This is a genomic window from Streptomyces sp. NPDC045022, assembly GCF_056432605.1.
Window position 1 is genome coordinate 425375 of sequence record NZ_JBWKIR010000003.1, and the last position, 114241, is coordinate 539615.

99 protein-coding genes and 2 pseudogenes (1 of these 101 only partly in view) are annotated in these 114241 nt (G+C 71.5%); 43 read left to right on the forward strand and 58 right to left on the reverse strand.

All coding sequences use genetic code 11. The annotated features are described in order from the left end of the window. Positions 1-175: 175 nt before the first annotated feature. The 4 genes from AC07C1_RS08105 to AC07C1_RS08120 form a co-directional block, all read right to left on the reverse strand. The gene (locus AC07C1_RS08105) at positions 176-1390 is read right to left on the reverse strand and encodes a cytochrome P450 (RefSeq protein WP_478937693.1); all 1215 of its coding nucleotides are present in this window, start codon (positions 1388-1390) and stop codon (positions 176-178) included. A 471-nt stretch (positions 1391-1861) separates the two neighbouring features. After that, positions 1862-3805, reverse strand: coding sequence for a S53 family peptidase (locus AC07C1_RS08110; RefSeq protein WP_478937695.1), 1944 nt, complete (start codon positions 3803-3805; stop codon positions 1862-1864). 210 nt (positions 3806-4015) lie between these two features. After that, positions 4016-4648: a DUF305 domain-containing protein gene (locus AC07C1_RS08115; protein WP_478937696.1), complete on the reverse strand. Its 633-nt coding sequence runs from the start codon at positions 4646-4648 to the stop codon at positions 4016-4018. After that, positions 4645-5322, reverse strand: a complete 678-nt coding sequence (locus AC07C1_RS08120) for a DUF3105 domain-containing protein (RefSeq protein ID WP_478937697.1) — start codon at positions 5320-5322, stop codon at positions 4645-4647. Before AC07C1_RS08120 ends, AC07C1_RS08115 begins: the two co-directional genes overlap by 4 nt. A 115-nt stretch (positions 5323-5437) precedes the next feature. Here AC07C1_RS08120 and AC07C1_RS08125 point away from each other — a divergent pair. Continuing rightward, positions 5438-5554: pseudogene (locus AC07C1_RS08125) on the forward strand (transcriptional regulator); the annotation flags it as partial. A gap of 85 nt (positions 5555-5639) precedes the next feature. Further along, the gene (locus AC07C1_RS08130; protein WP_478937698.1) at positions 5640-6683 is read left to right on the forward strand and encodes an FAD-dependent monooxygenase; all 1044 of its coding nucleotides are present in this window, start codon (positions 5640-5642) and stop codon (positions 6681-6683) included. Between the two features lie 90 nt (positions 6684-6773). Here AC07C1_RS08130 and AC07C1_RS08135 read toward each other — a convergent pair. Continuing rightward, positions 6774-7666 (reverse strand): annotated as a pseudogene (locus AC07C1_RS08135) (FAD-binding oxidoreductase). A 299-nt stretch (positions 7667-7965) separates the two neighbouring features. On the opposite strand from AC07C1_RS08135, the gene glnA (AC07C1_RS08140) reads away from it, so the two are divergent. Beyond that, positions 7966-9327 (forward strand): type I glutamate--ammonia ligase, encoded by a 1362-nt coding sequence (gene glnA, locus AC07C1_RS08140; protein ID WP_400134388.1) that lies wholly within the window; start codon positions 7966-7968, stop codon positions 9325-9327. A 132-nt stretch (positions 9328-9459) separates the two neighbouring features. Beyond that, the gene (locus tag AC07C1_RS08145) at positions 9460-10857 is read left to right on the forward strand and encodes an MFS transporter (RefSeq protein WP_478937699.1); all 1398 of its coding nucleotides are present in this window, start codon (positions 9460-9462) and stop codon (positions 10855-10857) included. A 6-nt stretch (positions 10858-10863) separates the two neighbouring features. Here AC07C1_RS08145 and AC07C1_RS08150 read toward each other — a convergent pair whose 3' ends face one another. The 4 genes from AC07C1_RS08150 to AC07C1_RS08165 all read right to left on the reverse strand — a co-directional run bounded on the left by AC07C1_RS08150 (position 10864) and on the right by AC07C1_RS08165 (position 16589). After that, positions 10864-13269, reverse strand: a complete 2406-nt coding sequence (locus tag AC07C1_RS08150; RefSeq protein WP_478937700.1) for an Orn/Lys/Arg family decarboxylase — start codon at positions 13267-13269, stop codon at positions 10864-10866. A gap of 161 nt (positions 13270-13430) precedes the next feature. Beyond that, entirely contained in the window at positions 13431-14450 is a 1020-nt protein-coding gene (locus tag AC07C1_RS08155; RefSeq protein ID WP_478937701.1) for a TolB family protein, read from the reverse strand. Then, a complete protein-coding gene (locus AC07C1_RS08160; protein ID WP_478937702.1) occupies positions 14447-15700 on the reverse strand; it encodes an MFS transporter in 1254 nt (417 codons plus the stop codon). Before AC07C1_RS08160 ends, AC07C1_RS08155 begins: the two co-directional genes overlap by 4 nt. Before the next feature lies 1 nt (position 15701). After that, positions 15702-16589, reverse strand: a complete 888-nt coding sequence (locus tag AC07C1_RS08165; RefSeq protein ID WP_478937835.1) for an alkaline phosphatase family protein — start codon at positions 16587-16589, stop codon at positions 15702-15704. A 131-nt stretch (positions 16590-16720) separates the two neighbouring features. On the opposite strand from AC07C1_RS08165, the gene AC07C1_RS08170 reads away from it, so the two are divergent. Then, positions 16721-17626: a DUF72 domain-containing protein gene (locus AC07C1_RS08170; protein ID WP_478937704.1), complete on the forward strand. Its 906-nt coding sequence runs from the start codon at positions 16721-16723 to the stop codon at positions 17624-17626. A gap of 684 nt (positions 17627-18310) precedes the next feature. Beyond that, the gene (locus AC07C1_RS08175; RefSeq protein WP_478937705.1) at positions 18311-21313 is read left to right on the forward strand and encodes a bifunctional [glutamine synthetase] adenylyltransferase/[glutamine synthetase]-adenylyl-L-tyrosine phosphorylase; all 3003 of its coding nucleotides are present in this window, start codon (positions 18311-18313) and stop codon (positions 21311-21313) included. Here AC07C1_RS08175 and AC07C1_RS08180 read toward each other — a convergent pair. Both AC07C1_RS08180 and AC07C1_RS08185 read right to left on the reverse strand, forming a co-directional pair. Next, a complete protein-coding gene (locus tag AC07C1_RS08180) occupies positions 21295-22155 on the reverse strand; it encodes a phosphatase PAP2 family protein (protein ID WP_478937706.1) in 861 nt (286 codons plus the stop codon). The genes AC07C1_RS08175 and AC07C1_RS08180 overlap by 19 nt on opposite strands. Positions 22156-22223: 68 nt before the next feature. Then, on the reverse strand, positions 22224-23258 hold the full coding sequence (locus AC07C1_RS08185; RefSeq protein WP_478937707.1) for a LacI family DNA-binding transcriptional regulator: 1035 nt from the start codon (positions 23256-23258) through the stop codon (positions 22224-22226). 375 nt (positions 23259-23633) lie between these two features. Between AC07C1_RS08185 and AC07C1_RS08190 the strand changes: the two genes are divergently transcribed. The 6 genes from AC07C1_RS08190 (at position 23634) to AC07C1_RS08215 (ending at position 31911) form a co-directional block, all read left to right on the forward strand. Continuing rightward, positions 23634-24908: an extracellular solute-binding protein gene (locus AC07C1_RS08190; protein WP_478937709.1), complete on the forward strand. Its 1275-nt coding sequence runs from the start codon at positions 23634-23636 to the stop codon at positions 24906-24908. Positions 24909-25015: 107 nt separating this feature from the next. Continuing rightward, positions 25016-26020 carry a carbohydrate ABC transporter permease gene (locus AC07C1_RS08195; protein ID WP_478937710.1) on the forward strand — a complete coding sequence of 335 codons (1005 nt, stop codon included), beginning with the start codon at positions 25016-25018 and terminating at the stop codon, positions 26018-26020. Positions 26021-26039: 19 nt separating this feature from the next. Next, positions 26040-26942, forward strand: coding sequence for a sugar ABC transporter permease (locus AC07C1_RS08200; protein ID WP_478937711.1), 903 nt, complete (start codon positions 26040-26042; stop codon positions 26940-26942). Positions 26943-27136: 194 nt separating this feature from the next. Further along, on the forward strand, positions 27137-28822 hold the full coding sequence (locus AC07C1_RS08205) for a glycoside hydrolase family 13 protein (RefSeq protein ID WP_478937712.1): 1686 nt from the start codon (positions 27137-27139) through the stop codon (positions 28820-28822). A gap of 134 nt (positions 28823-28956) precedes the next feature. Further along, entirely contained in the window at positions 28957-30333 is a 1377-nt protein-coding gene (locus AC07C1_RS08210) for an alpha-amylase (RefSeq protein WP_478937713.1), read from the forward strand. A gap of 126 nt (positions 30334-30459) precedes the next feature. After that, positions 30460-31911 carry a Yip1 family protein gene (locus tag AC07C1_RS08215; RefSeq protein ID WP_478937714.1) on the forward strand — a complete coding sequence of 484 codons (1452 nt, stop codon included), beginning with the start codon at positions 30460-30462 and terminating at the stop codon, positions 31909-31911. Here AC07C1_RS08215 and AC07C1_RS08220 read toward each other — a convergent pair. Beyond that, entirely contained in the window at positions 31886-32983 is a 1098-nt protein-coding gene (locus AC07C1_RS08220; protein WP_478937715.1) for a hypothetical protein, read from the reverse strand. The two genes, AC07C1_RS08215 and AC07C1_RS08220, sit on opposite strands and share 26 nt — an antisense overlap. Positions 32984-33826: 843 nt before the next feature. Here AC07C1_RS08220 and pulA point away from each other — a divergent pair. Continuing rightward, positions 33827-39232 carry a pullulanase-type alpha-1,6-glucosidase gene (gene pulA, locus AC07C1_RS08225; protein ID WP_478937716.1) on the forward strand — a complete coding sequence of 1802 codons (5406 nt, stop codon included), beginning with the start codon at positions 33827-33829 and terminating at the stop codon, positions 39230-39232. Positions 39233-39264: 32 nt separating this feature from the next. Then, complete coding sequence (locus tag AC07C1_RS08230; RefSeq protein WP_478937718.1) at positions 39265-39630, forward strand: 5-carboxymethyl-2-hydroxymuconate Delta-isomerase; 366 nt, start codon at positions 39265-39267, stop codon at positions 39628-39630. Between the two features lie 22 nt (positions 39631-39652). On the opposite strand, the gene AC07C1_RS08235 is transcribed toward AC07C1_RS08230, so the two are convergent. The 5 genes from AC07C1_RS08235 to AC07C1_RS08255 form a co-directional block, all read right to left on the reverse strand. Next, a complete protein-coding gene (locus AC07C1_RS08235) occupies positions 39653-40369 on the reverse strand; it encodes a TetR/AcrR family transcriptional regulator (protein ID WP_478937719.1) in 717 nt (238 codons plus the stop codon). Between the two features lie 36 nt (positions 40370-40405). Next, positions 40406-41494 (reverse strand): PDR/VanB family oxidoreductase, encoded by a 1089-nt coding sequence (locus AC07C1_RS08240; protein WP_478937720.1) that lies wholly within the window; start codon positions 41492-41494, stop codon positions 40406-40408. Then, positions 41494-42420 carry a metal-dependent hydrolase gene (locus tag AC07C1_RS08245; protein WP_478937722.1) on the reverse strand — a complete coding sequence of 309 codons (927 nt, stop codon included), beginning with the start codon at positions 42418-42420 and terminating at the stop codon, positions 41494-41496. The genes AC07C1_RS08240 and AC07C1_RS08245 overlap by 1 nt, the downstream gene beginning before the upstream one ends. A gap of 100 nt (positions 42421-42520) precedes the next feature. Further along, positions 42521-44431: a hypothetical protein gene (locus tag AC07C1_RS08250; protein ID WP_478937723.1), complete on the reverse strand. Its 1911-nt coding sequence runs from the start codon at positions 44429-44431 to the stop codon at positions 42521-42523. 49 nt (positions 44432-44480) lie between these two features. Next, the gene (locus AC07C1_RS08255) at positions 44481-45032 is read right to left on the reverse strand and encodes a tetratricopeptide repeat protein (RefSeq protein ID WP_478937725.1); all 552 of its coding nucleotides are present in this window, start codon (positions 45030-45032) and stop codon (positions 44481-44483) included. 86 nt (positions 45033-45118) lie between these two features. Between AC07C1_RS08255 and AC07C1_RS08260 the strand changes: the two genes are divergently transcribed. After that, positions 45119-45511, forward strand: a complete 393-nt coding sequence (locus AC07C1_RS08260; RefSeq protein WP_478937726.1) for a hypothetical protein — start codon at positions 45119-45121, stop codon at positions 45509-45511. 79 nt (positions 45512-45590) lie between these two features. Here the strand turns inward: AC07C1_RS08260 and AC07C1_RS08265 are convergent, their stop codons facing one another. The 7 genes from AC07C1_RS08265 to AC07C1_RS08295 all read right to left on the reverse strand — a co-directional run bounded on the left by AC07C1_RS08265 (position 45591) and on the right by AC07C1_RS08295 (position 53212). Further along, positions 45591-47183 carry a DUF1996 domain-containing protein gene (locus AC07C1_RS08265; protein ID WP_478937727.1) on the reverse strand — a complete coding sequence of 531 codons (1593 nt, stop codon included), beginning with the start codon at positions 47181-47183 and terminating at the stop codon, positions 45591-45593. Between the two features lie 173 nt (positions 47184-47356). After that, positions 47357-48010: a LuxR C-terminal-related transcriptional regulator gene (locus AC07C1_RS08270; protein WP_478937728.1), complete on the reverse strand. Its 654-nt coding sequence runs from the start codon at positions 48008-48010 to the stop codon at positions 47357-47359. Beyond that, positions 47995-49281: a sensor histidine kinase gene (locus tag AC07C1_RS08275; protein WP_478937729.1), complete on the reverse strand. Its 1287-nt coding sequence runs from the start codon at positions 49279-49281 to the stop codon at positions 47995-47997. Before AC07C1_RS08275 ends, AC07C1_RS08270 begins: the two co-directional genes overlap by 16 nt. Positions 49282-49312: 31 nt before the next feature. Then, positions 49313-50359, reverse strand: coding sequence for an NAD-dependent epimerase/dehydratase family protein (locus tag AC07C1_RS08280; RefSeq protein WP_478937730.1), 1047 nt, complete (start codon positions 50357-50359; stop codon positions 49313-49315). A gap of 62 nt (positions 50360-50421) precedes the next feature. Next, positions 50422-50988 (reverse strand): winged helix-turn-helix domain-containing protein, encoded by a 567-nt coding sequence (locus AC07C1_RS08285; protein ID WP_478937731.1) that lies wholly within the window; start codon positions 50986-50988, stop codon positions 50422-50424. 515 nt (positions 50989-51503) lie between these two features. Beyond that, the gene (gene glnII, locus AC07C1_RS08290) at positions 51504-52535 is read right to left on the reverse strand and encodes a glutamine synthetase (protein WP_478937732.1); all 1032 of its coding nucleotides are present in this window, start codon (positions 52533-52535) and stop codon (positions 51504-51506) included. Between the two features lie 212 nt (positions 52536-52747). After that, on the reverse strand, positions 52748-53212 hold the full coding sequence (locus tag AC07C1_RS08295; protein ID WP_478937733.1) for a MarR family winged helix-turn-helix transcriptional regulator: 465 nt from the start codon (positions 53210-53212) through the stop codon (positions 52748-52750). Positions 53213-53280: 68 nt separating this feature from the next. On the opposite strand from AC07C1_RS08295, the gene AC07C1_RS08300 reads away from it, so the two are divergent. Then, positions 53281-54174: an alpha/beta fold hydrolase gene (locus tag AC07C1_RS08300; protein ID WP_478937734.1), complete on the forward strand. Its 894-nt coding sequence runs from the start codon at positions 53281-53283 to the stop codon at positions 54172-54174. Between the two features lie 3 nt (positions 54175-54177). Here the strand turns inward: AC07C1_RS08300 and AC07C1_RS08305 are convergent, their stop codons facing one another. Next, entirely contained in the window at positions 54178-54912 is a 735-nt protein-coding gene (locus AC07C1_RS08305) for a hypothetical protein (RefSeq protein ID WP_478937735.1), read from the reverse strand. A gap of 119 nt (positions 54913-55031) precedes the next feature. Continuing rightward, entirely contained in the window at positions 55032-55400 is a 369-nt protein-coding gene (locus AC07C1_RS08310) for an arsenate reductase family protein (protein ID WP_478937737.1), read from the reverse strand. A gap of 220 nt (positions 55401-55620) precedes the next feature. Here AC07C1_RS08310 and AC07C1_RS08315 point away from each other — a divergent pair, with 220 nt between their 5' ends. Continuing rightward, a complete protein-coding gene (locus AC07C1_RS08315; RefSeq protein ID WP_478937738.1) occupies positions 55621-55935 on the forward strand; it encodes a hypothetical protein in 315 nt (104 codons plus the stop codon). Between the two features lie 36 nt (positions 55936-55971). Here AC07C1_RS08315 and AC07C1_RS08320 read toward each other — a convergent pair whose 3' ends face one another. Continuing rightward, entirely contained in the window at positions 55972-56733 is a 762-nt protein-coding gene (locus AC07C1_RS08320) for an alpha/beta fold hydrolase (protein ID WP_478937739.1), read from the reverse strand. A gap of 158 nt (positions 56734-56891) precedes the next feature. Here AC07C1_RS08320 and AC07C1_RS08325 point away from each other — a divergent pair, with 158 nt between their 5' ends. Beyond that, positions 56892-57167 carry a hypothetical protein gene (locus AC07C1_RS08325; RefSeq protein WP_478937740.1) on the forward strand — a complete coding sequence of 92 codons (276 nt, stop codon included), beginning with the start codon at positions 56892-56894 and terminating at the stop codon, positions 57165-57167. Positions 57168-57183: 16 nt separating this feature from the next. Here the strand turns inward: AC07C1_RS08325 and pspAB are convergent, their stop codons facing one another. From pspAB to AC07C1_RS08345, 4 genes are all read right to left on the reverse strand, one after another. Next, positions 57184-57768: a PspA-associated protein PspAB gene (pspAB, locus tag AC07C1_RS08330; protein ID WP_478937741.1), complete on the reverse strand. Its 585-nt coding sequence runs from the start codon at positions 57766-57768 to the stop codon at positions 57184-57186. 35 nt (positions 57769-57803) lie between these two features. After that, complete coding sequence (gene htpX / locus AC07C1_RS08335) at positions 57804-58733, reverse strand: zinc metalloprotease HtpX (protein WP_478937742.1); 930 nt, start codon at positions 58731-58733, stop codon at positions 57804-57806. Positions 58734-58857: 124 nt separating this feature from the next. Next, entirely contained in the window at positions 58858-59112 is a 255-nt protein-coding gene (locus AC07C1_RS08340; RefSeq protein ID WP_478937743.1) for an SCO2583/SCO2584 N-terminal domain-containing protein, read from the reverse strand. A 130-nt stretch (positions 59113-59242) separates the two neighbouring features. Continuing rightward, on the reverse strand, positions 59243-59833 hold the full coding sequence (locus tag AC07C1_RS08345; protein WP_478937744.1) for a cysteine hydrolase family protein: 591 nt from the start codon (positions 59831-59833) through the stop codon (positions 59243-59245). A gap of 164 nt (positions 59834-59997) precedes the next feature. Here AC07C1_RS08345 and AC07C1_RS08350 point away from each other — a divergent pair, with 164 nt between their 5' ends. Continuing rightward, on the forward strand, positions 59998-60987 hold the full coding sequence (locus AC07C1_RS08350; RefSeq protein WP_478937745.1) for a GlxA family transcriptional regulator: 990 nt from the start codon (positions 59998-60000) through the stop codon (positions 60985-60987). A 99-nt stretch (positions 60988-61086) separates the two neighbouring features. Here the strand turns inward: AC07C1_RS08350 and glnA (AC07C1_RS08355) are convergent, their stop codons facing one another. After that, positions 61087-62496, reverse strand: coding sequence for a type I glutamate--ammonia ligase (gene glnA, locus AC07C1_RS08355; protein WP_478937746.1), 1410 nt, complete (start codon positions 62494-62496; stop codon positions 61087-61089). 209 nt (positions 62497-62705) lie between these two features. Here glnA (AC07C1_RS08355) and AC07C1_RS08360 point away from each other — a divergent pair, with 209 nt between their 5' ends. After that, positions 62706-63176, forward strand: a complete 471-nt coding sequence (locus AC07C1_RS08360) for an RDD family protein (RefSeq protein ID WP_478937747.1) — start codon at positions 62706-62708, stop codon at positions 63174-63176. A gap of 85 nt (positions 63177-63261) precedes the next feature. On the opposite strand, the gene AC07C1_RS08365 is transcribed toward AC07C1_RS08360, so the two are convergent. Continuing rightward, positions 63262-64908: an FAD-dependent oxidoreductase gene (locus AC07C1_RS08365; RefSeq protein WP_478937748.1), complete on the reverse strand. Its 1647-nt coding sequence runs from the start codon at positions 64906-64908 to the stop codon at positions 63262-63264. Between the two features lie 200 nt (positions 64909-65108). Between AC07C1_RS08365 and AC07C1_RS08370 the strand changes: the two genes are divergently transcribed. From AC07C1_RS08370 to AC07C1_RS08400, 7 genes are read left to right on the forward strand one after another with little or no spacing between them, the layout of a single operon-like run. Then, positions 65109-66197, forward strand: a complete 1089-nt coding sequence (locus AC07C1_RS08370) for a SchA/CurD-like domain-containing protein (RefSeq protein ID WP_478937749.1) — start codon at positions 65109-65111, stop codon at positions 66195-66197. 59 nt (positions 66198-66256) lie between these two features. Next, a complete protein-coding gene (locus AC07C1_RS08375; protein ID WP_478937836.1) occupies positions 66257-66670 on the forward strand; it encodes a cupin domain-containing protein in 414 nt (137 codons plus the stop codon). Further along, complete coding sequence (locus tag AC07C1_RS08380; RefSeq protein ID WP_478937751.1) at positions 66667-67926, forward strand: beta-ketoacyl-[acyl-carrier-protein] synthase family protein; 1260 nt, start codon at positions 66667-66669, stop codon at positions 67924-67926. The genes AC07C1_RS08375 and AC07C1_RS08380 overlap by 4 nt, the downstream gene beginning before the upstream one ends. Positions 67927-67933: 7 nt before the next feature. Next, positions 67934-69178 (forward strand): beta-ketoacyl synthase N-terminal-like domain-containing protein, encoded by a 1245-nt coding sequence (locus AC07C1_RS08385; protein ID WP_478937752.1) that lies wholly within the window; start codon positions 67934-67936, stop codon positions 69176-69178. A gap of 22 nt (positions 69179-69200) precedes the next feature. Next, positions 69201-69455, forward strand: a complete 255-nt coding sequence (locus AC07C1_RS08390) for an acyl carrier protein (protein ID WP_478937754.1) — start codon at positions 69201-69203, stop codon at positions 69453-69455. A 1-nt stretch (position 69456) separates the two neighbouring features. Next, a complete protein-coding gene (locus tag AC07C1_RS08395) occupies positions 69457-69936 on the forward strand; it encodes an SRPBCC family protein (protein WP_478937756.1) in 480 nt (159 codons plus the stop codon). Between the two features lie 21 nt (positions 69937-69957). After that, positions 69958-70290: a TcmI family type II polyketide cyclase gene (locus AC07C1_RS08400; protein WP_478937757.1), complete on the forward strand. Its 333-nt coding sequence runs from the start codon at positions 69958-69960 to the stop codon at positions 70288-70290. Between the two features lie 71 nt (positions 70291-70361). Here the strand turns inward: AC07C1_RS08400 and AC07C1_RS08405 are convergent, their stop codons facing one another. The 6 genes from AC07C1_RS08405 to lipB all read right to left on the reverse strand — a co-directional run bounded on the left by AC07C1_RS08405 (position 70362) and on the right by lipB (position 75766). Further along, positions 70362-71357, reverse strand: coding sequence for a methyltransferase (locus AC07C1_RS08405; RefSeq protein WP_478937837.1), 996 nt, complete (start codon positions 71355-71357; stop codon positions 70362-70364). A gap of 112 nt (positions 71358-71469) precedes the next feature. Then, on the reverse strand, positions 71470-72564 hold the full coding sequence (locus tag AC07C1_RS08410; protein ID WP_478937758.1) for a right-handed parallel beta-helix repeat-containing protein: 1095 nt from the start codon (positions 72562-72564) through the stop codon (positions 71470-71472). Between the two features lie 155 nt (positions 72565-72719). After that, the gene (locus AC07C1_RS08415) at positions 72720-73409 is read right to left on the reverse strand and encodes a DUF4191 domain-containing protein (protein ID WP_478937759.1); all 690 of its coding nucleotides are present in this window, start codon (positions 73407-73409) and stop codon (positions 72720-72722) included. A gap of 60 nt (positions 73410-73469) precedes the next feature. Beyond that, positions 73470-73667 carry an SCO2195 family GlnR-regulated protein gene (locus tag AC07C1_RS08420; RefSeq protein WP_356938064.1) on the reverse strand — a complete coding sequence of 66 codons (198 nt, stop codon included), beginning with the start codon at positions 73665-73667 and terminating at the stop codon, positions 73470-73472. A gap of 227 nt (positions 73668-73894) precedes the next feature. Further along, positions 73895-74860: a lipoyl synthase gene (gene lipA / locus AC07C1_RS08425; protein WP_478937760.1), complete on the reverse strand. Its 966-nt coding sequence runs from the start codon at positions 74858-74860 to the stop codon at positions 73895-73897. Positions 74861-74968: 108 nt separating this feature from the next. Then, on the reverse strand, positions 74969-75766 hold the full coding sequence (lipB, locus tag AC07C1_RS08430) for a lipoyl(octanoyl) transferase LipB (protein ID WP_478937761.1): 798 nt from the start codon (positions 75764-75766) through the stop codon (positions 74969-74971). Between the two features lie 239 nt (positions 75767-76005). Between lipB and AC07C1_RS08435 the strand changes: the two genes are divergently transcribed. Beyond that, positions 76006-77463, forward strand: coding sequence for a regulator (locus AC07C1_RS08435; RefSeq protein WP_478937762.1), 1458 nt, complete (start codon positions 76006-76008; stop codon positions 77461-77463). A gap of 51 nt (positions 77464-77514) precedes the next feature. Here AC07C1_RS08435 and AC07C1_RS08440 read toward each other — a convergent pair whose 3' ends face one another. Together AC07C1_RS08440 and AC07C1_RS08445 are read right to left on the reverse strand one after the other, a co-directional pair. Continuing rightward, on the reverse strand, positions 77515-78879 hold the full coding sequence (locus AC07C1_RS08440) for an NAD(P)/FAD-dependent oxidoreductase (RefSeq protein WP_478937764.1): 1365 nt from the start codon (positions 78877-78879) through the stop codon (positions 77515-77517). Positions 78880-79071: 192 nt separating this feature from the next. Next, positions 79072-79965 carry a TIGR01777 family oxidoreductase gene (locus AC07C1_RS08445; RefSeq protein ID WP_478937765.1) on the reverse strand — a complete coding sequence of 298 codons (894 nt, stop codon included), beginning with the start codon at positions 79963-79965 and terminating at the stop codon, positions 79072-79074. Positions 79966-80039: 74 nt separating this feature from the next. Here AC07C1_RS08445 and AC07C1_RS08450 point away from each other — a divergent pair, with 74 nt between their 5' ends. After that, positions 80040-80528 (forward strand): N-acetyltransferase family protein, encoded by a 489-nt coding sequence (locus AC07C1_RS08450; RefSeq protein WP_478937766.1) that lies wholly within the window; start codon positions 80040-80042, stop codon positions 80526-80528. A gap of 39 nt (positions 80529-80567) precedes the next feature. Here the strand turns inward: AC07C1_RS08450 and AC07C1_RS08455 are convergent, their stop codons facing one another. The 5 genes from AC07C1_RS08455 to AC07C1_RS08475 form a co-directional block, all read right to left on the reverse strand. Further along, entirely contained in the window at positions 80568-81752 is a 1185-nt protein-coding gene (locus AC07C1_RS08455) for a MarP family serine protease (protein ID WP_478937767.1), read from the reverse strand. Between the two features lie 270 nt (positions 81753-82022). Next, positions 82023-82541, reverse strand: a complete 519-nt coding sequence (locus AC07C1_RS08460) for a DUF4240 domain-containing protein (RefSeq protein WP_478937839.1) — start codon at positions 82539-82541, stop codon at positions 82023-82025. Positions 82542-82597: 56 nt separating this feature from the next. Further along, entirely contained in the window at positions 82598-83581 is a 984-nt protein-coding gene (locus tag AC07C1_RS08465) for a helix-turn-helix transcriptional regulator (RefSeq protein WP_478937768.1), read from the reverse strand. A 75-nt stretch (positions 83582-83656) separates the two neighbouring features. Continuing rightward, complete coding sequence (aceE, locus tag AC07C1_RS08470) at positions 83657-86359, reverse strand: pyruvate dehydrogenase (acetyl-transferring), homodimeric type (protein ID WP_478937769.1); 2703 nt, start codon at positions 86357-86359, stop codon at positions 83657-83659. A 259-nt stretch (positions 86360-86618) separates the two neighbouring features. After that, positions 86619-87242 (reverse strand): GntR family transcriptional regulator, encoded by a 624-nt coding sequence (locus AC07C1_RS08475; RefSeq protein WP_478937770.1) that lies wholly within the window; start codon positions 87240-87242, stop codon positions 86619-86621. Positions 87243-87500: 258 nt separating this feature from the next. Here AC07C1_RS08475 and AC07C1_RS08480 point away from each other — a divergent pair, with 258 nt between their 5' ends. The 5 genes from AC07C1_RS08480 to AC07C1_RS08500 are packed head-to-tail and all read left to right on the forward strand — an operon-like array spanning position 87501 to position 89324. Beyond that, complete coding sequence (locus tag AC07C1_RS08480) at positions 87501-87668, forward strand: hypothetical protein (RefSeq protein WP_478937772.1); 168 nt, start codon at positions 87501-87503, stop codon at positions 87666-87668. Then, on the forward strand, positions 87668-88237 hold the full coding sequence (locus tag AC07C1_RS08485; protein WP_478937773.1) for a hypothetical protein: 570 nt from the start codon (positions 87668-87670) through the stop codon (positions 88235-88237). Before AC07C1_RS08480 ends, AC07C1_RS08485 begins: the two co-directional genes overlap by 1 nt. Positions 88238-88281: 44 nt before the next feature. Beyond that, positions 88282-88551, forward strand: a complete 270-nt coding sequence (locus tag AC07C1_RS08490; protein ID WP_478937774.1) for an RNase A-like domain-containing protein — start codon at positions 88282-88284, stop codon at positions 88549-88551. A 10-nt stretch (positions 88552-88561) separates the two neighbouring features. Then, positions 88562-89125 carry a hypothetical protein gene (locus AC07C1_RS08495; RefSeq protein ID WP_478937775.1) on the forward strand — a complete coding sequence of 188 codons (564 nt, stop codon included), beginning with the start codon at positions 88562-88564 and terminating at the stop codon, positions 89123-89125. A 4-nt stretch (positions 89126-89129) separates the two neighbouring features. Then, entirely contained in the window at positions 89130-89324 is a 195-nt protein-coding gene (locus AC07C1_RS08500) for a contact-dependent growth inhibition system immunity protein (RefSeq protein ID WP_478937776.1), read from the forward strand. Between the two features lie 122 nt (positions 89325-89446). Here AC07C1_RS08500 and sucB read toward each other — a convergent pair whose 3' ends face one another. The 3 genes from sucB to AC07C1_RS08515 all read right to left on the reverse strand — a co-directional run bounded on the left by sucB (position 89447) and on the right by AC07C1_RS08515 (position 94595). After that, a complete protein-coding gene (gene sucB / locus AC07C1_RS08505; protein ID WP_478937777.1) occupies positions 89447-91306 on the reverse strand; it encodes a 2-oxoglutarate dehydrogenase, E2 component, dihydrolipoamide succinyltransferase in 1860 nt (619 codons plus the stop codon). Between the two features lie 61 nt (positions 91307-91367). Next, positions 91368-92756 carry a dihydrolipoyl dehydrogenase gene (gene lpdA, locus AC07C1_RS08510; RefSeq protein ID WP_478937779.1) on the reverse strand — a complete coding sequence of 463 codons (1389 nt, stop codon included), beginning with the start codon at positions 92754-92756 and terminating at the stop codon, positions 91368-91370. Positions 92757-93047: 291 nt separating this feature from the next. Then, entirely contained in the window at positions 93048-94595 is a 1548-nt protein-coding gene (locus AC07C1_RS08515) for a leucyl aminopeptidase (protein ID WP_478937781.1), read from the reverse strand. 354 nt (positions 94596-94949) lie between these two features. Here AC07C1_RS08515 and AC07C1_RS08520 point away from each other — a divergent pair, with 354 nt between their 5' ends. Continuing rightward, the gene (locus AC07C1_RS08520) at positions 94950-96986 is read left to right on the forward strand and encodes a hypothetical protein (RefSeq protein WP_478937782.1); all 2037 of its coding nucleotides are present in this window, start codon (positions 94950-94952) and stop codon (positions 96984-96986) included. 369 nt (positions 96987-97355) lie between these two features. Here the strand turns inward: AC07C1_RS08520 and AC07C1_RS08525 are convergent, their stop codons facing one another. Both AC07C1_RS08525 and AC07C1_RS08530 read right to left on the reverse strand, forming a co-directional pair. Further along, entirely contained in the window at positions 97356-97964 is a 609-nt protein-coding gene (locus AC07C1_RS08525; RefSeq protein ID WP_478937783.1) for an RDD family protein, read from the reverse strand. A gap of 46 nt (positions 97965-98010) precedes the next feature. Then, the gene (locus tag AC07C1_RS08530) at positions 98011-98796 is read right to left on the reverse strand and encodes an adenosylcobinamide-GDP ribazoletransferase (RefSeq protein WP_478937784.1); all 786 of its coding nucleotides are present in this window, start codon (positions 98794-98796) and stop codon (positions 98011-98013) included. A gap of 60 nt (positions 98797-98856) precedes the next feature. Here AC07C1_RS08530 and AC07C1_RS08535 point away from each other — a divergent pair, with 60 nt between their 5' ends. Further along, the gene (locus tag AC07C1_RS08535; RefSeq protein WP_478937785.1) at positions 98857-99621 is read left to right on the forward strand and encodes a hypothetical protein; all 765 of its coding nucleotides are present in this window, start codon (positions 98857-98859) and stop codon (positions 99619-99621) included. 414 nt (positions 99622-100035) lie between these two features. Here the strand turns inward: AC07C1_RS08535 and AC07C1_RS08540 are convergent, their stop codons facing one another. The 3 genes from AC07C1_RS08540 to cobT form a co-directional block, all read right to left on the reverse strand. Further along, a complete protein-coding gene (locus AC07C1_RS08540) occupies positions 100036-100779 on the reverse strand; it encodes a hypothetical protein (protein ID WP_478937786.1) in 744 nt (247 codons plus the stop codon). 22 nt (positions 100780-100801) lie between these two features. Then, on the reverse strand, positions 100802-102598 hold the full coding sequence (locus AC07C1_RS08545; protein ID WP_478937787.1) for a phosphatidylglycerol lysyltransferase domain-containing protein: 1797 nt from the start codon (positions 102596-102598) through the stop codon (positions 100802-100804). Positions 102599-102725: 127 nt separating this feature from the next. Then, a complete protein-coding gene (gene cobT / locus AC07C1_RS08550; RefSeq protein WP_478937788.1) occupies positions 102726-103817 on the reverse strand; it encodes a nicotinate-nucleotide--dimethylbenzimidazole phosphoribosyltransferase in 1092 nt (363 codons plus the stop codon). A gap of 133 nt (positions 103818-103950) precedes the next feature. Between cobT and AC07C1_RS08555 the strand changes: the two genes are divergently transcribed. Continuing rightward, complete coding sequence (locus AC07C1_RS08555) at positions 103951-104934, forward strand: class I SAM-dependent methyltransferase (protein WP_478937790.1); 984 nt, start codon at positions 103951-103953, stop codon at positions 104932-104934. Between the two features lie 77 nt (positions 104935-105011). Here the strand turns inward: AC07C1_RS08555 and AC07C1_RS08560 are convergent, their stop codons facing one another. Next, on the reverse strand, positions 105012-106214 hold the full coding sequence (locus AC07C1_RS08560) for a bifunctional adenosylcobinamide kinase/adenosylcobinamide-phosphate guanylyltransferase (protein ID WP_478937792.1): 1203 nt from the start codon (positions 106212-106214) through the stop codon (positions 105012-105014). A 137-nt stretch (positions 106215-106351) separates the two neighbouring features. Between AC07C1_RS08560 and AC07C1_RS08565 the strand changes: the two genes are divergently transcribed. Beyond that, positions 106352-106564, forward strand: coding sequence for a hypothetical protein (locus AC07C1_RS08565; RefSeq protein ID WP_478937794.1), 213 nt, complete (start codon positions 106352-106354; stop codon positions 106562-106564). Positions 106565-106611: 47 nt separating this feature from the next. Here the strand turns inward: AC07C1_RS08565 and AC07C1_RS08570 are convergent, their stop codons facing one another. The 3 genes from AC07C1_RS08570 to AC07C1_RS08580 all read right to left on the reverse strand — a co-directional run bounded on the left by AC07C1_RS08570 (position 106612) and on the right by AC07C1_RS08580 (position 109219). Further along, complete coding sequence (locus AC07C1_RS08570; protein ID WP_478937795.1) at positions 106612-107712, reverse strand: S1C family serine protease; 1101 nt, start codon at positions 107710-107712, stop codon at positions 106612-106614. A 56-nt stretch (positions 107713-107768) separates the two neighbouring features. Further along, complete coding sequence (locus AC07C1_RS08575; protein ID WP_478937840.1) at positions 107769-108506, reverse strand: class I SAM-dependent methyltransferase; 738 nt, start codon at positions 108504-108506, stop codon at positions 107769-107771. A gap of 83 nt (positions 108507-108589) precedes the next feature. Continuing rightward, positions 108590-109219 carry a DUF3043 domain-containing protein gene (locus AC07C1_RS08580; protein WP_478937797.1) on the reverse strand — a complete coding sequence of 210 codons (630 nt, stop codon included), beginning with the start codon at positions 109217-109219 and terminating at the stop codon, positions 108590-108592. A 280-nt stretch (positions 109220-109499) separates the two neighbouring features. Between AC07C1_RS08580 and AC07C1_RS08585 the strand changes: the two genes are divergently transcribed. From AC07C1_RS08585 to AC07C1_RS08605, 5 genes are all read left to right on the forward strand, one after another. Then, the gene (locus AC07C1_RS08585; RefSeq protein WP_478937798.1) at positions 109500-110291 is read left to right on the forward strand and encodes a PspA/IM30 family protein; all 792 of its coding nucleotides are present in this window, start codon (positions 109500-109502) and stop codon (positions 110289-110291) included. Positions 110292-110324: 33 nt separating this feature from the next. Then, positions 110325-110603 carry a PspA-associated protein PspAA gene (pspAA, locus tag AC07C1_RS08590; RefSeq protein ID WP_478937799.1) on the forward strand — a complete coding sequence of 93 codons (279 nt, stop codon included), beginning with the start codon at positions 110325-110327 and terminating at the stop codon, positions 110601-110603. Between the two features lie 130 nt (positions 110604-110733). Next, complete coding sequence (locus AC07C1_RS08595) at positions 110734-111966, forward strand: sensor histidine kinase (protein ID WP_478937801.1); 1233 nt, start codon at positions 110734-110736, stop codon at positions 111964-111966. Further along, positions 111963-112640, forward strand: a complete 678-nt coding sequence (locus AC07C1_RS08600; protein ID WP_478937802.1) for a response regulator — start codon at positions 111963-111965, stop codon at positions 112638-112640. The genes AC07C1_RS08595 and AC07C1_RS08600 overlap by 4 nt, the downstream gene beginning before the upstream one ends. 181 nt (positions 112641-112821) lie before the next feature. Continuing rightward, on the forward strand, positions 112822-114241 hold the beginning of the coding sequence (locus tag AC07C1_RS08605) for an efflux RND transporter permease subunit (RefSeq protein WP_478937803.1). Its footprint extends 1706 nt past the window's final position; 1420 of the gene's 3126 nt are visible here — the first part of the coding sequence; the start codon lies at positions 112822-112824; the stop codon falls past the right edge of the window.

Sequence of the window (114241 nt, forward strand, 5' to 3'; positions counted from 1 at the left end):
GTGTGTCTTCAGTCGCGTTGGTGGGCCGGCCTGCGCGTGAGGCAGAGCGGCCGTGGCCATGCGGCCCGCGTGCTCGGTGTCTCCGGTGGCGAGGGGCGCGCCCCGCTTTGTGTGTCTTCAGCTGCCGTGGCGGGCCGGCCGGCGGCCATGCCGGGCCGGCCGGCCCGCTCCGGCTTCACCAGGTGACCGGCAGGCGCAGCGGGAAGCGGCGGATGGTCCCGGTGTCCCACTGGATGTCCTCGGGCGCGACGGCGAGGCGCAGGTGGGGAAAGCGGGTCAGCAAGCCGGTGACCGCACTCTCCAGCTCCGCCCGCGCGAGCGGTGCGGCGGGGCAGTGGTGCCCGCCCCACCCGAACGTCATGTGCGGGCGCACCGGCCGTTCGAGGTCCAGTGTGTGCGGATCGGGGAAGACGGCCGGATCGCGGTTGGCCGCCAGGTAGGACACGTGCACATAGTCGCCGGCACCTATGGCGGTTCCCTCGACCTCCGCGTCCTCCAGCGCGATCCGCGGGATGCCCACGCCCTTGCGGAAGGGGATGAACCGCAGCAGCTCCTCCAGGGCGCCGGGGAACCGGCCGGAGTCGAGCGCCAGCGCGGCACGCTCCTCGGGCCGGGTCAGCAGCAGGTACACGATGTTGCTGATCTGGCAGGTCGCGGTGTCGTTGCCGCTGAGGATGAGCGTCACGGCCATGACCGCCAGCTCGTCGTCGTTCAGCGGCTCCTCGCCCGGCGGCACCGGGGCGGTGGCCATCGCGCTGAGCAGGTCCTCGCCCGGCGTGCTCCGCCGGGCCGGGACCAGTCCGGCGAAGTACGCCCGCAGGCCGGCCTTGGCGTCGGCCGCGTCCTTCCGGGCGGCCGGAGAGGTGGCCAGCAGCCGCATAGTGTACGTACGCAGCTGCTCGCGGTCGGCCTCCGGTACGGCCAGCAGCTCGCAGATCGTCAGGTGGGGCAGGGGAACCGACAGAGACGTCACGAGATCCGCGGGCGGTCCCACCTCGGCCACCGCCGAGAGCAGCTTGGCCACGACCCCGTCCACAGCCGGCCGCATGGCCGCCACCCGCTCCCGGGTGAACGCCTGGGCCGCCGCCTGCCGCAACCGGGTGACGTGCGGCGGGTCCGTCACATTGATCGATTCCGGTGACACGATGGGCTCCGGCGTCATCCTCGGATAGTCACGCCCGATGATCGCCGCCCGGCTGAATCTCGGATCGCACGTCACCTGGCGCACTCCGGCGAAGCTGGTGACCAGCCACGCCTCGGCCTCGCCGTAGGGCAACCGGATCCGGCTGACCGGTCCGCGCTGCGCCAATGCGGCCAGTGAGGGATCGAATTCCAGCTCGTCGGCGAAGTCGAAGGGGCATTCGAGCACTGCCGGGTCATGGAACGACATACAGCCTCCTTGGTGCGCCGCTGGGCGCGTCACTTCCGAGCGCGGGCCAGGGGTGACGGCCATCCGGACAACGTTGTCCGGGCGTCCCTCGCGTCGAAGACGCTGCGGACCGGTCCACGGTCGTCGCTTGCGCGGGAGCCGCGTCGGGGACCCCGGGGGCGATCCGAGAAGGCGCCGATACGCCCGGCTGGACTGCCCGGCAAAGGGCGCCCGGCCGCCCACGGGGTGATCGCGAGCGGACGCCTGTCGGGGCAGCGGCGAAACAACGATGCCGCCCCGTCCCCAGGGAAAGGTCACCACGTGCCAATATGCGACAGTTCGGCGCGGCTCGCAGAACAGGAGCTTCAGGCAATCGACCGGCCGCGGATCCCCGGTCCGCCCTGGTCCGCGCTCGCGAAGCGGGGCTCGGACGCGAATGCGACGGGGGCGTGAGGTCCACCGGACCCCACGCCCCCTAGCCGATCCGCAGGATCAGTGGCGGCGGTACGACTGGACGTAGCCGTTCGCGGGGGAGCCCACGCCGGTCACGTCGTCGTAGCCCTTCACCGCGGACAGCGAGCTGTCCTTGCCGAGGCTGCGGACCGAGGTCAGCAGGCCGTCGGCGGCGTCGAGGCCGTTGGCGAAGTCCACGCGGACAACCGCGAGGCCGGAGCCCGTCGGGTTGTCCGTGACGTCGTGGAAGACGCCCTTCTTGCCGTACTTCGCGTAGATCGACGGGTTGGCGAAGCCGAGCGCCTTGCCGCCGCGCGCCTCCTGGGCGAGGGCCTGGACCGCCGCGATCACCGGGGCGGCCAGCGAGGTGCCGCCGATGCGGTACTCGCTGTACTGCTCGGAGCCGTCCGGGAAGGTCTGGGTCTGGCCGACCAGGAAGCCGGTGTTCGGGTCGGCGATGGCCGCGATGTCCGGGACGACGCGGTTGCCGGCGGCGTTGTTGGCCGTGGCCAGCGCCTTCGGCACGACGCCCTTCTGGTAGTACGGCTGCGGCACGGTCTTGCTGGTGCCGCCGCCCGCGCCCGAGGTGAACGCGCCGGGGAAGTCCGTCCAGCTCTTGCCGTCGGCCGACAGTGCGGCCTTCTCGGTGCCCCAGCCGGTCTCCCACTGGTACTTGTCGCCCTTGCCGACGGCCAGCGAGGTACCGCCGACCGCGGTCACCCACGCCGAGTTGGCCGGGGTGTCGACCTGCTTGGTCTTGGTGTTGGCGACCTCGTCGCCGTTGTCACCGGAGGAGAAGTAGAAGCCGATGCCCTGCACCGCGCCCAGCTGGAAGACCTGGTCGTAGGCGGCCGCGAGGTCCGGCGTCTGGTTGGCCTCGATGTCGCCCCAGGAGTTGGAGACGATGTCGGCCAGGTGCTTGTCGACGATCTTGCTGAGCGAGTCCAGCAGGTCGTCGTCGTAGCAGGACGCGGCGCCCACGTAGGTGACGTCGGCGTTGGGCGCGACCGCGTGCACGGCCTCGACGTCGAGGGTCTCCTCGCCGTACCAGCCGGCCGCGCCGCACTCCTCGGTCTTCGTGTAGTTCTTCGGCAGCGCCTGGTGCAACTGGCCGGTCTTCCAGGCCGCGTCACCGTTCTTCTTCGCGTAGGTGCCCGCGTCGAAGGCGATGGTCGGCGAGGCGTACGCGTCCGTGATGGCGATGCGGACGTGCTTGCCGGTGTAGGTGCCGGCGCCGTAGGCGGCACGCAGCTGCTTGCCGGTGTAACCCTTGATCGCGTACGGGATCTTCTGGCCGTACGCGTCCGGCAGCGTGGCCGCGATGTTCGAGCCGTAGTACGAGGAGAACGGCCCGGAGTTCCTGAACACGGCGTCCGGGGGCGGCAGCTGGTCGGCGTGGGTCGCCTTGTGCGGCGCGTTGTCCAGGCCGGTGACGGTCAGGACGGCGCCGCGCAGGCCGGCCGGCACGGACGCGGTCTGCGCGGGGGCGCGGTAAGTCTTCGACCCCTTGGTGAAGTTGTGCAGCTGGGTGCCGAAGGCCTTCTCGGCGGCGGCCACGTCACCGGAGACGGCGACGTAGTGCGGGGTGACCCCGGTGACCGTCAGGCCGGCCGACTTCAGCCAGGACTTGACGGCGGCGACCTGGGCCTTGGTGGCTCCGAAGCGGGCCTCGGCCTTCTTGGCACTCAGGTACTTGCCGTACTGCGGCGAGCTGGGGTCGGACACCGCCTTGGCGTAGGCGGCGAGTCCGGCCTGGTCCCGGCCGGCCAGGTAGACCCGGGCCTTGACCTGGACGCTGTTCGAGGTGGCGCCCTTGTCCGCCTTGGCCGTGGCCCAGAGCGGCTTGGTGCCCTTCAGTGCGTCACGAGCGGGGCTGTCCGCAGCGTGTGCCGCGGGTATGCCCAGCGCCAGCGCACCGGCGATCATGGGCAGTGTCGCTGCCATGCTCACGCCGACACGCATTTTGGCGCGGTTGGATCTCATGTAACCCCCTGCGATGCGGTTCGCATGCATGTAGTGGTCGGTACGTCGAGGCTCCGCGCGCCGGCCCGCGGCGGTGTCGGCCGGCGAATGGATCACACGATGGGGGCCACTCTGTCGATGAACCGTTCATGCCAGGGAAAGGTGAAAGTCAAGAGAAACTCAAGTACCCGTCAACTGTGGCGATTTGCCACTTTCGTCCTTACGGCGGTGTTACGAACGGGGTTGTGCGCCGCGCTCCTTGAGCATGCCGGCCATCAGCTCGATCTCCGACTGCTGCGCATCGACCATGCCCTGCGCGAGCCTCTTCTCCACGCCGACGGCGCACTTGGCGACACACCCCTCGGCCATGTGGACACCGCCCCTGTGATGGTCCGTCATCAGCTGGAGATAGAGGACCTCCGCCTGCTTCCCGCTCAGCGACCGCAGCTTGCCCAGCTCGGTGTTGGTCGCCATGCCCGGCATCAGCGCGCCGTCCTTGCCGGAGGCCATGTCACCCATGCCCATCCAGGTCATCGGCGGCTCGGCCGACACCTTCGGCAGCCCCCACAGGTCCAGCCAGCCCAGCAGCATGCCGCGCTGGTTGGCCTGGGTCTGCGCGATGTCGTAGGCGAGCCGGCGCACTTCCTCGTTCTTCGTGCGGTCCCGCACGATGTACGACATCTCCACGGCCTGCTGGTGATGGACGGCCATGTCCCGCGCGAACCCGGCGTCGGCGGAGTCCGCACCCGGCGTCGTCGTATCCGATCCGCCGGTGTCCTCGGCGACCGCGTAGGTGATCGCGCCGGCCGCGACGAGTACCGCCGCCGCGGCCCCCGTGGCCCAGCCGATGTACCGCCGGCTCACTTCATGACCCCACCGGTGCACGAGGCGCCCGGCTCGGGCGTCTGCCGGCCCTGCACGTAGGTGACGAAGAACTTGTCCACCTCCGGGTCATCCGCGCCCTTCACCGTCACCTGGTGGCCCCACGCCGACAGGACCAGCGGCGCGGCCTGGTTCTCGTACGGGCTCATCAGCGAGTACGGCGTCTTCTTCACCTTCGCCGCGAGCGCGTCGACGTCGGCCTTCTTCGCCTTGCCGGTGTACGTCACCCAGACCGCGCCGTGCTCCAGCGCGTGCACGGCGTTCTCGTCCCGCACCGGCTCGGTGTAGACGTCGCCGTTGCAGTTCAGCCAGACCGGGTTGTGGTTGCCGCCCACCGGCGGGTGCATCGGGTACGACACCTTGCTCGTCACGTGGGTGCGCGCCAGCTTGCCGGACCAGGTCCGCACCCCGTCCTTGCCGGTGGTGAAGTGCCCCGAGTCCCCGGAGCCCTTGGCGTCACCGCTCGCGGACGAGTCCTTCTTGTCCGACTGCGAGTTCACCAGGACCACACCGCCGACGACGAGACCGGCGACGACCACCGCGCTGGCGGCGATGGTGAGCGCCCGGTTGCGGCGCTCGCGGACACGATCGGCGTGCCGCATCTCCTCGATGCGCGCCTTGCGCGCCGCGGTGCTGCTGTTCTTGGCGGAACCCATGAGGTGTGTCCTTCTGGGGAAAAGGGATCGGACGGATGGGGTCGGGCTCGCTGATCGTAGTGGGGAAGGGGGCTCCTTCCGTAGAGAGGGCACGGAAATGGGTCGACGCCCTGCGCGGGCCCAGGAGGCCTTCTTCGCGGCACTGGACCCGGTCACGGCCTCCGACATCGTCGCCGACCCCACCGGCCCGCTGCTGCTGGGCATCTCCCGGGGCACGGCCGGGGACGGCTGAACGCGCTGGCCGAAACCAGCCGTTGATCACCGAGTGTGCCCGATGGAGGCTGGCCCCCGACTCGAAACGACAACGGGGGTTCGTCATGAAGATCCTGATCTCCGGCGCGAGCGTCGCCGGTCCCGCCCTTGCCTGGTTCCTGCACCGCGACGGTCACGAGGTCACCGTCGTCGAGCGGGCACCGGCACTGCGTGACAGCGGCTACGCCGTCGACTTCCGGGGCGCGGCCTTCGAGGTGCTGCGGGAGCTGGGCATCCTGGAGGAGGTGCGGGGGCACGCCACCGGGATGCGCGGCACCGACCTGCTGGACGCCGACGGCAACCGCGTCGGCGAGCTGCCGGCCGAGGTCTTCGCCGGCGAGCTGGAGGTGCCCAAGCGCGAGGTGACCCGCATCCTCCACGAGCACACGCGCGACTCCGCGCGCTATGTGTTCGACGACTCGGTCAACGCGCTCGAGCAGGACAGCGACGGCGTCCGCGTCGGCTTCGAACGCGCCGCAGCGGACACCTTCGACCTGGTCGTCGGCGCCGACGGCATCTACTCCGCGGTGCGCCGCCTGGTCTTCGGCCCGCACGCCGAGGTGATCCGGTACCTCGGTCTGTCCGGGGTGGGCTTCAGCGCGCCGAACCATCTCGGTCTCGATCACCGGGGCGCGCTGCGGCAGTCGCCCGGCCGGGCGGTGTACGCGTTCAGCGCGGGCGACCCCGACCGGATGTCCGTCAGCCTCTCCTTCGCCGGCGACTCCCCGCGGCTGGACCTGCTGGACCGCGCGGAGCAGGAGCGGATCACGTGCGAACGGATGGCCGGCGCCGGCTGGATCGTGCCCCGCCTGCTCCAGGACATGGCCGCCGCCGCCGACTTCTACTTCTCCTCGGCCTGCCAGGTCCACCTCGACCGCTGGTCCGAGGGCCGGGTGGTGCTCGTGGGCGACGCCGGCTACTGCGCCGCCCCCACCTCGGGCATGGGCACCTCGCAGGCGCTGATCGGTGCCCGGACCCTCGCCCGGCACCTCGCCGAGTCCGGCGGCGACCACACCAAGGCGTTCGCCGCCTACGAGGAGGAGCTGCGCCCGTACGTGGCCGAGAACCAGGAGACCGGCCGCGAGGGCGCCCTCCGCTTCGGCGCCTGAGACCCCTCCTTCCCGGCCCGCGCCGACCGCGGGTCCGGTTCCGGCCGCGTGCCGCTCACGTCCGGTCCTGCGTCGGCCGCGGCCCCGGTTCTAGCCCTGCGCCGGCCACAGGTCCGGCCCGGACACCTCGTAGTGCACGTCCGCCGGAGCCACACCCTTCTCGATCAGCCGGGCGCGGACCGCGCGCAGGAAGGGCAGCGGCCCGCACAGGTACGCGCGCGTACGGCGATGCCGGTCAGGTCGACCAGGCCGGTGCGGTGGCCCGGCTCGGCGTCCCGCTCGTAGAAGAAGTACACGGAGGCGTCCGGACAGTTTGCCGGCGTACGTCTCGTGGTCGGCGCGCAGGGCGTCGCCCGCGGGGGAGTGGTCGCCGTGCACGACGGTGACCGGGCCGCGGTGGCCCGTGGCGGCGAGGCCGGCCAGCATCGCGATCACGGGGGTCACGCCGATGCCCGCCGAGGCGAGCAGCACAGGGGGGTCCGGGCCGGCGTCCAGGACGAGGTCGCCGTACGGCTCCGACAGCTCCAGGACGTCACCGGGCCGCACGCGCGCGTGGAGGACGTTCGAGACCTGGCCGTCGCGCGTCGTCCCGCCATGCACGCGCTTGACGCTGATCTGGCGCACCGTCTCGCCCGGTGCCCCGGACAGGCTGTACTGCCGTGCCGGGCCCCGTCGGGCAGGGTCACGCCGACCGAGACGTACTGCCCGGCACGGAAGCCGGTCACCGGCCCCCGTCCACCGGCCGCAGCCGGAAGGTGACGACGTCCACGGTCTCCTCGACCCGCTCGACGACCTCCCACTCCCGCGGGCCACGGCGCCGCTCTCCTCGTACAGCCGCTTCTCGACGGCGCGAGGGCGTTCGCCATCAGCCAGTAGACCTCGTTCCAGGCGGCCGCCACCTCGGGCGTGACGGCCTCGCCGAGGACCTCCGCGACGGCGGCGAAGAGGTGCTCGTGGACCACCGCGTACTGCTCGGTCAGCATCGGGACTCCTCGGAGAACTCGGCTGATCGGCACCTATGAAAACTGGATGCAACTTTGGAAGGGAGTGGCGTCCCTCACCCCGCGAAGCGGACCGGCCATTACGGATGTCGCTGCGAGCAGGCAAGATGGGGCGAGAGCGCAGTACCTGCCGTACGAGAGGCGTTCAGGCCGAGGACGCTCAGGCGATCAAGGTCCGCAACGCGCATGAAATGGTGTTGTGGTGGGATGCTCAGGTGCCCGACCGCCTTCAGTGGTGCGGGGGACAGGCGGCCTGACCAGCAAGGATGGGGAAGCGGAAGATGGACAAGCAGCAGGAGTTCGTGCTCCGGACGTTGGAGGAGCGCGACATCCGGTTCGTACGCCTGTGGTTCACGGACGTGCTGGGCTTCCTCAAGTCCGTGGCCGTGGCCCCCGCCGAGCTGGAGCAGGCCTTCGACGAGGGCATCGGCTTCGACGGCTCCGCCATCGAGGGCTTCGCCCGGGTCTACGAGTCCGACATGATCGCCAAGCCGGACCCGTCCACGTTCCAGGTCCTGCCGTGGCGCGCGGAGACCCCCGGCACCGCCCGCATGTTCTGCGACATCCTCATGCCGGACGGCTCCCCGTCCTTCGCCGACCCGCGCTATGTGCTGAAGCGTGCCCTGGCCCGCACCTCCGACCTGGGCTTCACCTTCTACACGCACCCGGAGATCGAGTTCTTCCTCCTGAAGGACCGCCCGCTCGACGGCTCCCGCCCCACGCCCGCCGACAACTCCGGGTACTTCGACCACACCCCCACCAACGTCGGCATGGACTTCCGCCGCCAGGCGATCACCATGCTGGAGTCGATGGGCATCTCGGTGGAGTTCTCCCACCACGAGGGCGCCCCCGGGCAGCAGGAGATCGACCTGCGCTACGCGGACGCGCTCTCCACGGCCGACAACATCATGACGTTCCGCCTGGTCATGAAGCAGGTGGCACTGGAGCAGGGCGTGCAGGCCACCTTCATGCCGAAGCCTTTCTCCGAGCACCCGGGCTCGGGCATGCACACGCACCTCTCGCTCTTCGAGGGCGACCGCAACGCCTTCTACGAGTCCGGCGCGGAGTACCAGCTCTCCAAGGTCGGCCGCTCCTTCATCGCCGGTCTGCTCAAGCACGCGGCGGAGATCTCGGCGGTTACCAACCAGTGGGTGAACTCCTACAAGCGCATCTGGGGCGGCTCCGAGCGCACGGCCGGCGCCGGCGGCGAGGCCCCCTCCTACATCTGCTGGGGCCACAACAACCGCTCGGCTCTGGTCCGCGTCCCCATGTACAAGCCCGGCAAGACGGGCTCCGCGCGCGTGGAGGTCCGCTCCCTGGACTCGGGCGCGAACCCGTACCTGGCCTACGCCCTGCTGCTGGCCGCCGGCCTGAAGGGCATCGAGGAGGGCTACGAGCTCCCGCCGGGCGCCGAGGACGACGTCTGGGCGCTGTCCAACGCCGAGCGCCGCGCGATGGGCATCGAGCCCCTCCCGCAGAACCTCGGCGAGGCCCTGACCCTCATGGAGAGCAGCGACCTGGTCGCCGAGACCCTGGGCGAACACGTCTTCGACTTCTTCCTGCGCAACAAGAAGTCGGAGTGGGAGGAGTACCGCAGCGAGGTCACGGCCTTCGAGCTGCGGAAGAACCTGCCGGTGCTGTAGGCACAGGTCAGGAGGGCTTCAGTCACGAGGGGTCGACGGTCATGGGCCGCCGGCCCCTTCCTCGCGTCGCGCCTCTCCGGCCGCTCCGTGTGCCTTCTCCTCCTGGTGCGGCGGTGAGCCGGTTTTCCTAGCATGCTCATCATTCGGGGGTTCCGCGGACAGGACGGAGTCGCCGACGTGCCCCTGGCCCCGCTGCTGGCCGTGTGTGCCGGATACTTCATGGTCATCCTGGACGTCACGATCATCAACGTCGCCGTGCCTGTGGTGGGCCGGGATCTGTCGGCCTCGCTCACCGGCATCCAGTGGATCACCGACGGATACACCCTGGTCTTCGCCGGGTTCCTGATGACCGGCGGCGCGCTGGGCGATCGGCTGGGCAACCGGCGGGTCTTCTGCTCGGGCGTCGTGGTGTTCACGGTGGCCTCGGCCGCGTGCGCCTTGGCACCGGGGTCCGCCTTCCTCGTCGCGGCCCGGCTGCTCGAAGGGTTCGGCGCGGCCCTGATCGTCCCCGGCTCGCTCGCCCTGCTCCAGGAGGCCTACCCGGTGCCGGCGGCACGCTCACGCGCCTTCGGGCTGTGGGGGGCGATGGCGGGCATCGCGGCCTCCGCCGGGCCGCTGCTGGGCGGGCTGCTGGTGTCCACGGTGGGCTGGCGGTGGATCTTCCTGATCAATCTGCCGGTCGGTGTGGCCTGCCTGGTGCTGACGCGGCGGTACGTCGCGCCCTCACCGCTGCACGCCGGCCGGGCCCTGGACTGGCCGGCGCAGTGCGCCGTGGTGGCGGCGGTCGCCCTGCTGACCGCCGCGCTGAACGAGGCCGGACGGCGCGGCTGGTCCGATCCCGCCGTGCTCGCCGGGCTGGGCATGGCCGTGACGGCCGTGGCGGCGTTCGGCTTGCGCGAGCGGCTCGCCCGGGTGCCCGTCCTTCCACTGCGCCTGCTGCGCTCCCGGGCGATGAGCGGAGCGGCCGCCGTAGGCCTGCTGTTCAACTTCGCCTTCTACGGCATGGTGTTCACCGCCAGCCTGTACTTCCAGCACCAGCGCGGCTTCAGTGCCCTCAGGACCGGGCTGGCACTGTTCCCGGCCGTGGTGATGACCATGTTCGCCTCCGTCCTGTCCGGCCGGCTCACCCGCCGCACCGGCGACCGTCCACTGGTGATCTCCGGCATGCTCCTCGGCGCCCTCGGCCTGGGCGGCTGGGCGGCGGCGGGAGCCGATCCGGCCTACCCGCTGCTGGTGGCCCCGATGATGGCCACCGGGTTCGGTACGTCCTTCGCCCTCACCGGCTCCACCGCCACCGTGATGGGCGCCGCACCCCCGGAGTACGCGGGGGCCGCCTCCGCCCTGTTCAACACCACCCGCCAGATCGGCAGCGCCACCGGTGTGGCAATCGGCGGCAGCCTGCTGGCCACCCGCGCCGACTACGGCGCCGGGCTGCGCGTCAGCATGCTCATCGGTGCCCTCGCCTATCTGACCGCCGCGGTCCTCGCGTGGCTGTGCGTGCCGGGCAGGCGGGACGCGAGCGGCCGGTGACGAGGATCAGTCCCCGCGCAGGCACTCGATCTGGTAGTCGCCGGTGTCCTCGTCGACCGTCACGCCGTGGGTTTCGCTGCGGAAGCCCGGGAAGTGGCGGTCGAAGCTCTCCAGGGCGGTGAGGTAGCGCAGAAGGGGACCGTCGGGGCCGCCGGTGGACTCGCCGGGCATCAGGACCGGGATGCCGGGCGGGGTGACGGTGACCATCGCGGCCGCCACCCGGTTGGCCGCGTCGGCGACGCGGACCCGCTCCGTGCCGCCCCGCACCAGCCGCTGGTAGCAGTGCTGCGGCGGGAAGACCGGCTCGGGAAGCTGCTGGAACGCGGTGTCCAGAAGCTCCACCAGGCGCGCCGAGCGCAGCTGGCCGTGCATCTGCCGGCACAGCTCGCGCAGGGTCAGGCCGGCGTAGCGGCGCGGGTGCGCGGCGACGGATGCCGGCAGGACGCGGTCCAGCGGGGCGTCGGCGTCGTAGAGGGCCTTGAAGTCCATCAGGGCGTCCAGCAGCGTGCCCCACTTGCCCTTCGTGATGCCCATGGAGAACAGGACCAGCGTGGTGTAGCCGTCGGTCTTCTCCACGACGATGTTCCGGGTGGCCAGGTACGCCGTCAGCACGCGCGCCGGGATGCCCTCCTCGGTCATCTCGCCGGTGGCCGTGATGCCGGGACAGGTCAGGGTGACCTTGATCGGGTCCAGCATGCAGTGGCCCTCGGTCAGCCCGGGGAAGCCGTGCCAGGCGGCGCCGGGCTCCAGCAGCCAGCAGGACTGCGCCGTGCGCAGCAGCTCGGGCGGGGTCTCGTCGAAGGGCAGGCGCTCGCCGGTCGTCGGATCGGTGACCGTCTCCGGCTGCCAGACACCGAAGAACCACGGCGGACGGTCTCCGGCGCTCGCCATCCGCCGGCCCAGGCGGACCATCTCCTGCCGGAAACGGATCGCCTCCGTCACCGCCTCGTCCACCAGCCACTCGCCCTGCGGGCCGTCCATCATCGCCGTGGCCACATCCAGTGAGGCGATCATCGGATACAGGGGTGAGGTGGTGCCGTGCATCATCAGCGCCTCGTTGAAGCGGTCGTGCTCGACCGGTGCCCGGGGCGCGGGCCGCACGTGCACCATCGCGGACTGGGACAGCGCGGCCAGCAGCTTGTGCGTCGACTGGGTCGCGAACACCGTCGGCCGGTCCGGGCCGGGGAAGGCCTCCGCGTCCACCGACATGCCGTACCGGCCGGCGTACAGCGGGTGGAAACGGGCGTACGCGAACCACGCCTCGTCGAAGTGCACCCGGGGTGTGCTCGCCGCGAGCGCCCTCGCCGTCGGTACGGCGGCGTAACTCAGGCCGTCGTAGGTGGAGTTGGTGAACACCGCGTACTGCGCCTGCGAGGACACGGCCTCCTCGGCGAGCGGGTGCGCGGCGATCCGGGCCGCGACCGCGTCCGCCGCCAGCTCGGCCGGGGGCAGTGGTCCGGCGAGGCCGTACCCGTTGCGCGTGGGCACCAGATAGACGGGCCGGGCCCCGGACACCACCAGACCGTGCAGCACCGACTTGTGGCAGTTGCGGTCCACCAGCGCCAGTTCGTCCCGGGTGACGCTGAAGTGGCCGACCAGGCGGTTGCAGGTGGAGTCGCCGTGCAGCACGAAGTAGGTGAGATCGGCGCCGAAGACCCGCGCCGCGTTGCGCTCGGCCTCGCCGATCGGCCCGGTGTGCTCGAACAGCGAGCCCAGTTCCTCCACCGAGATCGACAGGTCGCTGCGCAGCAGCCGCTCGCCGAAGTAGTCGTGGAAGGCGCGCCCCGCCGGTGACTTGAGGAAGGCGACTCCCCCGGAGTGGGCCGGGGTGTGCCAGGAGTACTCGTGGGCGTCGTCGAAGCGGCGCAACGCCCGGAAGAACGGCGGCAGCACGTCCTCCCGGTACGCGCGGGCGGCACTGGTGATCCGGCCCGCGATGAAGCCCGGAGTGTCCTCCAGCGGCCACACGTACCCGACGACCGTCTCCGACACCCACAGCGGGAGATCCCGTACGCCCTCCTCGGCCATGACCAGGAAGACCGGCAGATCCCGGAAACGCCGCCCGATCCGGCGCAGCACGGCGGCACCGCCGGGCAGCCCGTCGACCCGTCCGGCCCCGTCGGCTCGGGCGCCGGGCCGGGCCGGCGTGCCTCCCGCCGCGGCGAGCGCGGCCCCCGGCCCGTCACCACCGGTGCGCAGACCGTCGCCCCCGGGCAGCTCCCAGGCGACCAGCGCCGCGGCCAGGCCCGCCTCGGTACGCAGCACCGCTTCCGCGTCCTCGACCGTGACCGCCCAGCGCACCTCGAAGCCGCCCGCCTCCACGGCGTCCCGGATCTTCCGCAACTGCTCGGCCCCGGCGCCCTCGGCGCGCGGATGCTCCGGTACCGCGATCAGGACCCTGCTGTCAGCCATCGCGCGCCCTCGCCCTCCCGGGCGGCCACCCGGCCACCGTCCGGCAAGTGTCCGGGCGGCCCACCCGGGCGGACGGCGGCCTCCGGGCGAAACCACCGGGATGACGGACGGGACCGTCCGGGTGTTGACCCGCGGCCCCGGCAAGATCCGGAAGTCAGGCCCTACCCGAGGTACGCCGGAGACACCGCCGCCGTACTGATCCGCCGCGCCGCCCCCGACCCGTCCGCCGGAACCTCGTGGAGATCGGCGCCGTAGTCGCCCGGCAGCGCGTACACGAGCGTACGGGCGTCCCGCCACACCGCCTGGTCGTCCACGCTCCTCGGCTCGGCGAGCGGGGTCTCGCGCATCGTCCGCAGGTCGAGCACGTACAGGTGCCACGGGGCGTCCTTCGGCAGCCCCTCGACCCGCTTCTTGTAGGCGATCCGGGTGCCGTCGGGTGACAGGGACGGGCACTCCACGTTCGTGTGCAGTGTGGTGACGGTACGGGTACCCAGATCGCCCCGCACCAGATACGTCGCCCCCTTGGTGGCCAGAGTCGCGTAGAACGTACGGTCGTCCGCCGCGAACGTCACCCCCCAGAAGTTCACGTCCGCCGCCCGGTACCGGTGTCCGTCCTTGACGATCCGGAACGTCTCCAGGGACGGGATCAGCTCACCGCTGCGCGTGTCCACGATCGTCGCGCGCGTGGAGAAGTCCGTGCCGGCGTACGAGTCACCGCCCACGAACGCCGTCCAGGCCGCGAGGTGACCAGTGGGGGAGACCCGGGCGCGGGACGGGATGCCCGGAACGTCGTAGTGGTCCACGGTCCGCAGACGCGCGTCGAGGATCAGCGCGCGGTAGGTGTCCGAGACCGGCCCGTGCACCGCCTGCAGACACACCCCGGTGCCCGAAGCGGCGTAGAAACGCAGGCACTTGACGCCCGCGGCGGTGCGCGCTCCCGACGGGTCGTCCGCCGGGACGCTCGTCAGCTCGTCGCGGTGCGGACCCCACGCCATGTTGCGGAACACCATGCGTCCGTGCCCGTTCAGCGTCACCGTCCCCGGTGTGACCCGGGGGCCGCCCGCCTGGGTGTGGTCACGGCGGTCGGCCCGGGCCGAGGCGTGCAGCACGGCGGCCAGGCCGACCGCCGCCAGCACGGCGACGGCCGAGACCAGGATCAGGATGCGGCTGCGTACGGTCATGCGGTCACCGTCTCCTTCGGGCGCAGGGTGAGGGAGAACGCGGCGCACCCGGCCAGTGCCACCGCCGCCCCGGCCAGTGCCGCCCGGTCGCCCCACACCGTCCAGGCCGCGCCGAACAGCAGCGAGCAGGCGAACCGCGCCAGTGCCTGCCCGGTCTGCACCACGGCGAGACCCGAGGAACGCAGGGCCTCCGGGACCCCGTCGGAGGCGGCCGCCATGAGCACCCCGTCGGTGGCCGCGTAGAAGCCGCCGTGCAGGGCGAGGACGAGGTACGGCAGGGCCGGGCCGTGCCAGGAGGTGAGCAGGAGGGCATAGGCGAGGAGCAGCGCCCCGTGACCGGCCAGGAACACCGCCCATCTGCCGACCCGGTCCGCGAGCCGGCCCAGCGGTACCGCCAGCAGCAGGAACGCGCCCGCCGTACCGAGCGGCAGCAGCGGGAACCAGCGGTCGGGAACGCCGAGTCGGCGCTGGAGCAGCAGATAGACGAAGGAGTCGCTGACCGTGGCGAGGCCCAGCAGCAGCGCGCAGACGGTGACCCGGCGCAGATGACGCCGGCGCAGCAATCCCACGGCGGCCCGCAGGGTGGGCCGCTCGGCCGGTGCCGCCCCGCCCCTGCCGCCCGGCACGAACAACACCAGCACCAGGACCCCCAGTACGGCCACGCAGCAGCTGACGGTGAACACCGCGTCGTAGCCGTCCACCGTGGCCCGCAGGATCAGGAACGCCACCAGCGGGCCGAACAGGGCGCCCGCGGTGTCCATCGCGCGGTGCACGCCGAAGGCCCGCCCCCGGGACTCGGCCGTGCTCGCCAGCGAGATCAGCGCGTCCCGTGGGGCCGTCCGCAGCCCCTTCCCCGTACGGTCGGCGGCGAGGATCAGCCCGATCGGGGTCAGCGAATGAGCCACCAGCAACAGCGGTTTGCACACCGCCGAGACCGCGTAGCCGCATCCGGCGACCCACTTGTGCCGCCCGCCGCCCCGGTCGGCGAGATGGCCGCCCACGAGCCGGACGAGTGCCGAGAACCCGTTGTAGACGCCGTCCAGCAGCCCGAAGCCCAGCGGGGACAGGCCGAGCCCGGTCACCAGGTACAACGGCAGTACCGCCGTGACCATCTCGGACGACACGTCGGTGATCAGGCTGACCGTCCCGAGGGCGAGGACGGTGGGCGCGACCGCGGCACGGCGCCGCCCGGCGAGAGGCCGGACGGCACCGCCGGCGGACGTACGCGCACGGCTGTCCGCTACGTACACGTCAGGACGCCCAGACGCCGGTGATGTCCTTGGCGGAGGCCGCGTTGCCCGCGTGGGTGGTCAGCCCCTGGGTGTCCTCCAGGGTGCGCAGCAGGTCGTAGTGGTTGTAGGTCGTGGAGGACGACGAGCCCGCCAAAACCGGCTGCCCGTACAGGACCGTCGGGATCCGGTTGCCGCTGAGCCGGTTGTCCTCGTCGAAGGTGACGACGAGCAGGCTGTTGTGGGTCTTGGCCCAGGTCGCGTACGCGCCCAGGTTGTTCTTCAGCCAGGTGTCACCGGTGGACACCGAGCAGTCGTGCATGTCGCTGCACAGGTTCGGGACCACGAACGACAACTGGGGCAGCGTCGAGTAGTCCGTGGGGAACTGGGCGAACGTCTTCGCGCTGGACGTCGGGACGTTGCCGAAACCGAACCAGGGGTTGTGCTTGCGCGCGTACTTGCCGCTGCTGCACGTCGTCGAGCCCTGGCTGGGCAGCGTCTCGTTGTAGCTGGCCCAGCTGCGCCCGGCGGCGATCTGCTCGGAGGCCAGGTTCGGCGCGGACGAGAAGCCCGGGGTGTAGCAGCTGTCGTCCGTGATGCCCTGCGTCGAACCGGAGAACAGGGCGAAGTAGTTGGGCTGGCTCGGGTGGGTCTCGGCGTACGACTGGGCCAGGTTGGCGCCGCCGGACTTCAGCGAGTTGATGTACGGCGCGCTGGAGGAGTCGATGACCTGGTCGTACGCGTGGTTCTCGAAGACCACGACGACGACGTGATCGGGGCTGGGCACGGAGCCCGCGGCGTGCGCGGACTCGCCACCGAGCCCGGCCCACAGCCCAACTGCGGCCGCGGCGAGGGCCGTTGCGGACGCCACGACGGTACGGGCACGGCGGTACACGGAACTGCCGGACACATCAACCTCCGGGGTGGGGGAGATACGGGGCTGGCGGTGCGGACAGAGCATGCTCACGCCAACATTCCCGTGGCCCACGTAAGCCAACCTCGGGGGTGAAGACCGGATGAACGAAGGGTACTCACGCCCGCATGACGCGGATCTTCGTGGGCACATGCGGCTGGACCGACCCGGCACTGCTCAGGAGCGGCTGGTACCCACCCGGCCACCGCACCCCCGAGGGACGACTGCGCTACTACGCGACCCGCTTCCCCGTGGTCGAGGTGGACTCCCCCTACTACGCCCTCCCGGCCGCCCGCACCACCCAGCTGTGGGCGGACCGCACGCCCGCCGGCTTCCGCTTCGACGTCAAGACGTTCTCCCTGCTCACCGGCCACCCCACGCGCCCGTCGGCGCTCCCCGCCGACCTCCGCGGCCACCCACGGGACGAGGGTCTGCTCGGGGAGGTCTGGACCCGTTACGCCGAAGCGATCGCGCCCCTGCGCCGCGCCGGTCGCCTGGGAACCCTCCTCTTCCAGTACCCGCCCTCCCTCACCCCCGGCCCCGAGGCGGAGGCCTTCATCCGTGCCGCCCGCGAACGGGCCCGCGACTGGCCGTTCGCCGTGGAGTTCCGCAACCCCGCCTGGTGGCGGACCGAACGCACGACCGCCTTCCTCACGGACCTGAACGCCACCGCCGTGGCCGTGGACACACCCCAGGGCCTGCCCACCTCCCTCCCCCCGGTCACTCCCGTGACCACCCCTCACCTGTCCCTGGTCCGCTTCCACGGACGCAGCCCCCACTGGGGCACGGGCACCAAGGAGGAACGCTTCCGGCACACCTACAGCACCGGGGAGCTGACAGACTGGCTGCCCCGCGTCCGGGCCCTGGCAGAAGCCACCGAAGAGGTCCACGTCCTCTTCAACAACTGCTGCGCCGACGCGGCACCGAGGGCGGCGGAGACCATGCACCACCTCCTGACGGCCACGCTGCCCCACCAGCGGAACGACGAGCTGCCGTACGCCGGTTCACGGCGGGCCGCCACCGAGACGACGTAGGCGCTCCCGGGGCCGTGCTGGAAGCAGCCGTCCCGCACCTCGTCGTGCCGGAAGGGGCCGTACTCCGCCGCCCGGGCGGCCGCCGGCTCCCGCGGCCGCCCGGCCGCCGTCACCCGCACGGCCTCGCCCTCCCCGGCCATGTGGAAACCCTCGGCACCGGTTGCCGCCGGCCGTCAGCACGGCCTGCGGATCCCCGGCGAGATCGCGGGCCGTGCGCTCGTCCGGGCCGGTACGGAAACGCGGGGGCCGTGCGCTCGTCCGGGCCGGTACGGAAACGCGGGGGCCGTGCGCTCGTCCGGGCCGGTACGGAAACGCGGGGGCCGTGCGCTCATCCGGGCCGGTACCGAAACGCGGGGCACCGTCGCGCCAGACGGCCGGCGCCGGGGTGACGCCTCCGTGGTGGCCGGATACGGCGGGAAGGAGAGGTGCCGGGTGATGCCCGGCCCGCGGAAACCGGCCCGCCGCGCCCCCACCCACCAGCAGGCGCACCGCCGACCCGCACGCACCCGCACGACCTGCCACGGGCGTCGGACCACACACCCGGACCCCCCTGGTGCTCGGGCACCCCCGTGGTGCGCTCGAGAATCCGCGGCGGAGCCGGGAGCCGTCCGGAGCCTCCCGCCCCCACTCCGGTTAGGCTCTGGCCGGGAGGACCTTGATGCGACGTACAAGGGGAGGCCAGGCATGACGCCGGGGCGTAGAAGCAGCACCTTCACCCGTCTGCTCCGGCACGGCTTCACCGACCCCTCCGCCGCCGAGCGCCTGCTGGACGGCCCCGAGCTGGTCCCCGTCCGTGACGACCCGGTCCTGCTGGAGGCCCTGGGCGCCACGGCCGACCCGGACCTCGCCCTGCACGGCCTGGTCCGCCTGCTGGAGGCTCAGGACGGCCCGACCGCCCACCGGGAACTGCTGGACACCCTGATAGCGGCCAAGCCCCTCCGTGACCGCCTCCTGGGCGTCCTCGGCGCCTCCGCCGCCCTCGCCGACCACCTCGCCCGCCACCCCAGTGACTGGCAGGCCCTGGTCACCTACGAGCCCCGCGACCTCCACCCCGGCGTGGCGGAGTTCGAACGCGGTCTCGCCGAGGCCACCGACCCGGTCTCCCTGCGTGTCGCCTACCGCCGCTGCCTGCTCTCCATAGCGGCCAGGGACGTCTGCGGCACCACGGACGTCGCCGAGACGGCGGCCGAACTCGCCGACCTCGCCACCGCCACCCTCCGCGCGGCTCTGGCCATGGCGCAGGCCTCCGCCCCCGAGGACACGGCGGCCTGCCGCCTGGCGGTGATCGCGATGGGCAAGTGCGGCGGCCACGAGCTGAACTACGTCTCCGACGTCGACGTGATCTTCGTGGCCGATGCGGCCGAAGGCACCACCGAGGCCGAGGCCCTCAGAGCCGCGACGAAACTCGCCTCGCACCTCATGCGGATCTGCTCCGAGACGACCGTCGAGGGCTCCATCTGGCCGGTGGACGCCAACCTCCGCCCCGAGGGCCGCAACGGCCCCCTCGTCCGCACCCTCAGCAGCCACCTGGCCTACTACCAACGCTGGGCGAAGACCTGGGAGTTCCAGGCCCTCCTCAAGGCCCGCCCGGTGGCCGGCGACACGGACCTCGGCCAGGCCTACGTCGACGCGCTCCAACCCCTCGTCTGGAAGGCCGCCGAACGCGAGAACTTCGTGACGGACGTACAGAAGATGCGCCGCCGCGTGATCGAGAACATCCCCGCGGCCGAGATCGACCGGGAACTCAAACTGGGCCCCGGCGGCCTCCGCGACGTCGAGTTCGCGGTCCAGCTCCTCCAGCTGGTGCACGGCCGCACCGACCCGGGCCTGCGCAGCGGCACCACCCTCGACGCCCTGCAGGCCCTGGCCGCCGGCGGCTACGTCGGCCGTGAGGACGCCGCCCGCCTCGACGAGGCGTACCGCTTCCTGCGCTCCATGGAGCACCGCATCCAGCTCTACCGCCTGCGCCGCACCCACCTCGTCCCGGAAGCGGAACCGGACCTGCGCCGCCTCGGCCGCTCCCTCGGCCTGCGCACCGACCCGGTGACCGGACTGAACCGCGAATGGAGGCGGCACACCGGCGTCGTACGACGGCTGCACGAGAAGCTCTTCTACCGCCCGCTGCTCGACGCGGTGGCCCAACTCGCCCCCGTCGAGGCCCGCCTGAGCCCCGCGGCGGCCCGCGAACGCCTGGTCGCCCTCGGCTACGCCGACCCGGCGGCCGCCCTGCGCCACCTCGAAGCACTGGCCTCGGGCGTGACCCGCAAGGCGGCGATCCAGCGCACCCTGCTGCCGGTCCTGCTGGGCTGGTTCGCCGACTCGGCGGACCCCGACGCGGGCCTGCTGAACTTCCGCAAGGTCTCCGACGCGCTGGGCAAGACACCCTGGTACCTCAGGCTCCTCAGGGACGAGGGCGCGGCGGCCGAGAACCTGGCCCGCGTGCTGTCGGCGGGCCGCCTCGCCCCCGACCTGCTGATGCGCGCCCCCGAGGCGGTGGCCCTGCTCGGCGACGGCGACGGCGCCGGTGGCCTGGAGCCCCGCGACCGCGCCCCGCTCGAGCAGGAGATCCTCGCCGCCGTCAGCCGCGCGGAGAACGCCGGGCAGGGCGTCACCGCGGCCCGTGGCGTGCGCCGCCGCGAGCTGTTCCGCACCGCCGCCGCCGACATCGTCGGCTCCTACGGCACCGAGACCAGCCCCGCCGAGGCCGACCAGGGCGCCCTCGTGGACCGGGTCGGCGCGGCCGTCTCCGACCTCACCGCGGCCACCCTCGCCGGCACCCTGCGCGCGGTCGTGCGCGGCGGCTGGGGCGAAACCCTGCCCACCCGGTTCGCGATCATCGGGATGGGCCGCTTCGGCGGCCACGAGCTGGGCTACGGCTCCGACGCGGACGTGCTGTTCGTGCACGAGCCGCGGGACGGCGTGGACGAGCACGAGGCGGCCGCCGCCGCCAACAAGGTCGTCGCCGAGATGCGCCGCCTGCTGCAGCTGCCCAGCAGTGACCCGCCGCTGCTCATCGACGCCGACCTGCGCCCGGAGGGCAAGTCGGGTCCGCTGGTACGCACCCTGAAGTCGTACGAGGCCTACTACCGCCGCTGGTCCCTGGTCTGGGAGTCGCAGGCGCTGCTGCGGGCCGAGCCGGTCGCCGGCGACGAGGATCTCGGCCGGCGCTTCACCGGGCTGATCGACCCGCTGCGCTATCCGGCGCAGGGGCTCGGCGAGGACGCCGTCCGCGAGATCCGCCGGCTGAAGGCCCGTATGGAGTCCGAGCGCCTGCCGCGCGGCGCCGACCCCAAGCTGCACACCAAGCTCGGCCCCGGTGGTCTGTCGGACGTCGAGTGGACCGTCCAGCTGCTCCAGCTGCGGCACGGCTGGCACGAGCCCGGCCTGCGCACCACCCGCACCCGCGAGGCGCTGTCCGCCGCCCGGGAGGCCGGGCTGCTGTCCGCGCAGGACGCGGAGATCCTGGACGAGGCGTGGGTGCTGGCCACCCGGGTGCGCAACGCGGTCATGCTGGTCCGCGGCCGGGCCGGGGACACCTTCCCCACCGAGTCCCGCGAGCTGGCAGCGGTGGGCCGCTACCTGGGCTACGGCGCCGGGCACGCCGGGGACATGCTGGACGCCTACCGCCGTACCACCCGCAGGGCGCGCACGGTGGTGGAGGAGCTGTTCTACGGCGACGGGGCCTGAGCCGGCGCGGGCGGCCGGACCGGCACCCGCCTCGGCAGCGCGTGCGGCAGGGCGCCGTACCAGAGCCGGGCCACCGTGCAGCCGAACGTCAGGCAGAGGACGCCGCCCACCGCGTCGAGCCAGAAGTGGTTGGCCGTGGCGACGATCACCAGCAGGGTGACCGCCGGGTACAGCAGGCCCAGCACCCGCACCCACGGCACCGAGGCCAGCGCGAAGACGGTCAGCCCGCACCACAGCGACCAGCCGATGTGCATGGAGGGCATCGCCGCGTACTGGTTGGACATGTGCTTGAGGTCGCCGGAGGCCATCGAGCCCCAGGTGTGGTGCACCATCACGGTGTCCACGAAGTGCCCGCCGCGCATCAACCGGGGCGGCGCGAGCGGGAACAGATAGTAACCGACCAGGGCCACACCCGTGGTCGCGAAGAGCGCCAGCCGGATCGCCGCGTACCGGCCGGGATGCCATTGGTACAGCCACACCAGCACACCCAGCGTGATGACGAAGTGCAGTGTGGCGTAGTAGTAGTTCATGCCGACGATCAGCCACGCCACCGAGTTCACGGCGCGATTGACCGACGCCTCGACGGCGACGCCCAGACCGTGCTCGGCGCGCCAGATCCAGTCCGCGTTGCGCAGCGCCGCGGACCGCTGCTCCGGGACGGCGTTGCGGATCAGTGAGTACGTCCAGTAACTCACTGCGATCAGGAGGATCTCGAACCACAGCCGGGGCCGCCGCGGGCGGCGCATCCGGCCCAGCACGCCCAGTCTGTCCTCGCCCGTGACGGCCCGCGGATCGGCCACCTTCTCGCGACCTTCCGGCTCTGTCACGGTCGAGTCACTCATAGGCATCAAGTCTGCCAGACGAGGCTTCCTGGCCCGATCATCCCAAGGCCGGGTCCGCCGCGCACCTTCTACGACGTACGCAGCACATGCGGCGCCGAAGCGGTCGAACCACGCACCACCAGCTCCGGCATGAACACGAACTCACTGTGCGGCGCCGGCGTCCCGCCGATCTCCTCCAGCAGGGTGCGCACCGCCGCCTGCCCCATCGCCGGGACCGGCTTGCGGACCGTGGTGAGCGGCGGGTCGGTGAAGGCGATCAGCGGGGAGTCGTCGAACCCGACGACCGACACGTCCCGCGGCACCTCCAGGCCCCGCTGCCGGGCCGCCCGTATCGCCCCCAGGGCCATCATGTCGCTGGCGCAGACCACCGCCGTGCAGTCCCGCTCGATCAGCGCCGTCGCGGCCGCCTGACCGCCCTCCAGCGTGTACAGCGAGTGCTGGATCAGCTCGGTCTCGACGGTCTGCGCGGGCAGTCCCAGCTGGTCCTGCATCGCGCGCAGGAAGCCCTCGATCTTGCGCTGCACCGGCACGAACCGCTTCGGCCCGAGGGCGAGTCCGATCCGGGTGTGCCCCAGCGACGCCAGGTGCGTCACCGCCAGCGTCATCGCCGCCCGGTCGTCGGGGGAGATGAACGGCGCCTGCACCTTCGGCGAGAACCCGTCCACCAGCACGTACGGCACGCCCTGCGCCCGCAGCCGCTCGTAGCGCTGCATGTCGGCGGTGGTGTCCGCATGCAGCCCGGAGACATAGATGATCCCGGCGACCCCGCGGTCCACCAGCATCTCGGTCAGCTCGTCCTCGGTCGACCCGCCCGGGGTCTGCGTGGCGAGCACCGGCGTGTAGCCCTGCCGGGTCAGCCCCTGGCCGATGACCTGGGCCAGGGCCGGGAATATGGGGTTCTCCAGCTCCGGCGTGATGAGGCCCACCAAGCCCTCGCTGCGCTGCCGCAGCCGCACCGGGCGCTCGTAGCCGAGCACGTCCAGCGCGGCCAGCACGGACTGGCGGGTGGTGGCGGCGACGCCCGGCTTCCCGTTGAGGACCCGGCTGACCGTCGCTTCGCTCACCCCCGCCTGCGCAGCGATGTCAGCAAGCCGGGTGGTCACGGCACTGGACTGTACCGGTCGCCTGCCCCCTTGCACACCGGCCGGACGCCGGGGGCGGGCGACCGAACGGCCGGCCGTGGGTTGCTGCCTCATCGCGCTCCCTCGTATTCATGCTGGCAAGAGCTTGCAGAGTCTTGCACAACTGCGGTCCCCGCCGCTCAGTGGCCCCACTACGCGGTTGTGTTGCGTTCCACGGCCGGTCACGGCGGGGTAACCATCGTGTTCCCTTGCACTTTTTTTCTGCAAGGTCTTTCGCGCCGCTTACATCGCTGTTACGTTCCCACTCGCCCGGCGGCCGCAACGGCGCAGTCGGCAAGACGCAGGGACGGGCGGGACCGCTCCTGCACACACGGGCTCAACCCTCAAGGAGAACTCATGCGGCGTGGCATAGCGGCCTCCGCGCTGGTGGCGTCCCTCGCCCTCACGGCGACGGCGTGCGGCGGGAGCGACAGCGACAGCGGTAAGTCGGACGGCCCGGTCACCATCACCTGGTGGGACACCTCCAACGCCACCAATGAGGCACCGGCGTACCAGGCCCTGGTCAAGCAGTTCGAGGCTGCCAACAAGGACATCAAGGTCAAGTACGTCGACGTCCCCTTCGACCAGGCGCAGAACAAGTTCGACACGGCCGCCGGCGCCAAGGGTGCCCCGGACGTGCTGCGCTCCGAGGTCGGCTGGACCCCCGCCTTCGCCAAGAAGGGCTACTTCCTGCCGCTGGACGGCACCGAGGCCCTCGCCGACCAGGCGAAGTTCCAGCCGAACCTGATCAAGCAGGCCCAGTACGAGGGCAAGACCTACGGCGTGCCGCTGGTCACCGACACCCTGGCCCTGGTGTACAACAAGGCGCTGTTCAAGAAGGCCGGTATCACCGAGGCCCCCAAGACCTGGGACGAGCTGAAGTCCGACGCCGCGAAGATCACGGCCAAGACCAAGGCCGACGGCTACTGGGGCTCCACCCAGGCCTACTACGCCCAGACCTTCCTCTACGGCGAGGGCACCGACACCGTCGACGCCTCCGCCAAGAAGATCACCGTGAACTCGGCCGCCGCCAAGAAGGCCTACGGCACCTGGCTGAGCACGTTCTCCGGCAAGGGCCTGCACAAGGCCGACGCCACCGCCGACGCCTACGCCCACATCCAGGACGCGTTCGTCAACGGCAAGGTCGCCGCGATCATCCAGGGACCCTGGGAGATCACGAACTTCTACAAGGGCAGCGCCTTCAAGGACAAGTCCAACCTCGGCATCGCCACCGTCCCGGCCGGTTCCACCGGCAAGGCGGGCGCCCCGACCGGCGGACACAACCTCTCGGTCTACGCCGGCTCCGACCAGGCCCACCAGGCCGCGGCGCTGAAGTTCGTGAAGTTCATGACCTCGGCGAAGTCCCAGGAGACCATCGCCCTGAAGAACTCCACGCTCCCCACCCGTGACGACGCCTACACCGCCCAGGTCAAGGCGGACCCCGGCATCGCCGGCTACCAGGGCGTCCTGGCCGCCGCCCAGCCCCGCCCGGCGCTGCCCGAGTACAGCTCCCTGTGGGGTCCGCTCGACACCGAGCTGCCCAAGATCGCCGGCGGCAAGGAGTCCCTGGACAAGGGCCTGAGCAACGCCGAGCTGGCCATCTCCAAGCTGGTGTCCGGCTTCAGCAAGTGAGCCCGGGTGGCCGTCGGATCCTCCCTGTACAAGAAGGGGGGGAAGGATCCGGCGGCCACCGCCCCGCGCCCCAGCCCAACTTCTTGATCCAATGAAGGTGTCGAACCATGACAGTCGCCATCGACCGCGCGACCGGCAAGCGCCGCGGTGACCGCGCGCCTCGGCCCGGGCTGGGGCAGCGCCTGAAGAACGGCTTCCACAAGCACTGGTACGCCTACGCGATGATCGCCCCGGTGGTCGTCGTGCTCGGCGGCATCGTGGCCTATCCGCTGCTGCGCGGTTTCTACCTCACCCTCACCGACGCCAACAGCCTCAACTCGGCCCGCACGATCGGCGTCAACCACATCGACGCCACCTACAAGTTCATCGGCCTGGACAACTACAAGGACATCCTGTTCGGCCCGACGGCGTACGACCGGTTCTGGTCGCACTTCCTGTGGACGGTCTTCTGGACGGCCGCCTGTGTGGTCCTGCACTACACCATCGGTCTCGGCCTCGCGCTCATGCTCAACCAGAAGCTGCGCGGCCGCACCTTCTACCGGCTGATCCTCGTCCTGCCCTGGGCCGTGCCGACCTTCGTCACCGTCTTCTCCTGGCGGATCATGCTCGCCGACTCCGGCGTGCTCAACCAGATCCTCGGTGCCCTGCACCTGCCCCAGCCGCAGTGGCTGGAGGACACCTTCTGGCAGCGGTTCGCCGCGATCATGGTCAACACCTGGTGCGGTGTGCCCTTCATGATGCTCTCGCTGCTCGGCGGCCTGCAGTCCATCGACCCCTCGCTCTACGAGGCCGCGGAGATGGACGGCGCGAGCGCCTGGCAGCGCTTCCGGCACGTCACGCTGCCGGGCCTGCGCTCGGTCGGCTCCACCGTCGTCCTGCTCGGCATCATCTGGACCTTCAACCAGTTCGTCATCATCTTCCTGCTGTTCGGGAAGAACTCCGCCGAGGATGCCCAGATCCTCGTCACCTGGGCGTACCAGCTGGGCTTCGGGCAGCAGCCGCGTGACTTCGCCCAGTCCGCCGCGTACGGCGTGCTGCTGCTGTCGATCCTCACCGTCTTCACCTCCTTCTACTTCCGCTGGCTGAAGCGCAATGACCAGCTCGCCGTCTGACGCCGCAGGAGCCGCCGCCATGACCACGACTCTCGACAAGACAGCGGCCGGGACCGCCCCCGCCGCCCAGCCCCCGCGCCGCGCCCGCCGGCGCGGCGCACGCGGCCCGCTGGGTGTCGCCCTGCTGCACGGCGGCCTCGCCGTGGCGAGCCTGATCGCGCTGGCCCCGGTGGCCTGGCTGTTCTATCTGTCCCTCGGCCCGGACAAGGAGGACTACCTGCACCCGGGCGGTATCTGGGGCAAGCTCACGTTCTCCAACTACAGCTTCGTGATGCAGCACACGGCGTTCTTCGACTGGTTCAAGTCGACGATGATCGTGGCTCTCGGCACCACCCTGATCGGTGTCCTCGTCGCCGCCACCACCGGCTACGCGGTCTCGCGCATGCGCTTCCCCGGCTACAAGCAGCTGATGTGGGTCCTGCTGCTCACCCAGGCCTTCCCGATCGCCATCCTGATCGTGCCGATGTACGAGATCTTCAGCGACCTCGGTCTCGTCGACACCTACTGGTCGCTGATCATCATCAACTGCACCACGGCCGTGCCCTACAGCGCCTGGCTGCTCAAGGGGTACTTCGACACCATCCCCTTCGAGATCGACGAGGCGGGACGGGTGGACGGACTCAGCCCGTTCGGCACCTTCTTCCGGCTGATCCTTCCGCTGGCCCGCCCGGGTCTGGCCGTGGCCGCCTTCTACAACTTCATCACCGCCGTCGGCGAGGTGGCCTTCGCGACCACCTTCCTGCTGGACGACTCGAAGTACACCTTCGCCGTCGGCCTGCAGAGCTTCGTCAGCGAGCACGACGCCCAGTGGAACTACATGGCCGCCACCGCGGTGCTGATCGCGATACCCGTGTCCGTGTTCTTCTACCTCGTCCAGAAGAACCTCGTCACCGGTCTCACCGCCGGCGGTACGAAGGGCTGACGCCCTTCCCCCGGGAAAGAGGCTCCCGCGCGCCTGGTCGCGCGGGTAGGCGGCCGCGGTGCCCATCCGACCCCGCCGACACCGCGGCCGCCTCGTACGCCCCGCATCCGCCGCCGTACCCACGCCCATGATCCGAACTCCTCCCCACTCTCGACGTCGCTCGAGCGGGGGACCCGCATCGCCTCAAGGACGCCATGAGCCAGCAGCACTCCGCAGCCCCGGCCACCGACTCCGCCGTCGCCACCGTTGCCTCGCGCCGCGACTGGTGGCGGGACGCGGTCATCTACCAGGTCTATCCGCGCAGCTTCGCCGACAGCAACGGCGACGGCATGGGCGACCTGGAGGGCGTACGCTCCCGCCTGCCCTACCTGCGCGACCTCGGCGTCGACGCCGTGTGGCTCAGCCCCTTCTACGCCTCCCCGCAGGCCGACGCCGGCTACGACGTCGCCGACTACCGTGCCGTCGACCCCATGTTCGGCAACCTGCTGGACGCCGACGCGCTGATCCGCGACGCCCACGAGCTGGGCCTGCGCATCATCGTCGACCTGGTCCCCAACCACTCCTCCGACCAGCACGAGTGGTTCAAGCGCGCCCTCGCCGAGGGCCCCGGCTCGCCGCTCCGCGAGCGCTACCACTTCCGCCCCGGCAAGGGGAAGAACGGTGAACTCCCGCCCAACGACTGGGAGTCGATCTTCGGCGGCCCGGCCTGGACGCGGGTCACGGAACCCGACGGTACGCCCGGCGAGTGGTACCTCCACCTCTTCGCCCCCGAGCAGCCCGACTTCAACTGGGAACACCCCGCCGTCGGCGACGAGTTCCGCTCGATCCTGCGTTTCTGGCTGGACATGGGCGTGGACGGCTTCCGCATCGACGTGGCCCACGGCCTGGTGAAGGCCGACGGCCTGCCCGACCTCGGCAGTCACGAGCAGCTCAAGCTGCTGGGCAACGATGTCATGCCGTTCTTCGACCAGGACGGCGTGCACGCGATCTACCGTCAGTGGCGCAAGGTCCTCGACGAGTACGCGGGCGAGCGCGTCTTCGTCGCCGAGGCCTGGACCCCGACCGTCGAGCGCACCGCCAACTACGTCCGCCCCGACGAACTCCACCAGGCGTTCAACTTCCAGTACCTGTCGACGGAGTGGGACGCGGACGAACTCCGCACGGTCATCGACCGCACCCTGGAGGCGATGCGCCCGGTCGGCGCCCCCGCCACCTGGGTCCTCTCCAACCACGACGTCACCCGCCACGCCACCCGCTTCGCCAACCCCCCGGGCCTCGGCACCCAGATCCGCACCGCGGGCGACCGCGCGCTGGGCCTGCGCCGCGCCCGGGCGGCGACCCTGCTGATGCTGGCACTCCCCGGCTCGGCGTACATCTACCAGGGCGAGGAACTCGGCCTCCCGGACGTCGTGGACCTGCCCGACGAGGTGCGCCAGGACCCGGCGTACTTCCGGGGCGCGGGCCAGGACGGCTTCCGGGACGGCTGCCGGGTACCGATCCCGTGGACCCGCGAGGGCTCGTCGTACGGCTTCGGAGGCGGCGGCAGCTGGCTTCCGCAGCCGGACAGCTGGGGCGAGCTGAGCGTGGAGGCGCAGACGGGAGAGCCCGGCTCGACGCTGGAGCTGTACCGGGCCGCGCTGGGCGTCCGCCGGTCGCAGCCCGACCTCGGCGCGGGCGAGGCGGTGGAGTGGCTGCGGGCACCGGAGGGCGTACTGGCCTTCCGCCGTGGCGACTTCGTGTGCGTCGCGAACACCACGGGAGAGTCGGTGCGGACCCCGGCGTACGGCCGGGTGCTGCTCAGCAGCGGTGAGATCACGGAGACGGACAGTGAGGCGAAGGTGCCCGCCGACACCACCGTCTGGTGGTCCGCGGAGGGCTGACACGCCGTCTGAAAGTTCTTGCATGAACTTCACACCGGCCCGCTGCCTTTCCGGCAGCGGGCCTTTAACATCTGCGTCACCGCAAGTTTGCTGAAACATTTCAGCAAGCGCCTTCACCGTCGAAGGACCCCCACATGGCACGCAGAACCCTCCCCATGGCGGTCGCCCTCACGGCCGCCGCCCTGATGGGCGCGAACCCGACCGCCGCCCAGGCCTCCCCGCCGGGCACCAAAGACGTCACCGCCGTCCTCTTCGAGTGGAACTACGCCTCGGTCGCCAAGGAGTGCACCAGCACCCTCGGCCCCGCCGGCTACGGCTACGTCCAGGTCTCCCCGCCCGCCGAGCACATACAGGGCTCGCAGTGGTGGACGTCGTACCAGCCGGTGTCATACAGGATCGCGGGCCGTCTCGGCGACCGCACGGCGTTCCAGAACATGGTGAACACCTGCCACGCGGCCGGTCTGAAAGTCGTCGTCGACACCGTCGTCAACCACATGTCGGCGGGCAGCGGCACCGGCACCGGCGGCTCGTCGTACACCAAGTACGACTACCCGGGCCTGTACTCGGTCTACGACTTCGACGACTGCACCTCCCAGGTGTCGAACTACTCGGACCGCTGGAACGTCCAGCACTGCGAACTCGTCGGCCTGGCCGACCTGGACACCGGCGAGGAGTACGTCCGCAAGACGATCGCGGGCTACCTGAACGACCTGCTGACGCTGGGTGTGGACGGCTTCCGCATCGACGCGGCCAAGCACATCCCGGCCGCCGACCTGGCGAACATCAAGAGCCGCCTGGCCAACCCTTCCGTCTACTGGAAGCAGGAGGTCATCTACGGCGCGGGCGAGGCCGTCCAGCCCACCGAGTACACCGGAAACGGAGACGTCCAGGAGTTCCGCTACGCCTACGACCTCAAGCGCGTCTTCACCAACGAGAAGCTGGCGTACCTGAACAACTTCGGCGAGGGCTGGGGGTACCTGAGCGGCTCGGCCGCCGGCGTCTTCGTCGACAACCACGACACCGAGCGCAACGGCAGCACGCTCAACTACAAGAGCGGCGCCGCCTATACGCTGGCCAACGTCTTCATGCTCGCCTGGCCCTACGGCGCCCCGGACATCAACTCCGGCTACGAGTGGTCCGACGCGGACGCCGGCCCGCCCAACGGCGGTGCGGTCAACGCGTGCTGGCAGGACGGCTGGAAGTGCCAGCACGCCTGGCCGGAGATCAAGTCCATGGTGGCCTTCCGCAACGCGACCCGCGGCCAGGCCGTCTCCAACTGGTGGGACGACGGCAACAACGCCATCGCCTTCGGCCGGGGCGGCAGGGGTTATGTGGCGATCAACCACGAGACCGGCAGCCTGACCAGGACCTACCAGACGTCCCTTCCGGCGGGCACGTACTGCAACGTCCAGAACAACACGACGGTGACCGTGAACTCCAGCGGACAGTTCACCGCCACCCTGGGCTCGAACACGGCACTGGCGATCTACGCCGGCAAGCCGAGCTGCTGACCGGGCCCGCAGCCGGGCCCACCGCAACCGACCGCGCACCCGCGTCCGGAGGGCGGGGCTGTTCGCACGGGGCCAACCGGAGCAGCTCCGCATGCGCGGCCCGGGCCCCGGCTCGAGGCTGGCTCCATGAGCATCCGTCCATGGATCATCGTCGAGGCACCGGACGGCCGTGGTCTTCGCCGGGTCACCGCGGGCGGCGAGACGGTGGGCAGTGCCTGGTCGCTGCGCGAGCTGCGAGGACTACTGGACCGCCTCGGTTACCCGAACGTGGATGTGGCGGATCCGGCGTCCGTGTGCTGGCGCGGCGGGGACAGCCGTACCTGGCCCGACCGGGCCTGGAGAAGGCGCGCGACCGTCGTCCTCATGATGGTGGGGCTGCTCGCGTCCGCGGCCCTCAACGCGGCGATCGGATGGCCGGACGCCGCCGGTGCTCTGACGTTCGGGCAACGAATAACCGGGGCCCTGTTCGTCCTGTCCGGTCTGGTGCAGTTCGCGGCGGCGATCTTCATGCTCGACTACGGGGGAAGACGGCAGTTCGCGTTCTCCGGGGCGATCGTCCTGCTCGGTGCCCTCTCATCACTGGCCACTGACAGCCTTCTCGTTCTGATGTGGCTCATAGAGACGGAATACACGCCCTACATGCTGGCCTTCATGCCTCTCTGGTGCTGGTCCCTGTGGGCACTTTTCCTGTTGTTCCGCGAGAGATCCTGGAGGGGAGTCCCACAGCCCAAGAAGTTCGCGGCCGGAGTGTTCGCAACAGCCCTCCTGACTGCTGTCAGCCTGGCGTACTCAACCATCTACGAACCCGCAGTGGCCCCCATGCGTTTCGCCCTGAAAACGGAATTCGGCACGGCGCGAGCAGACCGCAGGCTTCCGTATGTCCAGGTGCCGCTGAAACTCTCCGTCAAGAACACCGGAGCGTTCTCCGTCTATATCATCGTCAACGACTTCACCGTGTACGGCAGAACTGCCAAGTATTCCGAAAAGGGCAACAGTGTGGTGGACGAAGGGTGGCGGCAGAGTATCGGCGACGGATACGAGGAGGCCGAACGCCACGTCGATCACCTCAAATTCGCGAACATAAGCAGCGGGCGATTCTATGAACCGGGCGAAGTGCTCGAGAGCGGGCAGGCGGACACCCTGGAGCATGTGTTCGCGGTTCCCAGGAAGGTCGCGTACGACCTGCTGCACGTCGACCTGCAGATCACATACATGAGGAAGGACCGGGGGCGGATCGACGTGGACGAGTTCAGCAGACAGCATGTGTCGTGGGACAAGGGGAGCCGGTACTACTGCCACCCGGCGGAGTGCGGGCAGCGGTTCACCTATCACGCCAGGGTGCGTCACAACGACAACCTGGTCAACGTGACGCGCGGGCCACGCTATGTGACAGCACACTGGTACCCGGACCGAGGCCCTCAGTACTTCATTTCGTCCTACGACTTCAAAGGCGGGGGGATCGATGCCGCCAAGGTGAGAAAAGATGTGGACAGATTCGGCATCTCGACGGTTGAGTCCAGTTCCGAGGTGTCCGTGGCGGAGTTGCTAAGATCTATTCCTTCTCCTGGGCCTTCTTGACCCAGGTGCCGGATTCGACCCCCAGGTCCTGGTCGAGCTGCAAAGCCGCCCGCAGGCAGTAGAGGCCCGGAGTACCGAGGTCGCCGATGAGGTCGCTTGCCGGTAGGGACTGAGCGAGCCCGGGGAGGAACCGTTTGATTTCCAGCGGGCGGCTGCTGAGGTGTGCGTTCCGCAACTGGACCACGACGTCCAGGGTGTCCTTCCGGTGTTCTTTCGACTTCCAGAAATCGTTGACGCCCTCGGTGTCCCACTTCTTGGGAAGCACGGGTTTCAGGTCCCTGGTGAGGATGTCGTCCTGGACGACATCGAAGACGGCATTGGTGCAGACTTCGGCAGCCTTGCCGAGCCGTACCCGCGGCAGACCCTGAGCGGAGGCGGCCTCCTCCTGCTGCTTCTTCATCCGATCGGTCTGCTCGTCCAGGTCCTTGCGCGCCTTGTCCCGTTGCTCGTCCGACAGTCCGGGGTCGTCGGCTCTGTCCAGAGACGAACTGGCCCCGTTGGCGGTCTCGGCGAGTTTCTTCCGTTTGTCGTCAGGAGTGTTCGGGTCGCTGATGATGAGCTGCGAGGTCATGATCCGCTTCGCGGCGTCGAGCGTCTTCGCATGACGGCTGCCGGTACTTGCCGTCGCGTCACGCGTCACGGCGGAGGCCACGTGGCCGTTGATGCTGATCAGGTTTTGCTGCAGTTCCTGCGGCGTCGCCCGGTCGCCGATCACGTTCAGGACCGATGCCGACCGCTCCGCGATCAGGGTGAGTGCGCGCCGCTCCTCGGGCGGTGTTCCCGGGCGGTCCGCCGCCTCCAGCGTGGACGTCACCTGTTTCACGAGCCCGGTCAGCTGCTCCCGCAGCGCGTGCGGTGTGTCGGGGTCGGCGATCACCTCCAGTGCGGAGCTGAGCGCCTGCGCGCTCCTGATGACGCCGTCACGCTCCTGTGGCGGGGTGTCCGGGTCGCGCACCGCCCGCAGCCTGGTGGTCAGTTGCTCCACGCTCGGGACCAACTCCTCGGGAACGTCCGCCTTCTTCCGGTCCAAGTCCTCCGCCACCTTGCCGGTGTCCTCCTTCTGCCGCGTCACGTCCTGGGACGCCGAGGTGTCGTTCTCACCGGGACTGGGCGGTTCCTCGGAGTTCGACGTCTTGCTCGGCTCCGGCGTCTTTGTCGGACTCGAGGTCCCGCTCGGTGTGGAGGGGGTGGGGGATGTCGTCGGGGGCGGATTGCTCGACGTCGTCGGGGAAGGTGATGCCGTGGTCGGCGCAGTGCCCGGCGTCGAGGGGGAGGGGGGCGTCGGCGCCGGAGACCCGGGTGAAGGAGGAGTCGACTCCAGGGGCAGGTCCGCCCCGGCCTCGACACGGACCTGAGGCGCCGGCACGGCGGTCAGGGGGCCCGCGGGCAACGCGGCCGCTGCGGCCAAGGCCGATGCGCTGGTCATGCGGAAGAGGCGCCGACGGGGGGTTCTGGCCATCAGGAATCCAGACGGGTCTGCGTCGCACTGGCTTAGGGGCCGGATCTCGGCTCGACATAAGCCACTTTTCACCTGTCCGGCGCATCCCGCAACGGGAACGCGACTGCGGGTCGACCCACTCGACGCCGTCGACGGCCGCCTGCAGACCCGCGCCGACGTCCCGGACCGGATGCGGCACTCGGGGCAGCGCACCGCGAGCTGACCCGCCGATGCGTGCTGCCCGGTTGAACCGTCAATAGGCGCGACCGTCAACTGAGCGTGCGGCACACATGTCTTGCCGCGCCCGGGTGACACACGAGCGTCGGCCGACACGTGAAAGTTCTTGCCGCTTGTTTCAAGCCTCTTGCTGTAAACCTTTCGGCGGCGGTACGGTCGCGCGGGCGTCCGGCAGTGAAGCTGTGCCGCGGCGATGGGGTCGGACCCGAAAGAGCCGTAGACCGCAAGGAGTTACCGCCTGTGATACCGAGATGGACGGCGCCCCGCACGCGCCGTACCCCGCGTCGCAGAAGGGCCGCGGCCGTCACGGTCGCCGCCCTCACGGCCGCCCTCGTGCAGCCCCTCGCGGCCCAGGCCGCCACCCCGCCCGCGCCTCCGTCCGACGCGAGGCTCGCCGCCGTGCCCGCCCGGCACGACGACACGCGCGAGCAGTTCTACTTCGTCATGCCGGATCGTTTCGCCAATGGGGACAAGTCGAATGACCGGGGCGGACTCACCGGCTCCCGGCTCAGCACCGGCTACGACCCCACCGACAAGGGCTTCTACCAGGGCGGCGACCTCAAGGGCCTGACCCGGCGGCTCGACTACATCAAGGGCCTCGGCACCACCGCCATCTGGATGGCCCCGATCTTCAAGAACCGCCCGGTGCAGGGCACCGGCGCCAACGCCTCGGCCGGCTACCACGGCTACTGGATCACCGACTTCACCCGGGTCGACCCGCACTTCGGCACCAACAAGGACCTCGAGACCCTCATCTCCAAGGCGCACGCCAAGGGCATGAAGGTCTTCTTCGACGTCATCACCAACCACACCGCCGACCTCGTGGACTATGAGGAGAAGTCGTACGACTACCTGTCCAAGGGCGCCTTTCCGTACCTGACCAAGGACGGACGGCCCTTCGACGACTCCGACTACGCGGACGGCGGCGGGAAGTTCCCGGCCGTCGACGCCGGCTCCTTCCCGCGCACGCCGAAGGCCGGAAGCGGGAGCAAGGTGCCGTCCTGGCTCAACGACCCGGCCATGTACCACAACCGGGGCGACTCCACCTACGCCGGCGAGTCCACCACCTACGGCGACTTCTCCGGGCTCGACGACCTGTGGACCGAGCGTCCCGAGGTCGTCAGCGGCATGGAGAAGATCTATGAGCGGTGGGTGAGGGACTTCGGTGTCGACGGGTTCCGGATCGACACCGTCAAGCACGTGAACACGGAGTTCTGGACCCAGTGGGCGACCGCGCTGGACAAGTACGCGGCCGCGCGCGGGCGGAAGAACTTCTTCATGTTCGGCGAGGTCTACTCCGCCGACACCTCCGTCACGTCCCCGTACGTCACCCAGGGCCGCCTGGACGCCACCCTCGACTTCCCCTTCCAGGACGCGGCCCGCGCCTACGCCTCCCAGGGCGGCAGCGCGCGGAAGCTCGCGAGCGTCTTCGGTGACGACTACAAGTACACGACCGACAAGGCCAACGCGTACGAGCAGGTCACCTTTCTCGGCAACCACGACATGGGCCGTATCGGGTACTTCCTGAAGCAGGACGACCCGAAGGCGACCGACGCCGAGATCCTCGCCAAGGACAGGCTCGCCAACGAGCTGATGTTCCTCAGCCGCGGCAACCCGGTCGTCTACTACGGCGACGAGCAGGGCTTCACCGGCTCCGGCGGCGACAAGGACGCCCGCCAGACGATGTTCGCCTCCCGGGTCGCCGACTACCTCGACGACGACGAGATCGGCACCGACCGCACCCACGCGAACGACGCGTACGACACCGGCGCGCCGCTCTACCGGGAGATCGCCGCCCTCGCCAGGCTCCGCAAGGCCAACCCGGCCCTGACGGACGGCGTCCAGACCGAGCGGTACGCGGCCGACGGCGCGGGCGTGTACGCCTTCACCCGTACGGACGCCAGGACCGGCCAGGAGTACGTCGTCGCCTTCAACAACGCCGGCGAGGCGAGGACGGCGACCTTCCCGACCGGTTCGGCGGACATGCCGTACCGGGGGATCTACGGCGCGCACGGCACGCTGAGGACCGACGGCGACCACCAGCTCACCGTCACCGTCCCGGCCGGCGCCGCCGTCGTCTACCAGGCCACCGGCGCCCTCGCCGAGCCCGTCACCGAGCCGGCCCTCACTCTGAAGGCACCGTCCGCCGGTGCCACGGGGACGGTCGAACTGACCGCGGACGCCGACGGCGGCGGGCTGAACCGCGTCGTCTTCGCCGCCCAGGTGGGCAACGGCACGTGGAAGACGCTCGGCTCCGCCGACCACGCCCCCTACAAGGTCACCCAGACCATCGGCAAGGACGTACCCGCCGGGACCGCCCTGCGGTACAAGGCCGTCGTGATCGACTCGGCCGGGCGCACCGCCGGCGCCACGGCGGACAGCACCACCGGCACCCCGCCCGCGACCGAGGTCCCCACCACCACCTCCCGGAACTACGCGGTCGTCCACTACAAGCGCGCCGACGGCGACTACGCCGACTGGGGCCTGTACGCCTGGGGCGACCTCGCCGACGGCGAGGCCACGAACTGGCCGGACAGCCACCCCTTCACCGGCCGGGACGCCTACGGCGCCTTCGCCTACGTCAAGCTCAAGCCCGGCGCCTCCAACGTCGGCTTCCTGGTCATCGACAAGGACGGCGACAAGGACGTCGCCGCCGACCGGAGCATCGACGTCACCAGGACGGGCGAGGTCTGGCTCGAGCAGGGGAAGGCCGACGTACTGACACAGCGGCCGGACCGGCCCGCCCAGGACACGGCCACGGCCGTCGTCCACTACCACCGCGCCGACGGCGACTACGACGGCTGGGGCCTGCACGTCTGGACGGGGGCCGCGAACCCCACCGACTGGTCGAACCCCCTGAAGCCGGTGAAGACTGATGCCTATGGCGCGGTCTTCGAAGTACCGCTCACCGCGGGTGCCACCAGCCTCAGCTACATCATCCACAAGGGCGACGACAAGGATCTGCCCACCGACCGGTCCCTGGACCTCAAGGCCGACGGCTATGAGGTGTGGCTGTTGAACGGTCAGGAGGAGTACCTGCTGCCGCAGCCCGCGGGCAGTGCCGCCGCCCTCGACCTGTCCACGTCCAAGGCGGTCTGGATCGACCGGGACACCGTGGCCTGGAACGGTGTCGACGGCGCCGCCTCCACCCAGCTGCTGTACTCCGGGGACGGCTCGATCGCCGTCAAGGGCTCCTCGCTGACCAGTGACGACGAGCGCTGGCTGCGTCTGGCGAAGACGACGCTGACGGATGCCCAGAAGGCGAGGTTCCCGCACCTGAAGGACTACACCGCCTGGTCCGTGGACCCGCGCGACCGGGACCGGGTGCGCGAGGCGGTCAAGGGCCAGCTCGTCGCCTCGCAGCGGGCGGCGAACGGGGCGGTGCTCGCCGCGACCGGCGTACAGATCGCCGGCGTGCTGGACGACCTCTACCCCGGTGCCGGCAAGGCCTCGCTCGGCCCGGTGTTCCACGACGGGAAGCCCACCCTCTCCGTGTGGGCGCCGACGGCGCGGAGTGTGTCGCTGGAGCTGAACGGTGCCACGGTGGCCATGCGCCGTGACGACGCGACCGGCGTGTGGTCCGTGACCGGTCCGGCGTCGTGGAAGGGCAAGCCCTACCGGTACGTCGTGAGGGTGTGGGCGCCCAGTGTCCGCAGGATGGTCACCAACAAGGTCACCGACCCCTACTCGCTCGCCCTGACCGCCGACTCGGAGCGCAGTCTCGTCGTCGACCTGGACGACAAGTCGTTGGCGCCGAGGGGCTGGTCCGCGTTGCGCAAGCCCAGGGCGGTTGCGTTGAGGGACGCGCAGATCCAGGAGCTGCACATCCGGGACTTCTCGGTCGCCGACACGACGGTCCCGGTGCAGGACCAGGGCACCTACCTGGCCTTCACGGACAAGGGCAGTGACGGCTCCCGGCATCTGAGGGCGCTCGCGAGGTCGGGGACGTCGTACGTGCATCTGCTGCCCGCGTTCGACATCGCCAACGTTCCCGAGAGGAAGGCCGACCAGGCGGTCACCGACTGCGATCTGGCGTCCTACCCGGCCGACTCCGGCAAGCAGCAGGAGTGCGTGGCGAAGACCGCCGCGAAGGACGCCTACAACTGGGGCTACGACCCCTACCACTACACGGTCCCCGAGGGCTCCTACGCCACCGATCCCGACGGCACCGCCCGTACGGTCCAGTTCCGCAAGATGGTGCAGGCGCTGAACCAGGACGGCCTCAGGGTCGTCATGGACGTCGTCTACAACCACACCGCGGCCGGCGGCCAGGCGGACACCAGCGTGCTCGACAAGGTCGTGCCGGGCTACTACCAGCGGCTGCTCGCCGACGGCAGCGTGGCCAACAGCACCTGCTGCGCCAACACCGCGCCCGAGAACGCGATGATGGGCAAGCTGGTCGTGGACTCGATCGTCACCTGGGCCAAGGAGTACAAGGTCGACGGGTTCCGCTTCGATCTGATGGGCCACCATCCGAAGGCCAACATCCTGGCGGTCAGGAAGGCCCTGGACGCGCTGACCCCGGAGAAGGACGGCGTCGACGGCAAGAAGATCATCCTGTACGGCGAGGGCTGGAACTTCGGGGAGGTCGCGAACGACGCCCGCTTCGTGCAGGCCACGCAGAAGAACATGGCCGGCACCAACATCGCCACCTTCTCCGACCGGGCCCGGGACGCGGTGCGCGGCGGCGGCCCCTTCGACGCCGACCCCGGCGTCCAGGGCTTCGCGTCCGGCCTGTACACCGACCCCAACACCTCCACCGCCAACGGCACGAAGCAGGAACAGAGGGCCCGGCTGCTGCACTACCAGGACCTGATCAAGATCGGGCTGACCGGCAACCTCGCCAAATACCGCTTCACGGACACCGACGGCAAGAACGTCACCGGCGCCGAGGTCGACTACAACGGCGCTCCCGCCGGATACGCGGACGCTCCCGGTGACGCCCTCGCCTACGCCGACGCCCACGACAACGAGTCACTGTTCGACGCGCTGGCCTACAAACTCCCCACAGACACCCCCGTCGCCGACCGGGCCCGGATGCAGGTCCTCGCGATGGCCACGGCCGCCCTCTCCCAGGGACCGTCCCTGTCCCAGGCCGGCACCGACCTGCTGCGCTCGAAGTCACTGGACCGCAACTCGCACGACAGCGGCGACTGGTTCAACGCCATCCACTGGAACTGCGCCGACGGCAACGGCTTCGGACGCGGACTGCCCCCGGCCGCCGACAACCAGTCCAAATGGGACTACGCCAAACCGCTGCTCACCACGGTGAGAGTCGGCTGCCCGCAGATCACCAGCGCCTCGGCCGCCTACCAGGACCTGCTGAAGATCCGCACCACCGAGCAGGCGTTCTCCCTCGCCACGGCCGCACGGGTGCAGGACCACCTGGCCTTCCCCCTGTCCGGCAAGAACGAGACACCCGGGGTCATCACCATGACCCTCGGAGACCTGGTCGTCGTCTTCAACGCCACACCGCAGAAGCAGGAACAGAAGGTCAGTGCCCTCGCCGGCAGGCACTACCGGCTGCACCCCGTGCAGGCCTCCGGCGCCGACCCCGTGGTGAAGACCTCCGCCTACGCGGCCGGCTCGGGCACGTTCACCGTCCCCGCGCGGACGGTGGCGGTGTTCAGCCGGGCGGGGAACTAGGGTGAGGCCGTTGCCGTAGAACAGGAGTGCGCATGCCCCAGATCACCGTCGACTACTCCGACATCATGGAGAACGCCTTCGACCGCGAGGGCTTCGCCCGGGCGCTGCACGCGGCGACCGTGGAGATCGCGGCGGCGAAGCCGGAGGCCTGCAAGACGCAGTTCCGGCCGAGTGCGTGCACGGTGTTCGGGTACGAGGATCCCGGGGCGCGCGAGCACGCCATCGTGCAGGTGACGATCGGGCTCCTCGCCGGACGGGGCGACGAGACGAAGGCGAAGCTGACCCAGACCGCGCTGGAACTGCTGCGCGAGCACGTGGCGGACGCGGCGTTCACCCTGCACGCCTCCGCCGAGATCCGCGACCTCGACCCGTCGTACCGGAAGTTCGACCGGCCCTAGGTGCATTGATCACGGGCGTCGCTCAGGACGCGAGCGACATGAGCCGGCCGACCAGCTCCGCGAAGGGGCCGTCGGCCGGCTCGTCCTTGGCCATGGTGCGCAGCAGGGCCGCCATGTCCTCGTCGTGGGCGGCGCTGACGGCGGCCAGCGCGGCGAAGTCGTGCACGAGCTGGATCTCCAGCTCGGCGCGCGCGATGCGCCGGCCGTCGAGCCAGAGCAGTGCCGTGGACTCGGCGAGCGAGATCCAGGAGCGGACGACCAGCTCCAGACGCGGGGACGCGTCGGTCACGCCCAGGTGTGACAGCATCTGGTCGTACGCGGCCTGCCGCACGGAGTCGATGAGCGCGTTGGTGGCCGATACATGGTCCTTCGAGTGCACTCCGTCGGCGGAGACCGCCGGGCCGCCGCGCATCAGCGCCGAGAAACCGGGGCCGTGCTCGTCCACGAAGTCGAAGTAGCGGCGCATCACGCGCAGCAGCCGGGCGCCCAGCGGACCCTCGTGCGGCTCGGCGAAGCGACCCGCGAGATCCTCCGCGGCACGCTTCAACGCGGCTTCGTACAGGCTGAGTTTGCCGGGGAAGTAGTGGTAGACCAGCGGGCGCGAGATGCCCGCCGCCGACGCTATCTCATCGATGGAGACCTCGTCGGGCGAGCGCCTGCTGAACAGGTCGAGGGCGACGCCGATCAGCTGCTGCCGCCGCTCCTCGACGCCCATCCTGCGGCGAACCCCGGTACTCATGCGAACACCTTACCGATCGAATCCGGCCGTCGATGTTCACATGTCGAGCACCAGGCGATCGCTCCGGGCCCGCGATACGCAGATCAGCATGGAATCGGATCGTTCCGCGTCCGTCAGCAGCTCGTCCCGGTGGTCGACCTCGCCCTCCAGCACGCGCTGTTGGCAGGTGCCGCAGAACCCCTGCGCACAGGAGTAGGCGGTGTCCGGCAGCTCGCGTCGCACGGCGGCCAGCAGGGTGGAGTCGGCGGGCACCGTGAACGTCCGTCCGCTGCGCCGCAGTTCCACCTCGAACTCCGCGTTCCCGCCCGCCGACGCGCGGGGTGCGAACCGCTCCAGGTGCAGCGTGGCATCACCGGGCAGGCGGGCCTCGACCGCGGCCATCAGGCCCTCGGGTCCGCAGCAGTAGACGGCCGTCCCCGCCGGGACGTCCGCGAGCAGCGCGTCCAGGTCCGGCCGTCCGTCCTCGTCCTCGGCCACCAGCGTCAGTCTCCCGCCGGCTCCCGGCGTCGTTCGAGCCGGGGAGACCTCCGTCCCGGCCAGCTTCCGGACCTCCTCCAGGAACGGCATCGAGGCCCGGCTCCGCCCGCAGTACAGCAGCCGCCAGTCGGTGCCGACCGGCAGGGCCCGCAGCATGGGCAGGATCGGGGTGATGCCGATGCCGCCGGCGACGAAGACGTACGAGGGCGCCTGCACAAGGGGGAAACGGTTCCTCGGTCCCCGCACCTCCAGCTCCATGCCCTCGGCGAGTTGCTCGTGCACCTCGCGGGAGCCGCCCCGGCCGTCCTCGGCCAGCCGTGTGGCGACCGTGTACGAGGAGGTGTCCTCGGGGTCCCCGCACAGGGAGTACTGCCGGACGAGTCCGGAGGGCAGGACGAGATCGAGGTGCGCTCCCGGCTCCCAGCCCGGCAGGCCGCCGCCCTCCATACGGAGCTGTACGACCCCGTCGGCGATCGTCTCGCGGGCGGTGAGCGACACCCGCAGGGCCCGCGAACGCGGCCGGCCGGAGACCGGCGGGTCCAGGGTGGGCATCGGCCACAGCGGCGAGGTCTGGATACGGCGGCGCAGGGCCTGCCGGGTCAGCAGGGCGGCGCCCGCGACGAGGGCGGCGGCGCGCAGCTTCGGCATCACGACGCCTCCCCCACTGCCGTGAGGGCGTGGGGGGACCTTCCCTCCGCGGCGCGCGCGGCGGGGGAGGAGGCCAGGTAGGCCACGGCCTGGGCGGTGGAGCACTCGTGGGAGGGGTGGTAGGCGCGGCTGAGATAGCGCGGGACGGACTTCAGCATGACCCCGGTGGCGGGCAGGACGCCCTGCCGGCCGCGCTGGTGGAACTCCCTGAAGGACGCCTTGCCGTCGACGAGCGCCGGGTCGTTCTCCATGAAGAAGCGGACCCCGCGCTGCCACAGGAAGACCAGCGCGGAGAAGGCCGCGGCCCAGGTGCGCACCCGGCGCCGGTAGCCGCCGTCGACGTGCAGGAACAGGTCGAAGGCGACCGAGCGGTGTTCGACCTCCTCGGCGCCGTGCCAGCGCAGCAGGTCCAGCATGGTCGGATCGGCGCCACGCCGGTCCAGCTCGGCGGCGTTGAGCACCCAGTCACCGAGGAAGGCGGTGTAGTGCTCGATGGCGGCGATCAGCGCGACCCGCTCCAGCAGCCACCACCTGCGCGGCCTGCCCGGCGGCAGCGTGCGGTCGCCGAGCAGCTTCTCGAAGAACCAGTCGACCTGCGCGGTGTACGGCGTCGGGTCGAGCCCCAGTTCCCTCAGGTGCGGCAGCACCTCGTCATGGGCCTGGGAGTGCATGGCCTCCTGCCCGATGAACCCGACGACGTCCTCGCGGAGCCGGTCGTCCCGGATCAGCGGCAGCACCTGCTTGTACACATGCACGAACCATCGCTCACCGGCGGGCAGCAGCAGGTGCAGCACATTGATGGTGTGCGTGGTGAACGGGTCGCCGGGCACCCAGTGCAGCGGCGTGTCCTCCCACGAGAAGGACACGTTGCGGGCCTTGAGCGGTATGCGCTCGGACTCCACCGGCCGGGCCTGCGTATGAGACATGGCGTCAATGTACTGACGGGTAGGGCGCCTGAGAACCCCTGTGGCGCACCTTGTTTACACCGATGTCAACAACGCTCCCGGCGGCCGGGCGGTGCCGGCCCTACCGCAACCCACTGATCTTCCGCCCGTCCGCCGACGTACCGGACAGGTCGGCCCGAGCCCCCCGCTCGGCCTCGACGGCCAGCAACGGCCCCGGCGCGGACGCGGTCACCCCGCCCGTCGCCGAGATCGACGACGTCCCCTTGCTGCCGGCCGCCAGCAGGTACCACGTCCCGGCGCCGGACTTCCACAGCACCCCGGCCAGCACACGGGGATCGCGCGGCCCGCACGCCGGCACGTCCGTGCCCTTGGCGACGACCGCCCCGGTCGATCCGCCCGGTGTGCGGAACTGGGCCAGCGCGGCCGTACCCCCGCCGCGCCAGGTCTCGGCCCGGGTGCACACCCAGGCGCCCGTTCCGCTGCCGTCGGGCAGCGGCTGCTGGGCGTAGGCCCAGGCGTTGACGCTGCGGATGCCCGACGAGCGCTCGCCCGCCAGCGAGCAGGCGTACGGCGCCCACGCCCGCAGCCCCTCCGCACCGGCCGCCTCGCCGGTCGAGCCGGGGCGGCCGGCGGTGAGGTGGGCCGGGACCAGCTCACCGAGGTCGGTGGAGAGCCGGCTGCCGGAGGCGTCGGTCAGCTGGAGCACGGTCCAGGCGGTGCAGTTGCCGGGCCGCAGGGCGGGGCTGGCCAGCGGTGCGGTGAGTCCGTCCGTGACGGTCAGCGGGGTCGCCGCCGCGGTCGGCTCCATCAGGTCCCGCGCGGCCGCCTTCTTCACCCAGGGGGCGATCAGGTAGCGGACGTTGCCGTCCGAGCGGCCCAGCACCAGCGCGCCGGCCTCGGCGCCGGTCGCGCCGTCGACGCGGGCGAAGTCGAGGGCCGCGCCCTGGGCGCCGTTCTTCGGCTCGGCGTAACGGGCGATGCGCAGGCCGTCGTAGAGGAGCACCACGCGGGCGTCGTCGACCTCGCCCGCGTACAGCAGCTGGGGCGGTCCGGCCGGGCCGCCGGTCTGGGTGCCGGGGGTCGCCGAGACGTGGACCGTCTCGCCGGGACGGGCCCAGACGGCCAGGGCGCGGCGCAGCAGGGCCCGGTCGCCGGTGAGCGGGCCGCGCGCGGGCCACACGGAGAAGTCGGTGCGCGCGGCGGACTGCCAGGCGGCGGCGGGGACGCGGGTCAGCTTGCCGGGGTCGAGGGCGGCCTCGGCGGCCGGGTTCTCGGCGTAGGCGGGCGCGGCGGCACCGTCGGGTCCCCAGCCGCCGCCCGGCAGGGCGACCAGCGCCCCGCAGACCGCGAGCGCGGCGGCCGCGGCGAGGACGGCCTTGGTGTGCTGGCGGCGCCGCACCAGATCGGTGGGCCGGGCCTGCAGCGAGCAGGGGTCGAACTCGGGGGAGGAGAGCAGCGCGGGATGCGCGGGCACGCCGTTCGCCGCGGCCAGCGCGCCGCCCGGGTCGTCGACGCCGGCGGCCTCGAGGATCGTGCGGACGTCGGCGTCGGGCAGCTTCTCCAGACCGCGCAGCACGTACGCGGCACGGGCCGGGCCGGACAGGGCCGACAGCCTCTGGTCCAGGGCGAGTTCGTCGGCGCCGCCCGAGCGCGGGAACAGCCGCAGCCCCCACACCTGGGGCAGCGGCGGCGGCAGCTGGGCCGGCCGGGGCAGGCCCTTGCGGGGGCGGGCCGCCTCCAGGGCCCTACGCAGGACACGCTCGCGGAGGTAGGCGTACCCGGGGTCGCCCTCCAGGCCCGAGGCCTGGGCCGGGAGCACGGACGGCTGCTTGCGGCCCCGCGGCAGGGCGCGCTGGGCGAGGGCGTGTGCGGTCAGCACCCGGCGGCTGCGGCCGAGGCGCGGCGGCAGTACCAGGTAGGCGATCCGGACCAGTCGTGGATAGTGCTCGACGAGCGCGGCCTCGGCCTGCTCGACGCCGACCGGTCCGGCGGAGGCGGGTGCGTGACGCTGGGCTACATCCTGTGACTGCACGTCCGGGAGAACGAGTGAACCGGTGGGAGGTCACCGCCGGACGAGTGGTTCATGCCTCCGGTTCCACCAGGGCACGCGCGTAGTTGGCCATCGACCGCTGGTAGCGCGGCAGATGCGGAGCCAGGGCGCCGAGCACGAGGGACAGGCCCTCGCGGTCGCGCCCGAGGCTGGACAGGCACAGCGCGAGACATGCCCGCACCGCGTCGTCCAACTCGTCCGACGGGGCGTCAAGTTCGGGAGTGAGCAGCTTCACGCCCTGCTCGGCCTGCCCGATGTTCCGGAGCGAACTCGACAGCTGGATCCTGGCCCGCCGCCCCTTGTAGCCGTCGAGTCCGCGCGCGAGCGCCTCCCGGTACAGCGGCACCGCCTTGTCCGAGTGCCCGGTCGAGTCCCAGGCGCAGGCCTGCTCGAAGGGGGCCAGGGGGCTGTCGTCCGGCAGCTCGGCGACGAGCGCGTCGATCACCGCGCGGAACTCGTGCGCGCGCTCTTCCGGACAGTCGTTGAAGGACGCCCAGGCGGCGGCCACGCGGTCTTCCCAGTTCTGGTTCACCGGGTCACCCTCGCACACCCGTGCGCATCCGGTCGGCGGATTTGAGCGCATCGCGCGCGGGAGCCGTATCCGGGGGGACGGGGCCCCGCGCCGGGGCCCCACGCGGCATGCTTGGCCCACCAGGACCGGAGGAACAGATGAGGTTGACAGGACTGCTGCTCGGCGCCGCGGCCGTACTGGCGCTGGCGGGCTGCGGCGCGGGCGGGGACACCAAGGCGGTGCCGCCCACCGCGACCGGCAGCCTGGAGAGCCTGGCGGCCGAGGTGAAGTGCAAGCCGGACATGCAGACCGACGCCGACGAGATCCGCCAGGCCATCTGCCACAACGGTGACGGCAGGTTCGTCCTCGCCACCTTCGCCACCGACCGCGGCCAGCGCGAGTGGATCAACGACGCGAAGGACTACGGCGGTTACTACCTCGTCGGCCGCAAGTGGGTGGCCGTCGGCGACGACGGGGTGGTCAAGGCGCTGCGCGGCACGCTCGGCGGCGATGTGGAGACCGGCGTCGACCACCACGCGCACAGCGGCTGACGCGGTCGTACCCACGGCGAAGGCCGGTGACGGGAGGGGGATCCGTCACCGGCCTTCTGTCATGCGCCCACTGCGGGGGTCAGGAGCAGTTCTGACCGCGGTTGATGCAGTTGGCGATCTTGTTGGCCAGACCGTTCCGCGTGACACTGATGAAGTCGTCGTGGTCGGTGGCCGCCTTGTGCAGCTGCTCGGGGAAGCCGTCCACCGCGTAGGCGTTCTTCACCTGGCCGTTCTGGACGGTCGGCGGGGTGATGTTGTACACCAGGCGCATCGTCAGCTGCGGGATGGCCTTGAACCCGTTCCCGCAGACGCCGCTCGCCGGATCGGGGAACGCGACGTGCGTGCGGTGGTTGGCGCTGTCGGTGTTCTGCCCGTCCCAGCAGCTCTGGAAGGCGAACGTGCGCACCACCTTGCTGCCCTGCGGGCAGATCGGGTACTGCGTGGTCAGCTGGACCTTGTTCTCGAAGCCGGTGCAGCTCCAGTGCGCGTTGGCGTTCGCCAGACCGTTGGTGGTGGTCTTGGCGTCACCGGTGATGATGCGCAGGAACTGCGGCATCGCGACGACCTTGCTCGCCGGGCTGCCCACGTACTTGATCTGGGCCTGCACCGGGGTCAGGATCTTGCCGACGTTGCCTTCCTTGCCGCCGCCGTCCTTGTTCTGGTCGAAGTCCTGGGTGCCGTCCTGGATACGGACCACCGGCCAGTAGTACGACGACAGGTCGCTGCTGTTCTGGCAGCTGGTGCCGCCCTGCAGGAACGTGTTGTTGCTGGCGAACGCGTTGATCTTCTGGTTGCCGACGTAGTCGTGCAGGTGGTGCGCGCCGTTGGTCACACCGGGTGCCACGATCACGTTGTCGGTGTTGAAGTTCTTGTTCGCGTTCACACCGCAGCGCGTGGTGAACGTGCCCGTCGAGGCGTTGCCGGTGCTGGCCGGCTTGCCCTGGACGTTCGGTGCGACCTTCGTGATGTCGACGAAGTCCGCCGCCGCCGGGCCGTTGCCGGCCTGCCCGCCGACGTTCTGCTGCTGCCCGGCGTTGCCCTGCTGCTGGCCACCGTTCTGTTGCTGGCCGCCGTTCTGCTGCTGGCCGCCAGTCTGCTGCTGACCGCCGTTCTGTTGCTGGCCACCGTTCTGTTGCTGGCCACCGTTCTGTTGCTGACCGCCGTTCTGTTGCTGACCGCCGGCGGTGGTCTGGCTGGCGGTCTGCGTGGTGCAGGCGGCGAGCTGCTTCAGCGCGTTGTCGAAGGCGCCGCCGACACGCTGGATGTCGATGCGGATCCGGTCGATCGTCGCGGACCGCTTCTCCTTCAGGGGCCCGACGATCGCGTTCTGCGCGAAGCTCGCGTCCTGCGTCTGCGCCTGCCGGGTGGAGGCGAGCCGGGCATAGGCCTCGGTGATCTGCTTGTCGAGGTTCGCCAGCTCCGTCGCCACGCCCTGCCGGGCCGCGTTCGGCACGTTCGTCAGCTTCTGGCCGACGTCCGGGCAGGAGATCGTCGCGACCTGAGCCGTCGCGGCCTTGGTCTGGTTGCCTCCCCACGTCTGGTGGTTCGACTCGTGCGCCGAGGCGTAGAAGTTCGCCCAGATCAGCCCGCCCCCACCGAGCGCTAGGGCCGCCGATGCGGCTATGGCCTTGGTGGCCAGCGGCGTACGGCGTTTTCGTGTGTTGCGTCCCATGGAACTCCTCTGACTTCCTTGCGGGGCAGCATCGAGGCGCCCGACAGGAGTGAAGCGGCGTCCTTTCATACGGACGCCGCCCCAGTGGTGTTCACCGGTCTCACAGATTCATCACGGGTTCGCCGAACCACAGTGGCCTCAACAGCTGCCTGAGCAGCGGAGGTTCACGGAAATCAGCGATCACGATCGAGATGGGCGAGCACCGCCAGAACGCGCCGGTTGTCATCGTCCGACACCTCAAGGCCCAGTTTGGTGAAGATGTTGGAGGTGTGCTTGGCGATGGCCCGTTCCGTCACCACGAGCTGCGCCGCGATGCCCGCGTTCGACCGGCCCTGCGCCATCAGCTCCAGCACCTCCCGCTCGCGCGGGGTGAGCCGGCCGAGCGGCTGGTCGTCGGTGGCCCGCCGGGACAGCAGCTGCTGGATCACCTGCGGGTCCATCGCCGTACCGCCCCCCGCCACCCGGCGTACGGCGTCCACGAACTGCTCGGCGTCGAAGACCCGGTCCTTCAGCAGATAGCCGATGCCGCCGTTGCCGTCGGCGAGCAGCTCACGCGCGTACAGCTGCTCCACGTGCTGGGAGAGGACCAGCACCGGCAGCCCGGGACGCTCCCGGCGGGCCGCGAGCGCGCACTGCAGGCCCTCGTCGGTGTGCGTGGGCGGCAGGCGGACGTCGACCACGGCGACGTCCGGGGCCGACTCGGCGAGCGCCCGGGTCAGTTCGGGCCCGGACTCGACGGCGGCGGCGATCTCGAAGCCGTAGGCCTCCAGCATCCGGACCAGCCCGTCACGCAGCAGGAAGAGGTCTTCGGCTACGACAACACGCACGGCATCTCCATGGTCACCATGGTGGGGCCGCCGGCGGGGCTGCTGACGGCCAGGACGCCGTCGAATGTACCCAGCCGCCGCTCGACCCCGGCGAGTCCCGAGCCGGCCCCGATCACCGCGCCGCCCCCGCCGTTGTCGGTGACCGTGATCCGCAGCCTGCCGCCGGCGTGGTGCACGTCGACCCAGATCCGGTCGGCGCCGGAGTGCTTGACGGCGTTCGTGAGTACCTCGCTGACCGCGAAGTAGGCGGCCGACTCCACCGGCGCGTCCGCCCGCCCGGGAAGCTCCACGGTCACCTCCGTGGGCAGCGGCAGTCGCAGCGCCAACGCCCGTACGGCATCGCCCAGTCCGCGTTCGGCGAGGACCGGCGGATGGATGCCGCGCACCAGGTCGCGCAGTTCCTCCAGGGCCTCCGCGGAGTGCCGGCGGGCCTGCGCGAGCAGCTTCTTCGCCTGGGCCGGGTCGCGTTCGACCAGCATCTCGATGGTGCCGAGATCCATGCCCATGGCGACGAGCCGGGCCTGGGCGCCGTCGTGCAGGTCCCGCTCGATCCGGCGCAGCTCGGCGGCGGAGGTGTCCACCGCGTCCCGCCGGGTCTCGGTCAGCACCCGCACCCGCTCGGCGAGTTCCCCCTGGTCGCCGCCGAGTACGGCCCGGGTGAGCCGGAAGTGCGCGGTGAGCAGCCGCGGGGTGAAGCGGTAGGCGGCGACGAGGATGACGGCCGCCAGCCCGGCCGCGGCGAACGCGGACGCCTGCCCGCTCACCGGAACGAAGCCGTACCAGTACGGCCCGTACTGCCCGTGGGAGCCGCCGGTCATCGTCCGCCACAGTCCGGCCGCCAGCGCGAAGCCCTCGAAGGGGTAGAAGAGCAGGACGGCCGGGAGCAGCGCGGTGACGAATCCGGCCGTCATGTCGGCCGGCAGCCACCGCAGATCCCGCCAGGTCGCGGGGTCGGCCAGCATCAGGACGGTGCGGGTCCACGGGTTGGCGCCCTCGGGAACCGGCCGGTAGGCCGACCGGATCGGCACCCCGCACCACTCGGCCGCGAGCCGCCGCCGCGTGTCCGCGAAGTCCCGTACCCCGCCGAGTATCGCGGGTGTCGTGAAGATGCCGAGGCCGAACGGGATGAGCACGATGGACACAAGGGCCAGAGTGAAGCACAGCACGGCGATGGGCAGCATCGCCAGCGCCAGCACGAGGCCCCGTACGGCGGCGAGCACGACCTCCCGGACCCGGGTGCGGATGCCGTCGCTCTTCGTGTCGTTGTTCATGGCGCCAGTCTTGCCGACCCCTGTGAGCGGGTCAGTCGTCCGAGGCCCCCTCTTCGGGGGTGGTGTCAGGTACACCACCCGTTGCCGCCAGCACCTTCGCCTCCGCCTCCGGGTCGATGCCCTTCGCCGTGCGGTCGGGCCGACGGGGCGCCACGCCGCCGATCTCCGTCAGCCACCGCCAGGTGTCGATGACGGTCTCGCCGACCGGCCGGCACACCAGTCCGGTGGCCACCGCCCGGGACACGTCCGCGCGGTGCACGGCGTCGTACATCTCGCCGCCCGGCGGCACCCACACCGGCAGCTGGGTCCACGGCTCGATCCCGGCGTCCAGGATCACCTCCGGGTCGGTCCAGCGCAGCTCGGCGTCCGCGCCGGTGGCCCGGACGCACGCCCGGAGCAGCTCACCCATGGTGGTGTGGCCGGGCGGGCTCACCAGGTCGTACGGTCCGCTCAACTCCCGCTCCACCGCACCGGCGACCCAGTCGGCGAGGTCGCGCGCGTCGATGTACTGCAGCGGCAGATCCCGGGGCCCGGGGGCGAGGACCGGACCGCCCCGGGCGATCCGGGTCAGCCACCAGGGCAGCCGGCCGACGTTCTCGTACGGGCCGAGGATCAGCCCGGCCCGCACCAGCAGCGAGTCCCGCGCACCGAAGGCCTCCACGGCGGCCAGCTCGCCACCCCGCTTGTCCCGCGGGTAGTCGGTCGCCCCGGCACCGGCCTCGGCACCCTCGACCAGCGGAGCGTCCTCGGTGCCTCCCGGGGGCCAGGGCCAGGCGTACACGGACCGGCTGGAGACGTACACGTACCGTCCGGCACGGCCCCGCAGCAGCCGCGCCGCGTCCAGCACCGCGCGCGGCGCCGCCGACCAGGTGTCGATGACGGCGTCCCAGGTGCCGTCGGCGGCGGCGAGGGCGGCGAGGCCGCCGGGAGCGGTGCGGTCGCCGTGCAACGACCGTGCCCCCGAGGGGGACCGGTGCCGTCCCCGGTGGAAGACGGTCACCTCCCAGCCGCGCCACAGCGCGGCCTCCACGACGGCCCGCCCCACGAACTCCGTACCACCCAGCACAAGAAGTCTCATGCGGCTGATCGTGCCCGGCCGGGACACGGCTCGGTGCGGGAATCCGCCGAGGGCAGAGCGGGTCAGCGGCCGGTCGGCGGGGTGTACTTGTAGCCGACCCGGCGCACCGTCTGGATCGTCTGACGGTGCTGGGCGCCCAGCTTGCGGCGCAGCCGGGCGATGTGCACGTCGACGGTGCGGCCGTCACCCACGTGGCCGTAGCCCCACACCGTGGTGACCAGCTGGTCGCGGGTGTGCACCCGGTTCGGGTGCGCCACCAGGTGGGCGAGCAGCTCGAACTCCAGGTAGGTGAGGTCGAGGTCACGGCCGTCGACGCTGGCGATGCGCTGCACGGCGTCGATCCGCACCAGTGCGTCGGTGCCGGCGTCCGCCTCGGCCCCGGTCCCGTCCGGCACGGCGACCGGCAGGAACGGGGGCCGCTGGTCGGCCGGGACCAGCACCAGGTAGCCCACCATCGGCGGCTGGCCGGGCACGGTGGGCAGGGTGTGCTGCGGTGCGGGCAGCCAGGTGGCCCCGGGCGGCAGGAAGTCCGCGACGTCGACCACCTCGTCCCGGTCGACGGCGCGCAACCGGTGCCGGGCGGGGGCGGTGAGGGTGGAGGCGGAGGAGAGAGAACGAGTGGTCGCCATGAGAGGTCAGCTCTTTCGCGCGAGGAGTTCGTCGGGAGGAGCGACGGCCGCGATTCGTGGTCGGGCGCGCCGAAGGACGTACGTCGTTTCGCGCTGGCCGAAGGCCGGGGTGTACGGCTTTAGAGGGCCCGCGCGTTCGTCGCGCGGCAACACACCCGGTCGAAATCGTGGTGCTGACGGGAAGGCCAGAAGGGCTCGAGGTCATGGCGACCCGTCACGCTGCACTTCTGGAAGCTGGCCATGCGCCCATTGAAGCAGAAGAGGGCGCCGGACAGGACCCTCCTCTCACTGCTTGGACGCCTCCTTGGCGTGAAGTCGACGCTGCGCGTGGCACCCGGACGGCCGTACGGCCCTGATCAGGGGGTTCCGCGCAACTCGCGTGTCCGGTATGCCGTCTCGGCATCCGGACGGGTCCGGCCATCGCCTGCGCGGGGCCGGCGACCGCCGTACGCCGGGCCCGCATGCCGAAGGGGGCGCCCGCCGTTGTGGCGGGCGCCCCCTTCCTGGAGCCGGGGTCAGACCTGGCCGGCCTTCTCCAGGGCGGAGCAGCAGGTGTCCACGATCAGGCGGGTCACCACGTACGGGTCGACGTTGGCGTTCGGGCGGCGGTCCTCGATGTAGCCCTTGCCGTCCTTCTCGACCTGCCACGGGATGCGGACCGAGGCGCCGCGGTCGGAGACGCCGTAGGAGAACTTGTCCCACGGGGCGGTCTCGTGCAGACCCGTCAGGCGCTCGTCGATGCCGGCGCCGTAGTGCTTGACGTGGTCCAGCGGCTTGGAGCCCTCGCCGAGCGACTCGCACGCGGTGACGATCGCGTCGTAGCCCTCACGCATGGCCTTGGTGGAGAAGTTGGTGTGCGCGCCAGCGCCGTTCCAGTCGCCCTTGACCGGCTTCGGGTCGAGGGTCGCGGAGATGCCGAAGTCCTCGGCGGTGCGGTACAGCAGCCAACGGGCCACCCACATCTGGTCGGAGACCTCCAGCGGGGACAGCGGACCGACCTGGAACTCCCACTGGCCGGGCATGACCTCGGCGTTGATGCCGGACAGACCCAGGCCCGCCGTCAGGCAGTTGTCCAGGTGGGCCTCGACGATCTCGCGGCCGAAGATCTCGTCGGCGCCGACACCGCAGTAGTAGCCGCCCTGCGGGGCCGGGAAGCCGCCCTCGGGGAAGCCCAGCGGGCGGGAGCCGTCGAAGAACGTGTACTCCTGCTCGATGCCGAAGATCGGCTCCTGCGCGGCGAACCGCTCGGCGACCTCGGCCAGCGCGGCCCGCGTGTTGGACGGGTGCGGCGTCATGTCCGTGTCCAGGACCTCGCACAGCACCAGGATGTCGTCGCCGCCGCGGATCGGGTCGGGGCAGGTGAACACCGGCTTGAGCACGCAGTCCGAGGAGTGGCCCTCGGCCTGGTTCGTGGAGGAGCCGTCGAAGCCCCAGATCGGCAGCGACTCGAGACCGGCCGGGGCACCCGTGATGATCTTCGTCTTGGAACGGAGCTTGGCCGTCGGCTGGGTGCCGTCGATCCAGATGTACTCGGCCTTGAAGGTCACGGGGACACATCCTTCGGGGGTGGGTCGGGCGCACTCGGGGGTGCTGCGGCGCTGCGGCACCGGTGCGCCGCTCGATCTGCCGGGCAGCCTGTCAACAGGCCGTTTCCCGTCGATTGCTCGTATGTGAACCCCGTGTTACCTGGTCGTTCCGTGGCGCAGCTCACCTTGTGAGGGCACGCCGTGCGGGGTATGGCGGGCGAGGCGGGGCGGGCTCACTCCGCTCCGGCCGCGATGTCCCGCACTCCGCGCAGGAAGTCCCGGACGGCGTCCTGCTGGTGGTCGTCGTAGCCGCGCAGCAGCTCCACCGAGCGCTCGATCAACGGACCGAAGAACGCCCAGCCGAGTTCCACGGCGCGGTCCTCCACCTCCACGACGACCTTCCGCCGGTCCTGGGCGCCGCGCACCCGGCGCACCTGCCCGGCCCGCTCCAGCCGGTCGACGAGTGCGGTCGTACCCGCCGAATTGAGCCCCAGAACGGCACCGAGCCGCCCGGTGCTCATCTCCTCACCCGCCCTCCGGGCGTCCATCAGCGCGATCAGGGCGCGTACGTCCGTCGGGTGCATGCCGTGGCGCTGCGCGAAGCGGGCGCTGTGCAGGCCGAGTTCGACGGTGGCGGCCCGCAGCAGATGGACGATCTCCAGCTCGGGCGCCGGAACGGGGTCGGGCGGGGTGGGCATGAGGACCCTCCGGACTACTATCTCGCTCAGCGAATATCTTGTCGAACGAGATAATAGGGGGTGGTGTCATGACCGGATACGACCGCGACGCGTTCCGGGTTGCGTACGACAAGGTCCTGGCGAAGTGGCCGGGCGACCGGGAGGCCCGCACCGTGCCCACGCCGTTCGGCGAGACCCGCGTCAACGCCTGCGGTCCGCGCGACGCGCCCCCGCTGCTGCTCCTCCCGGGCGGCGGTGGAGCGACCTCCGCCTCCTGGTACGCCCAGGCCGCGGCCCTCTCCCGCCTTCGCCGCGTCTACGCCGTCGACCTGATCGGTGCCCCGGGTCTGAGCGCGCCGGCCGGCGACCGTCACCCCCGTACGGTCGCCGACCTGGCCGACTGGCTGGACGCCGTCCTGGACGGTCTCGGCGTCACCGCGGCCGACATCGGCGGGCACTCCTACGGCGGCTGGATCGCGCTGCACCACGCCCTGCGCGCCCCGGCCCGGGTACGCCGCCTGTTCCTCCTGGACCCGACCCAGTGCTTCGCCGGGTTCCAGGCGGCATACCTGTGCCACGCCCTGCCGATGCTGCTGCGGCCCACGCCTCGCCGGGTCCGCGCGTTCCTCGCGTGGGAGACCGGGGCAGGGCTGTCTCCCGCTCGGGCGATGCCGGGAGCGGGGGAGGCCCTGGACCCCGACTGGCTGCGCCTGCAGGAGGCCGCCGCCGGCTTCCCGGGCGCGAAGCCGGTGACCGGCCCGCGCCCGGCGCCGGGCGCGCTGCGCGCCCTGCGGGTGCCGGTCCTGCTGCTCGTGGCCGCGAACAGCAGGACCCATGACCCCACCACGGTGGCGAACCGGGCCGGCGCGATACTTCCGCGGGTGGAGACCGCCGTACTGCCGGAGGTCTCGCACCACGCGCTGCCGCAGGGGGCACCGCCCGCCCTGACCCGCCACCTCATCGATTTCCTGTCCGGTGCCTGAGCCTCACCCCACCTTCTCGATCACCGCACGGCGGATGAGGAACTTGCCGGGCTCCCTGACCTGTTCGAAGGCCGCGTTGTTGAGCAGGACGCAGCTGCCGGAGACCGAGGTGACCTTCACCGTCGTGGACTTGTTGTTGTCCAGGTTGGTGACCTTCAGGGTCGTCCCCGCCGGGAACTGGCTGCTGGACGCGGCCGGGGCGCCGCCCTCGCCGGAGAGCGTCACCGTGGAGCCCTTGCACACCTGCTGGCCGGAGGCCGCGGCGGCGCCGCCGTTGTCGCCCGCGGCGCCGGTCTGCGCGGGCTGGGCGCTCTGCTGGGCGCCGCCGGCCTGCTGGCCGCCCTGCTGTGCGCTGCCCTGCTGGCCCGCGTCACCCTGCTGGCCCGCGTTGCCCTGCGCCGCCTGGGAGCCCTGAGCCGACTCCCCAACGGTGCAACCGGCCGCCTTCTGCTGGACCTTGATCTGCTCGATGACCGCCTGCCGGTTGGCGATCCGGGCCGCCGACTGCGCGTCCGGATTCGCCTTCTGGCCCTCGATGAACTTCTCGTTGTTGCCGAGGGCCGTGGCCAGCCCCTGACAGACGGTCGAGTCACCGGCGGACAGCGTCTTCGCGTTCTGCGGACTCTGCGCGGCGTTCGAGGTGGTGGCCAGCGCGAAGGCCCCGCCGCCCGCCACCGCCGCGGCGCTGACGAGCAGCGCGATCTTCTTCTTCGTGCCGAGAGTTCTCCTGCGCGACATCCGCGCCTCCTGACGAGGTAGGGGAGCGTACGCCGCTATGTACGAGATGCCGAACGAGGCTACTCAGCGGTTAGCGGAGTCATCCAAGTAACCTCCGTCACATTGGAGTTGAGCCCCGCTCAGCTCTTGCTGTGGGAGAGGGCCTCCCGCACCGCGTCCTCGCTGCGGGCCACCAGGGCCGTTCCGTCGTCGGCGGTGATGATCGGGCGCTGGATGAGCTTGGGGTGCTCGGCGAGCGCGGTGATCCACCGGTCCCGCGCGCTCTCGTCCCGCGGCCACTCCTGGAGCCCCAGCTCCTTGGCGGCCGCCTCCTGGGTCCGCGTGATGTCCCACGGCTCGAGGCCCAGCCGCTCGAGCACGGCCCTGATCTCGTCCTCGCTCGGCACGTCCTCCAGATACCGCCGGACGGTGTACTCGGCCCCCTCGGCGTCGAGCAGGCTGATCGCGCTACGGCACTTGGAACAGGCCGGATTGATCCAGATTTCCATGCGGCACACGGTACCCGGCAGCGGCTCTGTTCGAATTTCCGGTGTCTCCGCAGCCTCTTCTCGACCGGCTGTCACATGACCGCAATTTCCAGCGCTCACCTGGGTATTCGCCTGCCTCTGTGGACCTCCGATTGTCAGTGCCCGCCGGTAGACTGGATGCAGTGTTCGAGACAGTCGCCGGAACCCCGGAGGGCTGCCTGACCGCGACAGGAGGATGCCTGTGCCCGCTGCCGCCCTGAAGACGAAGCCGTTGCCGACCCAGTCCACCGCCAACCGTTCCGTACTGTTCGACTCGCCCTACGAGCCTGTCGTGAAGCGGCCGCTGCCGGCCGGGCGGCCGCGCGAGTGGTACGTCACGCACAACCGGCGCCTGAAGGCCATGCGCCTCGCCATAGCCCTGCTCGACTCCGGGATCCACCTGCCGGGCCAGGCGCGGAACGAGACGATCCGCGGCACGGCGGAGGAGATCGGGATGCGTCCGCCGTCCGACACGACCTGTCACATGGTGCGGGCGTTCATGCGCTACAGCCGCTGACGCCGGCGCCGGGTGCCCCGCGACCGCGGGGCACCCTCACCCGCCGGGCCCCACGGACACGGCCCGCCCGTCCGGCCCCGACGGGCGCGATGCCCTCAGCAGCGAGGTCACGAACTCACGCCGGTCCGCGCAGTGGTCGCGGAACCACTGACCCAACCGGTGCCCGGCCTCGGGAAGTTCGAGGCGGGTGTAGTCGGCGCGGGCCGACAGCGCGTCCTGCACGGCCCGCGTCACGGCCGGCGGGATGACCGCGTCGGTGCCCGGCACCGCCAGGACAGCCCGGCCCTGGTACGCCTCGAAGGCCTCCAGAGCGGGGGAGCGGCGCCAGCTGTCCGGCGTACGGATGATCGCGCTGAACCGGCCCCGGCCGTCACCGAAGGGCACGTCCCAGGCCTCGGGGGCGTAGACGGCGGGCGCGCACAGCCCCACGGCCACCACGCGGCGCCCGTACAGCCGTACGAGGTCGGCGACCGTCTGGCCGCTCATGCTGAAGCCGACCAGCACCAGCGGTTCGTCCGCCGGGGCATGGGCGTCGAGCACCGCCACCGCCTGCTCGCATCTCCGCTTCAGGCTGGACTCCGCGAGCGCGCCGCTGCTCTCGCCGTGCCCGGAGAAGTCGAACGCCAGGGCACGGCAGCCCCGCTCGGCGAACTCCTCGAGCAGTGGCAGGAGCCGTTCCTTGCTGCCGTTGCCGGCGCCGTGCAGGAGGAGCACGGTGGTCCCGTCCGGTGGGCCGGCGACGACTGCGCCGAGGCGCTCGCCGGCGTAGTCGCGGGTGATGACGGAGAGTTCGGCCATGGGCGTCATTCACTCACGCCGGCCCGCGCCGCGAAAACGGGATGCGGCCGCGGGATCGGCATCCCTACGCTGAACAAACGGTGCGAAGCCGACACACTCCACCCTCGTCACTCTCAGCACGCCACTGCCCTTGCCCCGCTCACCCACGGAGGTCCGACATGCGTGGCATCGTCGCTACCGGGACCGTCGTCCTGGTGATTCTCGGATTCGGAAACCACCTCTGGTGGCTCGCCGCCGTCGCGCTGCTCTATCTGTGCGCGACGCACGGGCGTGGTTCGCCCGGCACGCCACCCCCGCCCGCCGGCGCGGGTGCCGTCCCCGACAGCTACCGGGCCTACCGCGACCGCCGGGACCGGCAGGCCAAGTGGGAACGCCGCTACCGGCGGGAGCACCCCTGGGAGGCCCGGCGCCAGGAACGGGAGAAGAGCCGATGAGCCAGGGCGTCCCCGGTCACAGGCCGGGGGCGCCCCACACCGGGAACCAGCGGCTCAGGTCCTGCTCGATCCGCAGATCGTTCCCGAGCGCGGCCTTCACCCGCAGCTCCAGCGCGCCGTCCCGCCGATCGGCGGTGCCGGGCAGCGGAGCGAACGGGTAGAAGGTGCCCCGCTTGTAGAGGTAGACGAGCGCCAGCCGCCGGCCGGCGTCGTCCGTGAACCCGGCCAGCGAACACAGCAGTTGGGGGCCGAAGCCGTTGATCTCCAGCGAGCTGTTCACCGCGTGCAGGTCGTTGACCAGTTCCGGCAGCTGCTCGGGGGCCCGCCGGGACACCAGCCAGGAGTAGCCGTAGTCGTCCTGGCTCAGCTCCACCGGCGGGCCGGTGCGGTCGGCGTCCGCGTCGAGCAGCGCCTGGACCTCCCGGTGGGTCTGCTCGAAGGCCGCGCCCTCCACCGTGGCGAAGCACACCGCCCCGCGTCCGGTCGGCGTGAAACCGGCCGCCGCCTGCAGGGTGACGGCCGCCGAGGGCAGCGCGAACAGCTGGTCGAGGTCGGGTGCGACCGGTCTCGTACGCCCCAGCAGGATGTCCAGCAGCCCCAACGCTCAGCCCGCCTTCCGCAGTGCCGTGTCCCTCTTCAGTGTTCCTCGGCCCGCCGTCCGCCGGCGGCGGCCTCGCCCAGCTCCGCCGAGATGCGGCCCAGTTGGTCCAGCCGCTGCTCCAGGGTCGGGTGGGTGGAGAAGAACCGTTCGATGCCCGGCTCCTTGCCGGTCGCCGGGGTGAAGTAGAACGCGTTGAACGCCTGGGCCGTGCGCAGGTCCTTGGTCGGGATCCGGGCGATGTCCCCGGTGACCTTGGTGAGCGCCGACGCCAGCGCCGAGGGCCGGCCGGTCAGATGCGCGGCCGCCCGGTCGGCCGCCAGCTCCCGGTACCGGGACAGCGCCCGGATCAGCAGGAAGCTGATCGCGTACACGGCAGCGGCGACGCCGATCACGGCGGCGAACACGGCGGCCGTGTTCTGGTCCCTGCGGCCCCCGCCGAGGACCTGCGAGTAGAAGGCGAACCGCACGATCAGCCCCGCGATCACCCCGAGGAACGACGCGATCGTGATGACGGCGACGTCCTTGTGCGCCACGTGCGACAGCTCGTGCGCGAGCACGCCCTCCAGCTCGGCCGGCTCCAGCCGCCGTAGCAGCCCCGTGGTCACACAGACCACGGCGTGGTCGGGATTGCGGCCGGTCGCGAACGCGTTCGGCATGTCCATCGCGGACACGGCGACCACCGGCTTGGGCATGTCCGCGATCGCGCACAGCCGGTCGACCACCGCGTGCAGCTCGGGATACTCCTCCCGCTCCACCACCCGCCCGCGCATCGCGAACATGGCGATCCGGTCGGAGAACCAGAACTGCGCCACGAACATCGCCCCGATCAGGACGACGACCAGCAGCCAGGACCTCAGCAGCACGATCAGCGCGGCGACGAATCCCACGTACAGCAACCCGAGCAGAAACAGCGTGAGACCCATGCGTACGGTCAGCCGCCGATCGCTCCGGAAGCGGCTCTGCATCTTGCATCACCCCGCAGTCAGGCACTCGTCCCGCTGTCCAGTGTGCACCTGCCGACCGCCATCGGGAGGCCCCGAGCTGCTCCAGGAACGGCAAAGCCTCCGCCCGGCCAGGGCCTCCGCCCGGCTAGGAGGAGCGCAGCTGCACATATCCGATCAGGATCATCACCACGGCCACGCAGCCGATCACCACCGCCGTCGACATCCAGGACGACCCGCGCCGCGCCACCGGATCCGGATCGGCGCGGAACGGTGCCGGCTCCGGTGGGTTCTCCCGCCAGCGGGCGGCGAGCATCCGGGCCCGGGCCGAGGGCTCCTTGTGCTCGGCCGAGTTCGCCCAGAAATGATCGAACTCGAACTCCCAGTTGTCCTGTTCCGCCATCCCCGTTCAACCTCTCTCGTCCGACGAGTCAGGAGGGATGATCCCCCGACAATAGGAAGGCTGGGAAGCGGGAAAGGTTGCGCGACCCCGGCCAGGTCCCTCGGGCCCGGCATGATCCAAACGAAAGGCCCTAGCCCAGTGCGGCGGCCGACGGTACGACGACGCCGTACAGGTCCTCGATCGTCGCGAGCGCGCTGTGGTGGACCTGCTCGGCGGACACCTCGGCGACGGAGGTCCGCAGCGGCCGGGTCGCGCTGGCATCGGCGACCACGGTGGGCCGGTTGCCGCGCAGGAAGGCGCCCTGGGCGGTGAAGGCGACGCACATGTGGGTCATGAAGCCGGCGATGATCACGTCCTTGTGCCCGGCGGCCTCCACCTGGTCGGCCAGGTCGGTGCCGAGGAACGCGTCCGGTACCTGCTTGACGACCACGGCCTCGCCCTCGACGGGCGCGACCTTCGGGTGGATCTGGCCGATCTCGGCGCGGATGTCGTACGGCGTGCCCTCGCCGCCGTCGTTGACGACGTGGATGATCTTCGTGCCCGCGGCGCGGGCCCGGGCCAGCAGTTCGGCCCCGGCGTCGAGCGCGGCCTCCCAGCCCTCCAGCTCCATGACGCCCCGGGTGTAGGTGTTCTGGTAGTCGACCAGGATCAGCGTCGAGTCCGCGAGCGAAGCCGGGGTCTGGTCGAAGCCGTTGAGTTCACGCAGAGTTGTCGTTGCCATGACCGCAACGCTATGAGCGGCCTCGGTGTGGCGGCAATGTCATGTAACTTGCAGATCCGGACATCCAACGGGACGGACATCCAACGGGACGGACATCCAACGGGACGGACATCCAACGGGACGGACATCCAACGGGACGGACATCCAACGGGACGGGGGCCCTGGTGAGTGGCGTCGATCGGCTCATCGTCGTGCTCCTCTTCGAGGGCGTCGACCTGCTCGACGTCACCGGCCCGCCCGAGGTCTTCGCGGCGCTGCGCCGGGAGACGGACGACGCGACCGGCTACCACGTCCTCCTGGCCGCCGAGACTCTGGACCCCGTCACGACCTCGGCCGGGGTTCGCGTCCTGCCCGACCTCACCTTCGAGCAGGCCGCGGCGCGCAGCATCGACACCCTGCTGGTCCCCGGCTCGGTGGAGGTCGACGACGAGCGCCGGGTGCGCGCCCTCACGGACCCGGGCGTGGTCCGGTGGGTGAAGGCCCTCGCCGGCCGGGCCCAGCGGGTCGCGTCCGTCTGCGTGGGCGCGCATCTGCTCGCCGCCGCCGGACTGCTCGACGGCAAGCGCGCCACCACCCACTGGTCGACCGCGCAGCAGCTCGCCGCCGACCATCCGTCGGTCGAGGTCGACCCCGACCCCATCTTCATCCGGGACGGCACGGTGTGGACCGGCGCGGGCATCACCGCCTGCCTGGACCTCTCCCTCGCGCTCGTCGCCGAGGACTTCGGCGAGGCCGCCGCCCTGCGCGTCGCCCGGCAGCTCGTGATGTACCTGAAGCGACCGAGCGGTCAGAGCCAGTTCAGCGTCCCGATCGAGCCCGTCTCGACCACCCGGCGCATGGACGAGCTGCGCCGCCATGTCACGCAGCACGTCACCGCACCGCTCACGGTCGCCGATCTCGCCGCGCACGCCCATGTCGGCGAGCGCCAGCTGACCCGGCTGTTCAAGACGGAACTCGGCACGACCCCCGCCTCGTACGTCGAGGCGGCCCGCGTCGAGGCGGCCCGAAACCGGCTGGAGTCCACCGACGACACCCTGGAACGGGTGGCGACCGCCTGCGGCTTCAACACGGTCGACACGCTCATCCGTGCCTTCCGCCGCAAGCTCGGCACGACACCGACGGAGTACCGCAGCCGCTTCCGGCACACCTCCTAGGCCCGCGGGGACCTGGATGCGGCGCAGGCCCCCCGCCGCTCTCCATGGAGAGCGGCGGGGGGCCTGCCGTGCTGCCGGGGGACCCGAAGGGTCCGTCTGTCACACGTCGAAGTACAGCTCGAACTCGTGCGGGTGCGGACGCAGCTGCAGCGGCGCGATCTCGTTGGTGCGCTTGAAGTCGACCCACGTCTCGATCAGGTCGGGCGTGAACACGTCGCCCTGGAGGAGGAACTCGTGGTCGGCCTCCAGCGCGTCGAGGACGGCGCCCAGCGAGGTCGGGACCTGGGCCACGTTGGCGTGCTCCTCGGGAGCCAGCTCGTACAGGTCCTTGTCGATCGGCTCGGCCGGCTCGATCTTGTTCTTGATGCCGTCCAGACCCGCGAGGAGCAGGGCGGAGAAGGCCAGGTACGGGTTGCCGGAGGAGTCCGGGGCGCGGAACTCGACGCGCTTGGCCTTCGGGTTGGACCCGGTGATCGGGATACGCATGGCCGCGGAGCGGTTGCGCTGCGAGTACACCATGTTGATCGGTGCCTCGAAGCCCGGGACCAGGCGGTGGTAGGAGTTCACCGTCGGGTTGGTGAAGGCGAGCAGTGCCGGGGCGTGCTTGAGGATGCCGCCGATGTAGTAGCGGGCGGTGTCCGACAGGCCCGCGTAGCCGGCCTCGTCGTAGAACAGCGGGTCGCCGTTGGTCCACAGCGACTGGTGCACGTGCATGCCCGAGCCGTTGTCACCGAAGATCGGCTTCGGCATGAAGGTCGCGGTCTTGCCGTTGCGCCAGGCCACGTTCTTCACGATGTACTTGAAGAGCTGCAGGTCGTCGGCGGCGGCGAGCAGCGTGTTGAACTTGTAGTTGATCTCCGCCTGGCCGGCGGTGCCCACCTCGTGGTGCTGGCGCTCGACCTTCAGGCCGGACCGCTCCAGCTCCAGGGAGATCTCGGCGCGCAGGTCGGCGAAGTGGTCGACCGGCGCCACCGGGAAGTAGCCGCCCTTGTAGCGGACCTTGTAACCACGGTTGTTCTCCAGGGCGCCGGTGTTCCAGGCACCCGCCTCGGAGTCGATGTGGTAGAAGGACTCGTTCGCGCTGGTCGCGAAGCGGACCGAGTCGAAGACGTAGAACTCGGCCTCGGGACCGAAGTACGCGGTGTCCGCGATACCGGTCGACGCCAGGTACGCCTCCGCCTTCTTCGCCACGTTGCGCGGGTCACGGGAGTACTGCTCGCCCGTGATCGGGTCGTGGATGAAGAAGTTGATGTTGAGGGTCTTGTCCCGGCGGAACGGGTCGACACGCGCGGTGGACAGGTCGGCACGCAGAGCCATGTCGGACTCGTGGATGGCCTGGAAACCACGGATCGACGATCCGTCGAAGGCAAGCTCCTCGTCCGGGTCGAACGCCTCAACGGGCACCGTGAAGTGCTGCATGACGCCCGGCAGGTCGCAGAAGCGGACGTCGACGAACTTGACGTCCTCGTCCGCGATGAACTTCTTGGCCTCGTCGGCGTTCTGGAACATCCAGCTCCTCCTACTCCCGACCGTCCTCGCCGGGGTGGTAGATCGTTCGTGCGGCCAGTGCGGTGGCACACGCTGGTCTCGACCCTAGGGACGGGTGATTTCTCGGGCGTGACCCGTTTGTTTCGCAGAAGTTAACCAGCCACGTTCCACCGTAGCCCCGGCACACCCCTCCGTGTACTGCCCGGAACCGGGCACAGTACCGTGGGCGGGTGGACAACAGGCAGGCAATCGGGTCGTGGCTCTCCGGGCCGCGCGCGGCCATGGAAGAGGCCGGTGCCGACTTCGGATACCGGGGCGAGCAGCTGGGTCTCCCGGAGGAGGGCCCGAACTCGATCGCGCGGCCCGGGCGGCGGCTCGGCGCCCTCGCCGTGGACTGGGCTCTGAGCGTCCTGATCGCATACGGTCTGATCACCGATGGCTACGAGGCCCCCGCGACGAGTAACTGGGCGCTCGGCATCTTCTTCGTCATGAGCGTCCTGACCGTCGGCACGATCGGTTTCACCCCCGGCAAGCGCCTCTTCGGCATTCGGGTGGTGGCTCTGGAGACCGGCACGGTCAATCCGGGCCGCTCGCTGCTGCGCACGGTCCTGCTCTGCCTCGCGATCCCCGCCCTGATCTGGGACCGGGACGGCCGCGGCCTGCACGACCGGCTCGCGAAGACGGTGGAAGTACGGATCTGAGGCCGGGGACCCCCGGTAGGCGGAGGCCACCCGCACCGCCCGGTGCCAGGTGGCCTTCGCCGTGTTTCAGTGCGGTGAACAGGACTCAGCGTGTCCGCAGTACCGCCGCCAGCACTTCCCGCAGCTCGGCCTCCGCGTCCGGTACGGCGCCCGGCGAGCGCCAGGCCACGTACCCGTCCGGCCGCACCAGCACCGCGCCGTCGGCCGTCGTGCCGTGCACCGCCGCCCAGTCCTCGCCCTCCGCGTCGTACGACGGCCCGGCATCGGCCCCCGCACCGATCCGGTACGCGTCCAGCCGGACACCGTCCGTGTCGGCGATGCGGCGGGCGGCGGCCTGCCAGGCGGTGCCCGCGCTCGACCCGGCGTCGCTGAGCAGCACCAGCGACCGCTCGTAGAGATCGAGCGTGGAGAGCCGTTCGCCCGCGCGGTGCAGCCACATGTGGGGGGCCCGGCTGCCCGGCTCCCCGGTCAGGCGCATGCCCTCGGGTACGACCGGCTGGGACGGGTCGGCGCCCACGACGGCCCCCTCCGGGTAGCGGTAGCCGAGGACGACGTTGAGGATGCCGCCGCGCTTGCCGCCGCCGATGCCGGGGGCCGGGGCGAAACCGGGGTGGCTGTGCTCCACGGAGCGGGCCGAGGCACGGGCGCTGGTGGCCAGGGCGACGGGCCGGCGCTCGGTGTCGTAGGTCCGGAGCAGTCCGGGTCCGGCCCAGCCGTCGAGGACGGCGGCCAGCTTCCAGGCCAGGTTGTGGGCGTCCTGGATGCCGGTGTTGGAGCCGAACGCGCCCGTCGGGGACATCTCGTGCGCGGAGTCACCGGCGAGGAAGACCCGGTCGGCCGCATACCTTTGGGCGACGCGTTCCGCGGCGCGCCAGGACGCCTTGCCGGTGATCTCGACGTCGAGGTCGGGGGCGCCGACGGCATGGCGGATGTGCCGCTGGAGCCGTTCCTCGGTGAACTCCCCCAGCGTTTCGCCGTGTTCGGGGTGCCAGGGGGCGTGGAAGACCCAGTTCTCCTTGTTGTCGACGGGCAGCAGCGCACCGTCGGCCCCGGGGTCGGTGAGGTAGCAGCAGATGAAACGCCGCTCACCGACGACGTCGGCGAGCAGTTTGGACCGGAAGGTGACGCTCACGTTGGCGAAGAGGTCACCGGGCCCGCTCTGCCCGATGCCCAGCCGGCCCCGGACGGGGCTGCGCGGGCCGTCGGCGGCGACCAGGTAGTCCGCGCGGACCGTGTAGAGCCGGTCGCTGTCGCGGTCCCGGACGAACGCCGTCACTCCTTCGGGGTCCTGTTCGAAGGACTCCAGCTCGTGGAAGTACCTGAGGTCGCCGCCGAGCGCGCGGGCCCCCTTCACAAGCACCGGTTCCAGGTCGTTCTGGCTGCACAGGCACCACCCCGTGGGACTGAACCTGGCGAGGCCGCCACCCGGGTCGATCTCCTTGAACAGCCACTCACCGGCGTCGCCGACCAGGGTCGGAGTCTGCAGGATGCCGTGGTTGTCCGCGAGGAGCGAGGCCGCCGTCCTGATGTCCGGCTCGACGCCGGCCACCCGGAACAACTCCATCGTCCGCACGTTGTTGCCGCGGCCTCGCGGGTGGATCGAGGTGCCGGAGTGCCGCTCGACGAGCATGTGCCGTACGCCGAGACGGCCTAGGAACAGGGACATGGACAGGCCCACCAGAGAGCCGCCCACGACGAGGACGGGGACCTGGTGATCGGCTTTCTGCTGCATCAAGGACTCCCGAGGCAGGGGTGGGGTGTGGGCGTGTTGGAGTTTCCATGCCCTCTGGGAGGGCTTCCGCGTGCTCAATCACCCACGTGGTTCACGCGAGTCGCGCGCATCGGGGGACCGGCACAGGATCAAAAGGCGCTGACGTCGCGTCATCGGCGGCCGGCGTTCGCCTCTGCCCCCGTGAAGGAGATGTGCGCAGCATGACCACTACATCGGAAAAGGTTTCTCAGCAGCAATTGACGCGACAGGTGTCGAAGCGGGTCTCCCAGTCCGTGTTCGACGGCTCCCGCCTCCGGGTCGTCCTGCTCGTGGACGTACACGACGGCGCCCAGCAGCAGTTCCTGGAGGCCTATGAGCAACTGTGCAACCAGGTGGCGTCGGTGCCCGGCCACGTCAGCGACCAGCTGTGCCAGTCGATCGAAAATCCATCCCAATGGCTCATCACCAGCGAGTGGGAGAGTGCCCCGCCGTTCCTCGCCTGGGTGAACAGCGAAGAGCACGTGCGGATGGTGGAGCCGCTGCACAGCTGTGTACGGGACACCCGCTCGCTGCGCTTCCACGTCGTCCGCGAGACGGGCGGCGAGGCGGCCTCGGCCGCCGCGGCACAGCGCCGGCTCCAGACGTCCCCGCGGATCGGGGACGGTTTGATCCGGCACGCGCTCACCTTCACGGTCAAGCCGGGCAGCGAGCCGAAGGTCGCGAAGATCCTCGCGGACTACGCCTCCCCCGAGGCGCGGGTCGACGAGACCACCCGCCTGGTCCGCACCTCCCTGTTCATGCACGGCAACCGGGTCGTGCGGGCCATCGAGGTCCGCGGCGACCTGCTCGCGGCGCTGCGTCACGTCGCCCGGCAGCCCGAGGTACGGGCCGTCGAGGAGGCCATCAACCCGTACCTGGAGCAGCAGCGGGACCTGAACGACCAGGAGTCCGCGCGCGTCTTCTTCACCCGGGCGGCGCTGCCGGCCGTGCACCACGTCAGCGCCGAGGAACTGCCCGAGGGCGAGCGGTACGCGTTGTACTACCCGGCCCGGCCGGGCAGCGGGATGCAGCTGGCCGAGCTGCTCGCCCGGCAGGACGAGGAGGCGGCGGAGGACCCGGGCAGCCCGGTCCTGCGCAGCACGATCTTCCAGCGCGACGACGTCGTCGTACGGCTGATCGACGTGCGCCCCGGCCCGGGCGCCGACGCCGCCCTGCCGAAGTCCGGGCCCCCGGCCCCGCTGAAGGCCCTGCTGGACGGCGCCGCCGTCCGCATGGAGCTCATCACCGACCGCCGCTCGCCGGATGCCTGACCCCGTCAGGCGCAGCACACTCACGGAGGAACGTCGTGATCAAACCCCTTCCGAAGATCGTGGACCTCAGCGAGGTCGAGCCCAACACCCGGCGCGGCGGTGATCTGCGCGCCATGCTCACCCCGGCCACGGTGGGCTCCACCAGCGGTTTCATGGGCGTGGCCATCATCAAGCCCGGTGACCGCATCGGCGAGCACTACCACCCGTACTCCGAGGAGTTCGTGTACGTCGTCTGCGGGCAGATGGAGGTGGACCTGGACGGCGAGCCGCACCCGCTCCGCCCGGAGCAGGGCCTGATGATCCCCATGAACATGCGGCACCGGTTCCGCAACGTGGGCAACGTGGAGGCGCGCATCGTCTTCCACCTGGGCCCGCTGGCCCCGCGCCCGAACCTGGGCCACGTCGACACGGAGGAGACGGAGCCCGTCGCCGTCGCCGCCGAGCCGGCCGGCCGGGGGCAGGTCCGTTCATGACCCGGCGCGTGGCGGTCACCGGCATAGGCATCGTGGCTCCGGGCGGGATCGGCGTTCCGGCGTTCTGGAATCTGCTCGCCGAAGGCCGTACCGCGACGCGGGGCATCACGTTCTTCGACCCCTCCGGGCTGCGGTCGCGGATCGCCGCCGAGTGCGACTTCGATGCCGCCGCTCACGGCCTGGACGCCGAGCAGACCGAACGGGCGGACCGGTACATACAGTTCGCCCTGGTCGCGGGCGACGAGGCGGTACGGGACTCCGGTCTCGATCTCGCCCGGGAGGACCCCTGGCGGGTCGGGGTCTCCCTGGGCACCGCCGTCGGCGGCACCACCCGGCTGGAGCACGACTACGTCCTGGTCAGCCATCGCGGGCAGCGCTGGGACGTGGACCCCACCGAGGCGGAGCCACAGCTGCACCGGGCGTTCTCGCCGAGCACCGTGGCCTCCGCGGTGGCGGAACGGTTCGGCGCCCATGGGCCCGTGCAGACCGTGTCCACCGGCTGCACCTCCGGCCTGGACGCCGTCGGGTACGCCTTCCACACCGTCCAGGAAGGCCGCGCCGACATATGCATCGCGGGGGCCTCGGACTCCCCGATCTCCCCGATCACCATGGCCTGCTTCGACGCGATCAAGGCCACGTCCCCGAACAACGACGACCCCGCGCACGCCTCCCGGCCCTTCGACAACAACCGTGACGGTTTCGTCATGGGCGAGGGCGGCGCGGTGCTCGTCCTGGAGGAACTGGAGCACGCCCGGGCCCGCGGTGCCCACGTGTACTGCGAGTTCGGCGGCTACGCCACCTTCGGCAACGCCTACCACATGACCGGTCTGACCAAGGAGGGCCTGGAGATGGCGCGGGCCATATCGAACGCCCTCGACCAGGCGCGGCTCGACCCGACGGCGATCGACTACGTCAACGCGCACGGCTCCGGCACCCGGCAGAACGACCGCCACGAGACGGCGGCCGTGAAGCGGGCGCTCGGCCATCACGCCTACGACACCCCGATGAGTTCCATCAAATCCATGGTGGGGCACTCCCTCGGGGCTATCGGCGCCATCGAGCTGGTCGCCTGTGTGCTGGCCCTCGCCAGGCAGGTCGTACCGCCGACCGCGAACTACGAGATCCCCGACCCCGAGTGCGACCTGGACTACGTCCCGCGCGTGGCCCGCGAACGGAAGCTGAGCAGCGTGCTGTCCGTGGGCAGCGGGTTCGGCGGCTTTCAGTCCGCGGTGATCCTGACCCGGCCGAGGGAGTGAGGACACGATGAGCGAACCAGAGGACCGGCGCGCGGCCGTGACCGGCATCGGCGTGGTCGCGCCCAACGGCACCAGCACCGACACCTTCTGGAAGGCCACCCAGGAGGGCCTCAGCGTCCTCGACCGGGTCACCCGCGAGGGCTGCGAGCACCTGCCCCTCAAGGTGGCCGGTGAGGTACGCGCCTTCGACCCGGCCGCCACGATCGAGGAGCGCTTCCTCGTCCAGACCGACCGGTTCACGCACTACGCCATGGCCGCGGCCGACTTCGCGCTGGACGACGCCCGGATCAGGCAGGCCGACACCCCCGACGCGCCGTACTCCATCGGCGTGGTCACCGCCGCCGGATCCGGCGGCGGCGAGTTCGGCCAGCGCGAACTGCAGCGACTGTGGGGCAAGGGCAGCCGGTTCGTGGGCCCCTACCAGTCCATCGCCTGGTTCTACGCCGCGAGCACCGGCCAGGTCTCCATCCGCCGCGGCTTCAAGGGGCCCTGCTCCGTGGTCGCCTCCGACGAGGCCGGCGGCCTGGACGCCCTCGCGCACGCGGCACGGGCGGTACGGCGCGGCACCGACGTGATCGTGGCCGGCTCCACCGAGGCACCGCTCGCGCCGTACTCGATGGTCTGCCAGCTCGGTTACCCGGAGCTGAGCCGCGAGACGGATCCGTCCCGGGCGTACCGCCCGTTCACGGACGCGGCGTGCGGGTTCGTGCCGGCCGAGGGCGGCGCCATGCTCGTGGTGGAGGCGGCGGGCGCCGCCCGGGAACGCGGCGTCGAGGTCCGGGCCGTCATAGCGGGCCACGCGGCCACCTTCACCGGCGCCTCCCGCTGGGCGGCGACCCGCGAGGGCCTCGCCCAGGCCATCCGGCAGGCCCTTCGGGAGGCCGACTGCGCCCCCGAGGAGGTCGACGTGGTCTTCGCCGACGCCCTCGGGGTGCCGGAGGCGGACCGGGCCGAGGCGCTCGCGCTCGCCGACGCCCTCGGCGGGCACGGCACCCGGGTGCCGGTCACGGCACCGAAGACCGGAATCGGCCGGGGGTACTGCGCGGCCCCCGTGCTGGACACCGCGGCGGCCGTGCTCGCCATGGAACACGGCCTGATCCCGCCGACACCGAACGTCTTCGACGTCTGCCACGACCTCGACCTCGTGACCGGCCGGGCCCGGGTCGCCGAAGTGCGGACGGCACTGGTCCTCAGCCGCGGACTCATGGGATCGAACTCGGCGCTGCTGCTCCGGCACGGCGCCGCGCAGTGAGCACAGCAAAGGAGGAGAGCACATGCCCCAGATCACCGTGGAAGAACTCGCCGCGCTGATGAAGAAGGCCGCCGGGGTCACCGTCAGCCCGCAGCAGCTCCAGGAGAAGCCGGACACGGGCTTCGACGTCCTCGGCGTCGACTCGCTGGGCCTGCTCGGCATCGTCGGCGAACTCGAGAACGCGCACGGCACCCCAATGCCGGTCGACGCGGAGCGCTGCAGGACGCCCCAGCAGTTCCTCAACCTCGTCAACACCACCCTGATGGCAGGAGCCTGAGATGGCAGGACACACCCAGAACGAGATCACCATCGCCGCCCCGCTGGACCTGGTCTGGGACATGACCAACGACCTGGAGCGGTGGCCGCAGCTGTTCAGCGAGTACGCGTCCGTCGAGATCCTCGAGAGGGAGGGCGACAGGACGACGTTCCGGCTGACCATGCACCCGGACGACAACGGCACGGTCTGGAGCTGGGTCTCCGAGCGCGAGCCGGACCGCGACAGCCTCACCGTCAAGGCGCGCCGGGTCGAGACCGGGCCCTTCGCCCACATGAACATCCACTGGCGGTACGAGGAGGTCCCCGCCGGGACCCGGATGGTCTGGACGCAGGACTTCGCGATGAAGCCGGACGCGCCCGTGGACGACGCCTGGATGACCGACAACATCAACAGGAACTCGAAGATCCAGCTGGCCCTGATCCGGGACAAGATCGAGCAGGCGGCCGCCGGTCACCGGCCCGCCCCGGCCCTGGCCGACTGAGCCGGACGACAGGAGAAGACCGTGCACCAGGCCCTGATCGTCGCCCGCATGGCCCCGGGTTCCGCTCCCGGTATCGCCAAGGTGTTCGCGGAGTCCGACCGGGGGGAGCTGCCGCACCTGGTCGGCGTCGTCCGGCGCAGCCTCTTCCAGTTCGGCGATGTGTACATGCACCTCATCGAGTCCGAGCGCGAGCCGGGACCGGCGATCGCCAAGGTCACCTCGCACCCGGAGTTCAAGGAGGTCAGCGAGCGCCTCTCGGCGTACGTCAGCGCGTACGACCCGGAGACCTGGCGGTCCCCGAAGGACGCGATGGCACAGCGCTTCTACCTGTGGGAGCGCGACGCCGGAGCCTGATCCCCCGTCCGGCCACCGGTGCCGGGCCCGCGCCCGACGCGGGCCCGGCACCGGTGCTCTCCGGCGCTCGTTCAGGCGGGGATCGTGCAGTCGAACGCGTGCAGGTAGGGGTTGACCGGCCGGATGTCGCCGATGGCCAGACCCGCGGCCTCGAGCCGGCCGACCATGCTGTCGGTGGTGTGCTTGGCCCCGCCGACGTTCAGGAGCAGCAGCAGGTCCATGGCGGTGCTGAAACGCATCGACGGGGTGTCGTCCACGAGGTTCTCGATGACGACGACCCGCGTGCCGGGACCGCCCGCCTCGACGACGTTGCGCAGCAGCCTGGCCGTGGACTCGTCGTCCCACTCCAGGATGTTCTTGATGATGTAGACGTCGGCCTTGACCGGGACGGACGCGCGCACGTCGCCGGGCACGATGTGCGCCCGGTCGGCGAGGTCGCCGCCCGGACGCAGCCGCGGCACGGCGTTCTCCACCACCCGCGGCAGATCGAGCAGATAGCCCCGCATCGCCGGGTACTTGTCCAGCAGGCTCGCCACCACGTGCCCCTGCCCGCCGCCGAGGTCCGCGACGGACGAACTGCCGGACAGGTCCAGGAGCGCGGCGACATCGCGCGCCGACTGCTCGCTGGAGGTCGTCATCGCGCGGTTGAAGACGTCGGCGGACTGCGGGGCGTCCTCGTTCAGGTAGACGAAGAACTCCTTGCCGTAGAGGTCCTCGACGACGTTCCGGCCGCTGCGCACCGCTTCGTCCAGCTTCGGCCAGGCGTCCCAGGTCCACGGCTCGGTGCACCACAGGGAGATGTACCGCAGGCTGTTCGGGTCGTCCTCGCGCAGCAGCCGGGACATCTCGGTGTGGGCGAACGTCCCGTCGGGCCGCTCGGCGAAGACGCCGTAGCAGGACAGGGCGCGCAGCAGCCGGCGCAGCGGCTTCGGCTCGGCCTTCACCGCGGCCGCGAGGTGCTCCACGGTCGTGGGGGCGTCCCCGAGTGCGTCGGCGACGCCCAGCCGGGCGGCCGCGCGGACGGCGGCGGCACATGCCGCCCCGAACACGAGCTCTCTCAGCCGCATCGACGGCGGAGGGGGTGGGGGTGCCCCCTGCTCGAGGGGAGCCGAGAGCTCGGGGGATGGTGCGGTCATGTGCCGCCTTCCTTCCTTGCGTGGGTGGGGTACGGCCGCCCGGTCAGCACAGACCCGCGGGCCTGGAGGCCCGGCAGGAGTTGCTGTCGAAGGCGTTGGCGCTCTTGGCGGCTTCCTGGTTGACGAGGTCCGCGGGGGAGTTGTCCTCCAGGTAGTTGCCGGTGATCCGGTTCCGCTCGCTCGTGACGCCCACGAAGCTCTTGAACAGGACGATGCCGCCGGACAGCGGGGACCTGCCCGAGTGGCCGGTGACCGCGTTTCGCGTGACCAGGGCCTTCTCGGTGCCGGTCAGCACGATGCCGGAGCCCTGGAGGTAGGGCAGCCGGGCGGTCTTCGCGCAGTACTTGTTGTTCCGCTCGATGCGGTTGAGGCTGACGGTCAGGGCGCCCGCCTTCGGCTTGTTCTCGTCGCCGACGACGAACACACCCGCGCAGTTGCCGGTGACGTAGTTGCGCGTGACGACGAGGTTCCGCAGCCGGCGGACGGTGATGCCGATCCGGTTGCCCTCGAGGCGGTTGCGCTCGACGAGCGCGCCCTTGCTGTTCGTGGCGCCTTCCTCGGCCTTCACGTTGTTGGCGAGGAACAGGCCCGCGTCACCGTTGCGCCGGGCGGTGCTGTCCCGGAAGACACCGCGGGTGGAGTGCTCCTGGGCGATGCCCCACTGCCCGTTGCCGTCGGCGGTCACCCGCTCCACGGTCAGGCGGTCGGTCCCCATGGACCACAGGCCGATCCTGGAGAAACCGGTCACCTTCAGGTCGCCGACGGTGACGCCCCGCAGGGGCTTGTCCTTGCCGCCGACCACGCAGATGCCGTTGCCGCCCTCGAGACAGCTGACGGAAGCCTTCCCGGTGACCGGGGCGGCCTTCTTGGCGGCCGTTTTGCCGGCCGGCGCGATCACCGTGGCGTCACCCATGCCGCGCAGGGTCAGTCCCGGCGTTCTGACCGTGACGCTCTCGTGGTAGGTGCCGGCCATGACGAGCACCGTGTCACCCGGCTTGGCGGCGTTCACCACCTTCTGGATCGACTCACCCGGGCGCACCACATGGATCCGGTGGGCGGCGGACGCAGGAGCGGTACCGACGAGCGCGCCGACGAGCGCCGTCGTGCATGCGAGATACGTGATATGGCGTTTTGTCACATGGCGAAGGCTAGGAGCGCATGAGCCGATTACCGGCTGGATGCTCCGTTCGGTGGCGTGTCATGGAACGAGGACGCGGCGCCCACCTGCCCCGGACGGCAATCCGGGGCAGGTGGGCGCCGCGTCCTCGATCCTCCGCGTCACCCGACCGCGGCTCAGCGGCCCTTCGGCATCCGCATGCCCTTGGGCATGGGCCCCTTGGGCACGGGCATGTTGCTCATCAGGTCGCCCAGGGCGCGCAGCCGGTCGTTGGTGGCCGTCACCTGGGGGCCGGTCAGTACGCGCGGAAACTTGAGCATGGTCGTGCGCAGCTTCTTCAGCTCGACCTGGCCCTCGCCGGTGCCGACGATCAGGTCGTGCACCGGTACGTCCGCGACGATACGGTTCATCTTCTTCTTCTCGGCGGCCAGCAGGCTCTTCACCCGGTTCGGGTTGCCCTCGGCGACCAGCACGATGCCGGCCTTCCCGACCGCCCGGTGCACCACGTCCTGGCTGCGGTTCATCGCCACCGCCGGAGTGGTCGTCCAGCCCCGGCCGACGTTGTCCAGCACGGCGGCCGCGGCTCCCGGCTGGCCCTCCATCTGACCGAAGGCGGCCCGCTCGGCCCGGCGGCCGAACACGATCGCCGTCGCCAGCAGGGCGATCAGCAGGCCGAAGATCCCCAGATAGACCGGGTGGCCGATCAAGAAGCCGATCGCGAGGAAGACACCGAGGGTGCCGATGCCCACGGCCGCGAGTACAAGACCGATCTTCTTGTCGGCCTTGCGGGTCATCTTGTACGTGAGGGCGATCTGCTTCAGTCGCCCTGCGTTCGCGGCGTCCGCCGCGGGTTCCTTCCTCGCCATGCCACGAAGTCTACGTGGCTCCGGGAGCGCCGACGACGGCGGTGCCCGGTGGGAAGGGCCTCAGGAGCGGGTGGCGGCCTGCTCCAGGACACGCTGCGCCTCGACCCGGTCCTTGGCACGGCGGCGGTCCTCCAGGACGGAGGTCCAGGCGTTGCGGCGGGCGGTGCGCTGACCGCTGCTCATGAGCAGGGATTCGACGGCGCGGAGGGCGTCGGTGAAGGACGGGATGGCGGTGGCGCGAACGGGCGCGGCCTGCATGGTCGAGGTCCCCCCTCGGTCTGGGTGTACGGGACGTGATAACAGAGTCACTGATTGGTGTTACCAGCGCGTGACCGACCGGTCAAACGCCAGTGAAGCCTTGATGCGCTGCGCCGGAACGCCGACGCGGCCCTGACGGTCGCCCTCATCAGCGAGGACGGTCAGGACCGCGTCGTCTCGGCCATTACTGGCCAGTAATTACTTGTGCGTGAATTCACACGCTTGGCTCACACCGCCTGGGTGGCGATGTACGCGCCACGCCTCTCGATCGCCATCCGGTACAGGCGCCCGGCGCGGTACGAGGACCGCACCAGCGGGCCGGACATCACACCGGAGAAGCCGATCTGCTCGGCCTCCTCCTTCAGCTCCACGAACTCCTGGGGCTTCACCCAGCGCTCCACCGGGTGGTGCCGGACGGAGGGGCGCAGGTACTGGGTGATGGTGACCAGCTCGCAGCCGGCGTCGTGCAGCTGCTTGAGCGCCTCGCTGACCTCTTCACGGGTCTCGCCCATGCCGAGGATCAGGTTGGACTTGGTGACCAGGCCGTAGTCGCGGGCCTCGGTGATGACCTTCAGGGAGCGCTCGTAACGGAAGCCGGGGCGGATGCGCTTGAAGATGCGCGGGACCGTCTCGACGTTGTGCGCGAAGACCTCGGGGCGGGCGGAGAAGACCTCGGCGAGCTGCTCGGGGACCGCGTTGAAGTCGGGGGCCAGCAGCTCCACCTTCGTGCGGCCGCCCTCACGCTCCGCGGTCTGCTGGTGGATCTGGCGTACGGTCTCGGCGTACAGCCAGGCACCGCCGTCCGCCAGGTCGTCACGGGCGACGCCGGTGATGGTGGCGTAGTTCAGGTCCATGGTGACCACGGACTCGCCGACGCGGCGCGGCTCGTCGCGGTCCAGGGCCTCGGGCTTGCCGGTGTCGATCTGGCAGAAGTCGCAGCGCCGGGTGCACTGGTCGCCGCCGATGAGGAAGGTCGCCTCGCGGTCCTCCCAGCACTCGTAGATGTTCGGGCAGCCGGCTTCCTGGCAGACCGTGTGCAGGCCCTCGCTCTTCACGAGGTTCTGCATCTTCGTGTACTCGGGACCCATTTTCGCCCGGGTCTTGATCCACTCGGGCTTGCGCTCGATGGGGGTCTGGCTGTTGCGGACCTCCAGGCGCAGCATCTTGCGTCCGTCGGGTGCGACTGCGGACACGACCGGCTCCCTGTAGCTTCGATTCTTCGGCGTACACCAGGGTACGCCCGTGTTAACTGAGCCCTATCGGTGAGGGCAACCCACTGGCCGCAGGACGCATTCCCTCGATCAGGCGGACGCCTTCTCGATCTCCCGCGGCTTGAGATCCGCGTTCTCCAGGATGTCCTTCAGGTGTTTCTCGATCACCGGCAGGACCTCCTCGATCGTGAGGTCCCGGCCCAGCTCGCCCGCCAGCGAGGCCACTCCGGCGTCTCGGATCCCGCAGGGGATGATCCGGTCGAACCACTTGTTGTCCGGGTTCACGTTGAGCGCGAAGCCGTGCATCGTGACGCCCTTGGCGACGCGGATGCCGATCGCGGCGATCTTCCGGTCCTCACGGCGCTGGCCCGCGTTGGAGGGAGCGTACTCGGGGCCGTTCAGCCGGGGGTCGAACTCCTCGTCGTTCAGCCGGGGGTCGAAGTCCAGGGAGAGGCTGCCGAGCGCCCGCCGCTGCTCGACCGGGTCGCCGAGCACCCACACCCCGCTGCGGCCCTCGACCCGGGTGGTCTCCAGGCCGAACTCGGCACAGGTGCGGATGAGCGCCTCCTCGAGACGGCGCACATGGGCGACGACGTCCACGGGGCGGGGCAGCTTCTGGATCGGGTAGCCCACCAGCTGGCCCGGGCCGTGCCAGGTGATCTTGCCGCCGCGGTCCACGTCGATGACCGGGGTGCCGTCCAGCGGGCGCTCGCTGTCCTCGGTGCGCCGGCCGGCCGTGTACACCGGGAGGTGCTCCAGGAGCAGCACGGTGTCCGGGACCTCGTCGGCGAACCGGGCCGCGTGCACCCGGCGCTGCTCGTCCCAGGCCTCCTGGTACTCGACGGCGTCCGCACCGAACCCCATACGGACGAACCGCAACCCACTCACGGCAAGCGCCTCCCTCAGCGACCGGTGTGCCAGGCGCGTCACGCGCCCACGCCACTGTACGTCCGACCGGCGTACGTCAGCCGTGCGGGCAATCCTCACACGATCGGATGAATGCACGTCGAAGCATGCGATCGCCTGTTCACTCTCCGCTACATTCGCGCCGTTCATGAGGCCATAAGGGCTGCTCAACGGCAAACCGGGCACTTCGAAGGCCCGGAAGGCAGGAGACCGCACCGCAGATGTCGGACCGACCCGCGCAGCGCACCCCCAACCGCCAGCTCGCCGCGCTCATCGCAGAAGCGGGGTTCTCCAACGCGGGTCTGGCCCGTCGCGTCGACCAGCTCGGCCTGGAGCACGGGCTGGACCTCAGATACGACAAGACCTCGGTCACCCGCTGGCTGCGCGGACAGCAGCCGCGCGGGACGACCCCCGCCCTGATCGCCGAGGTGTTCACACGCCGGCTCGGACGCCGGCTCACCGCTCAGGACCTCGGCCTGGACGCCTGTGCGCCGGTGTACGCCGGGCTGGAGTTCGCGGCCACCCCGGAGGAGGCCGTCGACATCGTCAGCGGGCTGTGGCGCAAGGACTCCGGCAGCCACGCCGAACTGCGCAAGATCGCCTTCACCCCGGCGGGGCTCGTCGTGCCCAGCCGGGACTGGCTGATCGGCAAGTCGGACGACAGGGTGGCCCGGGAACCGGCCCCCCGGGTGCCTTCACAGGGCCGGCCCGGCACGGCCCGGGCCCAGCCGCTCGGCCCGCCCCGGGCGCGCGGGCACGCCGAGCGCGTCGCCGGCCACCGGGTCACCGGCGGCGACATCGCCGCGCTGCGCTCGGTCGGCGAGCTGTTCCGCACCCTCGACGACCGGTTCGGCGGCGGCCACGCCCGGCAGGCCCTGGTGCGCTACCTGGAGCACGAGTGCGAGCCGATGCTGCGCGGCAGCTACGACGAGCAGACCGGCCGCCGCCTGTTCACGGCCGCCGCCGATCTGACCCGGCTCGCGGGCTGGACCTCGTACGACATCGCCGCGCACGGCCTCGCCCAGCGCTACTTCGTCCAGGCCCTGCGGCTCGCCCAGGCGGCCGGCGACCGGGCCTACGGCTCCTACGTCCTGGTCACCATGAGCCGCCAGGCCGTCTATCTGGGCCACGGCAGGGAGGCCGTGCAGCTGGCCCGGGTCGCCCAGCAGGGTGTGGGCACCGGCGCACCGCCGGTCGTCCAGGCGCTGCTGCACGCGTCCGAGGCGAGGGCGCACGGGCTCCTGGGCGAGGTGCGGGCCTGCACCGCGGCGCTGGTCCGGGCCGAGCGAGCCCTGGAGGCGGCCCGGCCCGGTGACGAGGTGCCGTACTGGGCCACGTTCTTCGACGAGGCCCAGCTCGCCGACGAGCTGGGGCACTGCCACCGGGACCTGCAGCAGTTCCGGGCCGCCGCGCAGCACGCCGAGCGCTCCCTCCAGCTCCGCGCCCCCTCCTACGCACGCAGCCGCCTGTTCTGCCGGGTCGTCCTCGCCACCGCCCGCCTCGGCCTCGGCGAACTCGACCAGGCCTGCGCGCTGGCCGCGGAGGCCGCCGGTCAGGCGGTGGAGATGCGGTCCGTGCGCGCGATCGAGTACGTGAAGGATTTCGAGCGACGCCTGGAGCCCTACAAGGACGCGGCGCCGGTGCGGGGCTACCGGGAGAAGGTGGCGGCTCTGGGCTGAGGCGGGACGGCGAACCGGTCGCGGGCCCGTTGCCGCGTCCCGCCCGTCGGGCTACGCCGCTCGCGGCATCACCGACATCGGGTCGGCCCGGTGCATCGAGCCCGCCACGCCCAGGTCGGCCAGGATCGCCGCCGTGGCCCGGTGGGCCGAGTGCAGGGCGCCCTGGACCGTGCTGGTGTCCCGGTGGTCGCCGCAGACGTACAGCCCGGCCAGCAGCCGTACCGGCCGGCGCGGGTCGTGCGGCGGACGCATCGCCGGGACCGCCTCCGGCGTGTGGTGCACGGCCAGCGTCTCCCAGCGGCGCGTCGAGGTGCCGTAGAGCCGGGAGAGGTGGATGCGAACCGCCGTGTCCACGCCTTCCGGCGGAGTGCCCAGCACGGTCGAGGAGATCAGCACCCGGCCGCCCGGCGCCCGGCTCGGGTCGACGTTGCTGAGCACCGCCGTGTGCGCCACCGGCCCACCCCGGTCGGCGTCCAGCAGCAGCGAGCTGCCGGTCGTGAAGGCCGCCGCCGGGTCATCGGGGGTGTGGTGCACCACGGTCACCGGATGGAAGTCCGGCACCCTGAGCCCCGGCAGCAACTCCGCCGCGGCCCGCGCGTCGGTCGCCAGCAGCACCGCCCGGCAGCGGACCTCCCCGTGCTCGGCGGTGGTCACCGAGGTCGTGGACACGGAGGTGACCCGCACCCCGGTGTGCACGCTGCCGGGCGGCAACGTCCGGGCCAGCAGTTCCGGCAGCATCTCCGCGCCGCCCTCCGGCACGCCCAGCCGCCCGCTCACGAAGGCGCGCAGCGCCAGATCGGCGCAGCGGCTGGAGGTGGTCAGCTCGGGGTCGCACAGCAGTGCGGCGAGCAGCGGGCGCAGAAAGCCGTCGATGGTGCGGGCCGGCACGCCGCGCTGGGCGAGGGCCTGGGCGGCGGGCAGCTCGGGCCGGGTCAGCAGGCGTTCGACAGGGGTCGCGGCGATCCGGCCGAGGGCGGCCCCCAGCCGGGCCTGGTCCATCGCACCGCCCACCGGCGCGCCGGTCCGGCGGGGCGCGGCCGCCGCGCCTCTCGGGGCGCCGGCGAGAGCGCGCACCACATGGAGTGCGCCCCTTGTGCTCCCCCCGCCCGCCGGGGCGTCCACGCGGTGCCTGCGTCCGTCGCGGTGCAGCAGCACACCCGGCGCGAACCGGCGCAGCACGAGGGAGTCCAGGCCCGGTGAGAGGCCGAGTTCGGGACAGGACGTGGACAGCAGTTGCCCGATGCGGTCGAGCCGGAAACCGTCGACCTTCTCCGTCGACATACGGCCGCCGACATACGGGGCGGCCTCCAGGACCGCGGTCCTGATTCCGGCGCTGGTCAGTCGATGAGCCGCCGAGAGGCCGGCTATTCCGGCTCCCACGATGACGACGTCCACCTGGTACGCGGGCTCAAGCACGAGGCCCCTCCTGTGGTTGCGCGGCCGGTGGAGACGTCATGCCCCCAACTGGCTCCAGCGATACCCGAGTTCGAGTCGAGGTTAGGGCCGTGATCGGTCAGGAACAGTCGCGCATCAACAGGGCACGGTCGCATGGAGGTCGCATGCGGTCACAAGAGGTCTCACGAGATCGCAGGACATCCCTGGCGTATGTCAGGCGACCCGTACCGATTCCTCGATGCCCGGAAACGTGAACCGGAACCCCGACTCCGACAACCGCTTCGGCACCACCCGTTGACTGCCCAGCACATCCCCGGCCATCTCGCCCAGCACCGCCCGCAGCACCGGCGCGGGCACCGGGAGGAGCGCCGGCCGGTGCAGCACCCGCGCCATCGCCTCGGTGATCTCGCGGTTCGTCAGCGGCTGGGGAGCCGTCAGATTGAACGGCCCGGACAGCGCCTCCGCGTCGATGAGATGCCGGATCGCGGCCACCTCGTCGTACAGGGCGATGTACGACCAGTACTGCCGCCCGTCGCCCAGCCGCCCCCCGAGGCCCGCCCGGAACAGCGGGAACAGCCGCCCCCAGGCCCCGCCGCCCCGCGCCACGACCAGCCCCGTGCGCAGGAACACCGTCCGTACGCCCGCCTCCGCGACGGGCGCCGCCGCCTCCTCCCACTCCACGCACAGCCGGGGCAGGAAACCGTCGCCCGGCGGCGCGCTCTCGTCCACCACCCGGTCGCCGGTCTCGCCGTAGAAGCCGATCGCGCTGCCGTTCAGGAACACCCGTGGCGGCTCCGGCAGCGCGGCCACCGCCTCGGCCAGCGTGGCCGTCCCCAGCACCCGGCTGTCACGGATCAGCCGCTTGTACTCCGGTGTCCAGCGCCGGTCGCCCACCCCGGCCCCGGCCAGATTCACCACCACGTCGCAGCCGGCCAGCCCGGCGGCGTCCACCTGCCGCCGGGCGGGGTCCCAGCGGACCTCGTCCGGGCCCCGGGGCGCCCGGCGCACCAGACGCGCCACCTCGTGCCCGTCCGCGGTCAGGGACCGCACCAGAGCGCTGCCGATCAGACCGGACGCACCGGCCACCGCGATTCGCGAACGTTCCATGGTTCTCAGCATGACGGCAGGACCGGCAGGAGACGCGGTGGGACGCCGGGAGGACCCGCCGTAGGGTGATCGTCATGCCGGAGCCGTACATACGCACCGCCCGCCTCGACGACGACGGGCAACTGTCCGCCCTCGACCGGGCCACCTGGTCCCCCCTGCACGCGGTGATGCCCGAGCCGCAGCCGCCCTACGACCCCTTCTTCGACGAGCGGCACGGCCCGGACGGCTACCTGGTCGCCGAAGACGGCGGGCGCGTCGTCGGCTACATCCGCCTCGCCCGCCCGACCCCGCTCGCCTCGAACGCGCACGTCCTCGCCATCCAGGGCTTCGCCGTCGCCGAGGAGGCGCGCGGGCGGGGCGTCGGGCGCGCGCTGGTCCGGGCCGCCGCCGAGGAGGCGCGCAGCCGTGGTGTGCGGCGGCTCACCCTGCGGGTGCTCGGGCACAACACCCCGGCCCGCACGCTCTACGAGCGCGAGGGCTTCGCCGTCGAAGGGGTGCTGCCGGGGGAGTTCCACCTGGACGGCCGTTACGTCGACGACGTCCTCATGGGCCGTCGGCTGTGAGACCCGTCCGGGGGGCCTGTCGCCAGCCGGACGGCGCCCCTACGAGTCGACCAGTTCCCCCGTGTCCACCGCCGTCGTCGCCGTGACCGCGCGCCGGGCGTCGCCCGCCACCTCGGTCGCCGTCAGCACATACCCCGTCTCGGCGTCCGAGGTGGAGCGGGCGAAGACCACCCCGAACACCCTGCCGTCCGTGGTCAGCAGCGGGCCACCGGAGTTGCCCGGCCGGACCGTGGAGCGGATCGAGTAGATCTCCCGGGTGACCGCACCGTCGTTGTAGATGTTCTGGCCGGTCGCCCGCACCCGGTTCGCCACCGTCGCCGCCTGCAGGTCCAGACTTCCGTCCTGCGGATAGCCCGCCACCACCGCCGAGTCCCCGCGCACCGCACTCGTGTCGAAACGCAGCACCGGGGCACGCAGCTCCGGCACGTACAGCACCGCCACGTCCCGGTCGGGGTCGAAGAGCACCACCCGGGCCGCGTACGGCCGCCCGACCCCTCCCACCCGCACGCTCGGCCGGTCGATGCCCGCCACCACGTGCGCGTTGGTCATCACATGCCGCGCGGCGTAGACGAAGCCGCTGCCCTCCCGGCCCTCGGTGCCCGTGGCGCCCTCGATCTTCACCGTGCTCAGCCTGGCGGCGTTCGCCGCGGCCGGGGTGACGCTGTCGCCGGTGGGCCGGGCCACCCGGGCCGTCGACTCGTTCTCGAACGGGTTGAAGACCTGCGGGAAACCCGCCTCGGTGAGCGCGGACGTGGCCCGTGAGAACCAGGCGGGCGTGGTCTGCGGCATCGCCTGCTGCACCGTGCCCAGCAGCGCCGAGTTCCGTATCGCCGTCGTCAGGGTCGGCGACGGCGCCGCGCCCAGCACGCTCGCCGCGACCCAGGCCACGATCAGCACCGCGACCGAGTTGGCCGTCGCGCCCCCGATCCCGTCCGCCACCCGCAGCGGGCCCCGGTCCAGCTCGCCGCGCAGCCGCAGCGCCAGCCGGCCCGCCAGCTCATGCCCCATCCCCGCCGGCACCAGCACCGTCAGCACCGCGAGCACCGTCGCCTGCGCGGAGCCGCGCTCCACCAGCCCCGTCACCCAGGGCAGCGCCCACACACCGACGACGGCGCCGCCGACGAACCCGGCCAGGGAGACGCATCCGGCCACCAGCCCACGCCGGTAACCCGACACCGCGTAGAGGAGGATCACCAGCACAAGCACCAGGTCGAGCAGGTCCACGGAGCCGCCTTTCTCTCGGACCCCTCAGTACGGACGGGGCGGGTCCGCTGATCAGCCACGCGCACACGAGCGGCCACCGGGCGGCGAACCGGCAACGTACGCGGGTACCCACAGAAACGTCCCGGACCAGGACGATGGTTCCACCGGGTGGCACAGTGCACATCGCGGGCACGGCACAACACCCCGAGAGTGGGATCACACTGTCGTCCGAAGGGCGCCGAGGGGCCAGGGAACGGCACCACCGGGCACACCCTCCATGAGGCCGGGGCGTCAGTCCTTGAAGCGCTCCCACAGCCGGGGATACCGCTCCGCGAGCGCCCGCTCGTTCTCGAAGTCCACCGGCCTGCCCCCCGGCTCGGCGGGCGCCGGGGCAATGCCCAGGTCGGGCGCGACGGTGCCGGTCAGCTGCTCGTAGGCCTCGTCCGCCGCGTAGCCCAGCTCCTCGCCGTCGCCGTCGATCTCCTCGTCGAACTCGCCCAGCAGCTCCGCCAGGGAGTCCGGATCGTGCAGGGCGCCCTCGAAGACCTCCCGGCCCTGACCGATCAGCCAGCACCGGAAGAAGTCGAACGCGTCGTCGCTGCACCCGTCCAGCAGCACCCAGGCGGCGCCCCACAGATCCCAGCGGTAGGCGCGGTTGTAGCGGGCCTCGAAGTGACGGGCGAAGTCCAGGACCAGGTCGGGATCCAGCCGCAGCAGACGCTCCACCAGCAGGTCCGCCTGCTCCTCGGGATCGCCCCCGGCGGCCTCGCGGGTGGCGTCGATCAGCTCCCAGAACTCCGTCTCGTCCATCACGGCACCAGCATCGGGCCTCGGCCGGTGGGCCGCACGCGGAGTACCGCGGATCGTTACCCGGCGTCCGCGCGCCGGTACAGCGCCGCCGTCCGGGCCGCGTCCGCGGCGAACCGCTCCCGCAGGCTCGCCGGTGCCAGCACCTCGGCCTCCGGGCCGAGCGCGGTCAGCTGGGTGTGCGCGACCTCCTCCGACTCCACCGGCAGGGTCGCCGTCACCCAGCCCTCGGCGTCCGGCTCGCCCGCACCGCCGAGCGCCTCGCGCGCGGACAGCGGATCGACGGCGTACGGCAGTCCGCGCACGCCCTCCGGGGACAGCCGTACGACGACCTCGGCGCGCAGGATCGAGCGCGCGAACCGCTCGGCCTGCGCCGCCCAGTGGCCGGGCAGCTCGAAGTCCGGGTCGCGGCCGAAACGCTCGTCCAGGATGTCCAGGCCGGTGAACCGGTCGATCCGGTAGGTCCGGAAGGAGCCGTCGGCCACCCGCGCGCACAGGTACCAGACGCCCGCCTTCAGCACGAGACCGTACGGCTCCAGCGTCCGCTCCACCTCGTCGGCCCCGCGCCGGTAGCGGGCGGCGACGCGGCTGTCCGCCCACACCGCCTCGGCGAGCACGGGCAGCAGTGCGGGTGTCTCCGCCTCCCGGAACCAGGCGGGCGCGTCCAGATGGAAGCGCTGGGCGGCGCTGTCCGGGGCGTCCCGCAGGGAGGGAAGCAGCGCGGCCGAGACCTTCAGCCGGGCCGCCGACGCCGCGTCCTCCAGACCCATCTCCCTCAGCGCCCCCGGCACCCCGCTCAGGAACAACGCCTCGGCCTCGCTCCGGGCCAGCCCCGTCAGCCGTGTCCGGTATCCGCCGACCAGCCGGTACCCCCCGGCCCGCCCCCGCTCGGCATACACCGGCACCCCCGCCTCCGACAGCGCCTGCGCGTCCCGGGTGACCGTCCGCTCGGACACCTCCAGCTCCCGCGCCAGCTCGGCGGCGGTCATGGAGGGCCGGGACTGCAGGAGGAGGACCATCTTGATGAGGCGTGCGGCGCGCATGGCCCCATGATGCCGGGGGCCACCGACACAGAAGGGGCACGGCGGCGGCCGTACCCCTTCCCAGGACCCCGGTGACTACAGCCCGTACTTCTCCCGGGCCTCCTTCACCGCCGTCGCCTTGACCTCGCCGCGCCTGGCCAGCTGGGCCAGGGCCGCGACGACGATCGACTCGGCGTCGACGCCGAAGTGGCGGCGGGCGGCCTCACGGGTGTCCGACAGACCGAAGCCGTCGGCGCCCAGCGAGGACCAGTCCTGCTCGACCCACTGCGCGATCTGGTCCGGGACCTGGCGCATGTAGTCGGAGACGGCCAGCACCGGGCCCTCGGCGCTCTGCAGCGCCTGGCGGACGTACGGCACCCGCTCCTCGCCGCGCAGCAGGGCCGTGTCGGCCTCCAGCGCGTCGCGGCGCAGCTCCGTCCAGGAGGTCGCCGACCAGACGTCGGCGGCCACGCCCCACTCCTCGGCGAGCAGCTGCTGCGCCTGAAGGACCCAGTGGATCGCCGTACCGGAGCCGAGCAGCTGGATCCGCGGGGCGTCGGCCGGGGCGGTGACGCCCGCGGACTCCGCCGTGTTGAAGCGGTACAGGCCCTTGACGATGCCCTCGTCGATACCCAGGCCCTGCGGCTTGGCCGGCTGCGGCAGCGGCTCGTTGTAGACCGTCAGGTAGTAGAAGACGTTCTGGTCCTCGCCCTCCTTGGCCTCGCCGTACATCCGGCGCAGACCCTCGCGGACGATGACCGCGATCTCGTAGGCGAAGGCGGGGTCGTAGCTGAGGGCGGCCGGGTTGGTGGCCGCGATCACCGGGGAGTGGCCGTCGGCGTGCTGCAGGCCCTCGCCCGTCAGGGTCGTACGGCCCGCCGTCGCGCCGACGAGGAAGCCGCGGCCGAGCTGGTCACCGAGCTGCCACATCTGGTCGGCCGTGCGCTGCCAGCCGAACATCGAGTAGAAGATGTAGAACGGGATCATCGCCTCGCCGTGCGTCGCGTACGACGACGAAGCGGCGATGAAGTCGGCCATCGAACCGGCCTCGGTGATCCCCTCGTTGAGGATCTGGCCGTTCTCGGCCTCCTTGTAGTACATCAGCTGGTCGCGGTCGACCGGCTCGTACGTCTGACCCTTGGGCGAGTAGATCCCGAGCGACGGGAACAGGCTCTCCATGCCGAAGGTGCGTGCCTCGTCCGGGACGATCGGCACCCAGCGCCTACCCGTCTCCTTGTCGCGGACCAGGTCCTTGACCAGACGGACGAAGGCCATGGTGGTGGCCACGTTCTGCGAACCGGAGCCCTTGTCGAAGGAGGCGAACGCCTTCTCGGCCGGGGCCGGCAGCGGAGCCAGCGCGTGCGTACGACGGGCCGGGGCCGGGCCGCCGAGGGCCGCGCGACGCTCCTGGAGGTAACGGACCTCGGGGGAGTCGGTGCCCGGGTGGCCGTAGGGGACCACGCCGTCGATGAAGTCGCTGTCCTTGATCGGCAGCTCCAGCAGGTCGCGCATCGTCTTGAACTCGTCCACCGAGAGCTTCTTCATCTGGTGGTTGGCGTTCTTCGACGCGAAGCCCTCGCCGAGGGTGTGGCCCTTGACCGTCTGGGCCAGGATGACGGTCGGCGCGCCCTTGTGCTCGACGGCGGCCTTGTACGCGGCGTAGACCTTGCGGGCCTCGTGACCGCCGCGCGAGAGATGGAAGCACTCGAGGATCTTGTCGTCGCTCAGCAGCTTCGCCATCTCCACGAGCGCCGGGTCGGCGCCGAAGAAGTCCTGGCGGATGTAGGCGGCGTCGCGGGTCTGGTACGTCTGGATCTGCGCGTCCGGTACCTGGCGCAGCCGGCGTACGAGCGCGCCGGTGGTGTCCAGCCGGAACAGCTCGTCCCAGGCCGAACCCCACAGCGTCTTGACGACGTTCCAGCCGGCGCCGCGGAACTGGGCCTCCAGCTCCTGCACGATCTTGAAGTTGGCGCGGACCGGGCCGTCGAGGCGCTGCAGGTTGCAGTTGATGACGAAGGTGAGGTTGTCCAGCTCCTCGCGGGCTGCGAGCGCGAGGGCCGCCGTCGACTCCGGCTCGTCCATCTCGCCGTCGCCGAGGAAGGCCCAGACGTGGGACGCGGAGACGTCCTTGATGCCGCGGTTGGTGAGGTAGCGGTTGAAGCGCGCCTGGTAGATCGCCGACAGCGGGCCGAGGCCCATGGAGACGGTCGGGAACTCCCAGAGCCAGGGCAGGCGGCGCGGGTGCGGGTACGACGGCAGGCCGTTGCCGCCGGCCTCCTGGCGGAAGTTGTCGAGGTGCGCCTCGTTCAGGCGGCCGTCGAGGAAGGCGCGGGCGTAGATGCCGGGGGAGGCGTGGCCCTGGATGTAGAGCTGGTCGCCGGAGCCGTCACCCTCCTTGCCCTTGAAGAAGTGGTTGAAGCCGGTCTCGTACAGCCAGGCCGCGGAGGCGAAGGTGGCGATGTGGCCGCCGACGCCGTGCTTCGCGCCACGGGTCACCATCGCGGCCGCGTTCCAGCGGTTCCACGCGGTGATCCGGGCCTCCATCTCCGGGTCACCGGGCTGGCCCGGCTCGGCGGAGGTGGGGATGGTGTTGACGTAGTCCGTCTCGAGGAGCTTCGGCAGCGCGATGCCGCCCGCCTCGGCGCGCTCCAGCGTGCGGCGCATCAGGTACGCGGCGCGATGCGGCCCGGCCTCCCGTGCGACGGCGTCGAGGGAGGCCTGCCATTCGGCGGTCTCCTCCGGGTCGCGGTCCGGGAGCTGGTCGAGCGCGCTCGGCTGGATGGCGTTGGGGTCGGTCATGTCGCCGCCTTCCTCAGTCGAAGGGGGTTCCCTCATCGGTAAGGGTTCGGGGTGCCCTTGGTCTTTGGCAGGACAGGGCAGCGGACCTCGGTGGAGGTCCGTCGGCGACTGTAACTCCCTGATCGATGATCGATCAAAGGGGCGAGGGCGAAAACCTCTTGATTTCGAGAAAGTCGGCACGCGGTGCCTTCGGTACTGGCACCGGGTGACGCCGGAAGGGTGGATTTTCGCAGGTGAGCGGCGGGATGCTCGGGTGCGGTCAGGGGCGCGGAGCGCAGCCCAGGACGTGCGCCTTGACCAGCTCCGCGATCCGCGGATCCCGCCGCTTGAACGCCTGCACCAGCTCCTCGTGCTCCTCGGCGTACGACTGCTGCACCGTGCCCAGCCAGCGGATGGACAGGGCCGTGAACACCTCGATGCCCAGGCCCTCCCAGGTGTGCAGCAGCACGGAGTTGTCCGCGGCGCGGACCAGTTCCCGGTGGAAGCCGACCGTGTGGCGGACCTGGCCGGTGCCGTCGGCCTTGCGGTCGGCGTCGTAGAGCGCCGCCACATGCGGCTCCAGGGCCGAGCAGTCCACCGCGAGGCGGTCCGCCGCCAGCTCCGCCGCGATGGCCTCCAGGCCGGCCCTGACGGGGTAGCTCTCCTCCAGGTCCGCCGCGGTCAGACTGCGCACGCGCACGCCCTTGTTGGGGGCCGACTCGATCAGCCGCAGCGACTCCAGCTCACGCAGGGCCTCGCGGACCGGGGTCTGGCTGACCTCCAGCTCGGTGGCGATCCGCCGCTCGACGATGCGCTCACCCGGCTGCCAGCGCCCGCTGACGATTCCTTCCACGATGTGCTCGCGGATCTGCTCGCGCAGCGAGTGGACGACGGGCGCGGTCATGGGGGCTCCTTAGGGAGGGCTGACGTTTAGACGATACGGCGGGTTCGGTTCTCGGGGAGGACGCGTGGCGGTGCTTTGACGCAGGTGAGACGAGGCGCACACGAGGTTTGTGGCGCCTGAGGGCCCCCACGCGCGCCTGTCGTCCGGCGAGTGCGCGCGGGTTTGCGGCTTGTCACGCACTTCACCGCGCGCTGCCCGCGTGGCCAGTCCAAATCCAGCACCCGTCGAACCCGCCTTCGATTAGGTTGGTGCGCAGGCGTGAGCAGGCAGTCGAGTCTGAGGGGAACGGGGGGCCTGGTGGGCCGGAAGAAGGACCTGGCGGCCAAGGACGAGGATCTGACCAAGCTGGCCGACGACCTCCACTCCATGCAGGAGCATCTGACCCGGCAGGTCCAGCGCATGGACGGGCTCGTCGACGATCGATGATGGCCGAGCTCGACGAGCGGTCGTGGGCCGAGGCGATCGGGATGTACGCGCGCAGGTACACCATCGCCAAGGTGACGCGCAGGGAGCACGAGGACTGGGCGCTGGATGTGTACACCCTGATGCGCGGTGACACGCCGGACACGCGCGGCTGGCGCGTGAACGACCCCCTCGCGGACGAGTTCGAAAGGCTGGACGACCCGTTCTACCCCTTCGTCGAACTGCCGGCCGACCCCGAGAAGGCGGACGCCCTCAAGTCCCGTGTGTACGAGATTCCGCGCTCTTCCGCCAAGAAGTTCCTCGTAGCCCTTTCCGCGCTGTGGCTCAATATCGAGGAAACTCCGGAATTCGAAGAACGCAGGTATGGCCTGGAGAGGAAGGCCGACGTAATTCTCTCTCGCTTTCCTGAGGGTTCCCGCTTCTACGCCAACACCGGGCGGGACAGCGCACATCTCGACTACTACAAGCGGATTTCTGGCTGCACCACAATTTCCCGGCACGGCTGGGACCTCGGCCTGTTCCTCGTCTCCGAGACGGAGGTAGGCATGGTCTGGTCCTTCCACGCGTGGTGACCCGACCGACACGATTCGAGCCCTACCGCCCCTGAAGGAGCCCCGTGCGCACCCGCACCGCCACCTACCCCGACCGGGAAACCACCCAGTGGGCGACCCAGCACGTGGTCACCAGCAACGAACAGGTCATCCACCGCTGGCTGGCCCGGTCCACTCGGGCGCGGCTGACGATCGAGGCGGCCTGGCCGTCCCGGCAGGAGCCCGTCGGCAAGGTACTGCTGCAGGCCCTGATGCTGGCCGGGCGCGGAGCCGTCGACGTCCGGGCCGCCCGGGTCGTGCTGCGCCGCGAGCCGGCCGCCGCGCACGGGTTGTGAGGAGACAGCGATGGCCGAGCTCGACGAGTGGTCGTGGGCCGATGCGGTCGGCATGTACGAGCGTCGGGCGACCATTGCCAAGGTGACGAGCAGAAAGCACGAGAACTGGGTGCTCGACCTGCGCACCCTGACGCGCGGTGACACCCGCGACGCCCGCGGCTGGCGCACGGTGGACGCATGGGAGGGCGAACTCGAAAGGCTCGAGGAACCGTCCTACCCCTTCGTCATGCCTCCGGAGGTCTCCACGACGGCGGAAGGCTGGAAGTCCTACCTGGATGAGATCCCGCGTTCTCAGGCCGTACGGTTCCTTGTGGCCCTATCCACGCCCTGGGTCGATGTCACAAGAGAACCGGATTTCGAGGAGCGCAGGGAGGCCCTTGAAGCGAAGGCCCGCGTCATCCTGACGCGCTTTCCTGAGGGCTCACACTTTTATGCGAACACCGGGCGCGACAGCGATACTCTCGACTACTATCAGCGGGTTTCTGGTTGGAACCCCTTTTCCGTGCGCACCTTCGATTTCGGCTTGGTACTCGTGTCGCAGACGGAAGTCGGGATGGTCTGGACATACCGCTGATGTGATGCGATCCGCCGTCGAGTTCGGCGGGCACGACGCGGCCGTGGAGGACTTCGCCGCGACGACCGACCGGCAGCTCGTCGCGCGGCTCGTGGGGGAGATCCGGGAACTGCTGGCCCTCGGGCTCGACGAGAGCGAGTACGCCGTCGGCGCCGCCGAGCTGGGCATGGAGGTCGAAGCCCGGACCGGCTCACCGTGAGCGGCTGGCTCGCGGTGGTCGCGGCACGCCTCGCCTGACGGCGCCCCGCCCACCATGGGCAGAGCCCCCGTCCGGAGAAGGACTCCGGACGGGGGCTCTGCCGTACTGCCTGATCAGGGAGATCAGAGGCCCAGCTCGACCTCGAACTCGCCCGCCTCCAGGATCGCCTTGACCGCCGTCAGGTAACGGGCCGCGTCGGCGCCGTCGACCAGTCGGTGGTCGTAGGAGAGGGTCAGGTAGGTCATGTCGCGGACGCCGATGACCGTGCCCTCCTCGGTCTCGATGACGGCCGGACGCTTGACCGTGGCACCGATGCCGAGGATCGCGACCTGGCCCGGCGGCACGATGATCGTGTCGAACAGCGCGCCACGCGAACCGGTGTTGGAGATGGTGAAGGTCGCGCCGGACAGCTCGTCCGGGGTGATCTTGTTGGCGCGGACCTTGCCCGCCAGCTCCGCCGTGGCCTTGGCGATGCCCGCGATGTTGAGGTCGCCGGCGTGCTTGATGACCGGGGTCATCAGGCCCTTCTCGGAGTCCACCGCGATACCGACGTTCTCGGTGTCGAAGTAGGTGATCGTGCCCTCGGCCTCGTTGATCTTGGCGTTGATGACCGGGTGGGCCTTCAGCGCCTGCGCGGCGGCCTTGACGAAGAACGGCATCGGGGAGAGCTTGACGCCCTCGCGGGCCGCGAAGGAGTCCTTCGCCTTGGCACGCAGCTTCATCAGGCGGGTGACGTCGACCTCGACGACCGACGACAGCTGGGCCTGCTCGTGCAGCGCCTTGACCATGTTGTCGCCGATGACCTTGCGGATGCGCGGCATCTTGACGGTCTGGCCACGCAGCGGGGAGGCCTCCAGGGCGGGGGCCTTCTTCGCGGCGGCCGGGGCGGCGGCGGCCGGAGCCGGGGCGGCCTTCGCGGCCTCGGCGGCGGCGATGACGTCCTGCTTGCGGATACGGCCGCCGACGCCGGTGCCCTTGACGGTGGCCAGGTCGACGCCGTTCTCGGCGGCGAGCTTGCGCACCAGCGGGGTGACGTAGGCGCCCTCGTCGGTCGCCTGGGTGGCGGTCGGGGCGGTGGGCGCGGCGGCCGGGGTCACCGGAGCCGGAGCGGGCGCCGGAGCGGACGGCACCGGCTCGGGGGCCGGGGTCGTCACCTGCTGCGGGGCCGGAGCCGTCGGCGCCTGCGGGGCAGCCGGAGCCGGAGCCGGGGCGGCCGGAGCCGGAGCCGGGGCGGCCGGAGCCGGAGCCGGGGCGGCCGGAGCCGCGGGGGCGGCCGGGGCAGCGGCGGCGGGCGCCGGAGCCGGGGCGGCCGGCGCCGGAGCGGCGGCCGGGGCGGCACCGGGGGCGCCGATGACGGCGAGCTTGGCGCCGACCTCGGCGGTCTCGTCCTCGTTCACCACGATCTCCAGCAGCACGCCGGAGGCGGGCGCCGGGATCTCGGTGTCGACCTTGTCCGTGGAGACCTCGAGCAGCGGCTCGTCGGCCTCGACGGAGTCGCCGACCGACTTCAGCCAGCGGGTGACGGTGCCCTCGGTGACGGACTCACCGAGCGCGGGCAGGACCACGTCGGTGCCCTCGGCGCCGGAGGCACCGGCGGTGGCCTCGGCGGTCGGGGCCGGAGCGGGGGCGGCCTGCTCGGTGGAGGGGGCGGCCGGGGTCTGGGCGGCCGGGGCGGCCGTGGGGGTCGGCGCCGGCGCGGCCGCCTGGGCCTCAGCCACAGACGGGCCGGCGTCAGCCGCACCCGTGCCGTCGTCGATCACGGCCAGCTCGGCGCCGACCTCGACGGTCTCGTCCTCGGCGACCTTGATGGAGGCCAGCACGCCGGCGGCGGGCGAGGGGATCTCGGTGTCGACCTTGTCGGTCGAGACCTCGAGCAGCGGCTCGTCGGCCTCGACGCGCTCGCCCTCGGCCTTCAGCCAGCGGGTGACAGTGCCCTCGGTGACGCTCTCACCGAGCGCCGGAAGGGTTACGGAAACCGCCATGGTTTCGGTTGCTCCTAACGAATTGCGGAAGTCTGTGTCGTCGCGCCCGTTGACCGAAGGCTCAGTCGTGGGAGTGCAGCGGCTTGCCGGCCAGCGCCAGGTGCGCCTCGCCCATCGCCTCGTTCTGCGTCGGGTGGGCGTGGATGAGCTGCGCGACCTCGGCCGGCAGCGCTTCCCAGTTGTAGATCAGCTGGGCCTCGCCGACCTGCTCGCCCATCCGGTCGCCGACCATGTGGACGCCGACCACGGCACCGTCCTTCACCTGGACGAGCTTGATCTCGCCCGCGGTGTTGAGGATCTTGCTCTTGCCGTTGCCCGCCAGGTTGTACTTCAGAGCGACGACCTTGTCCGCGCCGTAGATCTCCTTGGCCTTGGCCTCGGTGATACCGACGGAGGCGACCTCCGGGTGGCAGTACGTCACCCGCGGGACACCGTCGTAGTCGATCGGGACGACCTTCAGACCGGCCAGACGCTCCGCCACCAGGATGCCCTCGGCGAAGCCGACATGCGCGAGCTGGAGCGTCGGAACCAGGTCACCGACGGCGGAGATGGTCGGGACGTTGGTCCGCATGTACTCGTCGACCAGGACGTAGCCACGGTCCATGGCGACACCCTGCTCGTCGTAGCCCAGGCCCTGGGAGACCGGGCCACGGCCGACGGCGACGAGGAGGTACTCGGCCTCGAACTCCTTGCCGTCGGCGAGGGTGACCTTGACGCCGTCCTGGGTGTACTCGGCCTTCTGGAAGAAGGTGCCGAGGTTGAACTTGATGCCGCGCTTGCGGAACGCGCGCTCGAGAAGCTTGGAGGAGTTCTCGTCCTCGACCGGGACGAGGTGCTTGAGGCCCTCGATGACCGTGACGTCCGCGCCGAAGGACTTCCACGCCGAGGCGAACTCGACGCCGATGACACCGCCGCCCAGGATGATCGCGGACTTGGGCACGCGGTCCAGGACGAGGGCGTGGTCGGAGGAGATGATCCGGTTGCCGTCGATCTCCAGGCCCGGCAGCGACTTTGGCACGGAGCCGGTCGCCAGCAGGATGTGGCGGCCCTGGACGCGCCGGCCGTCGACGTCGACGGAGGTGGGGGAGGACAGGCGGCCCTCGCCCTCGATGTAGGTCACCTTCCGGGAGGCGATCAGGCCCTGCAGACCCTTGTACAGGCCGGCGACGACGCCGTCCTTGTACTTGTGGACCGCCGGGACGTCGATGCCCTCGAAGGTGGCCTTGACGCCGAACTGCTCGCTCTCACGGGCCTGGTCGGCGATCTCGCCCGCGTGCAGCAGGGCCTTGGTGGGGATGCAACCCCGGTGCAGGCAGGTGCCGCCGACCTTGTCCTTCTCGATCAGAGCGACGTCCAGGCCCAGCTGCGCCCCGCGCAGGGCCGCGGCGTAACCACCGCTACCACCGCCGAGGATCACTAGGTCGAAAACGGTGCTGGCGTCGTTCGCCACGTCACGTCCTCCATGCATGTGCGCCGTAGACCGGTCTCCTGTGACCGGCAGGCGGCTGGTGTCCGGCCGCTTGATGCTTCGGCCCTTCGGTGGGGGCCCTGTCCTGCCGGGCTCCATCTTTGCACTTGTCGGACGTGATCGAGACGCCGGGCCGGGGTGTGAGACGTCCCACGTTCACCGGGAACCGACAGAGCGGCGGTACCGCCGAAGGGGCGTGGGGAACCGCGTGATCGGTCCCCCACGCCCCCGCGGACGCCGTTCGGACAGAACCGCCCGAGCCGCCGGGCTGCGTCAGCCCAGGTCACCCGCGGCGGTGAGCTCGGCGAGCCGCACCAGCGTCCGCACCGCGGACCCCGTGCCGCCCTTGGGCGTGTAGCCGAACGGACCGCCCTCGTTGAACGCCGGGCCGGCGATGTCGAGGTGCGCCCAGGTGATCCCCTCGCCCACGAACTCGCGCAGGAACAGACCGGCGACCAGGCCACCGCCCATCCGCTCGCCCATGTTCGCGATGTCCGCGACGGAGGACTCCATGCCCTTGCGCAGGTGCTCCGGCAGCGGCATCGGCCAGGCCGGCTCGCCGACCTCCTCCGCCGCCTCGTACACCGCGGAGCGGAACGCGTCGTCGTTGGCCATGACGCCGAACGTCCGGCTGCCCAGCGCCAGCATCATCGCGCCGGTCAGCGTGGCGACGTCCACGATCGCGTCCGGGTTCTCCTGCGAGGCCGCCCACAGCGCGTCGGCGAGGACCAGCCGGCCCTCCGCGTCGGTGTTGAGGACCTCGACGGTCTTGCCGCTGTACATGCGCAGCACGTCACCCGGGCGCACGGCGGAGCCGGACGGCATGTTCTCGGCCAGCGCCAGCCAGCCGGTGACGTTGACCTCCAGGCCGAGCCGGGCGGCGGCGACGACGGCGGCGAACACGGCGGCGGCGCCGCTCATGTCGCACTTCATCGTCTCGTTGTGCCCGGCCGGCTTCAGGGAGATGCCGCCCGAGTCGTAGGTGATGCCCTTGCCGACGAAGGCCAGGTGCTTGTCCGCCTCGGGGTGCGTGTAGGACAGCTTCACCAGGCGCGGGGTCGCGGCCGAGCCGCTGCCAACACCGAGGATGCCGCCGTAGCCGCCCCTGGTCAGGGCCTTGTCGTCGAGCACCTGCACCTTGATGCCGTGTTCCTTGGCCGCGGCCTGGGCGATGCCGGCGAAGGCCGCGGGGGTCAGGTCGTTCGGCGGGGTGTTGATCAGGTCGCGGGCGCGGTTCAGCTCCTCGGAGACCGCGAGGGCGCGGGCGACGGCACCCTTGTGGGTGGTGTCGCGCGGCTTGCCGCCGAGCAGCGTGGCCTCCGCCAGCGGCGCCTTGCCGTTCCGGGCCCTGGCGGCGCCCTGCGCCTGGCGGCCGTTCTCCTTGTACGTGTCGAAGGAGTACGCGCCGAGCAGCACGCCCTCGCCGATCGCCACGATGGCGCCGGGGCTGTCGATGGGCAGCGCGAACGCGGCCTTCTTCGCTCCGGCGAGCGCGCGGGCCGCCACGCCGGCGGCCTTGCGCAGCGCCTCGGCGTCGTAGCCGGCGTCCGTCTCCTTGGCGTCGGGCTCCGCGCCCAGGCCCACCGCCACCACGAGCGGGGCCTTGAAGCCGGCCGGGGCGGGCAGCTTCGTCAGCTCGCCCTCGGCACCCGAGGCGCCGAGGGTCTCCAGGACGCCGGCCAGCTTGCCGTCGTACGCCTGGTCCACGGCTTCGGCGCCCGGCGCTACGACGGGGCCCTGGGCGCCCTTGGCGACACCGATCACGATCGCGTCGGCCCGGAGGCCGGGCGCCGCGGCGGTGCTGAGAGTCAGAGCAGTCACGGTGGTGAGATCTCGCTTCCGATGTGAAGTTGCTGTGGCCGATGTGGGGTGGGTCGACCGGGCCCGGGAGCCGACCCTAGGCCCAGGCCCGGGGACTGGTGGCAACCGGGGCCTTCACCCTGTCGGCGAACACCCGGGACGAGACTACGCGCGTGCGCGCGTTCGCTCATTCCTGCGGGTGTTCACCTGTGCGTGGCGTCATGGCCACTTCTGCCCCCTGCGCACCGCTGACCTGAGCCACACTCGTCGGGTTCCGGTGGGCCGTCTGCCCGCCGATTCGCACCATGTGCACCGACTCTCCGCGGTTTCGGCACGGATCCGCCGCCGAGGGTCTTCTGGGGGGAGGAACCTGTCATGGCTCATCGGACACACCGCTGGAGAACGGCCGGCGTCACCGCGACGGCCGCGGGAATGATCACGCTGGGACTGGCCGCGCCGGGTGCGTCGGCCGCGACCGATCCGCGCATCGACCTGAGGGTGCTGGTCGTCGACGACGGCGCCGGCCCGGTCGGCGCGATCACCGCCCAGCTGCGGAGCGAGGGCGTCCCGTACACCACCGTGGACCTGGACGACTCCGGCCGGCCCACGATCACCGGCACCTTCCTGAGCGACACGGCCGGCACCCGGCCCCGGGCGAAGTTCCAGGGCGTGGTCCTGCCGAACGAGGCCCCGTTCGGCGCCGGCTCGGCTGAACAGACGGCCCTGGAGACGTACGAGAAGACGTACGGCATCCCGCAACTCGACGCCTACACCTGGGCCCACCCCGAGGTCGGGCTCGACTACACCGACGGCAACGGCTACGCCGGCACCCTCGACGGACGCACGGCCACGGTGAGCGTGACCGGCCGGGCGGGCCCGTTCGGGTATCTGAAGGGCGCTTTCTCCTTCGAGGACAACTCGCCCTCGGTGGACGAGAGTTACGGCTTCGTCGCACAGCCCCGCGCCGGCTTCACCAGCTATGTCGACACCCCCGTGCCCGGCGGCACCGGCACCGGCAGCCTGCTCGGCGAGTACGCCCACGACGGCCGCCGCGAGCTGGTGGTGACCTTCGCCTACAACCAGTACCAGCAGCAGTTCCGGGTGCTGGCCCGCGGCATGGTCGAGTGGCTCACCCAGGGCGTGCACCTGGGGCAGGCCCGCAACTACCTCGCCGTGCACGTCGACGACGTCTTCGCGCCGGACGCCCGCTGGGACACCGAGCGCGACTGCACACCCGGCGACATCGACTGCGGCAGCGGCGGCACCGACACGACCACGCCGATCCGGATGACCGCGGCCGACGCCCAGTACGCGGCCTCCTGGCAGCAGAGCCACGGCTTCACCCTGGACATGGTGTTCAACGCGGGCGCCGGCGAGGAGTGGAAGAGCGAGAACGGCGGCAAGGACCCGCTGGCCGACCAGCTCCTGAAGGACAGGGCCCAGTACCGCTGGGTGAACCACACCTACACCCATCTCTTCCTCGGCTGTGTCCAGGACACCTCGACCGTGCCGTGGTCGTGCGCGAAGAACGCCGACGGCTCGACCAGGTGGGTGAGCCGCTCCGACATCTCCGGGGAGATCTCGGACAACTACAACTGGGCCCTCCGGCACGGCCTCTCCGTCGACCGGAGCGAGCTGGTCACCGGCGAGCACTCCGGACTGAAAACCCTGCCGCAGCAGCCGCAAGACAACCCCGAGCTCGGGCCCGCGCTCGCCGCCAACGGGGTGAAGTGGACCGCCTCGGACAACTCCCGCGAGTCCGGGCAGCGGGCCGTGGGCAACAGCACGCTCACCGTGCCGCGCTACCCGATGAACGTGTACTACAACGTGGGCACCAAGGCCGAGATGGCCGACGAGTACAACTGGATCTACACCGCCACGGCGGACGGCGGCAGCGGGACCTGCGAGAACAACCCGGCCTCGACCTGTCTGTCCCAGCCGCTGGACACCGCCACCGGCTTCACCGACCACATCGTGCCCGCCGAGGCCCACACCGACCTTGGACACGTGCTGAGCAACGACCCGCGCCCGCACTACGCCCACCAGTCCAACCTGGCCGAGGACCGCACCCTCTACCCGGTCCTGGAGCGCGTACTGGCCGACTACCAGGCCCTGTTCGCCGGCAACACCCCGATCGTCAACCTGCCCCAGAGCGCCATCGGCGCCGAACTGCAGAACCGGGCCACATGGCAGACCGCGCTCGACGCCGGCCACGTCACCGCCTACCGGATCGGAAACACCGTGACCGTCACGGCGCCGTCCGGCACGCAGATCCCGGTGACCGCGCCGGAGGGCACCAGGCAGCAGCTCACCCTCGGCAGCACCACGTTCGGCACGGCCTACGCCGGTGAGCGCTCGTCCTGGGCGGCCCCCGGCCCGCTCCAGTCCGCGCTCACACTGAAGCTGCCGTAGGGGAAGACGCCCCGTCAGGGGCGCGGGGAACTGCGCGACCGGCCACCGTGGGCCTGCGGCGGGGGTCCGGTCCGCGGTTCCCGGCGACCCTGCCCGCGCTCGCCGCCCACCACCTCGACGGGGTGCCGTACCCGCGCACGTCCCGGGCCTTCCGCCGGGCCACCGCCGGCACCCCGGCCGGCTGCCTCACCGGCACCTCGAGGGCCCCTGGACGACGTACCGCCGTACATCCGCGCGTCGCCGCGCCTACCCCGGCCGCGGGGTCCGCCAGTGCCACCTGGTGTACGGGGTCCCGGCCGGTGCCGACGTGGCCGCCGCGGCGCACGAGCGGGGCGCCGCCGTGCACTGCGCGGTGCCCGGTACGGGGGTTCACCCCTGGGGCACGCTGCTCCACGACCTGGATTCCGCCCGCTGAAAGGCCCCCTCGACCGAGGTGCCGGCCAGCCGGTCGGCGAGGGAACGGCGGCCGGGGGAGAGCACCGGCACCGCGTTGACCAGGAAGAAGGCCAGCGCGACCGTCCACACCAGCACCGACAGCACGAAGTGCCCCCGGACCAGCAGCACGCAGGCCAGGGCGTACACGGCGACATCGGCGGCGGTGGTGACGGCGGCCCGGCGCAGGGCGCGTCGGGAGAGGCGCGGAGTGACCCGGAGACCCAGCAGGCCCTTGCCGAGGGTGCGGCCGAGCAGCGCCAGGCAGGCCCACTGGTAGAGGAACGTGACGAGGACGAGCGCCCCGAAGGCCTCCTCCACATCCAGCACCACCTTGTCCCACAGGGACAACCCGAGGGCTTCGGAGGCGCCGAGGACGTCACCGCGCGAGGTCACCAGGTCGAGGCCGCCGCGCGTGGCCAGCTCCGGCACGTCGGTGACGAGCGCGGTGATCCGGTGGAAGGTGAGGACCGCGAGCAGCGAGGCCGCGGCCACCACGAGAGCGAAGTCGACGAACCAGGCCATGGCACGGCGCAGCTTGAGCACGGATGTCCCCCGATCACACACTTCTCGTCCGTGTACGGGCGAGAGACTAGCGCCCCAGGGTCAGCGCCACGAGCGCGGTCGTCGCCGCCGTCTCCGCGAGCGCGCCGAACACGTCTCCGGTGACCCCGCCGAAGCGCCGGGTGCAGCGGCGCAGCAGGAGTTCGGCGACGGCTACGGCGGCGACCACCGCGAGGGCGGTGCGCGCGCCGTCGTACCCGCCGAGGCAGGCGCCCGCCGCCCCGGCCGCCACGACCACGCCGAGCGCGAGGGTGAGCGCCGCGCCCGCCGGGACCACCCCGGCCACCGCCGCGCCCAGCCCCTCCGGGCGGGCGGCCGGCACTCCGGTGCGCGCGGCGAGGGTGAGTGCGAGGCGGGCGGCGGTCGCCGCGACCACGGCGGCCAGGGCGCCCCGCGCCCACGAGCCGTCGTACAGCTGGGCCAGCACGGCGACCTGGGCCAGCAGCACCAGCACGAGGGTGAGCACCCCGAACGGCCCGATGTCCGACTGCTTCATGATCCTGAGCGCGTCCTCGGCCGGCTTGCCGCTGCCCAGCCCGTCGGCGGTGTCGGCGAGACCGTCGAGGTGCAACCCGCGGGTGAGCGCGGCGGGTACGGCGACGGAGGCGACGGCGGCGAGCAGCGGACCGGCGCCCAGGGCGAGCAGCCCCAGCCCCAGCCCCGCCGCGCAACCGCCGACGACCAGACCGGCCACGGGGGCGGTCAGCATCCCGCCGCGTGCGGCGTCCCGATCCCACCGGTGGACCCGGACGGGCAGCACGGTGAGCGTGCCGAAGGCGAAGCGGAGACCGTCGAGAGGGGAGGACTTGAGCACCGGCGCAGGTTACCCGGCGGTCGCCAGGTCGCCTCCCGCGCCCAGGGATAAGGTGCGCATATGGGGCACTGGTGGGAGCGGAACATCGTCGAGCCGGGCAAGCTCCCGCTGCTGCTCGCTCTCGCCGCCTTTGTCCTGACCTTCCTGGTCACCCGGGCCATCACCCGTCTGATCCGGGCCGGAAAGGGGCCGTTCGGCAACGTGAAGGCGGGCGGGCTGCACATCCACCACGTCGTCCCCGGCGTCGTCCTCACCGTCGTCGGCGGCTTCGGCGCGGTCGCCAGTGACCGGCACGGCGCCGGCGGGCTCGTCGCCGCCGTCCTCTTCGGCCTGGGCGCCGGACTGGTCCTGGACGAGTTCGCGCTGATCCTGCACCTGGACGACGTCTACTGGAGCGAGGAGGGCCGCAAGAGCGTCGAGGCCGTCGTGCTCACCGCCGCCCTGGTCGGCCTGCTGCTGGCCGGTTTCGTCCCGTTCGGCGTCAACGACCTGACCCCGGCGGAGCTGCAGGACCGCGGCGGCGTCATCGGCACCATCGCCGGGAACTTCCTCTTCGCGCTGATCGCCCTGGGCAAGGGGAAGGCCCGCATCGCGATCTTCGGGGTGATCGTGCCGCTGGTCGCGTTCGTCGGCGCCGTCCGGCTGGCCCGCCCCGGCTCCCCGTGGGCCCGCCGCTTCTACGGCCGCCGCCCCCGCGCCCGTGCCAAGGCCGTCCTGCGCGCCTACCGCCACGACCGCCGCTGGGCCCGGCCGCGACGGGCCGTCCAGGACTGGCTCGGCGGCAGACCCGACCCCGACCCGGCCCGCCTCCCCGACCACCACTGACCCCGCCTTGGCCGCAGAAGGACACCGGCACGGCCTGTGCCCATGACCGCCGCTGGGCCCGGCGCGGCGGACCGTCCAGGACTCGGTTGCCCGGCCGCCGCTGGCCGGGCCGTGGCTGCCCGAGGGGGCGCCCATGGGCTGTGCCCCTGACCGCTGGTGGGTCCGGCCGCCGCTGACCGCCCCGCAGCCGCCGGTGGCGCCCCTGCGCGCCCGCGCCAAGGCCACCCCTGCGCGCCTACCGCCACGACCGCCGCTGGGCCCGGCCGCGACGGGCCGTCCAGGACTGGCTCGGCGGCAGACCCGACCCCGACCCGGCCCGCCTCCCCGGCCACCACTGACCGCCCCACAGCGGCCGGAGCGCCCCCCCACGGCCTGTGTCCATGACCGCCGGTCGGACCGGTCGCGGTGGGTCGTTCAGGGACGGATCGGTGGCAGGTGCGATCCGCGGCCGGTGCGGCTGTCCGGGGGGCGCTGGCCGCGCCGTGGCGGCCGGAGGGGCGCCCGCAGTCCGTGCCGGTGTCGCAGGGCCACCGCCAGGCACAGCATCCCCACGGCCATCAGCGCGGCCAGATGCTCCTTGCCGGCCAGGTTCTCCTTGACCAGCACCTCGGCGACCATCGCCACGGTCACCGCACCCGCCGTGAGATAGGCGCCGTACCGCCAGCTCACGAACACCGCGAGCCCCACCACGGCCGCCGACGGGCCGGTGTCCACCACCTGCGCGTCGGTCCAGGGCAGCCCGAACGGGGCGTGCGGGCCGAGCGTGATCCCCACGCGCGCGTACAGCGTCCCGGCGAGCGTGGCGACGTACGCGATGGCCAGCGTCCGCCACCAGCCCAGGCAGATCTCGGCGATCCCGAACACCAGCAGGATCTGCGCCAGCGCGCCCCACACCGGCAGGTCCAGCGCGGGCACGAACAGCGACAGGGGAGAGCGCAGCAGGGCCAGCCACAGCGGGTCCTCGGCCTGTACGGCACCCAGGTCCTGCACCGGCTGACAGCCCCACGGCTGGTTCTGCACGTACTGCAGGCAGGCCGTCAGGCACACGGCTGCGAGCGTCATCGGCAGCGCCCGCAGACGCCGTTCGCGCAGGGGCTCACGGACGGTGACGTACAGCAATCCCCACTCGGCGCGGGCCCAGCGGGCGACCGTTCCCATCAAGCATTCCTCGTCCGTGCGGTCATCGGTGCGTGTCCAGGTGCCTGCGGTGCAGCCACTTGGGCAGTCCCGGCGCCTCAAGGAAGCCTTCCGCGCGGGCCGAGGCGAGGCCGATGCGCGGCAGGTCCGCACTCTTCTCGAAGAGCAGGAACCGCGGCTCCCAGATGGGCCGGTACTTGGCGTTGGCGCGGTACAGCGACTCGATCTGCCACCAACGGGAGAAGAAGCTGAGCAGCGACCGCCACAGCCTCAGCACCGGACCGGCACCGAGGCGAGCGCCACGTTCGAAGACCGACCTGAACATCGCGAAGTTCAGCGAGACCTGCGTGATCCCGATCTCTTCGGCCCGCCGCAGCAGCTCGATGACCGTGAACTCCATCAGCCCGTTGTCGGAGTACCGGTCGCGCCGCATGAGGTCCAGCGACAGCCCGTTCGGCCCCCACGGCACGAAGGAGAGCAGCGCCCGCAGCCGGCCGTCGGCGTCCGTGCACTCCAGCATCACGCAGCGGCCGTCCTCCGGATCCCCGAGCCGGCCGAGGGCCATGCTGAACCCGCGCTCGGTCGCCCCGTCGCGCCAGTCGTCCGCGCGTTCGACGAGATACGCCATCTCTGCCGCCGGGATGTCCTCGTGCCGCCGGATGCGCACCTGGTACCCGGCCCGTTTCACCCGGTTGTACGCCTGCCGGACGGTACGCATCGCCCGCCCCTCCAGCGTGAACTCGGCGACCTCCACGATCGCCTCGTCACCCAGCTCCAGCGCGTCCAGCCCGTGCCGGGCGTAGACGGTGCCGGCCTCCTCGCCCGCCCCCATCACCGCCGGGATCCATCCGTGGGCCCGCGCCTCCGCGAGCCACGGCACGATCGCCCCCGGCCAGGCCTCCGGGTCCCCGATCGGATCCCCGGACGCCAGGCTCACCCCGCCGACGACGCGGTAGGCGACGGCCGACTTCCCGGTCGGCGACCACACCACGCTCTTCTCCCGGCGCAGCGCGAAGTAGCCGAGCGAGTCCCGCTCGCCGTGCCGGTCCAGCAGGGCGCGCAGCCGCTTCTCGTCGTCCTCGGTGAGCGGGTCGACGGCCCGCCGGGAACGGAAGGCGGCGTAGAACACGGCGAGCACCAGGACCGTACTGAGCACGTTGATCGCCACGTTGGCCCAGTTGGGCGGCTCGATGCCGGGGAAGCGGGACTCCTCGGCGGCCACCGACACCAGCCGCAGGGTGCCGTAGTGCCAGCGCTCCAGGAAGCCGGAACGGGCCGCGTCCGGCGCCTGGTTGGTGACCGTCACCAGCAGCCCGGCCAGCAGCGAGGCGAGCAGCCCGCCGCCGACGGCGACCGTGGCCGCGAGCCGTGGGTTGGACCGGTCGCCCTTGGCGTAGAACTCCCGGCGGCCGACGAGCAGCGCGCCGACGAACGCGGCCGTCAGCACCAGGGAGATCCAGTTCTGCGGGTACCGCCGGATCTCCGGGAACGCCATGGCGAACGCGAACAGGGCGAGGAAGGCCCCGCTGAGCACGAGGTCGAGGATCCACGCGGCCCGCTTCCTGCGCCGCATGGTGATCGCCAGGAACGCGGTGAACACGCCGGAGGCGAAGCCGGCCGTCAGCAGGTAAGGCGTGAAGAAGTCGTCCTGGTTGTGCCGGCGCACGTCCTGGCCGAGCGAGACCCACACGGCGCTGAGGAAGTTGATGAAGGCGACGGTCCGCAGATACCAGACGGCGAGGGCGGCGGCCCTCCGGGAAGCCCTGGTGGACCGCCGCCCCGCCTCGTTCGGGCGCCCCGGCTCGGCTTGCGGCTGCACGGCAATTCGGGCATCTCCCATAGGGCAGGATCATATGGGTGACGCCCCGACGAACCACACCATTCCGGCTGCCGTGGTGTATGTGCGCCGGTGCGTCCGAGGGCGCCCGGCCCACGGCCGCAACCGGCTACCGCGTCTCCCCAACCGGCTACCGCGTCTCCTCCTCCAGCTCCTCCTCCAGCTCCTTCTCGGCCTCCGGCCGCTCGGGCAGCTCAGCGGCCAGCGCGGCCGCGGCCCGCACCAGCGGCAGCGCCAGCAGCGCGCCCGTGCCCTCGCCGACCTTCACGCCCTGCGCCAGCAGCGGCTCCAACGCCATCCGGTCCAGCGCCTTCGCCTGGCCCGGCTCCCCGCTGTCGTGGCCGGCCAGCCACCAGTCCGGCGCCCGGAAGGCGACCCGCTGCCCGACCAGCGCGCACGCGGCGGCCACCACCCCGTCCAGGATCACCGGCAGCTTCCGTACCGCGCACTGCAGCAGGAACCCGGTCATCGCCGCGAGGTCGGCACCGCCCACGGCCGCCAGCAACCGGACCTGGTCCCCGAGCACCGGCCGGGCCCGCCGCAGCGCGTCCCGGATCGCCGCGCACTTGCGCATCCACCCCAGGTCGTCGATGGCGACGCCGCCCCGTCCCGTCACCACGGACGCGTCGGTCCCGCACAGCGCGGCGACGAGCACCGCCGCCGCCGTGGTCCCGCCCACGCTGATGTCACCGAGCACCACCAGGTCCGTACCCGAGTCGGCCTCCTCGTCGGCGAGCGCGATGCCCGCCCGCAGGGCCGCCTCGGTCTCCTCCAGGGTGAGCGCGTCCTCGATGTCGATACGGCCGCTGCCGCGCCGCACCCGATGCCGCACGACGTCCGCGGGGAAGGTGTCCGGATCGCAGTCCAGGGCCAGGTCCACCACCCGTACGGGCACGTCGAGCCGCCGCGCGAGCACCGCGACCGGGCTCGCGCCCTCCAGCACCGCCCGCACCAGCTGCTCCGCGCTGCCCGCGGGCCGCGCCGAGACGTCCAGCTCGGCGATGCCGTGATCACCGGCGAACAGGACCACCCGCGGCCGTTCGACCGGCCGTACGGGTACGGCGCCCTGCGCGGCGGCCAGCCACTCGCCCAGTTCGTCGAGCCGCCCCAGGGCCCCGGGCGGCACGATCTGGCGCTCCCGCCGGGCCTCGGCGTCACGGCGCACGCCCCCGTCCGGGCGCTCGATCAGATCGGTGAAGTCGTCCAGATTAAGCCTGCTCATTCGCCGAACAGTACCGCCAGCGGCCGAACGCCCCGGCGCCACCGGGCCACCACACCGACACGACGTCGTTGCACCCAAGATCGGTATCCCATACGTTCCGCTTTGCAGCGGAATGTCGCACAGGGAGCCGCCCATGCCGACCACGCCCACGCCGTACGTCACCCCGGACACCACCGACACGTTCCAGGAGCCGCGCCGCGAGGACTGCCCCTGGTGCGGGTCGGCCCGGCTGCGCACCCGGCTGCGCACGACCGACCCGCTGCGGCACCGGCCGGGCACCTTCGTCCTCGACGAATGCCGTGACTGCGCCCACGCCTTCCAGAATCCCCGGCTCACGGCGGAGGGACTCGCCTTCTTCCACCGGGACTTCTACGAACGGCACCTGGAGGAGTTCACCGCCCAGGTCCTGCCCGCCCACGCGATCCGCCGCCGGCACCGCGCCACCGCCTGGAAACTGTCGGCGCTGCCCGAACCGGAGAGCTGGCTGGACGTGGGCACGGGCCACGCCCGCTTCCCCGAGGCGGCGAAGGAGTTCTTCCCGTACACCAGCTTCGACGGCCTGGACCCCACGGCGCGCGTGGAGCAGGCCCTCCTGGAGGGCCGGGTCGAGGAGGCCCACCGCGGCTACCTCACGACCCCCGGCATGGCGGCCCGCCTGCGGGCCCGCTACGACGTGGTCAGCATGTTCGGCCACCTGGGACACGCCCCCGACCCGCGCGCCGAACTCCGCGCGGCCCTCACCGCGCTGCGCCCCGGCGGCCACCTCGTCGTCGAGGCCCCGGACCCGCGCTGCGCGTTCGCCACCCTGCTCGGCAAGCGGTGGCTTCCGTACGGCCAGCCCCGCAACCTGCACCTGGTGCCACCGGCCAATCTGTGCGCGGAACTGGAGACCCTGGGCTGCACGGTCCTGGTGACGGACCGCAGCGCCCCGCACGTCCCCTACGACCTGACAGGGGTGTTCTCGCTGGGCCTGGCCCACGTGCACCCGCTCCTGCGGGCCGCGGCCACGCCCGCCCCGGCGCTGGCCTCGGCCGTGGACCACGTCCTGGCGCCCCTGCTGCGCCACACGCCGTTCTCCAACGCGTACCGGATCGTCGCGCGCAAGGACAGGGGATGACCGCGTACCGCCGCCGGGTACGGGACGGCTGTGGCCGATCGCGCGGTTCCCCGCGCCCCCGGGGAGCCGCGGCCGCCTCAGCCCCGCAGCACCAGTGCCTGACCGGCGACGACCAGCACCACCTGCTCGCACTCCGCCCCGAACGCCGCATTGAGCCGCCCGAGTTCGTCCCGGTACCGCCGCCCGGACGCCGTGGCGGGGACGATCCCGGAGCCCACCTCGTTCGACACCGCCACCACGGTCCGCCGGGTCGCCCGCACCGCCTCCGCCAACTCCCGCACCCGCTCCCGCAACGCCTTCTCACCCCCGCCCGCCCATTCCGCGTCGTCCCACGCCCCCACCCCGTCCATCACGTCCGTCAGCCACAGCGACAGGCAGTCGATCAGCAGCGCCGGCCCGTCCTGCGCCAGCAGCGGCACCAGGTCCGTCGTCTCGGTCGTACGCCACGACCCCGGCCGCCGCTCCCGGTGCGTGGCCACCCGCGCCGCCCACTCGGTGTCCCCGCCCCGAGTCCCGCCGGTCGCCACGTACAGCACGTCCGGGAAGGACTCCAGCCGCCGCTCGGCCTCCACCGACTTCCCCGAGCGCGCCCCGCCCAGCACCAGGGTCCGGCGCGGCACGTCCGGTACGTCCTCGTACGCCCCGGCCACCAGCGTCGTACCGTCCGGCACCGCCCGCGCGCCGGCCGCCGCGAGCCGCCGCCGCAACTCCGGGCCGGGCGGTACGTCATGGTCGAGGTGGACGGCGATCACGTCCGTGGTCGGGCCGACGGAGCCGACGGCCCGCAGCCGGGCGAGCGCGTCCGGACGGCCCACCACGTCGGCGAGGACCATCTGGTACGACTCCGCCGTCGCCTCCTCCAGACCGGCCGGGGCCCCGCCCGGCGGCAGGTACAGCAGCCGCTGCCCGTCCGGCCCGGTCACCGCGTACCCGGTGCCACCCGCGTCCATCGCCAGGGCCCGCACCCGGTGCCCCGTCAGCAGTGCCAACTCCCGCCCGTCCGGAACGCGTCCGGGTTGCGGCAGCCCGGCCGGCACCTCCACCGCGGGGCCGTCGTGCGGATGCGACAGCAGGACCTGCCGTACCCCGCCCAGCGAATGCCCCGCCCGCGCCGCCGCGAACGCCGCGCCCGGCGTCAGATCGAGCAACAGCCCCCCGTCCACGAGCAACGCGGTCGCCGCCCGCGCGTCCGGTCCGAGCGCGGTCGCACAGGCGGCGCAGGGGCAGTCGGGGCGAGGCAGACCCGCGGGGGCACCGGTACCGAGCAGAGTGATTTCCACGGGACCGATTTTCGCCCGCCCACGCGGGTCCCGCGCACCGGCGGCCCCGGAGGGTCGTCCGTGAGGGGGCGGGGCTCTAACGGTCGGCCCGGCGGAGCGAATACGCTGCGAGGGAGTTGGATCACAAGGAGGCCCACATGACGGCATGGACGTGGCGGTTCGAGAAGGCCGACGGGACGGAGGTCCAGCCCGCGGTGCAGCCCGAGGAGTTCACCACTCAGGGGGATGCCGAGTCCTGGATCGGCGAGCAGTGGAAGGCACTGCTGGAGGGCGGAGCGGACCAGGTGCGGCTGTTCGAGGAGAGCACCGAGATCTACGGGCCGATGAGCCTGCACGCCGACGCGGCGTAGCCGGGGACCGCGGTGGGGAGGGTCGCGTCCCCGGGGGCGCACCCTCCTCACTGCTCGCCCAGCGTCACCTCGACCGTCTTCTCGGCGCCGCCCCGGTGGTACGTCAGGGAGGTGCGCCGGCCCGGCCGATCCGCCGCCAGTGCCTCCGACAGCGAGGTGATGGTGGTGAGGGGATGGCCGGCCAGCTCGGTGATGATGTCGCCGGGGCGCAGCCCCGCCTTGTCGGCCGCGCCGCCGCTCCGGACGCTGACCACCGCCACCCCGGCCGGCTGGTAGTCGGCGTCCACGACCGTCCGCGCGGTGATACCGAGGGCCGCCCGCCCGGAGTCGACGACCTTGCCCTGTTTGACGATCTGCCGGGCGACCGTCTTCACCATCGACGCCGGGATGGCGAAGCCGATGCCGGCCGCCGCGCTGCCTTCGAGGCCGGGGTCGGCCGCCGCGAGCGTCGGGATGCCGATGACCTGCCCGTCGAGGTCGACCAGGGCGCCACCGCTGTTGCCGGGGTTGATGGCGGCCGACGTCTGCACCATGTTCGCGATGGTGGCGCCGGTACCGCCCCCTTCCCGGCCCTCGCTGACGGTCCGTCCGGTCGCCGAGACGATGCCCTGGGTCACGCTGGAGGACAGCCCGAGCGGCGAGCCCATGGCCAGCACGATCTGGCCGACCTCGACCTTCTCGGAGTCCGCGAGCACCGCCGGCTTCAGCCCGGCCGGCACCTTGTCCAGCCTGATCACGGCGAGGTCCTGCTCGGGGTAGGAGTAGACCAGGCTCGCGGTGAGCGGCTCCTCGCTGTTGGCCGTGGTCACTTTGAAGGTCTTCTCCGACCCGACCACGTGCGCGTTGGTGACGATGTCCCCGCTGCCGTCGTACACCACGCCCGAGCCCAGGTCGCCGCGCGCCTGGATCTGCACGACCGACGGCAGGACCTCCTTGATGACCTTCTGGTACCGGCTCTGCAGATCGTCCGCGGTCACCGGCACGGCGGCGCGGGTGGTCGCCGCGGTGTCCTGTCCGGCCCGGGCGACGGGGTGGGTGCAGCCGGCGGCGAGGGCCGCGCAGCACACCAGCGCGGCGGCGGAGACGGCCTTCCCGGGGGCACGGGCGGAGACGGCCTTCCTGGGGGCACGGGTACGGGAAGCGTCCATGTCCCGAGTCTCACCGCGCGGTGATCACCCGGCCCGTGCTGTTCCCCCGAACGGGCTCAGCCGCGTACGCCACACAGGTGCAGCAGCGCCGCCACCCCGCGATAGGGGTCGGTGCGCCCGGCCCGCTCCTCGGCCGCGAGCAGCGGCCGCAGGTCCTCGGGTATCTCCGCGTCGTCCGCCGCCGTGTCCGTGAAGACCCGGACGCCGTACCAGGCGTGCAGCGGGGCCGCGATGCCGGCGAGCGTGGCGGTGAGGGACGCCAGCCGGTCCGCCCGTACGTCCGGGCCCCGGCGGACGGGGGCCCCTCCGTTCGATTCCGTCCGGGCACGGGGGAGCCGGGCGGTGGTGTCGAACGCGGCCAGCGCGCCCGCCCAGTCCCCCGACAGGCCCGGCCGCATGGCGAGCGCGTCGCCGTTGCGTACGAGGAGTGACAGCAGTCCGCCGGGCGCGAGCACCCGGGCCAGGCCCGCCACCAGCGGGTCGGGCTCCTCGACGTGCATCAGGACGCCGTGGCACAGCACCACGTCGAAGCTGCCCGGCAGGAAGTGCACCCCGGTGTCCCGCCCGTCACCCTGTACCAGCCGCACGCGCGCGCGGATGCCCTCCGGCTCCCCGGCCAGGGCCTCACGCGCGGCGGAGATCATCGTCGCGTCCTGCTCGACCCCGGTCACCTGGTGGCCGAGCCGGGCCAGCCGCAGTGCCTGCGCGCCCCGGCCCATCCCCACGTCGAGCACCCGCAGCCGCTGCCCGACCGGGAACCGCCCGGCTATCTGCTCGTCCAGCTGCCGGGCCACCAGCTCCTGCTCCACGACGTCACGCAGCCCGCCCAGCCTGTTCAGCCAGGCGTCTGCCGCGCCCTCGGTGAAAGCGTCTGTGCTCAGGGCCGCTCTCCGCGCTTGACCTGCGGCTTCGGCAACCGGAGCCGACGCATCTGCAGGGAGCGCATCAGGGCGTAGGCGACGGCGCCACGCGTCTTCTCGTCCGGGAAGCGCTCCTTGAGCCGCTTGTTCAGACGGAAGCCGCTGAACGCCGCGTCCAGGACGATCAGCACGATCACGATCAGCCACAGCAGCAGCGCGACGCTCTGGATCGCGGGCACCCGCACCACGCTCAGCACGAGGATCACCACGGCGAGCGGCAGGAAGAACTCCGCCACGTTGAACCGCGAGTCCACCCAGTTCCGGGCGAACTTGCGGACCGGGCCCTTGTCCCGGGCCGGAAGGTAGCGCTCGTCACCGCTGGCCAGCGCCTGACGCTGCCGTTCCAGCGCCTGACGCCGCTCCTCGCGCTGGCGCTTCGCGGCCTCCTTGCGGTTCGTCGGAGTGGTGGCGACGCTGCGGCGCTGGGACTGGGCCGCACTGCGCTTGGGCGTGGGCCTCCCCTTCGGGGCCTGCGGGTCACGGGGCTGCTTGGAGAGGGTCACCGGCGCCTTGTCGGCGGTCGGGGCCTTCTCTTCCTTGGCACGGCTACGGAACACAAAACCCAAGGGTAAGCGCTGCACCGGCATGGTCCCCATCCCGGCGGGGAACGATCCCGCAACACCGGACGTCTGTAAGGGGACAGAGGGGACGTTCCGGGGAAGCCCGCCGGGAGGGGCGGTGGGGTTCCCGGTGGGGATCCCGGTGGGATCACCTACTCCCTACGCCGGAGCGGAACCGCCCGTAGTCGTCCTCGGGGATGAGCGCATCACTCCCCGAACAGTGCGGTAATGGAGGCAGGGCCCGTACTGTGGGTTCTGTCGCAGGATCTGTGAGCCGGAGTCCGTCAGAAGGGGGCGCGCGAAGCCCATGAGCGGTGTCATGAAGCGTATGGGGATGATCTTCCGCGCGAAGGCGAACAAAGCCCTTGACCGGGCCGAGGACCCGCGCGAGACCCTCGATTACTCGTACCAGAAGCAGCTGGAGCTGCTGCAGAAGGTGCGCCGCGGCGTCGCCGACGTGGCGACCTCCCGCAAGCGCCTGGAACTCCAGCTCAACCAGTTGCAGCAGCAGTCCACCAAGCTGGAGGACCAGGGCCGCAAGGCGCTCGCGCTGGGCCGCGAGGACCTGGCCCGCGAGGCGCTGTCCCGCCGCGCCGCCCTCCAGCAGCAGGTGACGGACCTTGAGACGCAGCACGCGACCCTCCAGGGCGAGGAGGAGAAGCTCACCCTGGCGGCCCAGCGCCTGCAGGCCAAGGTGGACGCCTTCCGCACCAAGAAGGAGACCATCAAGGCGACGTACACCGCCGCCCAGGCCCAGACCCGTATCGGCGAGGCCTTCTCCGGCATCTCCGAGGAGATGGGCGACGTCGGGCTCGCCATCCAGCGCGCCGAGGACAAGACCCAGCAGCTCCAGGCCAGGGCCGGCGCCATCGACGAGCTGCTCGCCTCCGGCGCCCTCGACGACCCCTCCGGCATGGCCAAGGACGACATCGCGGCCGAGCTGGACCGGCTCTCCGGTGGTACGGATGTAGAGCTGGAACTGCAGCGCATGAAGGCCGAGCTGGCCGGAGGCTCCCCGCAGCAGGCGATCGAGGGCGGTGCCGGCCAGGGGCAGTCCCAGCAGCAGCCGCAGGACACCCCGCGCTTCGACAAGCAGTAACCCGGCGCCGGGTCCCGAGCCGAGGAGACCGACGTGATCGTACGGATCATGGGGGAGGGCCAGGTACAGCTGGACGACGCCCGCTCCCCTGAGCTGAACAAGCTGGACGACGAGCTGCTGCGGGAGATGGAGAGCGGCGACGAGGAGGGCTTTCGCCGCACCCTCACCGCTCTCCTGGACGCCGTCCGCCGGCTCGGCACGCCGCTGCCGGACGACGCGCTCGAACCCTCCGAGCTGATCCTGCCCTCGCCCGACGCGACGTTGGAGGAGGTCCGGGAGCTGCTCAGCGACGACGGCCTGATCCCCGGCTGACCCCCGGACGCGTCCCGGAGCAGGGCGCACTCCACCCGGCGTGGGCCGGTGACCCCGCGTCCGGCCGGGTTACCGGCGGCGGGTGCCGGACGGCGGACGCGCGCCGTGAGGCCCCCGTACTGTTCCTCCCGTGAGCACTCTCGAACGCGCCCGGTGCAGCCTGAAGGCCCACCCCCTCGCGCTGGACGCGGCCATCGCCGCGGGGGTGCTGGTGTGCATGGTCGTCGGATCCTTCGCCGTGCCGAAGGACGGGCACGGCGTCAGCTGGGGCATCCGCACCCCCGACCCCCTCAACCTCCTGCGCATGGTCCTCGGCGCGGCAGCGCTCGTCTTCCGCCGCCGCGCCCCCAAGACGGTCCTCGCCGTCACCGGCACGCTCTCCGTGATCGAGTGCGTCACCGGTGACCCGCGCGCCCCGGTCGCGATGTCCGCCGTCATCGCGCTGTACACCGTCGCCTCGACCACCGACCGCACCACCACCTGGCGGGTCGGCCTGCTCACCATGACCGTGCTGACCGCGGCCGCCATGCTCGGCGGCCCCCTGCCCTGGTACGCGCAGGAGAACCTGGCCGTCCTCGCCTGGACCGGAATCGGCGCCACCGCCGGGGATGCCGTACGCAGCCGCCGCGCGGTCATGCAGGCCATCCGGGAACGCGCCGAACGCGCCGAGCGCACCCGCGAGGAGGAGGCCCGCCGCCGGGTCGCCGAGGAGCGGCTGCGCATCGCCCGCGACCTGCACGACGTCGTGGCCCATCACATCGCGCTGGTCAACGTGCAGGCGGGGGTCGCCGCCCACGTCATGGACAAGCGGCCCGACCAGGCCAAGGAAGCCCTCGGCCACGTCCGGCAGGCCAGCCGCAGCGCCCTGAACGAACTGCGCGCCACCGTCGGACTGCTCCGCCAGTCCGGCGACCCCGAGGCCCCGACGGAACCCGCGCCCGGCCTCAGCCGCCTGGAGGAGCTGGCCGCCACCTTCCGCAGCGCCGGCCTCCCGGTGGAGGTGGCCGGCGCCGACCAGGGCAGCGAACTCCCGGCCGCCGTCGACCTGGCCGCCTACCGGATCGCCCAGGAGGCCCTGACGAACGTGCAGAAACACGCGGGCCCCCAGGCCAGGGCCGAGGTCAGCGTCGTACGCGTCGGGAAGAACGTGGAGGTCACCGTCCTCGACGACGGCGCGGGCGAGGCGGCGGTGCGCGGGACCGGCGGTGGGCACGGGCTGCTCGGCATGCGTGAGCGGGTCACCGCCCTCGGCGGCACCCTGACCACCGGACCCCGCTACGGCGGCGGCTTCCGCGTCCATGCGATCCTGCCCGCCGAGACCCGTACCGATATCCGTACGACGGCACCGGGGGAGCCCGTATGACGATCCGTGTCCTGCTCGCCGACGATCAGGCACTGCTGCGCAGCGCGTTCCGGGTGCTGGTCGACTCCGAGCCGGACATGGAGGTGGTGGGGGAGGCGTCCGACGGCGCCGAGGCGGTCCGGCTGGCCAAGGAGCAGACCGCCGACGTGGTCCTCATGGACATCCGGATGCCCGGTACGGACGGCCTCGCCGCCACCCGGTTGATCAGCGCCGACCCGTCCCTCGCGCACGTCCGGGTGGTCATCCTGACCACCTTCGAGGTCGACGACTACGTGGTCCGGTCCCTGCGCGCGGGTGCCGCCGGCTTCCTCGGAAAGGGCAGTGAGCCGGAGGAGCTGCTCAACGCCATCCGGGTCGCCGCGGGCGGGGAGGCCCTGCTCTCCCCTACGGCCACCAAGGGGCTGATCGCCCGCTTTCTCGCCCAGGGCGACGACGACGGCCGTGACCCCGCCCACTCCGAGCGTCTGGGCACGCTCACCGGCCGGGAGCGGGAGGTGCTCGTGCAGGTCGCCGGCGGCCACTCCAACGACGAGATCGCCGAGCGCCTGGCGGTCAGCCCGCTGACCGTGAAGACACACGTCAACCGGGCCATGGCCAAGCTCGGCGCCCGGGACCGGGCCCAGCTCGTCGTGATCGCCTACGAGTCGGGGCTGGTACGTCCGAGGATGGACTGACCTCCACCCGCGTGTACTGCGCGTGGAGTAGGGGCCGGGTAAGGAAATGGACCTGGGGCCTACGGATCTGCCCTCCGTGATGGCCCAGGGTGTTGGGGTGGGCGCTCATCTGTGCGTCCCGTCGTCGCTTCCTCCGTTCCCGGAAGCGCTTCTGCCGCTCACAGAAGAGAGACCCTGATCCATGTCCTGGCTGTCGAGATTCAGCCTCGCGCAACGGGCCCTCATCGGGCTCATGTCGCTCATCGCGCTCGTCTTCGGGCTGATCGCGATACCCCAGATCAAGCAGCAGCTTCTGCCCACCATCGAACTGCCCATGGTGTCGGTGATCGCGCCGTACCAGGGCGCCTCGCCCGATGTGGTCGAGAAGCAGGTCATCGAGCCCATCGAGGACAACCTGCAGGCTGTCGACGGCGTCACCGGGGTCACCTCCACCGCGAGCGAGGGCAACGCCGTGATCATGGCGTCCTTCGACTACGGCAACGACACCAAGCGGCTCGTCTCCGACGTCCAGCAGGCGGTCAACCGGGCCCGCAACCAGCTCCCGGACGACGTCGACCCGCAGGTCATCTCCGGTTCCACGGACGACATGCCGACCGTGGTGCTCGCCGTCACCTCCGGCAAGGACCAGCAGGCCCTCGCCGACCAGCTCGACAAGACCGTCGTCCCGGCCCTGAAGGACATCGACGGCGTCGGCCGGGTCCAGGTCACCGGGGTCCGTGACCTCCAGGTCACCGTCACCCCGGACGACGCGAAGCTCGCGCGGGCGGGTCTGACCTCCGCCGCCCTCGGCCAGGCCCTGCAGGCGGGCGGCGCGACCGTCCCGGCCGGCTCCTTCGACGAGGACGGCGCCAACCGCACCGTCCAGGTCGGCGGCGGCTTCACCTCCCTGAAGCAGCTCCGGGACCTGATGGTCACCGGCGAGGACGCCCGCAAGACGCAGCGGCCCGTACGCCTCGGTGCCGTGGCCACCGTCAAGGAGCAGCCGGCCCCGGCCGACTCCCTCACCCGCACCGACGGCCGCCCGAGCCTCGCGGTCAACGTGACGATGGACCACGACGGCAGCGCGGTCGCCATCTCCGACGCGGTCGAGGACAAGCTGCCCGAGCTGCGGGCGGATCTCGGCTCCGGCGCGAAGCTCACGGTCGTCAGCGACCAGGGCCCGGCGGTGTCCAAGTCCATCGAGGGCCTGACCACGGAAGGCGCGCTCGGCCTGCTCTTCGCCGTCCTGATCATCCTGGTCTTCCTGGCCTCGATCCGCTCGACGCTGGTCACCGCGGTGTCCATCCCGCTGTCCGTCGTCCTCGCGCTGATCGTGCTGTGGACGCGCGGCCTGTCACTGAACATGCTCACGCTCGGCGCGCTGACCATCGCCATCGGCCGGGTCGTCGACGACTCGATCGTGGTCCTGGAGAACATCAAGCGGCACCTCGGCTACGGCGAGGAGCGCAAGGAGGCGATCCTGGGCGCCGTGCGCGAGGTGGCCGGCGCGGTCACCTCCTCCACCCTGACCACGGTCGCCGTGTTCCTGCCGATCGGCCTGGTCGGCGGCATGGTGGGCGCCCTGTTCGGCTCGTTCAGCATCACGGTGACGGCGGCCCTGC

Coding starts and splice junctions, on each gene's coding strand:
- AC07C1_RS08105 (WP_478937693.1), bottom strand. CDS start 1,390: ATGTCGTTCCATGACCCGGCAGTGCTCGAATGCCCCTTCGACTTCGCC.
- AC07C1_RS08110 (WP_478937695.1), bottom strand. CDS start 3,805: ATGAGATCCAACCGCGCCAAAATGCGTGTCGGCGTGAGCATGGCAGCG.
- AC07C1_RS08120 (WP_478937697.1), bottom strand. CDS start 5,322: ATGGGTTCCGCCAAGAACAGCAGCACCGCGGCGCGCAAGGCGCGCATC.
- AC07C1_RS08130 (WP_478937698.1), top strand. CDS start 5,640: ATGAAGATCCTGATCTCCGGCGCGAGCGTCGCCGGTCCCGCCCTTGCC.
- glnA (WP_400134388.1), top strand. CDS start 7,966: ATGGACAAGCAGCAGGAGTTCGTGCTCCGGACGTTGGAGGAGCGCGAC.
- AC07C1_RS08145 (WP_478937699.1), top strand. CDS start 9,460: ATGCTCATCATTCGGGGGTTCCGCGGACAGGACGGAGTCGCCGACGTG.
- AC07C1_RS08150 (WP_478937700.1), bottom strand. CDS start 13,269: ATGGCTGACAGCAGGGTCCTGATCGCGGTACCGGAGCATCCGCGCGCC.
- AC07C1_RS08155 (WP_478937701.1), bottom strand. CDS start 14,450: ATGACCGTACGCAGCCGCATCCTGATCCTGGTCTCGGCCGTCGCCGTG.
- AC07C1_RS08170 (WP_478937704.1), top strand. CDS start 16,721: ATGACGCGGATCTTCGTGGGCACATGCGGCTGGACCGACCCGGCACTG.
- AC07C1_RS08175 (WP_478937705.1), top strand. CDS start 18,311: ATGACGCCGGGGCGTAGAAGCAGCACCTTCACCCGTCTGCTCCGGCAC.
- AC07C1_RS08180 (WP_478937706.1), bottom strand. CDS start 22,155: ATGAGTGACTCGACCGTGACAGAGCCGGAAGGTCGCGAGAAGGTGGCC.
- AC07C1_RS08190 (WP_478937709.1), top strand. CDS start 23,634: ATGCGGCGTGGCATAGCGGCCTCCGCGCTGGTGGCGTCCCTCGCCCTC.
- AC07C1_RS08195 (WP_478937710.1), top strand. CDS start 25,016: ATGACAGTCGCCATCGACCGCGCGACCGGCAAGCGCCGCGGTGACCGC.
- AC07C1_RS08200 (WP_478937711.1), top strand. CDS start 26,040: ATGACCACGACTCTCGACAAGACAGCGGCCGGGACCGCCCCCGCCGCC.
- AC07C1_RS08205 (WP_478937712.1), top strand. CDS start 27,137: ATGAGCCAGCAGCACTCCGCAGCCCCGGCCACCGACTCCGCCGTCGCC.
- AC07C1_RS08210 (WP_478937713.1), top strand. CDS start 28,957: ATGGCACGCAGAACCCTCCCCATGGCGGTCGCCCTCACGGCCGCCGCC.
- AC07C1_RS08215 (WP_478937714.1), top strand. CDS start 30,460: ATGAGCATCCGTCCATGGATCATCGTCGAGGCACCGGACGGCCGTGGT.
- AC07C1_RS08230 (WP_478937718.1), top strand. CDS start 39,265: ATGCCCCAGATCACCGTCGACTACTCCGACATCATGGAGAACGCCTTC.
- AC07C1_RS08235 (WP_478937719.1), bottom strand. CDS start 40,369: ATGAGTACCGGGGTTCGCCGCAGGATGGGCGTCGAGGAGCGGCGGCAG.
- AC07C1_RS08240 (WP_478937720.1), bottom strand. CDS start 41,494: ATGCCGAAGCTGCGCGCCGCCGCCCTCGTCGCGGGCGCCGCCCTGCTG.
- AC07C1_RS08245 (WP_478937722.1), bottom strand. CDS start 42,420: ATGTCTCATACGCAGGCCCGGCCGGTGGAGTCCGAGCGCATACCGCTC.
- AC07C1_RS08255 (WP_478937725.1), bottom strand. CDS start 45,032: ATGCGCTCAAATCCGCCGACCGGATGCGCACGGGTGTGCGAGGGTGAC.
- AC07C1_RS08260 (WP_478937726.1), top strand. CDS start 45,119: ATGAGGTTGACAGGACTGCTGCTCGGCGCCGCGGCCGTACTGGCGCTG.
- AC07C1_RS08265 (WP_478937727.1), bottom strand. CDS start 47,183: ATGGGACGCAACACACGAAAACGCCGTACGCCGCTGGCCACCAAGGCC.
- AC07C1_RS08275 (WP_478937729.1), bottom strand. CDS start 49,281: ATGAACAACGACACGAAGAGCGACGGCATCCGCACCCGGGTCCGGGAG.
- AC07C1_RS08280 (WP_478937730.1), bottom strand. CDS start 50,359: ATGAGACTTCTTGTGCTGGGTGGTACGGAGTTCGTGGGGCGGGCCGTC.
- AC07C1_RS08285 (WP_478937731.1), bottom strand. CDS start 50,988: ATGGCGACCACTCGTTCTCTCTCCTCCGCCTCCACCCTCACCGCCCCC.
- AC07C1_RS08295 (WP_478937733.1), bottom strand. CDS start 53,212: ATGCCCACCCCGCCCGACCCCGTTCCGGCGCCCGAGCTGGAGATCGTC.
- AC07C1_RS08300 (WP_478937734.1), top strand. CDS start 53,281: ATGACCGGATACGACCGCGACGCGTTCCGGGTTGCGTACGACAAGGTC.
- AC07C1_RS08305 (WP_478937735.1), bottom strand. CDS start 54,912: ATGTCGCGCAGGAGAACTCTCGGCACGAAGAAGAAGATCGCGCTGCTC.
- AC07C1_RS08310 (WP_478937737.1), bottom strand. CDS start 55,400: ATGGAAATCTGGATCAATCCGGCCTGTTCCAAGTGCCGTAGCGCGATC.
- AC07C1_RS08320 (WP_478937739.1), bottom strand. CDS start 56,733: ATGGCCGAACTCTCCGTCATCACCCGCGACTACGCCGGCGAGCGCCTC.
- AC07C1_RS08325 (WP_478937740.1), top strand. CDS start 56,892: ATGCGTGGCATCGTCGCTACCGGGACCGTCGTCCTGGTGATTCTCGGA.
- htpX (WP_478937742.1), bottom strand. CDS start 58,733: ATGCAGAGCCGCTTCCGGAGCGATCGGCGGCTGACCGTACGCATGGGT.
- AC07C1_RS08340 (WP_478937743.1), bottom strand. CDS start 59,112: ATGGCGGAACAGGACAACTGGGAGTTCGAGTTCGATCATTTCTGGGCG.
- AC07C1_RS08345 (WP_478937744.1), bottom strand. CDS start 59,833: ATGGCAACGACAACTCTGCGTGAACTCAACGGCTTCGACCAGACCCCG.
- glnA (WP_478937746.1), bottom strand. CDS start 62,496: ATGTTCCAGAACGCCGACGAGGCCAAGAAGTTCATCGCGGACGAGGAC.
- AC07C1_RS08365 (WP_478937748.1), bottom strand. CDS start 64,908: ATGCAGCAGAAAGCCGATCACCAGGTCCCCGTCCTCGTCGTGGGCGGC.
- AC07C1_RS08370 (WP_478937749.1), top strand. CDS start 65,109: ATGACCACTACATCGGAAAAGGTTTCTCAGCAGCAATTGACGCGACAG.
- AC07C1_RS08380 (WP_478937751.1), top strand. CDS start 66,667: ATGACCCGGCGCGTGGCGGTCACCGGCATAGGCATCGTGGCTCCGGGC.
- AC07C1_RS08385 (WP_478937752.1), top strand. CDS start 67,934: ATGAGCGAACCAGAGGACCGGCGCGCGGCCGTGACCGGCATCGGCGTG.
- AC07C1_RS08390 (WP_478937754.1), top strand. CDS start 69,201: ATGCCCCAGATCACCGTGGAAGAACTCGCCGCGCTGATGAAGAAGGCC.
- AC07C1_RS08395 (WP_478937756.1), top strand. CDS start 69,457: ATGGCAGGACACACCCAGAACGAGATCACCATCGCCGCCCCGCTGGAC.
- AC07C1_RS08405 (WP_478937837.1), bottom strand. CDS start 71,357: ATGCGGCTGAGAGAGCTCGTGTTCGGGGCGGCATGTGCCGCCGCCGTC.
- AC07C1_RS08415 (WP_478937759.1), bottom strand. CDS start 73,409: ATGGCGAGGAAGGAACCCGCGGCGGACGCCGCGAACGCAGGGCGACTG.
- AC07C1_RS08420 (WP_356938064.1), bottom strand. CDS start 73,667: ATGCAGGCCGCGCCCGTTCGCGCCACCGCCATCCCGTCCTTCACCGAC.
- AC07C1_RS08435 (WP_478937762.1), top strand. CDS start 76,006: ATGTCGGACCGACCCGCGCAGCGCACCCCCAACCGCCAGCTCGCCGCG.
- AC07C1_RS08445 (WP_478937765.1), bottom strand. CDS start 79,965: ATGGAACGTTCGCGAATCGCGGTGGCCGGTGCGTCCGGTCTGATCGGC.
- AC07C1_RS08450 (WP_478937766.1), top strand. CDS start 80,040: ATGCCGGAGCCGTACATACGCACCGCCCGCCTCGACGACGACGGGCAA.
- AC07C1_RS08460 (WP_478937839.1), bottom strand. CDS start 82,541: ATGGACGAGACGGAGTTCTGGGAGCTGATCGACGCCACCCGCGAGGCC.
- AC07C1_RS08465 (WP_478937768.1), bottom strand. CDS start 83,581: ATGCGCGCCGCACGCCTCATCAAGATGGTCCTCCTCCTGCAGTCCCGG.
- aceE (WP_478937769.1), bottom strand. CDS start 86,359: ATGACCGACCCCAACGCCATCCAGCCGAGCGCGCTCGACCAGCTCCCG.
- AC07C1_RS08475 (WP_478937770.1), bottom strand. CDS start 87,242: ATGACCGCGCCCGTCGTCCACTCGCTGCGCGAGCAGATCCGCGAGCAC.
- AC07C1_RS08485 (WP_478937773.1), top strand. CDS start 87,668: ATGGCCGAGCTCGACGAGCGGTCGTGGGCCGAGGCGATCGGGATGTAC.
- AC07C1_RS08495 (WP_478937775.1), top strand. CDS start 88,562: ATGGCCGAGCTCGACGAGTGGTCGTGGGCCGATGCGGTCGGCATGTAC.
- AC07C1_RS08500 (WP_478937776.1), top strand. CDS start 89,130: ATGCGATCCGCCGTCGAGTTCGGCGGGCACGACGCGGCCGTGGAGGAC.
- sucB (WP_478937777.1), bottom strand. CDS start 91,306: ATGGCGGTTTCCGTAACCCTTCCGGCGCTCGGTGAGAGCGTCACCGAG.
- AC07C1_RS08520 (WP_478937782.1), top strand. CDS start 94,950: ATGGCTCATCGGACACACCGCTGGAGAACGGCCGGCGTCACCGCGACG.
- AC07C1_RS08535 (WP_478937785.1), top strand. CDS start 98,857: ATGGGGCACTGGTGGGAGCGGAACATCGTCGAGCCGGGCAAGCTCCCG.
- AC07C1_RS08540 (WP_478937786.1), bottom strand. CDS start 100,779: ATGGGAACGGTCGCCCGCTGGGCCCGCGCCGAGTGGGGATTGCTGTAC.
- AC07C1_RS08545 (WP_478937787.1), bottom strand. CDS start 102,598: ATGGGAGATGCCCGAATTGCCGTGCAGCCGCAAGCCGAGCCGGGGCGC.
- cobT (WP_478937788.1), bottom strand. CDS start 103,817: ATGAGCAGGCTTAATCTGGACGACTTCACCGATCTGATCGAGCGCCCG.
- AC07C1_RS08555 (WP_478937790.1), top strand. CDS start 103,951: ATGCCGACCACGCCCACGCCGTACGTCACCCCGGACACCACCGACACG.
- AC07C1_RS08565 (WP_478937794.1), top strand. CDS start 106,352: ATGACGGCATGGACGTGGCGGTTCGAGAAGGCCGACGGGACGGAGGTC.
- AC07C1_RS08570 (WP_478937795.1), bottom strand. CDS start 107,712: ATGGACGCTTCCCGTACCCGTGCCCCCAGGAAGGCCGTCTCCGCCCGT.
- AC07C1_RS08580 (WP_478937797.1), bottom strand. CDS start 109,219: ATGCCGGTGCAGCGCTTACCCTTGGGTTTTGTGTTCCGTAGCCGTGCC.
- AC07C1_RS08585 (WP_478937798.1), top strand. CDS start 109,500: ATGAGCGGTGTCATGAAGCGTATGGGGATGATCTTCCGCGCGAAGGCG.
- AC07C1_RS08600 (WP_478937802.1), top strand. CDS start 111,963: ATGACGATCCGTGTCCTGCTCGCCGACGATCAGGCACTGCTGCGCAGC.